Raw genomic sequence first — 112,753 nt, 5'->3', positions numbered from 1 at the left:
CGCCGGCTGGAACCTGATCTCCTCGATCGGCGCCTATATCTCGGCGTTTAGCATCCTGATCTTCCTCTACGGTGTGGCTCAGGCCTTCGCTCGCAAGGTGCCGGCCGGCAACAACCCGTGGGGTGCGAGCGCCACGACGCTGGAATGGACGCTGACGTCGCCTCCGCCGTTCCATCAGTTCGAGACGCTGCCTCGCGTGCAGTAACTAACCCTGTCGCTTCGGAGCGCTCGTCGTTCCGGAGTGACAGATCAGGACGTCGCCGGTCTGCGTCGTGCAGGCCGGCATGAGTTAGGAAGCGCTGTTTTGTCCGTTGTCGAGCATCATGCGGCTGAGCTGTCGCCCCGGATTTCCGAGGCCAGCGTTGCCGATTACATCGCGCTGCTGAAGCCGCGGGTGATGTCGCTCGTCATCTTCACGGCGCTGGTCGGGATGATGATAGCGCCGGACGGGTTGCATCCGGTGCTGGCGATTACGTCGCTGCTTTGCATCGCGGTGGGCGCGGGTGCGTCCGGCGCGTTGAACATGTGGTACGACGCCGATATCGATGCCTTGATGTCGCGTACCGTCAATCGCCCGGTGCCGCGCGGCCGCATCACGCCCGGCGAAGCGCTGGCGTTCGGTTTGACGCTGTCGTTCTTCTCGGTGATGACGCTCGGCATCCTCGTCAACTGGATCGCCGGCGGGCTTCTGGCCTTTACGATCTTCTTCTATGTCGTGATTTACACGATGTGGCTGAAGCGCTGGACAGCACAGAACATCGTGATCGGCGGTGCCGCGGGCGCGCTGCCGCCGGTGGTGGCCTGGGCTTCGGTGACGGGCTCGCTGGCGCCGGAGCCGATTTTCCTGTTCCTGATCATCTTCCTGTGGACGCCGCCGCATTTCTGGGCGCTGGCGCTGTTCCGCACCGACGATTACGCCCGCGCCAATGTCCCGATGCTGCCGGTGGTGGCGGGGCCCGACGTCACGCGGCTGCAGATCCTGCTCTACACCGTGCTGCTGGTCGCGGTTGCCGTGCTGCCATGGCCGCTCGGCTATTTCGATGCGATCTACGGTGTGACGTCGCTGCTGCTGGGCGCCGGGATGCTACGGCTTGCGATCAGCGTCTACCGGCATCGTGAAGGGCACGCCGCCTTGCAGGCGACCCGTGCGCTGTTCAAGTTTTCGATCCTTTACCTGTTCATGCTGTTCGCGGTGCTGCTCCTCGATGTCATCGGAGCCGCCTTTGTCCGGCTGATCTGGTCATGAGCGGGAGTGTTGCGATGGACAACAATGAACCGCCCAAGGGGATCATTCTCACACCGGAGCAGAAGCGCCGTCAGCGCGAGCGGTCGATTGCGATCGCCCTGGCGCTTGGCATTCTCGTAATCCTGTTTTTCGCCGTCACTCTTGTGAAGGGACCGGTCGTTCTCAACCGGCCGATGTAACATGACGCAGAAAATCGAAAACGGAACGCCCGTTCAGCCTGCGAAGAAGGCCAAGCCGCGCATGGGCCGCGACGCCATGGTCGCGTCGATCTGCGGCTTCGTCGTCGCGTTCATGGTCGGCGCGGCTTACGCCGCGGTTCCGTTCTACGATTGGTTCTGCCGCGCCACGGGTTTCAACGGCACGACCCAGGTCGCGACGTCGGCGCCCGCCGAAACGCTCGGGCGGCGCATCGCGGTGCGCTTCGATTCCAACGTCAGCGGCGGCTTGCCCTGGAAGTTCGAGCCGGAAAAAACCGAGATCGACGTCAAGATCGGCGAGGTCGTCACGGCCTACTATACCGTGACCAATCAGGCCGCACGGCGGACAACCGGTCTTGCCGCGTACAATGTCGCGCCGCTTACGGCAGGCGCGTATTTTCAGAAGATCAACTGCTTCTGCTTCTCCGAACAGACCTTTGGTCCCGGTGAAAAGCGCGAGCTTGCGGTGGTGTTTTACGTCGATCCGAAGCTTGCCGCTGATCCCGAGTACAATGGCCTCGACACCATAACCCTGTCCTACACGTTCTATCCTGCGAAAGACGATCCCGCGCCGAAGCCGGTTGCGGCGGCGGAGCCGGACAAGCGCAAGGGCAATCTCTAACCGACCTGAATGTCACGACACGCGTACGCGCCGGGTGAGACCGGCATCGCTAACGGAGAAATCGAAATGGCTACCGGCCACGTCAAGCATCACGATTACCATCTCGTCGATCCGAGCCCATGGCCGGTTGTCGGCTCGCTGTCCGCCTTCATCATGGCGGTCGGAGCGATTTCGTGGATGCATCATATGTATGCCGGGGCACCGATCGTGTTCGGCGCCGGCACCATCGGTGTGCTCTATACGATGGCGGGCTGGTGGGCGGACGTCATTCGTGAAGCCCAGCACAAGGGTGACCATACCCGCGTGGTGCAACTGCATCATCGCTACGGCATGATCCTGTTCATTGCGTCCGAAGTGATGTTCTTCGTCGCCTGGTTCTGGGCTTATTTTAACTCGGCGTTGTTCCCGGCCGATCCCGTTCACTTCACGCGCGAGGCGCTGTTCGGCGGCGTATGGCCACCGAAGGGTATTGAAACCTTCGATCCCTGGCACCTGCCGTTGCTCAACACGCTGATCCTGCTGACCTCGGGTACCACCGTGACCTGGGCCCACCACGCGCTGCTCGAGAACGACCGTCAGGGCATGAAGTGGGGCCTCATTCTTACGGTAGTGCTGGGCGCCTGCTTTACCTGCGTGCAGGCCTTCGAATACAGCCACGCGGCCTTCAGCTTCGCCGGCAACATCTACGGCGCCACCTTCTTCATGGCCACCGGCTTCCATGGCTTCCACGTGCTGGTCGGCACCATCTTCCTGCTGGTCTGCCTGCTGCGTGTCTACGCCGGTCACTTCACGCCGACACAGCATCTCGGCTTCGAGTTCGCCGCCTGGTACTGGCACTTCGTCGACGTGGTGTGGCTGTTCCTGTTCATCTGCATCTACGTCTGGGGCCATGGCGCCGAGACGATGGCACACGCCGCGCACTGATCGCGCTGCGGTGACAAATTCAAGGGGCGGCCTTATTGGCCGCCCTTTTTGCTAGGCGCCGCGTCAGGCCATCGATTGCGGCTGCATCGAGGAATGGTGATGTGCGATCAGCCAGGATGCGCCGTGCTTCACCAGCACAAAGCTGTAGCGCGCCGGAAATGTCGCGGTCTGACTATCCCGCGTCCGGAACAGATTGTAATGTCCGGTGTCGATCGCGACGCTGCCGGACACGGTCTGCAAGACGTGATCGCCAAGCCTGACTCTCAATCCGGCGAGGGCGGCATCGATGAAATAGCTGCGGATATCGTGCGGCGAGGTGGTCAGTTCGCTGGCGAGTGTTCCCCAGAGGAGGGCGTCGGGTGCATAGAGCCGCGCGACGGCATCACCGACGCCGCTGTTGAAAGCCCGCTCCCATTCAAGGACGGTGTCGTAGGGCTCACGCATCGTTCAAATTCCCCGTCGCGGTATCTTTTAGCAAAGACATAGCCGCATTTCTTTGGGATAACCGCAACCGTCATGAGCGAACCTGCCTATCAACCGCCGACGCCTTCAGCGGTTTCCCCAATCGTCGCCGGACTGGCCTGCAGATGTCCGCGTTGTGGCAAAGGAAAGCTGTTCGGCGGCTTCCTGTCACTGCGGCCGCGCTGCGACCGATGTGATCTCGATTATACCTTCATCGATTCCGGCGACGGTCCCGCCGTGTTCATCATCCTGCTGGCTGGCTTCGTCGTGGTGGGATGCGCGCTGGTCGTCGAGGTCAAGTACCAGCCGCCGTTCTGGGTGCACGCCGCACTGTGGATTCCCTTGATCGCAGCCGTCACCTTGCTGCCGTTGCGGCCGATGAAGGCGCTGTTGATCGCCTTGCAGTATCACCACAAGGCCGCTGAGGGTCAGATCATCGGACGGGAGCAGAAATGAGCGAGACGGCGACGCGGCCGCGCGGTGTGTTCGGCTTGACCATTATCGCGCTGGTGATGGTTGGCGTGCTGGCGAGTCTCGGCTTCTGGCAACTGCAGCGCCGTGACGAGAAACATGCGTTGATCGCGGCGCTCACCGAGCGGCTGGCGCTGGCCCCGGTGCCGCTGCCGGCCGACTGGGCCGCGCTCAATCCGCCCCGCGACGAATTCAGGCGGGTGACGTTCACCGCGACGTTCGAGAGCAAGCCGGACGTGATGGTCTACACCTCCGGCTCGGCGGTCCGCGAAGATGTTTCCGGCCCCGGCACGTGGGCGTTTCTGCCGGCGCGGTTGCCGGACGGCCGCACCATCGTTGTCAACGCCGGCTTCGTCCCCAACACGATGCAGGATCGTGCCCAGGAAGACCGCGCGGTGACGCCGCTGATCACCGGCGCGCCGGTGATCCTGACCGGCTATCTGCGTTTCCCGGAAATGCCGGGCCTGTTCTCGGCGCACGAGGATCGCGCCAAGCGGCTGTGGTTTGTGCGCGACCACCTGGCGATGTCCGAGGCCAACGCCTGGGGCGCAACCTCACCGTTCTACGTCGATCTCGAGGCGCCGGTGCCGGCTTCAGGTGTGCCCAAGCCCGGTCCCCTTCAGGTCCATCTGCGCGACAATCATATGCAATATGCGATCACCTGGTTCGGTCTCGCGCTGGTGGTGCTGATAGCATTCGGCTTCTGGCTGGTGGGCCAGCGGCGCGCCTGATTGCAGCCGCAATGGCAGGCTTGGCTTCCTTGTGAAGAGTGGACGCAACCGATAGAGTGCGCCGCTCATTCGCTTCCAGCGACGTGATTATTCCATACATATCAGAGACTTATCAGGTTGGGTAAGTCTTTGGAGGACGTGTTGACGACCTATATTTCGACCCGGGGCGAAGCCCCAAAACTTGGCTTTTGCGACGTAATGCTGACCGGGCTTGCGCGCGACGGCGGACTTTACGTCCCTGAAAGCTGGCCGCATCTGACGCCGGAGACAATCGCGGGATTTCTCGGCCGGCCCTATTGGGAAGTCGCCGTCGAGGTGATCCGCCCCTTCGTCGCCGGGGAAATTTCCGATGCTGATCTCGGCCGCATGGCGAACGAGGCCTATGCCACGTTCCGTCATCCGGCGGTGGTGCCGCTCGACCAGAGCGGGCCCAACCAGTTCGTGCTCGAACTTTTTCACGGACCGACGCTGGCGTTCAAGGACGTCGCCATGCAGTTGCTGGCGCGGCTGATGGACCATGTACTCGCGAAGCGCGGCCAGCGCACCACCATCGCGGTTGCGACCTCAGGCGACACCGGCGGCGCTGCGGTCGAAGCCTTTCGCGGGCTCGACAATGTCGATCTGATTGTCCTGTTTCCGCATGGCCGGATTTCCGACGTGCAGCGGCGCATGATGACCACCACGGCCGCTCCGAATGTTCATGCGCTCGCGGTCGAGGGCACGTTCGACGATTGCCAGGCGATCGTGAAAGGCCTGTTCAATCATCATGCGTTTCGCGATCAGGTGTCGCTGTCCGGCGTCAACTCGATCAACTGGGCGCGCATCGTCGCGCAGACGGTGTACTACTTCACGTCCGCGGTTGCGCTCGGCGCGCCGGCGCGGCAGATCGACTTCACGGTGCCGACCGGGAATTTCGGAGACATATTCGCAGGCTATGTCGCCAAGCGCATGGGCCTGCCTGTGCGGCATTTGCGGATCGCCACCAACGTCAACGATATCCTGGCGCGGACGCTGAAGACCGGCATCTACGAAGTGCGCGAGGTCCACGCGACCGAATCGCCGTCGATGGACATCCAGATTTCCTCGAATTTCGAGCGTCTGCTGTTCGAGGCGAGCGGGCGCGACAGCGCCATGCTGCGCGGACTGATGGCGTCGCTGGCGCAGTCCGGGCGTTTTGTGCTGCCGGACGCAGTGCTGGCGCGGGTGCGCGAGGATTTCGATGCCGGGCGCGCCGACGAAACCGAAACCCGTGCGGCGATCCGCGCGGCGTGGCGGGAGTCCGGAGATCTGATCGATCCGCACACGGCGGTCGCCCTCGCCGTCGCGGAGCGCGACAATGCCGATTCGAAAATTCCGAACATCGTGCTGTCCACCGCCCATGCGGCGAAGTTTCCGGATGCGGTCGAAGCCGCATGCGGGATTCGGCCGCCGCTGCCGCCGTGGCTTGATGGCCTGATGTCACGGCCGGAAGAGATCAAGGTCGTGCGCAACGACCAGGCTGAAATCGAGCGGTTCGTGCTGTCGGTCAGCCGCGCCGCAAAGCAGGGAATTGCCGGATGAGCGTAGACGTCACCAAATTATCTTCCGGCCTGACGGTGATCACCGACACGATGCCGCATCTTCAAACTGCGGCGCTCGGAGTCTGGACCGGTGTCGGCGGCCGCGACGAGAAGCCGAACGAGCATGGCATTTCGCATCTGCTGGAACACATGGCGTTCAAGGGTACGGCGCGCCGCACCTCGCGCGAGATCGTCGAAGAAATCGAGGCGGTCGGCGGCGATCTCAACGCCGCGACCAGCAGCGAGACCACGGCATACTATGCGCGGATGTTGAAGGACGACGTTCCGCTGGCCATCGATGTGCTCTCGGATATTCTCGCCAACCCGTCATTCGATGCGGAAGAACTCGAACGCGAGAAGAGCGTGATCGTGCAGGAAATCGGCGCGGCGCAGGATACACCGGACGATGTTGTATTCGAGCATCTCAGCGAGATTGCCTATCCTGAACAGCCGATGGGCCGATCGCTGCTGGGGACGCCGCAGACGCTGAAGGGATTCGATCGCGACATGCTGTGCGGCTATCTGGCGACACATTACCGTGGTCCGGAGATGGTGGTTGCCGCCGCTGGCGCGGTGGATCACAAGCAGGTGGTGGCCGAGGTGCAGGAGCGCTTCGCGAGCTTCGATGGCCGCGTCGGACCCAAGCCGCTGCCGGCGAAGTTCGGGCAGGGCGGCACGCGCGTGGTGCGCCGTGATCTCGAGCAGGCGCATCTGACGCTGGCGCTGGAAGGGTTGCCGCAAAACGATCCGGGCCTTTTCAGCCTTCAGGTCTTCACCAACGTTCTCGGCGGCGGGATGTCGTCACGGCTGTTTCAGGAAGTGCGCGAGAAACGCGGCCTGTGCTATTCGATCTACACCTTCCACGCGCCGTATTCCGACACCGGATTTTTCGGTCTGTACACCGGCACCGATCCTGCTGACGCGCCGGAAATGATGGAAGTCATCGTCGACGAGATCAACAACGCGGTCGAGACGCTGACCGAGGCCGAGATTGCCCGCGCCAAGGCGCAGATGAAGGCGGGATTACTGATGGCGCTGGAAAGCTGCAGCTCCCGCGCCGAACAACTGGCCCGCCATATTCTGGCCTACGGACGGCCGCTGACGGTCGAGGAGGTCGTCGGACGCATCGACGCGGTCAGCGTTGAATCGACCCGCGAAATCGCCCGTGGCCTGATGGGCCGCAGCCAGCCGGCAGTGGTTGCGCTCGGCAGCGGCAGGGGTCTGGACAAGGCGGTCGCTTTTGCGGAAGGATTGTCGCAACCGAGGGGCCGGTCGCTGCTGCACTGACGCGGCTACGGACGAACCAATCAGCCGGCCTCCGGCGCAAAGGGAATCGCACTGTGGCGCTGTTTCGTTTGCCGACCGCGACTCCGCCGACGCTCGCACCGCGCGGCTACGGACTCTTGCTGCGTGCACCGCAGATGGCGGACTTCCAGCAGTGGTCGGACTTGCGCGGAGGTAGCCGGGCGTTCCTGACGCCATGGGAGCCGATCTGGCCGTCGGACGATCTCACCCGCACCGGATTCCGCCGCCGGCTAAGGCGCTACGCCGACGATATCCTCGAGGACAAGGCTTATCCGTTCGTCGTCATTCGCGAACAGGATGGCGCCCTGATCGGCGGTGTGACCTTGGCCAATGTCAGGCGCGGCATCGTGCAAAGCGGGACCATCGGTTACTGGATTGGCCAGCCTTATGCCGGGCGGGGCTACATGACGGCCTCCTTGCGGGTGCTGTTGCCGACGCTGTTCGGCGAACTCAATCTGCATCGCGTCGAGGCGGCCTGCATCCCCACCAACACGCCGTCCGTGCGCGTGCTGGAAAAATGCGGATTCGCGCGCGAGGGCCTCGCGCGCCGTTATCTCTGCATCAATGGTGTCTGGCAGGATCACTATTTGTTCGGCCTGCTCGATGAGGATTTCCGCGGTTAACCACCCCTTCGGTGGTCGCGTACCGCCGGATTCTGCGCCTTTGGTTCGCCGCCTTTGCCCTGCTATAAGGCGGTTTCAATCACCCCTCCGCCTCATCCAGAATCGACCGGAACACAGATATGATGCGTGACATGCTCCCTGAACGAGCAACTGGCAAACGCGCGGCCAAATTGGCCGTGATCGCTCTGGCGGCCGGCACGATGCTGGCCGGATGCGGTGGCGGCAGCACGCTCGGATCGTCGTCGGGATCGTCGAGCAGTTCGTCATTGGGCGATCGTTTCGGTCAGATTTTTGGCTCGAAATCCCAGGCCGTTGGTGAAGCGCCGCCGCCGCCCGAGGTCAATGAACTGACCTGTCCGAGCGTTGATATCCGTTTCGGCGCCTCTACCCTTCCGGTCGGGCTGCCGGGCAAGCCGGCCAGTGGCAACGATCTGCGCTATCAGGCGTCGGTGGTGCGCACGGCACGCGATTGCACGCTGTCCGGCAACGAAGTTCGTGCCCGTGTCGGAATTCAGGGCCGTGTCATCGTCGGTCCGGCCGGCGCGCCGCCGACAGTGACCGTGCCAATACGCGTGGCGCTGGTGGAAGCGGGCATCCACCAGAAGGTCATCTTCAGCAAGGCCTATCAGACCAATGTCGACATGTCGCAAGGCGACGGCAACACCGATTTCAGTTTTGTCGCGGAAGACATCGTCTATCCCGCGCCGTCAGCGGCGGTCGGCGACAAATATATCTTCTATGTCGGTTTCGATCCGCAGGGCCTGAAGCCCGAGCGGCCGGCGCGCGGGCGGAAGAGATAGCGGCATAGTGACTGCGCCGCAGGCACGAAAAAGCCGGCCTCGATGTCGAGGCCGGCTTTTTCGTTGAGATGATGTATCCCGTTTAGTTGAGCTTCTCGCGCACGTCCTTGATGCCCTTGTCGAGCAGGCTGTCCGCGATCTGGCCCCTGACGGTTTGCGACAGCACCGAGCTTGCAGCGTAGACCGCCGCGTCTGCAGCAGCCGCACGCACGTCGGCGATGGCCTGCATCTCGGCCTGGGCGATCTTGTTCTCCGCCGATTTGGTGCGGCGGGCGACAAAATCTTCCATCTTGGCCTTGGCCTCGACGGCGATGCGCTCGGCTTCCGCCTTTGCGCTCTCGACGATGTCCTGTGCTTCACGCTCCGCGCTTTCGCGACGGGCGCGATACTCAGCCACCAGCTTGACCGCTTCGTCCTTCAGGCGACGGGCGTCGTCGAGTTCCTTCTGGATGCGGTCACGGCGATGATCGAGGGCCTGCAAGATCGTACGGTGGACGCCGAAGTAGCCGAACACTCCCAACAGGATGAGGAATGCGACGGCTACCCAGGTTTCGGCTTCAAACAGCATCGTTCTCAACCTTTCAAGGATGCATCGACGGCGCTGTCGACGGCCTTGCTGTCGGGCGCCACGCCGATCAGCCGCTGCACGATGGCGGCGGTTGCATCGGTCGCGATGGACTTGACGTTGCCCATGGCCTTCTCACGCATCGAGGCGATGGTCTTCTCGGCTTCGGCGAGCTTGGTCGCGAGATTTGCTTCCAGCGTCTTGCGTTCGGCCTCGGACTGGGCGCTCAACCGGTCGCGGGTCTCGGCTCCGATCGCCTGCGCACGAGTGCGGGCGCCGGCGAGTTCGCTCTCGTAAGCCTTGAGCGCCGCGTCCGATTCGTCCTTCAGCTTCTGCGCTTCGGTCAGATCGTTCTCGATCGCGCCTTCACGTGCGGCGATCACTGAGCCGACGCGGGGAAGCGCGATCTTCGATACGATGACGTAAAGCAACGCGAAGGCGATCGCGAACGACACCAATTGCGAGGCAAAGGTGTCCTTCTCGAAGGGCGGGAAGCTGGCCTTCCCGTGCCCGTCGACCTGAGTGTGGGCGGTCGTGCCCTTGGCATTGCCGTGTTCGGTCGCCATAGGCGTCTCCTGTTGACGTCAGCCGCGCATGATGCGGCCGACGTGTCATCCGCGGTGGCTCAGACGGCGAACAGCAGCAGCAGCGCAACCAGCAGCGAGAAGATGCCGAGCGCTTCGGTCACGGCGAAGCCGAAAATCAGGTTGGCGAACTGGCCCTGTGAGGCCGACGGATTGCGGAGCGCGCCGTTGAGGAACTGGCTGAAGATCATGCCGACGCCGATGCCCGCGCCGCCCATGCCGAGACATGCGATGCCGGCGCCGATGTACTTTGCTGCGATTGGATCCATGGTGAAACTCCTTCTTGGATGATGGTGTCAGAGGTTGAAGAGAAATCCGGTCAATGTCCGGGATGAAGAGCGTCGTTGAGGTAAATGCAGGTCAGGATGGCGAACACGTAGGCCTGCAGGAACGCCACCAGAATCTCGAGAGCGGTGAGGGCGGTGGTCATTGCCAGCGGCAGTACGGCGCCGAAAATGCCGGCAGCGCCCAGCGCGCCCAGCGATGCGACGAAGCCCGCGAAAACCTTCAGGGTGATGTGGCCTGCCAGCATGTTGGCGAACAGACGCACCGAGTGCGACACCGGCCGGGACAGGAACGAGATGACCTCGATCACCATGATGAGCGGCAGGATGTAGATTGGAATTCCGCTCGGCACGAACAGCTTGAAGAACTTGAAGCCGTTCTTGTAGAGGCCGTACAGAAGAACCGTGAAGAACACCAGGAGCGCCAGCGCGACGGTCACGATCAGATGGCTGGTGACGCTGAAGGTATAGGGAATCACGCCGATCAGGTTCGCCATCAGCACGAACATGAAGATCGCGAAGACGAACGGGAAAAACTTCATGCCTTCTTCGCCGACGCTGTCTCTTAGCGTGTTGGCGACAAATTCGTAGGAGAGTTCCGCGAGCGACTGGAAACGGGTCGGGACCAGACGGCGTCCGGCGCTGCCGCCGATCATCAGCAGCGAAATCACCGCCACGATGCCGAACATGTAGGCGGATGAGTTGGTGAAGGCGATCTCATGGCCGCCGATGTGGCCCACGGTGAAGATCTTGTGGATTTCAAACTGATGGATCGGATCGGCCATCCGCAGATATCTTTCATCAAGCGCCGGCCACGCCGGCTTTCAATCGTTTCGTCGTTGCGCTGTCTGCCGGATCAGGAGCGATCAGTGGTGCCGCTGGATCCAACGCCTGCAGTCCGCATCACGTTGATCACGCCGGCGACGAAGCCGAGCAGAAAAAACACGATGAGTCCCCAGGGAGACGTCGACAATAAACGGTCGATGCCCCAACCGATGACCGCTCCGACAAGAACGCCTGCTATCAGTTCGGACGAGAGTCGGAAACCGCGCGCCATCGCGGATGCTTTGGCAGATGCATTTCCGGTCCCACCGTCCGATTGATCCGTCCGGGCGGGACGGCTTTTCCGTGTTTGGGAAAGCCGATCATCCAGACTGTTGAGCCTTGCGGAGAGCGCAGCTTCGTCGGCGGATGGTTTGTCTGTTCTTCCATCTTCGCCGCGTCCGCCGTTATGTGTGTCGTTTGCCATTGCCCTCGACACCATGACCACGTCGCGAGATCTCGGAAAAAACGCCCCAAGCACCCCAGAAACCGCGCGGACCATACTGGTGGCATACGGTCAAGTCAAGATTCGCTGATAACCGACTATCATTTTGAAAACGCTGGGATAATTTGATAAAAACAACCCGGGCCGCGCGCGATTGCCGCACTGCAAAGCAGAGTTTTGCAGCACTCGTCTTGCAGACGCTGTTCGCGTCTGTTGGGGTGGCTTAAGTACGTGGATGATTTTGAACCGGAGGACCGATGGCGCGCCCGATCGATTACTATTTCTCATTGCAGTCGCCGTGGGCCTATATTGGCCATGGGCTGTTTCAGGACCTCGCAAGTACTTATAATCTCAAGGTAAATTATAAACCGGTCTTGCTTGTTGAGCTGTTTTCGGAAACCGGCGGTCTGCCGCTGGTCAAGCGCCATCCGGCGCGCCAACGCTATCGGATGCTCGAACTGCAGCGCTGGCGCGACAAGCGCGGCCTCAAATTCCACCTTCAGCCTGAGCACTGGCCATTCAATGGGCGACTCGCCGACGGCGTGATCATCGCGGCGCTCGAAGCCGGACAAAACCCAGAACCTTTCATCCGGCGAGCTTTCGCCGGTGTCTGGGAAGAGCAGATCAACCTGGGCGACCCCGCGGTTATTGCAAAAGTGGCCGATGACAGCGGTCTTTCCGGCGCGAAACTTGTCGAACACTCGGCATCCAACGAAATCAGCGCGGCTTACGAGCAGAACCGACAGGATGCCATCGCTGCGGGTGTGTTCGGTTCACCGGCCTGGGTGCTGGATGGCGAAGTGTTCTGGGGACAGGACCGGATCGAACTGTTGGCCGATGCGTTGAAATCGGGACGCAAGGCCTACACATCGCCGGTGTGAGGCGAGGGCCTGCGAAAGGACGAGAGGCGCGAATGGACGCGAACGCGAGTCACGGGATCGGAATCGGCGCCGGGCGTTGGCATTGGGCCACTGCGTTCGCTGCGGCAACGATGTGTGCCGGTCTGGCCGGTTCCGCCGTCGCGCAGTCCGCACCGGACACGGAGAACGGCCGCTATACGTTGTCGCCGGTGGCTGAAGGCTTCCTGCGCCTCGACACCCGTACCGGCGCGGTCTCGACCTGCACCAGCAAGGGTGGATGGGTTTGCCGCGTCGTTCCGGACGAGCGCGCCGCTCTCGATATCGAAATCGGCCGGCTTCAGAACGAGAATCTGAAACTGAAGGAGCAACTCGCGCAACGCGAGCCTCCGGTCGGCGGCAAGATCGACGCGCCGCTTGCGAAGGAAGACTCGCTGAAAAAGAGCGCGCCCGCCGACAAGGCCGAACGACCCAAGATCGAACTCGAATTGCCTGACGACCACGACAAGCTGATGGCATGGATCGAGCGCGTCTGGAGTCAGCTCATCGATATGGCGAACCGTATGCAAAAGAAGCTGTCCGAAAAAATCTGACCCGCGAAAAAAGCGGCCACGGATTGCTCCGTGGCCGTTTCGCTCGTGAGAGCCAGCCGGCATCGTTGCCGGCCGTTCTCTTATTTGGTGATGTCGACGTCCTTGGTTTCCGGCAGGAACAGGAAGCCGATCACGAGGCTCATGAGCGCGACGATGATCGGATACCACAGGCCGGAATAGATGTTTCCGGTAGCCGCGACGATGGCGAACACCGTCGCCGGCAGGAATCCGCCGAACCAGCCGTTGCCGATGTGATAGGGCAGCGACAGGCCGCTGTAGCGTATGCGGCTCGGGAACAGTTCAACCAGCCACGCTGCGATCGGCGCGTAGACCATGGTGACGTAGATCACCAGAATCCACAGCAGAAGCACCGTCATGGGGTAGTTGATGTCGTTCGGATCGGCCGCTGCCGGATAACCGTGCGACTTGATCGCGGTCGTCAGCGCCTTGGCGAAGTCCGGGCTCGACGAAGCCAGCGTCTGATCGCCGACCTTGACCGAAGCCGCGGTGCCCGCAGGCGCTGCCTGGTTCTGATAGTTCACCGAGAGATTGACGAGCGTGGATTTTGCCACGTCGCAGCCGGTGGTGAACTTTTCAGTGCCGGTTGCCTTGAACTGGAACGAGCACTGCGCAGGATCCGCAATCACCGTCACCGGCGATCGCGCCAATGCGGCTTCGAGCTTCGGGTTGGCGAAGTGGGTAATCCCCTGGAACAGCGGGAAATACGTCAGCGCCGCCAGCAAGAAGCCTGCCAGAATGATCGGCTTGCGGCCAATCTTGTCGGACAGCCATCCGAAGAAGATAAAGAACGGCGTGCCGAGGGCGAGTGCGATCACGATCATGATCCACGCGGTGACAGCCGATACCTTCAGGGTCTGGGTCAGGAAGAACAGCGCATAGAACTGTCCGCCGTACCAGACGACTGCTTCACCTGCCGTTGCACCGAACAGCGCGGCAAGGGCGATCTTTGCATTCGACCAGGTGCCGAACGCTTCGCTCAGCGGCTTCTTGGAGGTCGCACCCTCGGCCTTCATTTTTGCGAAGATCGGAGATTCGGCCAGGCTCAAGCGAATCCAGAGAGAGACGACGAGCAGGATGCCGGAGAGCAGGAACGGAATACGCCAGCCCCAGTCACCGAACGCGGCGTCACCCATCCAGGTGCGGATGCCGAGAATCAGCAGCAGCGCCATGAACAGGCCAAGCGTTGCAGTGGTTTGAATCCACGAGGTGTAATAGCCGCGCTTGTTCTTCGGCGCGTGTTCGGCGACGTAGATCGCGGCGCCGCCATACTCTCCGCCGAGTGCAAGGCCCTGGATCAGGCGCAGGCCGATCAGAACGATCGGAGCTGCGATGCCCCACGTGTCATAGCCGGGCAACAGGCCGATGAAAAACGTGCCGACACCCATCAGGCCCATGGTGATGAGGAAGGTATATTTGCGACCCACGAGGTCGCCTAAACGGCCGAAGATGAGTGCTCCGAACGGTCTAACTGCGAAGCCTGCAGCGAACGTCAGAAGTGCGAAGATGAAGCCGACGTTCGGCGGCACGGCGGAGAAGAAGTACTTCGCGAGATACGCGCCAAGTGTTCCGTAGATGTAGAAATCATACCATTCAAACACTGTGCCGAGTGACGAGGCGAAAATGACCTTCCGTTCTTCGGATGTCATGCTTCCGGTTCTGTTCGAACTCGCCGTCATGGTGGTCGTAGACATGTGAATCGCTCCCCAAAAAAATGAAATCTTCCGAATTCATCTCCCCCGCGAGCTGCTCTTGTGTCAGTTGATAACGAGAGGAGTTCGCAATAACGGTAACATTTGACCCAAATTCCACTAGGCTAGACTTTGGGATGCGGCATAGGCGGCAGGGGTGCGAGCGTGATAGGCTGCACAGACAGGCATTTGGGATGCCAGCGGCCGTTAAGGCTTCGCATCACCACCGCTTGCAACGCCGTTCACGTTCAGCGATGTATGAGCGGCATGCTGGAGTGACGCCGGTTGAAACAGGTTTCCCACGCCGATCGCATGGATCAGATGACCGCAGTGTCGACCACGCATCTTGTGATTGCTGACGATCACCCCTTATTTCGCGGGGCTTTGCGTGAGGCCGTCGCGAGTGTGGTGGCGTCTGTGAGCATCGATGAGGTTGGCTCGTTCGAAGAACTTACCGCCTTTCTGGAGCAGAACGGCGAGGTCGATCTGGTTCTGCTGGATCTCGCAATGCCTGGGATCAGCGGGTTCTCGGGTTTGATCTATCTGCGCGCCCAGTACCCTGAAATCCCGGTGGTGATCGTCTCTGCCAGCGATGACGGTGCGACGATCCGTCGCTCCATGGAGTTCGGCGCATCGGGCTTTATCCCCAAGCGGTTCGGGGTCGAGACCCTGCGCGAAGCGATCGGCAAGGTGATGAACGGGGACATCTGGATTCCGTCCGATGTCGACCTGTCGGCCACGGTCGATCCCGACATGATGAAACTGCGGGATCGTCTGGTGACGCTGACCCCGCAGCAGGTCCGGGTGCTGATGATGCTGTCGGAGGGGCTGCTCAACAAGCAGATCGCCTACGAGCTCAGCGTCTCCGAGGCGACCATCAAGGCCCACGTTTCGGCGATCCTGCAAAAGCTCGGCGTCGAAAGCCGGACCCAGGCGGTGATCGTCGCCGCCAAGATTTCCGGCGGCCAGTGGCGTCAGGGCGATACGCCCGGCTGACGCCTTCCCACTTATTCCGCCGCCGCCATCTGTTGTGCCCGCCACTGTCCGAGCAGCGCTCGCAGGGAGGCGGGTTTGACCGGCTTGTTGAGAACCACGATACGCTCGGCGCGGGCCGCCTCGCGAACATGGGGACTGCGGTCGGCCGTAATCAGGATCGCCGGAATGTCCGCGCCGAATTTCTGGCGGATGTCCCTGATGGTGGCGATACCGTTGCCGCGATCGAGATGATAGTCGACGAGCAGCCCGGTGATCGGACTTCCGGAAGCGGCGATGGCTTCCATGGCGGCAGCGGGATCAACGGTCGCGATCACATTGGCGTCCCAGCCCCTGAGAAGCGTCTTCATGCCGTCGAGGATCGCGCGGTCGTTCTCGATACAGACGACGGTGGTGCCGCTCATCGGCGTCCGGGCTGAAAGGTGGGCGCTGGCGCCGGTCAGCGTCGCGACATGGGTGACAGTCTTTGCGATCGGCATGGTGACGGAGAAGTGCGATCCGCCGCCTCGGGTCGAATCGATGGCGATGCCGTGCCCCAGTACGCGCGCGATACGTTCGACGATGGATAGTCCGAGCCCGAGGCCGCGGGCGATGCGCGCGCCTTGATCGAGCCGGTGGAATTCCTTGAAGATCTCGCCGCGCTTCAGGAATGGAATGCCGAGGCCGGTGTCGTAAATTCCGATCTTGAGGGATGTCCCGGCGCGCCGGCAGCCGACCAGCACCTTGCCCTTCGGCGTGTATTTGATGGCGTTCGAGATCAGGTTCTGCAGCAGGCGGCGCAGCAGAACGCGGTCTGACGCAACTGCGAGAGTACACGGCACGAACGTCAGATCGAGATTCTTCTCGCGCGCGATCGGCGTGAACTCGACCTCGAGCGAGCGCATCAGATCGCTCATTCTGAAATTCGAGATCGACGGTGTCATCGCCCCGGCATCAAGGCGCGAAATATCCAGCAGCGCTCCGAGAATCTCCTCAATGGCTTCGAGCGAGTCGTCGATGTTGTCGACCAGGCGCGCGTTCTCGCCGCCGCTCTGGCGCTCGACCAGGCTCGTGACGTAGAGCCGCGCGGCGTTCAGCGGCTGCAGGATGTCGTGGCTCGCCGCCGCAAGGAATCTCGTCTTGGAAATGTTCGCTTCCTCGGCGGTGATCTTGGCCAGCGCCAGTTCGCTGTTGAGGCGCGTCAGTTCCTCGGTGCGTTCGCGCACGCGCTTTTCCAGCGTCGCGTTGGCGCGCTCCAGCGCCTCGGCTGCTTCGAAGCTCGGTGTGATGTCGGAGAAAGTGACGACCAGTTCGCCGCCCGGCATGGCGTTGGGCCGCACCTCGATCACCATGTTACGGTCCGGCAGCCGCTCGAGGAACGGCTCGCCGTCGGTGGTGTAGGCGGTGAGGCGCTTCTGCAGATAGTCCTCCCGAGTTGCGTTTCCCGGTTTGCCGATGAATTCGAGGATTTCGCTGAGCGGGATGCCGATCTGCACGACATGGGCGGGCAGATCGAGGATTTCGCCGAACTGGCGGTTCGAGCAGATCAACTGCAATTCCGGGTTGAACACGGCGATGCCTTGACGGACGTGGTCGAGCGCGGTCTGGAGCATTTCGCGGTTGAAATGCAGCGCGGCATGAGCGTCGTCGAGCAGCTTCAGCGCCGCCTTGGCGGAAACCGCGCGCTTGCGCAGCAGCAGCGACATCACCAGCCGCGACGACGCGGCGCCGATCGACGAGGCGATCAGATGTTCGGCGTGGCGCAGCAACTGAAAGTCGGCAGGTGAACCTCGGTCGATATTGACTCGATTGGTCGCTGCGAACGCCTCGAACGACCGCGACGCGCGATCCGGGCCGAGATATTGCGCCACCGTGCTGAGCAAATCCTGCACCGTCACGGTGGTGCGCCAGCGCTTGAAATTCGGCGCCATAGGCGTCAATTCGCTGTGCACGAACAGGTCCGCCTGCAATCGCTCGATCGACGTCGGCTGCCGCCATAGCGACAGCACGATGTAGCTCAGCACGTTGAGCGACAGGCTCCAGAGCACGCCGTGGATCAGCGGCGGCAACTCGCTGCCGAACAGGTTCTGCGGCCGCAGCGCCGCGATCCCGAACAGCCCTTCCTTGAGCCATAAGGTGCCGAGCGGATAGACGTCGGCGAAACTCGGCAGGAACAGCGTGTAAGCCCACACCGCGAAGCCGACCAGCATGCCGCCCAGCGCGCCGCGTGCGGTTGCCCGGCGCCAGATCAGGCCGCCAAAAAAGGCGGGGGCAAGCTGCGCGATCGCCGCGAAGGACAGCAGACCGATGGCGACGAGGTGAATGTTGGCCAGCGCCTGGTAATAGAAATAAGCCATCAGCATGATGGCAAAGATTGCGGCGCGGCGAACCTTCAGGAGGAAGCCGCCGAAATCCGGCCGCGCTGTCGGGGACGACGCCCCGCGCTGCAGCACTAGTGGCACGACGATGTCGTTCGACACCATGATCGCCAGTGCCACGCATTCGACGATCACCATTGCGGTCGCCGCCGACAATCCGCCGATGAACACGATGACGCTCATGATCGGCGACCCCGCCTCGATCGGCAACGCCAGCACGAACATGTCGCTGTCGACGGCGCCGAACGGGAAGGTAATCAATCCGGCCAGCGCGATCGGGATGACGAAGATGTTGATCACGATCAGATAGAGCGGGAACAGCCACTGCGCCCGGTCGACTTCCTCTTCGCTGGAATTCTCGACGACGCTGACGTGAAACTGGCGCGGTAGCAGCAGGATGGCGAAGAACGACAGCAGCGTCATCGCGAGGAAATTGCCGATCGACGGCGAATAGTCGATGGCGCGCAACGCCTCCGGCGTTTTCATCGCACGCTCGATCAGGTCGACGGGGCCGAACATGTAGAAGGTGACGAAAATGCCGGCGGCGAGGAACGCGACCAGCTTGACGATGGACTCGGTCGCGACCGCGAGCATCAGGCCGTGCTGGTGTTCGGTCGCGTCCGACTGGCGTGTTCCGAACAGGACGGCAAACAGTGCCAGCGCCAATGTCACGAACAGGGCGATGTCGCCGGCGAACGGAATCTTGGAAACGTCCTGGTCGCTGCTCAGAATGGTTTCGAGCGACGAGGCCACGGCCTTGAGCTGAAGCGCGATATACGGCACCGATCCGATGATCGCGATCATCGCGGCGATCGCCGCAACTGCCTGGCTCTTGCCGTAACGCGAGGCGACGAAGTCAGCGATCGATGTGATATTTTGCGATTTGGCGAGTTCGATAACGCGCAGGGTCAGCGGCTTGCAGAACGCGATCATCAAGATCGGTCCGATATAGATCGCTAGGAATTCGACGTTGGTACGAGTCGCGAAGCCGACCGACCCGAAGAATGTCCACGACGTGCAGTAGATCGCCAGCGACAACGGGTAGATCATGATGCCGGCGCGGGCGCGCTGGAACTGGCTGAGGCGATCGCCATAGAAAGCGATCACGAACAGAAGTCCGATGTAGCCGAACGCGGCTGCGATCACGACCCCGTTCTGCAGCATCTGCGGTGCTCCCTCGCGAAACCGGCCGGCAAGCTCTCTTGCCCGATCATGGTCGCTCTTGTGTCATCTAAGGCGTTTTCCGGCCGGTTGGAAATTGGTTCGTGGGCCAATCGTCTCGAACCATTGGCGAATACCGCGAATCAGCATATACACGCATTAGTTGCATAAATATGTAGTTACCACTCAGAAGAAGGAATGGGCAACATGCTCCCATCCTCACCGACAGATGCGCTGGTCTTCATTGTCGATGACGATCCTTCGGTTCGCGATGCGCTCACCCTGTTGCTCCGGATCGACGGCTTCTCAACGCGGAGTTTCGAGGACGGACCGTCGTTCCTCCAGGCCGTCGGAATCGCCGCGCCGGTTTGCGTCATTCTTGATCTTCATCTGCCCGGCTGTTCGGGGCTTGCGGTACTGAAAGAACTGGCCGACCGGCGGTTTGCCCCGCCGATCATCGTGATGTCCGGTCAGTCAGACATCACCACGGCGGTTGCCGCCATCAAGAACGGTGCGCTGGATTTTCTTGAGAAGCCGTTCTCAGCGAGTGCGATGGCTGATCGGGTGCGCGAGGCGGTGGCAAACTATCGCCAGTCGATAGCCGGGCACGCGGACGGTCTGGCGGATTTTCCGGGGCGTCGGCTTCTCACTGGGCGCGAGCGGGAAGTGCTTGCGCAGATCGCGCGTGGCGCGTCGAACAAGGAGGCAGGAAGGCGCCTTGGCATCAGTCCGCGCACCGTCGAGGTTCATCGCGCCCGGATCATGGCCAAGCTCTCGGCGCCCGCAATGCTGCCGACCTGATGCGCATCGTGTTGTCGCAACACGTCGAGCGGCCGGGATTGCGCGCGGCTCTCTAGCAAAACCTCGGAAAGGAAAAGCGGGGCGGCGTTATTCCGCCGCTAGCGATTTCGCATGCAGCGGCAGGTTGAGCCGCTCCCACACCTGCAGCATCGCTTCCGCGAGCTGATCGATCAGCACGTCGTCATGGTAGGGCGACGGCGTGATGCGCAGGCGCTCGGTGCCCTTGGGGACCGTGGGATAGTTGATCGGCTGGATGTAGATGCCGTGCTCTTCGAGCAGGATATCGCAGGCTTTCTTGCACAATTCGGGATTGCCCACGAAAACCGGGACAATATGCGTGTCGCTGGACATCACCGGCAGACCTGCCGCCGTCAGGATCGCCTTCACCCGCGCGGCGCGGTCCTGCTGGCGCTCGCGCTCCCAGCCCGACGATTTGAGATGGCGGATCGCGGCGGTCGCGGCCGAGCAGATCGCCGGCGGCAATGCCGTGGTGAAAATGAATCCCGGCGCGTGCGAGCGGACAGCGTCGATGACGTTGGCCTTGCCGGCGATGTAGCCGCCGAGGCAGCCGAACGCTTTCGCCAGCGTGCCTTCGAGAATGTCGATGCGATGCATCACGCCGTCACGTTCGGCGATGCCACCGCCGCGTGGCCCGTACATGCCGACGGCGTGAACCTCGTCGACATAGGTCATCGCACCATATTTTTCGGCAAGATCGCAGATCTTCGCCAACGGCGCGATGTCGCCGTCCATCGAATAAAGGCTTTCGCAGACGATCAGCTTGGGACGATCCGGGTGCGCGCGCAGCAATTCTTCGAGATGCGCGACGTCGTTATGCCGGAACACGATGCGTTCGCAGCCGGACTGACGGATGCCTTCGATCATCGAGTTGTGGTTCAGCGCATCCGACAGGATCAGACAATTCGGAATCAGCTTCGCCAGCGTTGCGATGCCGGTCTGGTTCGAGACATAGCCCGAGGTAAAGACGAGGGCGGCTTCCTTGCCGTGGAGGTCGGCGAGCTCGCGCTCAAGCTGGATCAGCGCGTGGTTGGTGCCGGCGATATTGCGCGTGCCGCCGGCGCCGGTGCCGACGCGGGTCGCGGTTTCGACCATCGCGCCGATGACCTTCGGGTGCTGGCCCATGCCGAGGTAGTCGTTCGAGCACCAGATCGCGACGTTTCGCTCACCCTTCGGCGAATGCCAGACTGCATGAGGAAACCGGCCGGCTATGCGCTCCAGATCGGCAAACACGCGGTAGCGGCGCTCGTCATGCAGACGGTTGACGGCGATATCGAAGAACTTGTTGTAATCCATCACAAAAACCCTGGACGGGAACACGGGTCGGCTCGGGCTTCCGGCTGGTATACCGAGCGCGACACCAGCCTTTTAGAGCTTTTCCAGGTTTGATGTCGAGGCGCAAATCGTCAATACAGCCAATCCCTGAGGGGATTTGACCCAGATCAAACGGCGCAATCAGACGGCCTTGAAGCGAACCACGCCGTCGGGCTGCTCAACGGCCTCCAGACGGCCTTCCACCAGCATGTAGTTGACGTGGGCGATCAACTCGCCGGCCGCGAAGCCGGTCTGATGCGGGTCGAGAACATGCTTGTGAAACACCACCGGCACCAGCTCCGCCGAGGTTTTCGGCGCCGCGCGGCATGCATCGGCGATGAGCTGGCAACGTTCCTCGTGATGATCCGCCAGCTGTTTGATGCGCGTCTTGACGCCGAAGAACGGAACGCCGTGCCCCGGCAGCACCAGCACGTCGTCGGGCAGCATGCGCGACAGGCTCGCCAGCGACGTCAGATATTCGCCGAGCGCGTTGGCTTCGGGCTCGACCGCCCAGACGCTGACGTTAGGCGAGATCTTGCTTAAAACCTGATCGGCCGAGAAGAACAGTTTGTCGGCGGCGCAGTACAGCATCACCTGATCGAGTGCATGACCGCCGCCGGTAATCACCTTGAAGGTGCGTGTCCCGATCGAAATTTCCTGCTGGTCGGACAGCCGATGATAGAACGGCGGCAGGCTGGATACGCGCTTGAGATAATCCTGTCCGCGCCCCAGCAGCTTGTCGGTGATGGTTTCGTCCATGCCGTGACGGCGGAAGAACATCCGCTGATTCAGCACGCGATCTTCGGTGCCGCGGCTCTGGTGATAGACCGCCTGCAGATATTCGACCTGCGACATGTAGAACGAGCACTTGAAACGTTCGACCAGCCAGCCGGCGAGGCCGACGTGATCGGGATGGGCATGCGTCACGATCAGGCGGGTGATTTTCATCCCGGCGAGCGGACCCTCAAACAGCTTTGTCCATGCCGCGATGGTTGCTTCATTGCCGATGCCGGTGTCGATCAGCGTCCAGCCATCGCCATCCTTCACCAGATAGACGTTCACATGATTGAGACGGAACGGCAGGTGGAGACGAATCCACGGGACGCCGGGCGCGACCTCGATCGCCTGATCGGGCGCTGGCGGAGTCTCGATCGGATAGCGCAACTCGTCGGAGGCTGCGGTCATGGCGTCGGTTTTCACAGAAGAAGTCTTGATGTCCATCGTCTCGCAATCGCGTTTGTCCCCATCGGCTTAACGCGGCAAATCATACCGCGCCAGCCCAATCTCGCGTTTTGTGACGTGCGGCGGCATGGATGCCATGCGCGCGCCGGCAGATTTGTTTAAAATCGGGTCAGGTCTACACGCCGGTTCCGGCGAATGAAGGGGAGGCGGCCGCTCGAGGTGCCGCGCCCGGTTTCGCGTCGTCGGGTTTTGACCTGCACACGTAAAATGGTCCCTGCCCGTGAGGGCAAGGACCATGCATCGGCACTGAGTCAATCTGAAGACGCTATTCCGGCATCACGCGTCCGTGGTGATGGACGATCACGCCGCGCGAATGTTCAACAGGAAGGCGTCGATCTCGGCGCGCAACGTATCGGCTTCACGCCGCAATCCGCTGGATGCCGTCAGCACTTCGGTGGCAGCCGTGCCGACATCCGCTGACGCCTGGCTGACGCCGACGATGTTGCTCGAGACTTCGGTGGTGCCGCCCGATGCGTGCTGGATGTTGCGCGCGATCTCACGAGTAGCCGCGCCCTGTTCCTCGACCGCAGCCGCGATCGCGGTTGTCACTTCGTTGATCTCGCCGATGGTCTGGCCGATGTTGCGGATCGCACCGACCGCCGATGTGGTCACCTGCTGCATGCTGGCGATCTGCGAGCGGATTTCTTCGGTGGCCTTCGCGGTCTGATCGGCGAGGCTCTTCACTTCAGCGGCGACCACGGCGAAGCCGCGCCCGGCGTCGCCGGCGCGCGCGGCTTCAATGGTTGCGTTGAGCGCGAGCAGGTTAGTCTGCGATGCAATCTCCTGAATGAGATCGACGACGTGACTGATCCGGCTGGCGTTGTCGGCAAGGCCCTGCATCGTGACGTCGGTCTTGCCGGCGTCCGCCACCGCGGCGCTGGCGATCTGCGCCGAATTGGTCACTTGCCGGCTGATTTCGGAAATCGACGACGACAGTTGCTCGGTGCCTGACGATACGGTCTGGACGTTGACCGAGGTTTCTTCCGCCGCGGAAGCGACGGCGCTGGCGAGCGCGCTCGAACGATCCGCGCTGGTGGACATGCCCTCGGCGGTCGTCTGCATCGAGTTGGCTGAATGCATCAGACCGTCGAGCGCCGCGCGCACCTTGTCCTCGAATCCGACAATCTGCTGCTCCATGCGCGAAGTGCGCTCCGCCTTGGCGGCGCGATCCCTGTCCTGTTCGGCGCTCATGCTGCGTGAATGGATCATGCTGTCGCGAAAGATTTCCAGCGCTCGTGCCATCACGGCGATTTCGTCTTGCTGGCGGCTGCGCAGCACTTCGGCCTCAAGGTCGCCCTCGGACAGCCGCTGCATGGCGTGCTGCAGGTTGGCGATACGGCGCAGGATATTGCGCCCGACATAGAGCCAGACGAACAGCGCCGAACCGATCAGCGTCAATGCACCGAGCGCGAGCATCGCAATGCTTGCGAACGAGATTTTTTCCTGCGCGGCCGCGGTCGATGCGTTGGTTTCCTGCCGGACGTTTTCGGTCAGCTGCTTCACGCTCATGCCGAGGCCGAGGTTGAGCTTGCGCGTCTCGTCGAGGATCAGCTTGCCGAAGTCGGCAGAATCCAGCTCCTTCTGCCGAAGTTTGAAGACGCTGGTCTTGCCGTCGCCAAACGCCAGCAGGGTTTTGACGCCATCGCCGATCTGGCTGTTGCCGTTGTCGAGGCTGAGCGCCTTGATCGATCCCTCGATGCTGTCCCTGGTCACCGCAAAGGTGTGCTGCAGATCCTCGATCTTTTCCGTCGTGGTCGCGATCGCCGCGCCGTTGATATTGCTTGCGGCATAGTTCACGTCGGCCAGCAGGCTGCCGAGCGTGTCGATCACCCGCATTGCCTTGACGGCTTCGAGCTGGTCGGCATCGGGCTTGGCGAGAATCGTGTTGATGTTGCTTTTCGCGGTGTCGACGGCGGAGCCGATGATGTTGACGGCAAACGCGTGCGCCTTGCGGGCATTCTCGAACGTCGAGTTGTGCTGGGCGACGAGGTCGAGACGTTCGCGCGCCGCAGATCCAAGGCTGGTCGCGGTGTCGTCGAGACTCTTGACCGTCTCCTGCAGGGAGGCGACCACCGTTCTGTCGGCGCCGAGGTCCTTGATTTCCTGAAGCTTGGCCATCGCGGCGGCCTGCAAGCTCTTCATGTTCTTGGTGCGCTCGACCAGGGCGTCCTCGCTTTCCGAATTGAGCAGCGCCGGCCCCTGGGCGGCGAGATCGTTGCTCAGGGCGGAAAGCTGAAGGCTCGCGGCCAGGCGCGGAATGTCACGGCCGCTGAGCGTGCCCATGCTGCCGCCGAGCTGGCCGAGCAGGGCGCTGGCGCTAGCGCTGATGACGATCGCCATTGCGGCGATGACCGCGAAGGCGAGAAACAGGCTGCCGCGCACACCCAGCTTGATGCGGCCAAGGCCTTCCCGAACGCGAGCTACGCCGGCCCGGATTCGTGTTCCGATTTGAAATGGCAAAGCCATGATGTCCCCCGCCCCTTGGCGTCTTCAGCGAATTCAGCCCGGGCGCAGTATCGGGGGAGGGGGTTAATAAAATTTGGAAAATTGAATGTTTTTGATGACTTCCGCAGAGCGGAACGATCAATCATTTCAGGAGGTTGGCTGGTGCTGCCAGACAGGATTGAATTCCGCCTGACGATGCCGAACAGCCCGTGAAACAAGGACAACCTTGGCCTCAGTGTCCGCTGTGTGCCACCGATGTGGACTTTATGCATCCTGGAATTGCTGTTCGGTACCCTCAGGATGCTCAATGAGATCGAAAGAGCGGTGGTGCAAATGCTCCATCCCGTGCGGCTTCGTTCTCCGCAGCGACTCACGCCAGCGACCGTTCCGCGACAGTCGGCGGCGCGACCCGTGAAACTGAGATCGGCCATCCCAAGCGCGTCGCTTGCGCGGTCAGTGCGTTTCTAGTCCACCGCTGAGCGAAACGTTCGACAAAGCGCCAAACGACCCACGATAGAAACACAATCCCACCGATAACCGCTGCGACGGCCCAAGTGACCTCAGCGGGCTGGATAGCATTGAAAATCACATACCCTATCTGCTGGTGCAGGAGATAAAGCGGATAGGTTAATCCGCCGATTGCGGCAACGAGGTTTTCCGGCAGGGAGAATTGCCGAATACGAGTTGCAAAGAAAATGATTGTGATGGATGCGAGGCAGATAGCCACTATCACTGCGTTGTCGAATGAAACGCCCGTCGGTGAGTCAATGCGGGTCGCGCGATGAAGGCACTGGAATACGGCAGTTCCTACAGACAGGGCAAAGATAGTATAGAGTTTTGCGTTGCGCCTGCCGCGATAGAACGCGTAGATCATCAGCCCGACCGCGAAGAAGCCGCTATCGTCGGCTAAGAAGAGCCGCTCGAAGATAGAAGCATCAATGGTCAGCTCGTTTGCAAACGTAATGCCCAACCAGATCAGAACGATCAGATCAAGACGGCGCGGAAAGACCTTCGTAGCTATCAGGATCGCGACCCAAGCATAGAAGATCACTTCGACGACGAGCGACCAGTAAGCACCGTCCATGTAGGAATAGCGAAGGGCTGGAGCTGCGATGAAAAGGTTAGCGCCCCACTGGGCAAATGAAGTGTCAAAGTGCGGCGACCCCATGGTTAGCATCGCGACAAAAGTCAGCGTCATGCAGAACAAGAAGGTCGGATAGATGCGGCTGAACCGCGCGATAGCAAATCCGGTAGCAGTTCGACCCTCGGCCGAATACGCAATCACGAAGCCGCTGATCACGAAGAAGATAGGAACGCCGAGAAAGCCGTACTGTGCGAAGCTCGCTATCCAAGGGAGGGCGACCTGAGTAACCCCATGTGATGGCGGCCCCCGAAAGCCGTAGTGATAGGCGATCACTGCTGCAACAGCCACAAGGCGGAGTAAGTCAAGTAACTGAACTCTTGAAGCGGCTTGTTTGTGTTCTGCCAACATGCTCTGAACGCCCGGCTGAGACGAACAGGTATCGTTCCCTCAATGAAAAAGTGCTTACCGGCGTCGCATAATGTTGGGGTGAATGGACTGCAGTGCAGGGCTGGGTAGATGAACCGCAAAATCTCCAAGGGTAACGCCGTCGAAGTATTCCTCGCATTTCTCAAGTTGGGGCTGACATCATTCGGCGGCCCCGTCGCCCACCTGGGGTACTTCCGCTCGGAGTTTGTCGAGAGGCGTATGTGGCTGACCGATAGCAGCTATGCGGATATCGTTGCGCTTTGTCAGTTTTTGCCAGGGCCCGCGTCGAGCCAAGTCGGCATTGCTATCGGCCTATCACGCGCAGGCTATTTGGGTGCGCTCGCTGCATGGGCGGCCTTCACCTTGCCTTCCGCGGTTATGCTCATCCTGTTTGCGTATGGCCTGGCATTTGTCGGGGGCAATTCTAGCAGCGGTTGGCTGCATGGTCTTAGCGTGGCCGCGGTCGCCGTGGTCGCGGTGGCTATTTTGGGTATGGTAAGAACTCTAACGCCAGATCGGATGCGGGCATCTGTGGCCGTCGCTGCGATGGTCCTTGCGATCCTTGCGCCCTCCGCATGGGGTCAGATCGTGGGCATCTTGTTTGGGGGGATTGTGGGGTTGGTCTGTATCAAGGGTATACAGAGCAACGATCCAACGGTCTTGCCATTACCCGTCAACCGCACAGTGGGCGTGTCATCGCTCGTCGTTTTCGTAACTCTGCTTGTAGGATTGCCTTTAGCAGCCTCAATGGCGGACAACTCGCTCATTAGACTGTTCGATATTTTCTATCGTGTTGGCTCGTTGGTGTTTGGCGGAGGTCATGTCGTCCTTCCGCTTCTCAAGGCAGAAGTTGTTCCGGCGTTGGTGAACAATGACGCCTTCCTCGCGGGTTACGGCGCTGCCCAAGCGGTGCCCGGTCCTCTCTTCACCTTTGCCGCGTACTTAGGTGCGGTCATCGGCGGGTGGACGGTGGCCGTGGGTTGCTTGGTCGGCATCTTCTTGCCGTCTTTTCTGCTGGTGATTGGTGTGCTTCCGTTCTGGGATGTCCTACGCAAGAAGCCAGCGGCACAGGCGATGTTGGCTGGTGTCAACGCGGCGGTAGTTGGTCTTTTGCTCGCTGCTTTCTACGACCCGGTCTGGACAGCAGGCATCACAAATCATTTCGACTACGCTCTTGGGTTAAGTGCATTTGTACTGTTGTTTATCTGGAAGATGCCGCCGTGGCTTGTGGTAATTCTTTGCGGAGTGATCGGTCAAGTGGCTCTGCCGTGAACTGATCGGGTACACCGCTGACGGCTCAAACCTGTTCTTCCGCTGTTCGGGTGACGACGGTTGGTTATGCCGGTGATGATGCATGGTGATGCCCATTGCTGACGATGATTTGCCAAATGTAGATGGTCCACGATTGGCAGGGGGATTTCACCTCTCGTAGAATCGCAAGGCGACGGGGCTGTATCAACGGGATTGGGCGGCTTGAATGGGGTTGGCGCGGTCCTGTGGTAGCTTCTTAACATTCACCCGCAGGAATGATCGAGGAGCTGCTTCAACGCATAGCCGCCTTGTAAGACGGCTTGTGCCATGCGGCCAAGATGCCCGGTAGCCGCCGCAAGCTCACCGGAGAGCCTTCGCGCAAGGTCGAGATCGATCTGAGAGATCGCCAGAAGCGCATCGCCTCTAAAGTAGTCCAATTCCGTCCCGTCCTTTGCGATCACTTCGAGCGCAGGAAGAGCCTCTCGGTAGCCCCCATCCCCAAGAAACGCGATGGCGTAACGGCGTCGGGGCATCGAACGCTTTGGTAGCTCCGCGATGACCAGAGGCACTATCGCAGTCCCCGCTTGGCGAAGGGGAGCGGCTAGCGTGCATTCAAAACCCGGTTCGTCCTTATAAAAGGCTGCAAGTGCAGCTTCGGGGGTGCTGAACGGGTTGCGAATCAAAGCCCATGTGCTTCCAGCAAGGAACACGAGAGCGATCGTCAGTCCCGCCCACCTACTCCAGCGCACTCGTCACCATCCTCACCGTAAAGTTCGCGACACCTTGGCGCTTCTTAACCCACGGCATCTAACGGTACTATCGCTCGACGAAGCGTCAGATGATGAGGACCGAGGCGAGCGTCGTCAAGGTGAGGTGGATGTCGAGCATCAGTTCGACATGGTGCGGAACGGTGTCCGCCCCACGCCGATTGCAGCGCAATTCTTATAACCACGGTCTACGTGAGTGGATAGCGCGGAAAACTTTGCCATCGCCTCGGCCGCGCCTTGAGCGTGACCTTGGTGTGCCGCCTTGATGCTTAGGGCGTGGCCGGAAATAGCATCCAGAACGGCCTCCTTGATCCCGGCCTCTAAGCCTCGGGTCTTGAAGATGTATCGCCAAGCGTGGTTGGGCTGTCCTCGATCTTCGCGAAGTGCCTTGATCTGCCGCTCTAATGCGGCCGCCACGACGGGCACTTCGCCTTGGCAGCGCTGCGATCTGCCATCCCGAGAGATATGGCGACGTGAGTTTTGTATCAGTTCCGCTGGTCTTCGGGAGCTTGCGATGATCGCCCGCACATCGGCGGGGATCTTTCGTCGGAAGTACCAGTTATCGGAGCCGGGCCTAGGTCGGGCAGGGCATTATCAAAACCATCGTGCAACACCCCTGCATATCAGGGGCGGCGCTCTACCTATTCAGTAGGCTATTGATTTTTCAAGAGTTTGGCTGGTGCTGCCAGACAGGATTGAACTGTCGACCTCTCCATTACCAATGGAGTGCTCTACCACTGAGCTACGGCAGCGAACGCCAGACTTCTTAAGCGCAAGGTTTGAACCGCAAACGCTTTCAAAACCATAAAGGCTTGGGAGCGCCCGATACGGAATCGGCTCAAAAGCCCCGAAGGCGCGCCGATCCTTGCCATAAGGGCCGGGGCGGCGCAAGCGCTGACGCCGTCTAATTGCGGTTGGCCGGTCAGGTTCCGGAAGCCGCCTTGAATTTCGCCAGTTGGGGGCCGATCCGCGCGCCCATTTCCTCTCCTAACGCCTGCAGCGCCTTGATCGGGCGGACCATGACCTCGAATTCGGCCATTTCGCCGGCCTCATTGAATCTGATCAGGTCGATGCCCTTGAGTTGCCATTTGCCGATATTGGCGCTGAATTCGAGTCCCGCGTCGGCGGGACCAGCCGTGAATTCGCGGTGATAGCGGAAATTCTCGAAAATCTTCACCACGGTGGTCAGAACAAGCACCGTTGCTTCGCGTCCGGGAATCGGGGAGACGACGAAAGGTGAGCGGAACACGATGTTTTCGGCCAGCAAAGGCCGCAGCACTTCCACACTGCCGGTTGCGACAAAGCGATGCCAGCCGTCGAGCGTGCGGCGCGCCGGCAGCGCCAATGCGGACAGGTTGCTCATCGTTGGTCTCCCTGAAAGAGCCGATAGGCGCAGCTTACGCGCACCATATCGCAGGTGTCGTTGCCCGTGATATTCGTCCGGCTGTCGGCGATCCTCAACCGGAGACATTGACGATGAACGATGAGCGCGAACGGGCCCGTCAGGAACGGTTGCGGACAGCGCTGCGCGAAAACCTGAAGCGGCGCAAATCGCAGGCGCGGGGCCGGACCGACCAGGCGGTCGTCACGCCGGAGGACGACAAAGCGTTGCGGGACAGGGGAAACGTCGACAAGCCGATGGCGGATGAGGCGGACTGACCATTAGTAATAAGTGCCGTTCCGGCAAGCAGGGTGATGGATATTTCCCGGCCGGAACCGTAGCATGCGGCTTTCATGAAGGAGGTTGCCATGATCTTCGGAATGACCCCCATGCTTTTCATCCATGTCGCTTTGAGCCTGATCGGGATTGCCACAGGGTTCGTCGTGATGGCCGGTTTGCTCGGCTCGGAGCCCCCGCAAGGGCTGGACGGCCTGGTTTCTCATCACCACGGTTCTGACCAGCGCCACCGGATTCCTGCTGCCTGCCAAGATGCTGCTGCCGTCCCATATCGTCGGCATCATCTCGCTCGTGCTGCTCGCGGCGGCGCTGTACGCGCTTTACGGCCGGCATCTCTCCGGTGTGTGGCGCGGGCGTATGTGGTGACGGCGCTGTTGTCGCTTTATCTGAACGTTTTCGTCCTGATCGTGCAGGCGTTCCAGAAGGTCGCGCCGTTGAAGGCACTGGCGCCGACGCAAACAGAGCAGCCGTTCCTGATCGCGCAAGGCGTGACGCTGGCGGCTTTCGGCATGGCGATCGTGTTCGCCGCGCTCAGGTTTCGTCCTGCGCCGTCCGGCGTCGCATAGCTATATGACGAGCGGCGGGCTGTTTAAGTTATGCCTTTGATATTGCTTGGATAAAATCCTTGCTCGAGCCGGGCAGCCGCCGTTTCCTCTTCGGCGAAAAACACGCTAATACGTTGTGCGCAGCAACAAAGCAGGTTTGGCATGGATCGTATTCGTATCGTCGGCGGCAACAAGCTCAACGGCACGATTCCCATTTCCGGCGCGAAGAATGCGGCTCTGCCGCTGATGATCGCGGCGTTGCTGACCGATGAAACGCTGATTCTCGACAATGTGCCCCGGCTTGCGGACGTCGCGCAGCTGCAGCGCATTCTCGGCAATCACGGCGTGGACATCATGGCGGCGGGCAAGCGTCCCGGCGATCACGAGTATCAGGGCCAGACCCTGCATATTTCCGCTGCCAACATCATCGACACCACCGCGCCCTACGACCTTGTCTCCAAGATGCGCGCGAGCTTCTGGGTGATCGCGCCGCTGATCGCGCGGATGAAGGAAGCGCGGGTCTCGCTGCCGGGCGGTTGCGCTATCGGCACGCGTCCGGTCGACCTGCTCATCATGGCGCTGGAAAAGCTTGGCGCCGACATCGTCATCGACGGCGGTTATGTCGTGGCGAAAGCCCCGAAGGGTTTGACTGGCGCCGAGATCGAGTTTCCCAAGGTCACTGTCAGTGGCACACATGTAGCGCTGATGGCGGCGACGCTGGCGGACGGCACCACCGTCATCACCAATGCGGCGTGCGAGCCCGAGATTGTCGATGTTGCCGATTGCCTCAACAAGATGGGTGCGAAAATCTCCGGCGCGGGCACCACGCGTATCGTGATCGAGGGCGTCAAGAAGCTTGGCGCGGCGCGGCACACAGTGTTGCCGGATCGCATCGAGACCGGCACCTATGCGATGGCTGTCGCGATGACCGGCGGCGATGTGCAACTGGCCGGCGCGCGGCCCGAGTTGCTGCAGTCCGCGCTCGACGTGCTGACCGAGGCCGGCACGACGATCACGCCGAACAACGAAGGTATCCGTGTCACGCGCAACGGCGCCGGCATCAATCCGGTGAAGGTTGCGACTGCGCCGTTCCCCGGATTTCCGACCGATCTGCAGGCGCAGTTGATGGCGCTGATGGCCTGCGCCAAGGGCGCCTCGCATATCACCGAGACGATCTTCGAAAACCGCTTCATGCACGTCCAGGAACTGGCACGGTTCGGCGCACGGATTTCGCTGGATGGTGAAACGGCGATCATCGACGGCATTCCCAAATTGAAGGGCGCCCCGGTGATGGCGACCGATCTGCGCGCCTCTGTTTCGCTGGTGATTGCGGCGCTTGCGGCCGAAGGCGAAACCATGGTCAACCGCATCTATCATCTCGATCGCGGGTTCGAGCGACTCGAGGAAAAATTGTCGGCCTGCGGCGCAACCATCGAGCGCATCAGCGGGTAATCCTTTTTCATGTGGAACGCGCTGCAGCCGCTCCGGCGGCCACGCGCCTGACGTGATGGGCTGTTATGGCGAACCAACCCCGGCTGATTGCTCTCGATGAAGACGACCTCGCGGTGATTTCTGCGCACGTGCAGGAGGCCTCGGTGCGGATCGGCGACATCATCTGGCGGCAGAGCGAGAAACGGCTCGTCGCCGGCATGCGGCGTCTGGATTGGGATCATGCGCTGTCCGGTCCGCCGGCAGCCCGCCGGCTGATCACCGCGCTGCGGTTCGACCGGGTGCTGGCCTGCAAGTCGCGCAATCTCGACATGGACAAGCCCGATATGACGCTCGACCTGCTCGGGCTGGAATTCCACCCCGGCAAGAAGCCTGGCGGCAGTGTCCTCCTGATGTTTGCCGGTGGTGGGGCGCTGCGATTGGACGTCGAGTGTATCGAGTGTGAACTGGCCGATCTCGGCGGGGATGACCTCGGCGCGGTGGGCGAGGGTGAGCCGGGCAGCGACATTGCTGACGATACCGATGTTTAACGGTCGATCCAATCAATATGCCGGTGGATGCGAGCCTCATCGGCGACAAAGGGTTGACGCCGATTAGGCCTCGCGCCATTGAGCAGTAACGGGCGTAGCCGACGTCCACCGGGACATGAGAATGCCGATCCGCATCGATAGCCGCAGCGCAGATTTCGCCGAGCGCTTCAACGCCTTTCTCGCCATGAAGCGCGAGGTGTCGGCCGACATCGACGCCGCAGCGCGTGCGATCGTCGACGACGTGGCGCGGCGCGGCGACGCGGCGCTGATCGAGGCGACGCACAAATACGACCGCCTTCAGATCGACGCCAAGGGCTTGCAGGTGACCGCTGCGGAGATCGAGGCGGCTGTGAAGGCTTGCGACGGTGCGACGCTCGATGCACTGAAACTCGCTCGCGACCGCATCGAAACCTTTCATAAGCGTCAGTTGCCGAAAGACGATCGCTTCACCGACGCTCTCGGTGTTGAACTCGGCGCGCGCTGGAGCGCGATCGAGGCTGTCGGGCTTTATGTGCCGGGCGGCTCTGCCGCCTATCCGTCGTCGGTCTTGATGAATGCCGTGCCGGCGAAGGTTGCGGGCGTCGAGCGCGTGGTGATGGTGGTGCCGTCTCCCGATGGCAAGCTAAACCCCCTGGTGCTGGCAGCGGCGCAGCTCGGTGGCGTCAGCGAGATCTATCGCGTCGGCGGCGCGCAGGCGATCGCCGCGCTCGCTTACGGCACCGCGACCATCAAGCCGGTGGCGAAGGTCGTCGGCCCCGGCAACGCCTACGTCGCTGCTGCCAAGCGCATCGTGTTCGGCAAGGTCGGCATCGACATGATCGCGGGTCCGTCGGAAGTTCTGGTGATCGCCGATCGCACCGGCAATGCCGACTGGATCGCGGCCGATCTGCTGGCGCAAGCCGAGCACGACGCCAATGCACAGTCGATTCTCATCACTGACGATGAAACGCTGGCGGCGAACGTCGAACGTTCGGTTGAATCGCAGTTGACGACCTTGCCGCGCGTCGACATCGCGCGGGCATCATGGAACGAGTTCGGGGCGATCGTTCTGGTCCGATCCATCGGCGAAGCAGTCACACTCGCCAACGCCGTCGCCGCCGAACATCTCGAAATCATGACGTCGGACCCCGAGGCCATCGCCGCGCGCATTCGCAATGCCGGCGCGATTTTCCTTGGGCCCCATACGCCCGAAGCCATCGGCGATTATGTCGGCGGTTCGAACCATGTGTTGCCGACAGCGCGCTCGGCGCGATTCTCGTCGGGTCTCGGCGTGCTCGATTTCATGAAGCGGACATCGATCCTGAAGTGCGGTCCCGACCAGTTGCGCGCGCTGGGTCCGGCGGCGATGACGCTCGGCAAGGCGGAAGGCCTTGAGGCCCATGCGCGCTCGGTTGGATTGCGTTTGAACCTGCCATGACCCAAGCCCCGCCAGCGGATGATTCCAATAATCGAGTCGTGGTGGTCACGCTCGACGAGGAATCAATCGGCCGTTCGGGACCGGACATCGAACACGAGCGGGCGATTGCGATCTACGATCTGGTTGAGCAGAATCTGTTCGCACCGGAAGGCGCGGCCACCGGGCCGTTCACGCTGCACATCGCGATCACCGGCAATCGCCTGATGTTCGACATCAAGCGTGAAGATGGTTCACCGGTGGTGGTGCATCTGATGTCGCTGACGCCGTTCCGGCGGATCGTGAAGGACTACTTCATGATCTGCGACAGCTACTATCAGGCGATCCGCACTGCGACGCCGGACAAGATCGAAGCCATCGACATGGGCCGCCGCGGCATTCACGACGAGGGCTCGCGCACTTTGATGGAGCGGCTGCAAGGCAAGGTGCGCGTCGATTTCGAGACCGCGCGGCGGCTGTTCACGCTGATTTCCGTCCTGCACTGGAAAGGGCAGGACGCATGATCCGGACACGCGCGCGCGCCGTTCCGGACCACATCAAACGCGAACGAGTCTAGGCCATGGCCGCGCCTCCCCGCGCTCGCTCGCCTCAGGCTGTGCTGTTCATGTGCGGCCAGAACAGTGTGCGCTCGCCAACGGCGGCGGCGTTGTTGCGGCAGATGGTGCCACGCGGGCTCTACGTGCAATCGGCCGGTGTCACCAAGGGTGAACTCGATCCGTTTGCGGTCGCGGTGATGCACGAAATCGGGCTCGATATTTCGCAGCACAAGCCGTGGACGGTCGCCGACCTTGAGGACTGGGAAGGGTTCAACTTCGATCTCATCATCACGCTCGCGCCGGAGGCTCATCATCGGGCGCTCGAGATGACGGCGACGCTGGCGACCGAGGTGGAATACTGGCCAACGCCCGATCCGGTCGGCGTCGAAGGCCGCCGCGAACTGCAGCTCGACGCCTACCGGGCGATGCGCGACGGGCTGAAGAAGAAAATTCGCGAGCGTTTTGGGCCACGGAGCGTGGCCAATGAGTGAGCCGGATATGATCACACGCCTTGCCGTTTCGGGCTATCGATCGCTGCGCGACGTCCGACTGGAACTCGGTGGGCTGAATGTGGTGACCGGCGCTAACGGCAGCGGAAAATCGAGTCTCTATCGGTCGTTGAAACTGTTGGCGGACATCGCACAGGGCCGGATCATTCATGCGCTGGCCGCCGACGGCGGACTGCAATCGACGTTGTGGGCCGGTCCGGAATCGTTCTCCGGCAAGATGAAAGCGGGCTCGCAGCCAGTGCAGGGCACAGTCCGCTCCAAACCGGTCGCGCTGAAACTTGGCTTTTCGGGTGAAGACTACGGCTACGCGATCGATCTCGGTCTGCCGTTGCCGGATGCGACCTCTCTCTTCACTCGTGATCCCCAAATCAAGACCGAGTCCGTATGGACCGGTGAGCTGCTCGGCCGTTCGAACAGTTTTGCGGAACGGCGCGGGCCGTATGTCCGAATTCGCGGCGACAGTGGCGAATGGCGCGAGATGCTTCAGAATCTTGCGTCGTTCGACAGTATGATGACGCACTGCGCCGATCCGCGCGATGCGGTGGAACTGCTCGTGTTACGTGAGCGGATGCGGGAGTGGCGCTTTTACGATCATCTGCGCACAGATCGCGACGCACCGGCACGTCGGCCGCAGATAGGTACCTATACGCCGGTGCTGGCGAGCGATGGTTCGGATCTTGCCGCAGCAATCCAGACCATCATCGAGATCGGCAGCCCAGATCAGCTCGCCGCCACCATTGATGACGCCTTTCCCGGCGGGCGTCTTGGCGTGGTGCAGATCGACGGCTATTTCGAACTGGAGATGCAGCAGCACGGATTGCTTCGCCCGCTTAAGACTGCCGAATTATCTGATGGCACGCGTCGCTATCTGCTTCTGGTCGCGGCCCTTCTATCGCCACGGCCGCCGGCGTTGATGATTCTGAACGAACCGGAAACCAGTCTCCATCCGGATCTGCTGCCAGCGCTGGCACGTCTGGTTGCAAAGGCGGCGGCAAAGTCACAGATCATTTTGGTCTCGCACGCGCCTGATCTGGTGACGGCGCTTCGGCAGGAGAAGGGCAGCCGGCAGATTGTGCTGGAAAAGCGACTTGGAGAGACTGTGGTGCGGGACGACGACCGTTTGTCATGGAATTGGCCCTCGCGCTGACCTCTTCGCGCTCGTGCCCGGTTGTCGAAAGCGGAGCGTTCCGATAGTTTCCGCGCGCAATATCCTCCCGACCGGAAGCGATCCTCCCGCATGTCAGGCCGCCCCAAATTCGTTCTCGCCTCCGGCTCTCCGCGCCGTCTAAGCCTTCTCAACCAGGCCGGCATCGAGCCCGATGCCTTGCGCCCGGCTGATGTCGACGAGACGCCGAAGCGTGGCGAACTGCCCCGCGCCTGCGCCAATCGGCTGGCTCGCGCCAAGGCCGACGCGGCGCTGAAATCCGTTCATCTCGATGACGACCTGCGTGGTTCCTACATTCTCGCCGCAGACACCGTCGTCGCTGTCGGACGGCGAATTCTGCCCAAAGCCGAACTGGTCGACGAGGCCTCGCAATGCCTGCGGCTGCTATCGGGGCGCAATCACCGGGTTTACACCGCGATCTGCCTGGTGACGCCGAAGGAGAGCTTTCGCCAGCGCCTCGTCGAGACGCGGGTGCGCTTCAAGCGCCTGACCGAAGAGGACATCCGGACCTATATCGATTCCGGCGAATGGCGCGGCAAGGCCGGCGGTTATGCCGTGCAGGGCATTGCCGGATCGTTCGTGGTCAAGATGGTCGGCTCCTACACCAATGTGGTGGGCCTGCCGCTTTATGAATCGACCGCACTGCTCGGCGGCGAAGGCTTCCCGATTCGCGATGGCTGGCTCAATGCGAACTGAGTGTCGCGGGAACACATTGGCCGCGCAGGCCGTTGACCGGTTTCCCCTGCGCGCCCCGCAATTGACGACGTGCCGACGATGAAACCCTGTCCGATCTGCAAAAAACCTGCTGTCGAAGCCTCGAAGCCGTTCTGCTCGGAACGCTGCCGCGATGTCGACCTTAACCGCTGGCTGTCTGGCTCCTACGCCATCCCGGCCCGTGACGGTGAGGAGGAGGACGAAGACGGCGATGGTCTGAACTTGCCGGCGGGCGACCGGCGAGACCGTTGATTCCGATGGATTATCGGCGATTTTCTCCCCGCCCTGCGGCGACGAAATCGCGGCCTGTGGCTGGACATGGCCGCCTGGTCTCACTATAAACCGGCGCTCCCTCGGACTTCGTCCCGGGACGGCGCCCAGGTAGCTCAGTTGGTAGAGCATGCGACTGAAAATCGCAGTGTCGGTGGTTCGATCCCGCCCCTGGGCACCATCATTCTCCGGAAGCCTTTCTCCTCAAGACGTTAAGCCTTATCAATGACGGGCAGCCGCCCTGCGTTGAGAGGCGGTATGGGGTGGTGGCGTTCGATGAGGCGGAATGGCTCTCGCATATCGCTGGTCGTGCGGCGACGCCGGGCGTGGTGGGCGCGCATTGCCGCGTTCGGCCTGGTGATTGCGGCGAGCAACTTCTCTGCGTGGGCCGGGGAGGGCGATGCCAAGAGCGTGTCGTCCCTGCCGGCGACTTATCTCGATCTCAACACGCAATTCACGGCTGTTCCGGCGGGGACGCTGTCGTTCGGTCTTGGACCGGTCGGGCTTTTGTCGACGTCGTCGAGCCGGAGTCTGACGGTCAATGCGCCGCTGACCGTGGACGTGACCGATCGTTTCTCGGTCTATGGCGGCGTCAGCGCGCTGACCTATCAGACCGATGGCACATCGTGGTCGTCATTTGCGGTGACGAACTGGAATGTCGGATTCACCGCCGATGTCCTTCAGCAGGACGGCGCGGTTCCGACCGTCACCCTGCAATCCACGTTTACAAAAACCATCGGAAACAGCGCCACGATCCTGTCGGCGGCCACGTTGTCGACGGTTGTCGAAGCCGGCCACGCTTTCGACGAGGACGAGACGCGCGGCATTCTTGCCGGCGTTCAGTACATCAGCGTGTTCGTCAGTTCATCGCTGGTTCGGGTGGAGCCGGATGTGGTGGTCTATGGCGGCGGTTACTATCAGTGGGACGACAACTGGAAGCTGACCGCGCGCGCTGGCATTCAGCATTTTGGCGGCGCACAGGTCGGGAATTTGCTTCAATTCAAGTCGTTCACCCAGCCCGTCGCGCGCTTCAATCTCGACAAGATGGACGATAACGACAATCGTCTGTTCGGCGTCGCGTTCGAAGTGGCGTGGACGCCGAAGCCGGCGTTTCAGCTCACGCTTCACACGCCGCTGTATGCCGTGCGCAAGTAAAACCTATTCAGCGGCTACCGACGTCGCTTGCCGCGTCGCCGACAGCGCGAAGCCTTCATAGCCCTTGGCCGCAACGTCATCGCAGATCCGGCGATAGACGGCGACGCCGCCGATGTAAGGCATGAAGATCTGCGGTTTGCCGGGAATGTTTGCACCCATGTACCACGAGTTGGCCTGCGGGTAGAGCGTGCCGTGGGCGACCTCGTTGACGTGGATCACCCATTTGTCTTCGGCATCCTTGGTCGCTTCGATGCGATCGGCATCTCGTGCGCGCATATGGGCGAGACAATCGCTGATCCAGTCGACGTGCTGCTCGATCGATACGATCATGTTGCTGAGCACCGAAGGGCTGCCGGGGCCGGTTATAACGAACATGTTCGGAAAGCCCGCGCTCATCAGGCCGAGATAGGTGCGTGGCCCTTCGGCCCACTTTTCATTCAGCGTGATTTCGTTCTGCCCGGTGATGTCGATTTTGGCGACCGAGCCGGTCATGGCATCGAAGCCGGTGCCGAACACGATGGCGTCGAGTTCGTAGTCCTTGCTGCCGGTGCGCAGACCGTTCGGCAGTACCGTATCGATCGGCGCGTTGCGGATATCGACCAGCGTCACATTCGGCCGGTTGAAAGTCTGATAATAGTTTGTGTCGACGCAAATCCGCTTCGAGCCGATCGGATGATTATGCGGTTGAAGCAGCTTCGCGACCTCGGGATCGGTCACGATCTCGGCGATCTTGGTGCGAACGAAATCGGCGGCGGTGTCGTTCGCCGGCTTGTCGACCAGCAGGTTGTTGTACGCGGCCATGAAGCTGATGCCGCCGCGAGTCCAGCCCGCTTCGTATTCCTGCCGCCGCGCGATGTCGTTGTCTTCGAGTGCGCCTTTCTGAGGAATCACGGTGAGGATGCCGTTGCGCGATTCGGCGCGGGCGTACTGCCGCCGCGCGGCGTAGTCGGATTTCCACTCGCGTGTCAGTTCCGGCGTCAGCGGCGCATTACGCGCCGGAATACTGAAATTGGGCGTGCGCTGAAACACGAACAGATGCTTCGCTTGTTCGGCGATCACCGGGATCGACTGGATCGCAGATGAGCCGGTGCCGATGACGCCGACACGAAGCCCGGTGAAATCAACCGGCTTATGCGGCCAATGGCCGGTGTGATAGGTCTTGCCCTTGAAATCCGAAAGCCCGGGTAAATCCGGTATTCGCGCATTGGACAGGCATCCGGTCGCGAGGATGAAATACGTCGCGGAGACCTGCTTTCCGTCCGCCGTCGTCACCGACCAGCGATTTTCCGCATCATCGAAACGGGCCGCAGCGACGCGGGTGTTGAGCTGGATGTCGCGGCGCAGATCAAACCGGTCGGCGACATGGTTGGCATATTTCAGAATCTCGGGCTGCGGCGCGTAGCGCTCGCTCCACTCCCACTCCTGCTGCAACTCCTCGGAGAAGGAGTAGGAATACTGCATGCTCTCGACGTCGCAGCGCGCGCCGGGATAGCGATTCCAGTACCAGGTGCCGCCGACATCGCCGCCTTGCTCATAGACGCGCGCCGACAATCCCAAACCACGCAAGCGATGAAGCATGTAGAGCCCGGCAAAGCCGGCACCGACGATGACGGCATCGCAGGTTTCAATCGTAGTGGTGGTTTTCTCGGAGGGCGGCATTGGCGACATCAGTGCGTGCTCCCGGATTCTTGCGTCTCGCAGACAGGCTGACGGTCAGCATTCACCGCAATGGGCGGGCCCGCAAGCGGCAATCGCGCAACAGAGAGGCGCGCCGGTATCGCGCCGTGCGGCGATTCCGTTTGAAACAGCGCGACTAGTTCAAGCTCTTGAGCCACACGCCGATATCGCGCAACGCGGCTCCCGCTTTCGGCAGCAGTTTGCCCATGGTGATGAAACCATGGAACTGGCCGGGATAGGTCCGGTATTCCACCGGCACGCCGGCTTCACGCAGGCGCCGGGCATATTCGTCGCCTTCATCGCGCAGCGGATCGGCTCCCGCGGTGAGAACGAACGCCGGCGGCAATCCCGACAACGTCGTGACGCGCGCCGGCGAGGCTTTCCAGTTTTCGCCATCGGCCTCACTGGTCAGATAGTGATCGCGGAACCAGCGGATGACACTGTGTGTCAGCAGGCAGTCGGTCTCCGGTTCGCTATGCGAGGGATGAGACATCCGGAAGTCGGTGGCGGGATAGATCAGGACCTGACCGGCGATCTTCGACCCGGTGTCGCGGGTGTGGAGCGATACGATCGCTGCCAGATTGCCGCCGGCACTGTCGCCGGAAACGCTCAGACGGTTTGCGTCGATGCCCAGTTGCCGCGCATTGGCCGAAATCCACGCCGTCGCGGCGATAGCATCGTCGACCGCCGCCGGGAATTTGTGTTCGGGGGCGAGACGATAATCGACCGCGATAACGATCATCTCGCCTTCGTTGGCGAGCGTGCGGCACACCACGTCATGGGTCTCGAGATCGCCGATCACCCATCCGCCGCCGTGAAAGAACACCAGCCCCGGCGCAAGGCTATTCGATTGCCGCAGGACTTTCGGCCGGTAGAGGCGCGCGGAAATGTCGCCGTCCGCTCCGGGGATCGTCAGCGCGTCGACCGCGGCCATTTCGGGTGGCTCGGGATTGGTAACCAGACGGGCGGCCAGATAGTAGTTGCGCGCTTCATCGGGTGTCAGCGTTTCATAGGCCGGGCGTCCGGCGTCGCGAAAGGCCTGGAGAACGGCGGCGGCATCCGGATCGAGAATAACGGGCATGATGGTTTGGCCTGTGAAGTGAGAGTGGATGTTGAAAAATCAGCCGGCGGTACGGCCGCCGTCGACAGGATAGGCCGCGCCGGACACATAACTGGCGTCGTCGGATGCCAGGAATGCGACCACGGCCGCGACTTCGGAAGCACGGCCGAGGCGGCGGGCAGGAATCCGGTCCACCGCTTTCTCTACAGGCACCGGGCTGCCGTCGTTGCGGCCAGTGACGATCGCCGACAACATCCGGCTGTCGATCAGGCCGGGGCAGACGCAGTTAACGCGCACCTTGGTCTGCACGCATTCCAGCGCGGCGCTTTTGGTCAGGCCGATGACGGCATGTTTGCTCGCCGAGTAGGCGGCGATATTGACCGTCCCCATCATGCCCGCAATCGATGCGGTGTTGATGATGCTGCCGGAATTCTGCGCCGTCATCACCGGCAGCACATATTTCATTCCGAGAAAGACGCCGACGACATTGACGTCGAGCACGCGGCGGAACGTGTCCAGCGAATAGTTGGTGATCGGCGCGATATCGCCCTCGATGCCGGCATTGTTGAAGAAGATGTCGATACGTCCCGCGGCGTCGGTCACCTGCTGGACATACGAGGCGACGTCGTCTTCGCGGGTGACATCGGCGACGATAGGAAGAGTCGAGGCAGGGAGCTTTGCAGTGGCTCGCTTAAGGCTGTCGGCGTCGCGGTCGACGGCGACAACACGTGCGCCGCGCTCGGCCAGCAGGCGGATCGTCGCCAACCCGATTTCTCCGGCCGCGCCGGTCACGATAGCGACCTTGCCGCTCAGGGATGTTGGTTCGGCCATTCAGGCAATTCTCCCGCATCGACCGGACATTGAACGGTGCCGGTCTTGCGGCGAGTATTTCACCCGCCGTGCGATGTGGCCAGTGCTCCGTCACGCCGATGCGGCGATGTGCGGCATGCTTGGATGATCGAACCGGCATCAGTTGTGGTTTGAGAACGCCGCCGCCATGTCGCGGGCGCCGGGCATCGTGCTTTCGCGGTCCATCCGTGCGTCGGTGGCCGCGAGCAGTTTGGCGACGGTGTTGTTGAGGATCGCCACCGGGTTACGCTCATAGCCCGTGCGCTGGAAGAAATTGGAGGTCGGCACCACCATGCGAAGCGCCTGCGGCATCGACACCATGTCGAAGCCGGTGCCGTCGCCGGTCAGGTTCATCATTTCCAGTTCGGCTGCGGTGAGCCGCGCCGTGTAGCCTTTGCGCTTTGCGAAATCGACCGATGTCAGCAGCTTGTGGGTCTGCAGCCACGGCCCGACATCGATATCGAGATTGAGGGCATGAACCCCGATGCCTTGCGGTGTCACGCCGAGTTTTTCGTGCGCGCTCCACTGGTCGGGTACGGATTTGCAGAAGGCCACCATCTTACGAACGATGGCGATCTTGTGGTCCATCGCCGTCCGCTGCGATCCCTGCATTCTCGCTGCGGCGGACTCGAGCGCCTTGAGAATGCCGTGGCCCTGTTCGGCCAGCAGTTCGACAGTGTTGGTGGTCAGCAGCTGGTTGTAGCCCAGCGCGGTGGAAATAGCCCGCGCGTTGGGCCGTGCGCTTTCGAGCCCGGCCTGCACGTCGTACTTGCCGTTGCCGCCGGCCTCGAAGCTGTAGACGCGAACCGCCTGATCGCGGGTCAATCCGGCGGTCTGCGCGACCCTAGCGTAGGCCTGCTTGAATTCGATCTCGGTGCGCGGGCGGCGCGGCACGAAATGAAACTGTTCGGCCGCGTGCTTGAGGAAATCTTCGGCCACCGGAATGGCTCGCCGTGGCTTCGGCGGCTTTTCCGGCTCGGAGGGATCGACCGGGCGCGGCGGCCCGGTATAGAGCGGCGGCTGAGTCAACACATAGTCGTGGGCGGCGATCGCGTCGTTGTTGCGCCGCTTGGCGTTGCGGGCGCGGCGCTTGTCGGCGATGGCGGTCCAGTAGGCCTCTGCTTCAGCGTCGAATTTGTCGCGTACGGCTTTGTACGCCGCGAGCTTGCGGTGGTAGTCGGCCATCTGTTGCGCGGTGACGGGTTTCTTCGCCGCTGCAACCTGTTGTGCGACCGGTCCCTGCGCTCGCAGTGTGGAGGAGAGTGCCACCAACGCTGCGGCCGCGATGAGTCCAACCGAACCGGCAATCCTGCGGGGCCAATGCGATCGCTCCATGAAGGGCCTGCTCCTGAACCGGGGCAGGCCGGGCGACCTGCGAATCAGACGAAGATTGCGATGTTCTGCCGGCAGACCATGATCGGTCTTCGCGCCGAATTCCAGACCGTGATGCTCTGGCTCGAATAGCCGTCCCCGGCGTTCTCGGCGGCGGTGCGTACCAGCCACCATCCGTTGTCAGTCTCGATCCTGTCGGTCAGCATGTCGATCGCCCATGTCATGGTGCTGATGCGGCCGAAGGTGTCGAACAGCACCATGGAAGCAGGCGGCGGAGCATCGGCGAGCGCCACCAGCGGCACGATGGAGGGGATAACTTTCTCGTCGCGGTGGCGCAGCCACAAGGTCATTGCCGGTTCCGGTCCCTTGCTGAACGGGAAGGATCCTCCCGCCAGCCGCCCGTCGAAGTTCTTCACGAAATTGAGTCCGGGAATGTCGCGGAAGAACTGCGGGCTGGCATCCGGTTCCGGCACCGCCGGCGCAACGATAGCATCGTGCCGTACGGCGGATGGCCGCGCCGCGCCGAAGCAGAACACCGCACGGGTGGCGAGGCCGTCCTCGCCGTTGAGATCGGCGCCGACGAAGACCGTGGATTTGCCACGCCGCAGGACGGTGGGCTGCATGGTCAGGTGGCCGGTCGCCGGACCGATAAAGGCGAGTTGCGCCGAGCGTAGCGGCGGAAGGTCCGATGCATGACGCGCCACAGCCTCAAGGCACAGCGCGGCCGACAAGCCACCATAGATCGTCCGGCCCTGCAGCCAATCCTCGGTCACGGTGACTGAGCATCCCGAACCACTCGTTGTGATGCTCGCCATCAACGCGGTGAAATCGGCCATGAGGGTCGGTTCTCCCTTGAAAATAATATGATATAAATCATACCATCGAGCTGCCGCAGTGCAAACGAAAAGCTGGGCGCCGAGTGGCGGGCAAGAGCGCCGCGCACTTGCATCGTTCTGTCGATGTCAGGGTGCGTGAGTGTTATCCACAGGCTGTGAAAAATCCTGCTCGCATCCGGCGCGCCGTTGCCGTCAAATGTGACGATTGCAAGTCAGCGATATGACCCGCAATAAACGGGCGATAATCATGAAAAACAACAGTCCCAAGCTGAATTTCGATATCCCGCCCCGGCCGATCCGTGCCGAGTGGGAAAAAACCATTGCCGCGCTTCGGCCGTTTCTGAGCGACGAGAAATTCGCCGAGACCGAGAAGGTTCACTGGCGCATGTTTGAACGTGCCAGCCGCTGGTACACGCCGGATAGCCGGTAAACGTAACCAGCTTTCTTCATAAAAGCCCGGAGAACGGACGGCGCGCAGTTCGGCCGCGCCCGCATAGGTCAGACACCGCTGCCGGTGCTGGTCGGAATCGCCACCACCTCGGATTGTGCGCGGTCCGGCGTGTCGTCCTTCCAGCGCACCGAACCGACCGGACGTTCGAGCATACGCCGGATTTTCACGGGTTCTTCGCCGGTATGAAAGTCCAGGGCGCTGGCATGAAGGGCACGCTCGGACAGGGTCGGGCGGCTGCGCTGGCGCAGATAATCCAGCCACGTCGGACAGTGAAAACGTTCGGTCCACAACTCGGGATCTGCAAGGTCGCGGGAAATCGACCAGCCATAGGCGCCATTGCGCTGACGGCTCGACTGCACCTTTTGCATCAGGCCGTAGAAATCACGGGCGCGATCCTGCAGCACGCGGTATTCGATCTCGACGATGATCGGGCCGCTGCGCGGGGTGATCGACAAATTGACCTCGGGATCGGCCAGCGGATCGGTCGCGTCATGGTTGACGCCATCCGTCGACGGCAGCTTCAGCCAGATCGCGAGCAGTGGCGATGCGGCCATCGCCGCGCCTGAGATCAGTAATGCATTTTCAACCCCGATACCGTCGGCGACGTGGCCCCAGAGCCAGCTCCCGATCGCGACGCCGCCGGCGATCGCAGCCTGATAGGCAGCCAGCGCGCGGCCCGCGACCCAGCGCGGCGTCGCAAGCTGCACGCTGATGTTGAACAGCGTGATCGAGATCAGCCAGCCGACACCGGCGACCACCAGTGCCGCGGCGGTCACGGCCGCGAGCTTGCTGACGGCCATCACGGCGATCGCCGCGCCCATCGTGATTGCGCAATACCGCACTGAGGCCTCGGAACTGAGATAGCGGCGGATGCTGGCGACATTCAGCGCGCCGAGAACGCCGCCCATGCCGAACGCGCCGAGCATGATACCGAACGTCTGAGCGCCGCCCGACAGCAGATCGCGCGCCACCAGCGGCATCAGCGCCAGCACCGAACCGCCCGCAATACCGGTCACCAGTGTCCTGATCAGGACGACGCGGATCGACGGCGAATGCATGACGTAGCGAACGCCGGAGACCACAGCCCGCTGCAGCCGTTCCGGCGGCAGCCGTGACGGCTCCAGCGTGCGCTGCCACAGATACAGCACAATGAGCAGCGGAATATAGAGGACGACGTTGCTGACGAAGGCGGCGCTGGCGCCTGCCGCCGCGACAATGACGCCGCCGAGTGCCGGGCCGAAGCTGCGCGCGATGTTGTAGCTGATACCGTTGAGGGCGACCGCCGACGGCAGCGTTTCCGGGGGAACCTGCTCACTCACCGACGCCTGCCAGGCAGGACCGAACAGCGCCATTCCGCTGCCGATCATGAAGCAGAACAGCAGCAGGCTCTCGGGCGTGATGCGGCCGAGATGCGCCAGGATCGCGAGTGCGATGGCTCCGGTGAGGCCGAGCGCGAGTGCGGCGAGGCCGACGATGCGCCGATCATACATGTCGGCGATCGCCCCGGCGGGCAGCGACAGCAGCATGATCGGAAGCATCAGGGCGGTCTGGACCAGCGCCACCATGTCGGCGGACGACGTCATCTGGGTCATCGCCCACGCGGCGCCGACGCCGTTGATCATCAATCCCAGGTTGGAGAGCAGGCTGGCCAGCCAGATGCGGCGGAACACGGCATGGCGCAGTGGCGCCGCCATGCCGTCGGCGGACAACAATGATCTCTTGGGGGCTCTCTCGGGAGCTGGGGTCATCAGGGTCTCAGGACCGAATCTCGATAGCAGATTCCTACAGTCGCGGGCCGAATACCAGTGCGATCACATGTTCCCAACCCGGCGTCTTCTGATCCGGCGGCGACGGCGTCGTCACGGTGGTCTGGGTGTCGTGTCATGGTCCAAGCGCGAAGGGCGCAGCCGGGATCACCGGCCGCGCCCTTTTTATCTATCGCGCCTGAGATAGAGGCGTGCTGTTACTTGACGCCCTGCTCCTTGAAGTACTTCAGCGCGCCGGGGTGGAATGGAATCGGCGAGCGCGCCTGGACCTGGTTTGCCAGCGTGAAGCTGTTGGCTTCCTTGTGAACGGCGACAAGGTCGGCCTTCTTCTCGACCAGCGTCTTGACGATCTTGTAAGCCTCGTCGTCGGTCATCTTGTTGCCGGTGACGATGATGTTCCAGACCTCGGCAATCGATGAATCCTTGTCTAGTCCCGGATAGGAACCGGCAGGAATCGTGGCCGCCGTATACAGCTTGCCGTACTTCGCGTTCATCTTGTCGACAACGTCGCCGTGATCGATGAGCTTGAGTTTCAAGCCGGGCGTAGCGCCGAGATCGGTCACTGCCGCAGTGGGAATACCGCCGACCCAGAAGAAGGCGTCGATCTTCTTGTCCTTGATGGCGTTAACGGATTCAGCGACGCCGAGCCGTTCCCGCGTCATGTCCTTGTCCTTGTCCAGTCCGGCCGCTTCGATGACGCGAAATGCCATGACCTCGGTTGCGCTGCCCGGCGAGCCAGTCGAGACGCGCTTGCCCTTCAGGTCCGACATCTTCGTGATGCCCGTTCCTTCGACAGTCACCACGTGCATCCGGTTCGGATAGACCACGAGCAGCGTTTGCAAGGGAACCTTGCCGCTCGTGAATTTGCCTTTGCCGTCCAGCGCGTCGAGCGCTGCGTCGGCCATGGTGAATCCCAGTTCGTTCTTGCCGGTTGCGATCAGCTTGAGGTTATCGACCGAGCCGCCGGTGACTTCCGCGGTCGCCTGCACGCCGGGAAGATTCTTGGTCAGCACGTTGGCGACGGCGCCGCCGAGAGGATAATAGACGCCGCCGGTACCGCCGGTGCCGATCGACATGGTTTTCTCCTGGGCGTCAGCGCTGCCCGTCAGCATCAGCCCCGCCGCAAGGATCGCGGCGAGTGCAGTCGCTGTCTTTCGAATATCCTTGAGTCTGATCTGCATTGTCTTCCTCCCTCTTATGTTGTTAGAGCCGGTCGTGTGGGTGCCGGCGTTCTTGCTTGCCAAAGAACCACGCCCAAACCAATGAGAAGTCCGGGCAGGTAAGTATAACTAATATCGTATCCTGTGATCGCTTCCAAAAGCGCCTCGATGAGGCTTGGAAAGACCAGCAGAAGTCCGGATAGCAGAAGAAGCCCTCGTTCGATCGGCGTATTTTGTCGCAGCGCCCAGTTCTGGGCCATCGCCGCGAGCGCCAGCAACCCGAGCGTCGTCTTGAAGGTGATGGCGAGAATATCGACCCACGAGCCGCCTTTCGGAATCGCAAGCAGCAACCCGACGCCCTGCGGATCGAGCACGAACACGAATGGCACCAGGAATGCGGGCAGGGTGTATTTCCACGATTGCAGTGTTGTCTTGTAGGGATCGCCGCCGGTAATCGCTGCCGCGGCGAAGGGCGACAACGCGGTTGGCGGCGAGACTTCGGAGAGCACCGCGTAATAGAAGATGAACATGTGCGCGGCGTAATCGGGTACGCCGAGCTTGATGAGCGCCGGTGCGGCGATCACCGCGCAGATGATGTAGGACGCTGTCACCGGTACCGCGAGACCGATAATCCAGACGATCAGTGCGGTGTAGATCGCGGTGAGCAGCAGGCTGCCGCCGGCATAGGCAATCACGATCGCCGAGAACTTGAGGCCGAGGCCGGTCAGCGTGACCACGCCGACGACGATGCCGGCGCAGGCGCAGGTCGTGGCGGCGTTCAATGCACCGATTGAACCGTCGGCAAGCGCCCGGATCAGTTTCTTCGGCACCAGCGCGCATTCGGGCCGCAGGAAACTCAGCGCGAAGGTGGTGGCGGTGGCGTAGAACACCGACAGCGCCGGCGAATAGCCGACCACCATGAAGGCCACGACTGCGACCAGCGAGATGAAGTGGAAGCCGTAGCGCCGCGTCATCTGTCCGAGCGTCATAGCCTGCTCGAAGACAACGTCATGCGCACCGAAGCGCTTGGCGTCGAGTTCGACCATGAACAAAAGCGACATATAATAAAGGCAGGTCGGGATGGTCGCCATCCAGATCACGTCGAGATAGCTGATCTTGAGAAATTCGGCGATCAGGAACGCAGCAGCGCCGAGCACCGGCGGCGACAGGATGGCGCCGAGTCCGCCGGCCGCGAGCAAGCCGCCGGCCGCGTTCTTCTCGAAGCCCGCCTTGGCAAGCATTGGCGACGCAACCGTTCCGATCATCACTGTCGTGGCGACCCCCGATCCTGACGGCCCGCCGAGCAGGAACGACGACAGCACGACGGTGCGTCCAGCGCTGTTCGGCTTGCCGCCCATCAGCGCCAGCGAGAAGTCGATGAAGAATTTCCCCGCGCCGGATTGCTGCAGGAAGGCGCCGAAGATCGTGAACAGGATGATGAGCGTGGCGGACACATCGACAGCGACGCCGAAAATGCCCTCGAGCGTGATGAACAGGTGCCCGACCAATCGAGACAGGTCGTAGCTGCGATGAGTCCATGGCGCCGGCAGATCCGCGCCAAACATCGCATAGGCGATAAACACGATGGACACGATGGGCATGATGGGCCCTGTCGTGCGCCGTGTCGCCTCCAGAACCAGTACGATGAAGATCAGGCCGACGATGACGTCCCAGCGTTCGGGGACCGCCGCACGGTCGGTGAAGTCGTCGCCGCCCCACAGCGCGTAGAGGATGGTGGCCACCGCCAGGATGCCCGGCACGATATCCCACCATCGCACCCGGTTGCGAAACGTCGCGGCAACAGGAAACAGCAGGAAGCTCAGGACCAGCGTGAAAGCGACGTGGGTGTAGCGCAGTTGCTGGGTCGGAACGATCGCGTAGGCGGCATAAAGATGGAACAGGCTCATCGCGACGGCGATCGCCGTGGTGATCCGTCCAGCCCATCCGAACAGCCGGTTCGTCGCGCCTTCCTCGGCCTCGATGTACGATTCCGCCTTGCGCAGCGCGTCGTCCGAGACAGCCACGGTCTCGGCCTCCGGCGGTTGATTCTCCGCTGGCATAGTCCCCCCTTGATCTTGTCGTTAGCCCATTATCTTGGGCTGGCTTTTATTTGGCGCGCATTCAGGCGGATTTTGCCAATCATGGCAAGGTCTTTGGCGGGAACTTGTGAATTCGCAACGCGTTGGCGAGCGGGTCTTTTGCGAACGCCTGTCACGTTCAATAACGACAGGTCTGTGACGCTGCCAACCGCAGATCGGGCGATGTCAAGAACTGGCATTCACCGCGCATGCGGCTTTTTTTCGCAGATAAGGTTGACCGCGCCCGTTCATGCGGTCATTTTCCCGCCCCATTCACGGGAGGAGCCCTTCGATGCTGAAGAAGCTGATTGTTGCCACAACCGCCGTTGCGGCGGTGTCGTTTGCCCCCGCTGCCCACGCGCAGCAGTTCATCAATATTCTCACCGGCGGTACCTCGGGCGTTTATTACCCGATGGGCGTCGCAATCGGAAAAATCTACGGCGAAAAAATTCCCGGCGTGAAAACGCAGGTGCAGGCGACAAAGGCATCGGTCGAGAATCTCAACCTGATCGAACAGGGGCGCGGCGAACTCGCATTCACGCTCGGTGACTCGCTCAAGGCCGCCGTCGAGGGCGATGCGGAAGCCGGCTTCAAGACCAAGCTGACCAAGCTGCGCACCATCGGCGCGATCTATCCGAATTACATCCAGATCGTTGCGACCGCCGAGAGCGGCATCAAGACGCTCGCTGATCTCAAGGGCAAGACGCTGTCGGTCGGCGCGCCCAAGTCCGGCACCGAGTTGAACTCGCGTGCGATCCTCGCTGCGGCCGGCATGTCTTACAAGGATCTCGGCAAGGTCGAGTATCTGCCGTTCGCCGAATCGGTGGATCTGATGAAGAACCGCCAGCTCGATGCGACCCTGCAATCGGCCGGCCTCGGCGTTGCCTCGCTCAAGGATTTGTCGAGTTCCACCCAGATCAATGTGGTGGCGGTGCCGAAGGCGACTGTCGACAAGATCGGCCCTCCGTTCGTGTCGGTCGTCATTCCGGCCAACACCTATACCGGCCAGAAGGAAGACGTGCAGACCGCGGCAGTGGTGAATTATCTGGTGACGAGTTCGGCGGTCTCCGACGATCTCGCCTACAAGATGACCAAGCTGGTCTATGAGTCCCTGCCGGAACTGGAGAAGGCCCATGCCGCCGGCAAGGGCATCAAGCTCGAGAACGCAGCCGCCGGCAGCCCGGCTCCGCTGCATCCGGGCGCGATCAAGTTCTACAAGGAAAAAGGCCTGATCAAGTAACGCCTCACGGCGGCTGATCGACAGACGGTAAGTGCCCGGCCTTGTGCCGGGCATCTACGTCTTGGCAACGATAAATCGGAATCTGGAGTCCGGAATACCGGTCCCACATCGATCTGATCTTTGGGATATGGACAGATGCTGCAGGAACAGGGCGCGGAAGAGCGCGTCAAGGTTGAGCTCGATAATTTCGAGCATGGTTTTCCGGAAGGTTTCGGTCCCGGCCGCTGGGGATTGTTCGCCTATGCGATCGGCATCGCCTTCGCAGTGTTCCAGCTTTTTGTCGCAGCGTGGAATTTCCTGCCGAGTCAGGCGGTGCGCGGCATCCATGTCGGCTTTCTTATTTTGCTGAGCTATGGGCTCGTCGCCAACTTCACGGCCAAGAACAACTGGCAACGAACGCTCGGCTGGGCGATCGGCGGTCTCGGATTCTACTGCGGTCTGTATCAGTATCTGTATTACGCCGATCTGATCCAGCGTGACGGCGATCCGACCCGGCTCGACCTGGTCATCGGCACGATTCTCGCCGTGCTGATCTTCGACGGCACGCGTCGTCTGATGGGCTGGGCGCTGCCGCTGATGTGCGGCGCGTGTATCGTCTACTGGTTCTTCGGGCAGTATCTGCCGTCGCCGTTCAATCACCGCGGCTACTTCTACGACCAGATCATCACCCATCTGTCGTATGGCGTCGAAGGCTTCTATGGCGTGCCGATCTACGTGTCGGCGACCTACATCTTCCTGTTCATCCTGTTCGGGTCGTTCCTCGAACGGGCCGGCATGATCAAGCTGTTCACCGACGTTTCGCTCGGCCTGTTCGGCGGCACTCGCGGCGGCCCGGCGAAGGTCGCGGTGGTCGCGTCCGGTTTTATGGGCACGATCTCCGGTTCCGGCGTCGCCAACGTCGTCACCGTCGGCCAGTTCACGATTCCGCTGATGATCCGGTTCGGTTATCGCCGCGCTTTCGCAGCCGGCGTTGAAGCGACGGCATCGATGGGCGGACAGATCATGCCGCCGGTGATGGGCGCGGTTGCCTTCATCATGGCGGAGACGCTCGGCGTCGAATACGCCGTGATCGTCAAGGCTGCCGTCATTCCGGCGATTCTCTATTTCGCCTCCGCATTCTGGATGGTGCATCTCGAGGCCGGTAAATACGGCCTCACCGGCATGAAGAAGGACGAGATTCCGAGCGCGCTGCGTGCGCTGATCGACCGCTGGTACCTCGTGCTGCCGCTGGCAGCACTGGTGTACATGCTGTTCGAAGGTTTCACGCCGCTTTATGCCGGCACGGTCGGCCTCGCGCTGACGGTGGCGCTGATCCTCGGCGCCAGCATTGTGCTCGGCTTCTCAAGCACGGCGCTTCGTTACATCTTCTGGATCGGTCTTGCCTTGGTTGCGGGAGCGTTGTTCCGGAACGGCAGCAATGTCGATATCCGCTACATCGCGGCGATCATCGCCGTGCTGATCGCGATCGCCGCATTCACGCAAGGCGGCCGCGCGACGCTGGTGGCCTGCCGTGACTCGCTGGCGGAAAGCTCGAAGTCGGCGCTGACCGTCGGCATGGCCTGCGCCATCGTCGGCACCATCATCGGCATGATGACGCAGACGGGCGTCGGTACGGTGTTCGGAAGCTGGGTGATCGGCCTCGGCGAGCACAGCCTGTTTCTGGCGCTGATCATGACGATGCTGCTGTCGATCCTGCTCGGTACCGGCATTCCGACGATCCCGACCTACATCATCGTCGCCGCGCTGGCGGCACCGGCGCTGTCCAATCTCGGCGTGCCGCTGATCGTCAGCCACATGTTCGCGTTCTACTACGGCATCATGGCCGACCTGTCGCCGCCGGTGGCGCTGGCCGCGCTTGCGGCAGCACCGATCGCGAAGGAAAATCCCGACAAGATCGGTTGGGAGGCGATGCGCATCGCGCTGGCGGGATATGTGATCCCGTTCATCGCGGTCTATTCGCCGGCGCTGATGTTGCAGAACGGCGATCCGATGGCGCTCGAACTCGGCTTCTATGGCGCGGTTGCCTATGCCTTCGTCAAGGCGGCCGTGTCGATCGGCCTGTTCGGCATGGTTGCGATCGGCTTCCTGTTTACCCGAATGACGGTGATCGAGCGGGTGGTGTCGTTGATCGCGGCGCTCTGCCTGTTCGGCGAATTCCAGTACAGCGACTGGGTCGGCTTCGTGCTCGCGGCGGGCGTGATTGCCTGGCAGTGGCACAAGCGGCCGGCACCGGCGGTGGTGGCGGCTTGAGCGTCTGCTTCGCATCCGCCGGCGCCATCAAGGCGCTGTCGGTTGCAGCCTTCATGCTGTCATGGACCCATTCGGTCGAGAAGATCGAATGGCAGGAAGACTGGATCGTCACGCCGCAGGGCCTCGAGATCGTCGAGGCCCGCGTCAAGGGTTCGGGCGCCGGCATGGAGCCGCCGCCCGAGGCCCGGCTGGTCGATGGCTGGTTTCAGTGGACGCCGAAGCCGCTGGTCCTGCGGGAGGTCGCGCTGGGCAATTCCGGCGTTGCCGGCGAATGGCGGCTGTGCACCGGCGGTCAGTGCCGGACACTGTCTGACGTTCTCGGCCATCCGGTCGGCGCCAATGTCACGATCATGAGCGTCTGCAAGGAGGCCGGCACCGATGCCGCCGCCGACACGCCCGCGAAAACCGAAGATGCCGATCCGAAAACCCTGCTGGCGCGTGGTGACGAACTCAAGGCCGCCGGCGACTATGCGCGCGCCATCGTGGCGTATAGCTCTGCGCTGAAAGCCGATCCGGCGCTGGCTGAAGCCTACAACAAGCGGGGCGAAGCGTGGCGCGCGAACGGTGATCACAAGCGTGCGCTGGAGGATTTCGCCGCCGCACTCAAGGTCGATCCGCGGTACGAGGCGGCGCGCGCCAATCGCAAGTCGCTGGCTGCCGAGATTGAGCGTCTTGGCGCGCAAATGCCGCTGAAGCGGAAGTAGCGTGGTTCCGGCGTCGCGCGGGCATTGAAAATAGCGCCGCCGGTTTGCCAAGGCCATCATCCAAATGTCGCAGCCGCAGCGGCTTGAACTTCTCCAGCAAGGCGTGACAATACAGCCGAATGCAAGCCCAGTGCCAATATGGCGGGCTGGTCCGGCCACCGGCGTCTCGTTTCCGTAAAGCAAGATGAGGGCGTGGATGCTCGGATCAGGTCCGGCCTGGCGCCAGAATGGGTTGTTCCGGGAGATCGCGCGATGAATGCCATATCCAACAGCCGCTATGCCGAGATCTACGCGCGTTCGATGCGCGATCCGGAAGGGTTCTGGGGCGAGGCGGCGCGCGCGATCGACTGGATCGAACCGGCGAAAAAGGTGTTCGATCCGTCGATGGGTCTTTACGGCCGCTGGTTCGCGGGCGGCGTGGTCAACACCTGCTACAACGCTCTGGACCGCCATGTCACGAACGGCGGTGCCGATCAGCTCGCGTTAATCCACGATTCGCCGCTGAGCAACACCATCACGAAATTCACTTATGCCGAGCTGCTGCACGAGGTGAAGACACTTGCTGCCGTGATGCAGGATTTCGGCGTCACCAAGGGCGACCGTGTCGTTCTTTATATGCCGATGGTGCCGGAGGCGATGGTTGCGATGCTCGCTTGCGCGCGCATCGGCGCGGTGCATTCGGTAGTGTTCGGCGGTTTTGCGGCGAAGGAACTGGCGACGCGCATCGTCGATGCGCGGCCGAAACTGGTGCTCTCCGCAAGCTGTGGCCTCGAGCCCGGCCGCATCGTCAACTACAAGCCGCTGCTCGACGAGGCGATTGCGCTGTCCAGCGTCAAGCCGGAGGCTTGCATCATCCTCCAGCGTCCGCAGCAGACCTGCGATCTGGTCAAGGGCCGCGATCACGACTGGGCCGAGCTGCGTTCGAAGGCGATTGCAGCGAAGAAAACTGCCGATTGCGTCCCGGTGCTGGCGACCGATCCGCTTTACATTCTCTACACGTCCGGCACGACCGGCATCCCGAAAGGTGTGGTGCGTGACAATGGCGGTCATCTGGTGGCGGTGGAGTGGTCGATGTTCAACCTCTACGGCGTCAAGCCGGGCGAGGTGTGGTGGTGCGGCTCCGATATCGGCTGGGTGGTCGGTCACAGCTACATCATCTACGGGCCGCTGTTCCACGGCGCGACCTCGATCATGTACGAAGGCAAGCCGATCGGCACGCCGGACGCCGGCGCGTTCTGGCGGGTGATCTCGGAGCACAAAGCGGTGGCGTTCTTCACCGCGCCGACGGCATTCCGTGCCATCAAGAAGGAAGATCCGGACGGCACCTTCATCCGCAAATACGATCTGTCGAAATTCCGCACGCTGTTCCTTGCCGGCGAGCGCGCCGATCCGCCGACCGTCGACTGGGCCGAGAAGCAGTTGAAGATTCCGGTGATCGATCATTGGTGGCAGACCGAGACCGGCTGGGGCATCGCCGGCAACCCGATCGGTGTCGGCATGTTGCCGGTGAAGCACGGCTCGCCGACAGTGGCGATGCCGGGCTACCAGGTTGACGTGGTCGACGAAGCATCGAAGCCGGTGCCGGCCGGCAGCATGGGTTCGATCGTCATCAAGCTGCCCTTGCCGCCGGGTTGCCTGCCGACATTGTGGCAGCAGGACGAGCGCTGCAAGGAAGCCTATTTCAACGAATTCCCCGGCTACTACAAAACCTCCGACGCCGGTTACAAGGACGAAGACGGCTATCTCTTTGTGATGGGCCGCACTGATGACATCATCAATGTCGCCGGCCATCGTCTGTCGACCGGCGGCATGGAGGAAATTCTAGCTTCGCATCCCGACGTCGCCGAATGTGCGGTGCTCGGCATCAAGGACGCAGTGAAGGGCGAAGTGCCGTGCGGTTTCCTCGTGCTCAAGGCGGGCGTCACGCGGCCGGTCGTGGACATCGAAAAAGAAATCGTCGCGCTGGTGCGTGAAAAGATCGGCCCGGTTGCGGCCTTCAAGCTGGTTGTCACGGTGGCGCGCTTGCCCAAGACGCGTTCGGGCAAGATCCTGCGCGGCACCATCAAGAAGATCGCCGATGGCGATGCCTGGACCATGCCCGCGACCATCGAAGACCCGAAGGTGCTCGATGAAATAGGCGAAGCGCTGAAGGGACGGGTGGGTTGACGTGAAGCCGGACGCGATCCGGAGAAAGAGGTTCCGATGAACGAAGACGTCTTCAACACCAGTATACGGAAATTCCTCAAGCAGGTCGGCGTTACCTCCCAGCGCGAGATCGAGAAATCGGTCCGGGAAGCGGTCGCGCAGGGCCGCCTCAAGAGCGGTGAAAAGTTGCCTGCGAAGATGACGCTGACCATCGGTCAGCTCGATCTCACCTTTGTCGTCGATGCCGACATCGAGATCGGCTAGCCCTCAAAACCTGCCTTGTTGCCGATGTGTTCCCGTGGTTCGGCCATGCGCACCGGCATCTTGGTAATCTGCCCTCAGTCCGCCATGGTGGCTTGTCATGCCGATGGTCCCGGCTGATGGTGGATTTTGCGCGCCGGCGCATCGACAAGCGAGGATAGCGCATGAGCGCGACACGACCGCTGATCTGGGCCGTGGTTTCGGTCGCCTGCCTGCTCGGTGGCTGCGCCCAGATGAGTCAGGATGGCCCGCTGGCCAGCCGTGAGCAGGCTGCGCCCGTGGTGGATGACGATGCCTATTGCCGCACCAATGGCGGTGAGCCGGGCTCGTCAGCCTATGTGGCGTGCCGCAAGAACCGCGACGTCGCCGCCAGCCGTGCCGCGTCCAGCGACCGTTACGAACGCGCTCATAAAAATATGGCCGAGAGGATGCTGAACGGGCAGTAACATCCACCGTTCGCAAGCGTATAGGGATCATGACCTTCAAAACATCGTTATTCAGGCTGGCCGTGCTGGCAGCCGCCACCATCGTGCTTGGCAGTTTGTCGCCGGGAGTTGTTCGGGCGCAGGAGCGAGACGCGCTGTCGCGTGAAACCGTGCTGCGCGACCCCGAAATTCCCGTGATGGGCAATCCGGACGGCGACATCACCATTGTCGAATGGTTCGACTACCAGTGTCCGTATTGCAAGAAGATCGCGCCGGACCTTGCGCAGGTCGTCAAGGAGGACGGCAAGATCCGCATGGTCCACAAGGACTGGCCGATCCTCGGCGATGCGTCCAAGTATGCCGCACGGCTGGTCCTGGCGGCGAAATTCCAGGGCAAGCATGCCGCTGCGCATCAGGCGCTGATCTCGCACAAGGGCCGCCTGACCGATTCCGTGACCGATGAGGTGCTGGCGAAGGCCGGTGTCGATGTTGCGAAAGCCAAGGCGGATCTCGATGCCCGCGGCAAGGAGATCGACGCGCTGCTGGCGCGCAACAACGAGCAGGCCGAGGCCTTCGGCTTCAACGGCACGCCGTCTTACATCATCGGCACCTTCCGGGTGCCGGGCGGGCTCTCGGTCGAACTGTTCAAGCGCGCCATCGCCGATGCGCGCGAAGCCGCGAAGAAGAGCAAGTAAGAAGCCAAATAAAAACGGCCCGCTGCGTGGCGGGCCGTTTTTATGTGTGCAAATTCGTTGACGGTTATTCGTCTTCTTCGTCGTGCTTCTTGCCGCCGCCGATGTTTTTCAGCTTGGCGAACACCGCATCCACTTCCATGTCGTCGCGGCGCTTCTCGCTGGCCGGGGTTTCGGGCTCGGCTTCGCGTTTCGCCGTGGTCTCGGACGCGGGCAGCAGGGTCGCGCCGCCGTATTGCTGCGTGGCCGGCTTTTCCTTGGCCGCGCGCTGCACTTCGAAATCCAATTCGATCTGCGAGCACAGGCCCAGCGTCACCGGGTCCATCGGGGTCAGGGTCTGGGCATTCCAATGGGTACGGTCGCGCACGCTGGCGATCGTGGTCTTGGTGGTGCCGACGAGGCGCATGATCTGCGCGTCCTTCAACTCGGGATGGTTGCGCACCAGCCAGAGAATCGCGCTCGGCCGTTCATGACGGCGCGACACCGGAGTGTAGCGCGGGCCTTTCTTCTTTTTCGCTTCGGGCAGGATCACCTTCGATTCGCCAAGCTTGAGGCGGTACTCCGGGTCCTTCTCGCCTTTTTCGATCTCCTCGCGGCTTAACTGGCCGGTCGAGATCGGGTCCATGCCCTTGATGCCCTGCGCGGCGTCGCCGTCGGCGATCGCGCGGACTTCCAGCGGGTGCATTTTGGTGAACTCGGCCACCTGGTCGAAGGACAGGGCGGTATTGTCAACCAGCCACACGGCGGTCGCTTTTGGCATCAGCGGCGCGTTGCTCATGGCAAATCTCCTTTACGCTTCGCCCGCCCTTGCGGAGCGAAGCCGTCTGGTCATCGGTGATGACGGGAATTTCGTCCCTATATAGTCCGTCGGGGGGCAGCCGTGCAATGGGCGCGGCATCGGCCCTTGACATGAAGGGGAGGGCGGTCCCAAGTCCTGTCCTGCCTGTACCCCTGTTCGGCACCGTCAGGTCCCTTTTATTGGCCTTTATTGGCTCGATTCCGGCTCGAAATGACCATGGACGCTCAAAAACCGCCCCTCGCCATTGTTTTGTGCTCTCCCCGCGGCTTCTGTGCCGGGGTGGTGCGGGCAATTGATACCGTGGAACGGGCTCTGAAGCTCTATGGCGCACCGGTCTATGTCCGTCACGAAATCGTGCATAACCGCTACGTGGTGGAAAGCCTGCGCGACAAGGGCGCCATTTTCGTCGCGGAACTTGACGAAATCCCGCAAACGGATGCCCCGGTGGTATTTTCGGCCCATGGGGTTCCCAAGGCGATCCCGAACGAGGCCGACAAGCGCAATTTTTTCACTCTGGACGCGACCTGCCCGCTGGTGACCAAGGTTCACCGCGAGGCCGCGATTCATTTCAAGCGCGGCCGCGAGATCGTCCTGATCGGTCACGCCGGCCATCCGGAAGTGGTCGGCACTCTCGGCCAGCTGCCCAAGGGCGCAGTGGTCCTGATCGAGACCATGGATGCGGCGCGGGCCTTCCAGCCGAAGGACCCGGACAAGCTCGCCTTCGTCACCCAGACCACGCTGTCGATCGACGACACAAGGGAAATCGTTGACGTTCTCAAGGAACGCTTCCCGAATATCGACGGTCCTCACAAGGAGGACATCTGCTACGCCACCACCAACCGCCAGGCGGCGGTGAAGAAGGTGGCGCCGTTCGTCGATGCCATGGTGGTGGTGGGCTCGCCCAACTCGTCGAACTCGCAGCGCTTGCGCGAAGTGGCGGAGCGCGAGGGCTGCACGCGTTCGGTGCTGGTGCAGCGCGCTTCCGAACTCGACTGGTCGATGTTCGAAGGCGTCAAGCGGCTCGGTATCACCGCGGGCGCGTCGGCGCCGGAAGTGATCGTCGAGGAAATCATGGACGCGTTCGCCCAGCATTACACGCTGAGCGTCGAAACGGTTTCGGCCGCGGAAGAAAACGAATTCTTCCCGTTGCCGCGCCCGCTGCGGCACGAGAACGCGGCGGAGTAGGGACGCGTGGCCGTTTATACGGACGTCGGTGCCGAGGAACTCGAGAGCTTTCTGTCCGGCTACGGCATCGGCGAGCTGTTGTCCTACAAGGGCATCGCCGAGGGCGTCGAGAACTCCAATTTCCTGCTGCACACCACGTCGGGCTATTTCTTTCTCACGCTCTACGAGAAGCGTGTGGCGAAGGACGACCTGCCTTTTTTTCTGGGCCTGATGGCGCATCTGGCGTCGCGCGGAATCAACTGCCCGCAGCCGGTGAAAAACAACAAGAGTGAGATCCTCGGTCAACTGGCCGGGCGGCCCGCCGCCATCATTGATTTTCTCGAAGGCGTCTGGCCGCGCAAACCGAACGCGTCGCATTGTGCTGCCGTCGGCGATGCGCTGGCGAAGCTGCATCTGGCTGGCGGTGATTTTACGATGACGCGCGCCAACGCGCTGTCGGTGTCGGGCTGGCGGCCGTTGTTCGATGTGGCGGCTTCGCGCGCGGACGAGTTGCGGCACGGCCTGCATGACTTTCTCGCCGCCGAACTCGATCATCTAGAAAAATCGTGGCCGCGCGATTTGCCGCGTGGCGTGATCCACGCCGATCTGTTTCCGGACAATGTGCTGTTTCTCGGCGACAAGCTGTCGGGCCTGATCGATTTCTATTTCGCCTGTAACGACATTCTGGCCTACGACGTGGCGATCTGCCTCAACGCGTGGTGTTTCGAACCCGACCACTCGTTCAACGTCACCAAGGCGCGCGCGTTTCTCAATGCGTATTCCAAGGTGCGTACGCTGTCGGCGGCCGAACGGAAGGCGCTGCCGCTGCTGGCGCGGGGCGCCGCACTGCGTTTCCTGCTGACGCGGCTGGTCGACTGGCTCAACGTGCCCCCGGGCGCGCTGGTGAGGCCGAAGGACCCACTCGAATATGTCCGCAAGCTGCGCTTCAACCAGAGCGTCGCCGGCATCCGCGATTACGGCCTCGACGAACCGGGGTTCGTTGCGTGAGCGAACCGAAGCTGCCGAATGTCACGATTTTCACCGATGGCGCCTGCTCCGGAAATCCGGGGCCGGGCGGCTGGGGCGCGATCCTGCGTTTCGGTGACGTCGAGAAAGAACTGAAGGGCGGCGAGAATCCGACCACCAACAACCGGATGGAGTTGCTGGCGGCGATCTCGGCGCTGGAAGCGCTGAAGAAACCTGCGTCAGTCGATCTCACCACCGACAGCCAGTATGTGCGGCAGGGCATCACCAGCTGGATTCATAACTGGAAACGCAACGGCTGGCGCACTGCCGACAAGAAACCGGTGAAGAATGTCGATTTGTGGCAGCGCCTCGATGCGGCATTAAAGGCGCACGACGTGCGCTGGCACTGGATCAAGGGCCATGCCGGGCACGCCGAGAACGAACGCGCCGATCAACTGGCGCGCGACGGGCTGAAGGAAAATCGATAAATCCCAATCTGTCATCGCCGGGCGTAGCCATTCGAAGAACGACGTCGCTTCGCTCGCTCATGTTCCGGCCATCCCGGTTCATGAGGCACAATGCGTCCCTAAACGAGATGCCCGGCACAAGGCCGGGCATGACAGCAGCGTTCGTCAAGCGATGATGAGTTGTAAGGGGATTCTTACAACTGCGACAGGAAGGTGTCGCCGCCGGAGACTTCAACCTTGCCGGGATTGGGCTCGAGGTTGAGCGATTTCACCACGCCGTCCTCGACCAGCATCGAGTAGCGCTTGGAGCGGATGCCGAGGCCGTTGGCGGAGGCATCGAGTTCGAGGCCGATGGCCTTGGCGAATTCGGCGTTGCCGTCGGCGAGGAAGGTCGCTTCGTCTCGCTGGTCGGTGTCGCGCTTCCACGCATTCATCACGAACACGTCGTTGACCGAAACCACGGCAATGGTGTCGACGCCCTTTTCCTTGATCGCGTAGGCGTTCAGAAAAATGCTCGGCATGTGCATCTTGTGACATGTGCCGGTATAGGCGCCGGGAACGGCGAACAGCGCCACCTTCTTGCCCTTGAAGATGTCATCGGTGGTTTTGACCTGCGGACCGTCCGCAGTCATCACGCGAAACTTCGATTCAGGCAGGCGGTCGCCGACTTTAATGGTCATGGGGATATCTCCGTGGGATCAATGGGATTGTCTTAGATCACTTCGCGGCGAAACCGAAGCCGGTTCGCTGCGTGCGTAGGGGCCGAGCGTTATTGCAGATTGACGTTGAATTCGTAGGCCCGGTTGTCGCCGACCACAGTGAATTTCAGGGCGGCGCCGGCTGGCTCGGCGCCGGACGGCAATCCTTCGAGATCGAACGCGAAACGTTGAACGTCATGGCTGCCGCCCTTGATCCGCTTGGGAATAGGCAGTGCCCAGTCGGGCGTCGGCCCTTCGACGAACAGTGCCGCGTCCTTGTCGTCGGGCGCGATCACATCGACCTCGACGCTTTTCGCTCCAATACGCTTGACGTCACGGATCGTGAGCGGATTTGGATCGCCGACATTGGCGGGCTTCGGAACGCTGTCCATCGCGGCGCTCAGTGCGCTGTCCTCAGTGCTGGCGACGCTGGTGAACGGAAGCTCGAGCTGCGACTCGACCGGGACACAAAGTTTTTCACAGACCGCATAATCGACATGCACGCGCAGGATCACCGGCTTGTCGGGATTTTTCAGCGCGATCCGCAGCGGGATCAGCACATGCTTCTTGTAGCCGATCGAAAATCCCCCCGCGCCGTCGTCGAATTTCATCGGCGCCGGCCACAGGATGGTGACAGCCTCGACGTTTTCGGATTTCGAGAAATCGAAGCGAGGCGGGACGCCTGAATCGCCCGGCGTACGCCAATACGTCTTCCAGCCCGGTTCGAGCTTGAAATCGAGCCCGCCGAGCAGAATGGCACCGTTGCGCGATCCCGCAAGCAATCGTGCCGATGAATGTGCCTCTACCACCCACGGCGACGCATCCTGCGCGTGTGCCGCCGGGAGCGCGACCATGCAGGCCAGCGCTGCGCCCAAAAGACGCGTATGCCGGCCGAAGGGAACCATGTCGATCATATGACGTCTTTACCGGGAAGGATAATGCCGAGCCATTGAATAGGTTGTGATAGCAAATTCAGGCGCGCATCGGGCGATTGATTGACAGGAATCGCACCCAATATCAGGATAAAGCAAGGCAATGAGAGTCCCCTGACATGGACGAGAAAAAGTCTCCCAGGAAGACATCGCGTGGCCGCCGCAAGATCGCGGTTGCGACCGATGACGCGCCTGAGCAAGGTTATCTCGACGGCCAGATGCTGGTCGCGATGCCGGTGATGGAGGATGAGCGCTTCGCGCGCTCGGTCATCTACATCTGCGCGCACTCCGCCGAAGGCGCGATGGGTATCATCGTCAACCGGCCTGCGGGCAGTATCGATTTTCCGCAACTGCTGGTGCAGCTCGAAATCATCGACCGCGCCGACCAGATCCGGCTGCCGGAATACGCGGAATCGATGCGGGTGCTGAAAGGCGGGCCGGTGGAAACCGGCCGCGGCTTCGTGCTGCATTCGAGCGATTTTTCGATCCAGAACGCCACGCTACCGATCGATGACGGCATTTGCCTGACCGCGACGCTGGATATCCTCAAGGCCATCGCCGAAGGCCACGGTCCGAAACATGCGATCCTAGCGCTGGGCTATGCCGGTTGGGCGCCGGGCCAGCTTGAGCATGAAATCCAGGACAATGGCTGGTTGCATTGCGCGGCCGATCCGGACCTGATCTTCGGCGGCGATGTCGAGGACAAATATCAGCGCGCGCTGGACAAGATCGGCATCGACCTCGCCATGCTGTCGAACGACGCCGGCCACGCCTGACGCCCTGGTGTCCCGATGCACCGTTCGGAAACCGGGTGGTCCGCCGGGCGTCGGCAGCATACGGTTTGGTTGATCGTATGAAACGTCGTCGAATGGATTGAGCTTCCGTGTCTGAAATTTCGACCAGTTATGCCTATGCCGAGACGCCGGTCGGAAAGCTGCTTGTTGCCGGCGATGCGAAAGTCCTGCGGCTGATCGCATTCCAGCAGGGAAGCCGCGTCCATCACCCGCAGAAGGCATGGCGGAATGATCCCGCGCCGTTCGCCGATGTGTTTCGCCAGCTCGACGATTATTTCGCCGGCAAGCGGACATCGTTCTCGCTGTCGCTTCACCTCGGCGGTACCGGCTTTCAGAACGCGATCTGGACCGCGTTGCAGGAGGTTCCCTACGGCAGCACCATCACCTATCGCGATCTCGCGGCGCGAATTGGGAAGCCGGCGGCGATCCGGGCAGCGGGCGCAGCCAATGGTGCCAATCCGTTTCCCATTGTTGTGCCGTGCCATCGCGTGATCGGCTCGAACGGCTCGCTCACCGGCTTCGGTGGTGGCATCGAAGCGAAACGTTTCCTGCTCGCGCACGAACAGAAATTCGGTGCGAGGCAGTCAGCGCCGGGCGCGGGAAAGCGCGCCTGTTTCTGAATTATTCCTGCGTCGCCGGAACGGTCGGTGTCGGACGCAGGGGGCGGCGGCGCGGCCGCGAGGATTCGGTTTTTTCACCGGTGAGCAGGCGGGTTGCGGCGTCGGCGTCCATCGGCTCACCGAAGGCAAAGCCCTGTGCGAATTCGCAGCCGAGCTGGTAGAGCTCGACCGCATCCGAATCCGTCTCCGCGCCTTCCGCTACCACTTCCATGCCGAGATCGTGGGCCAGCGCGATGATCGATTTCAGCAGGATCGGCCGCGCGCCGCGGTTGGTGGTCCGCACGAACGACTGGTCGATCTTGATGGTGTCGAACGGGAAGCGCTGCAGGTAGGACAGCGACGAATGGCCGGTGCCGAAATCGTCGAGCGACAGGCCGGTGCCGAGTTCCTTGATCCGGTGCAGCATCTGCGCGGCGTGTTCGGGATTTTCCATGATCAGGGATTCGGTCAGTTCGAGCTTGAGCGAGCCGCGCGCCACGGCCGAGCGCGACAGCACGCCGCGCACGTCATGGATCAGATCGTGGCGCAGCAACTGCCGCGACGACACGTTGACACTGGCGAACACCGGCTCGCGTGAACGAGCCATCCGCTGCCAGATTGCGAGTTGCTTGGCGGTGGTGTCCATCACGAACAGGCCGAGGTCGACGATCAGGCCGATTTCTTCGGCAATCGAAATGAATTCCGCCGGCGACATCCGTCCGAGCTTGGGATGATCCCAGCGCGCCAGCGCCTCGAAGCCGGCGACCACACGATCCTCGAGCCGCATGATCGGCTGATAGAGAATGGTGATTTCCTGCCGCTCGATGGCGCGGCGCAGATCGGCCTCCAGCGTCAGGCGGTCGGTTTTGCGGGCGCGCATCACCGGTTTGTAGACGTCGATGCGGTCGCCGCCGATGCGCTTGGAGTGATACATCGCCAGTTCGGCGTCTTTGATGATTTCGTCCGTCAGCGGCGCTTGCGGGTCGCTGAGGGCGAGGCCGATCGAGGCGGTCAGGAAAATCTCGCGTTCATTGAACGCAATCGGCGCGCGGATGGTCTTGCGGATGGTTTCGGCAAATGCCGTGATCCGCGCCGGCTCATGCTCGGAGGTCAGCAGCAGGCCGAACTGGTCGCCGGCGAGCCGCGCCAGCGTGTCCTGCGGCTTGAGGATGCGGGTCAGGCGTCGCGCCAGCGTCAGCAGGATCGAGTCGCCGACCGCGATGCCGACGGAATCGTTGACCTGCTTGAAGCGGTCGAGGTCGATCACCATCACGGTGGGGCGCAGGTTCGGCGTGCTTTTGGCGAATGCGGTCAGCGCGCCGAGACGGTCGATGAACAATTGCCGGTTGGGCAGGCCGGTGAGGTTATCATGCACCGAGTCGTGCAGAATTCGTTCTTCGGCGTTCTTGGTTTCGGTGACGTCGGACAGGGTGCCGACCACGCGGGCCACCTCACCGTCGGAGCCGACCACCGGACGCGCCTTGAGCGCGAACCACATGAAATGACCGTCGGGGGTGCGCAGGCGGAAATCCTGCACGAGGCGGCCGCGGCGCTGGTCGAGCACGCTGTCGAGCGCGGCGCGGAAGCGGTCCTGATCGAGCGGATGCAGGACTTCGAGCCACTTCGCGGCGGGGCCTTCGAGGGTGCCGCGTTTCAGCCCGAGCAGGCTTTCGGTTTCGGGGCTGGTGAACACCTTGTCGGCGGAGACGTCCCAGTCCCAGATCAGATCGCCGGAGCCGGTCAGCGCCAGCGCGCGGCGTTCGACGTCCGAGACCACGCCGGCGGTTGCGCCACCGCCGGCGAAGGCATGCTGCATCACCGTGAAGCCGATCAGCATCACGATCAGCACGAGGCCGCCGAGCAGGGCCGGGCCGACGATGTCGTTGGTGACGGAGCCTGCGACCGTCATGCCTGCCGCGACCACCCAGACCACGAACAGGAACCAGGTCGGGATCAACAGCACCGCACGGTCGAAGCCGTGAGTCGAGAGGTAGACGATCAGCGCGAAGCCGCACACCGCGATCATCACCAGCGAGACGCGCGCGATGCCTGATGCGACAGCGGGATCGAACAACGCCAGTGCAACAAGCGCGCCGAGGAAGGCGAGCCAGCCCATGGTGATGTGCGAATAGCGTACATGCCATCGCGACAGGTTGAGATAGGCGAACAGGAACACCAGCAGCGTTGCCGCCAGCATTGCTTCGCCCGACGCGCGCCAGATCCGCTCGGCGCCGGCGGACATATCGAACACCTTGCCCCAGAAGCCGAAGTCGACACCGATGTAGAGCAGCACCGCCCATGCCAGCGCGGCGGCGGCGGGAAACATGATGCTGCCCTTGACCACGAACAGGATCGTCAGCACCAGCGCCAGCAGCCCCGAAATGCCGATGACGATGCCCTGATAGAGCGTGAAGGAGTTGACCTTGTCCTTGTAAGCTTCCGGTTCCCACAGATAGAGCTGCGGAATCTTGTCGGTGCGCAGTTCGGCGACGTAGGTGACGACGGCGCCGGGATCGAGGGTGAGGCGGAAGATGTCGGCGGTGGCGCTGTCCTGCCGTTCCGGCCGGTCGCCTGACGACGGTGTGATGGTCGCGATGCGCGATTGCCCGAGATCAGGCCACAGCAGTCCCGATGACACGATGCGATAGTGCGGAACCACGATCAGGCGATCGAGCTGGTCATCGGTGTTGTTGGTCAGCGCGAACACCACCCAGTTGTGGCCGCCTTCGCGGGCACGCACCTCGATGCGGCGGACGATGCCGTCGGTGCCGGGAGCGGTCGAAACCTGAATGCGGTCCGTGTCGCTGCGCTGGAAGTCGAGAATGCCGGTGAGATCGATGGCAGGTGCATCGCTGCGAACGCTGATCGCGTCGACCGCATACGCCGGCAGCGCGCCGGCAAGCATCACGACTCCGAGCGTCAGAGCGAGAGCCACACCACGAAACGCATTTCGGATTTCGGACGCTCGCAGTGCGAAGCATCTGATCGACTTCAAAGCATGGTCTCCGCGTTACCGGCGCCGGGGGAACACGCCTCCAGCGGGAACGCGATAAATGCCACGAATATGAAGTGAATCAAAGGGTTTCGACCCGGTTGTCCGGGTCTAAACCGTCAACACAATTTTGCCAATATGTTGACCGCCGTCCATGCGGGCATGGGCCTTGGCAGCGTCTTTCAGCGGGAACTGGCTATCCATCAAGGGTTTCAGGCGGCCAGCAGCGATCCACGGCACAACCGTGGCCTCGATGGCCTTAACCATCGCCGCCTTGTCGGCGACCGAGCGGGGCCGCAGCGTCGATCCGGTATGGTGCAGCCGCTTCATCATCAGCTTGCTGAAATTCGCGGTTGCCTTGGGGCCGCCGAGAAACGCGATCTGGACAATGCGTCCGTCCACCGCCGCGGCGTCATAGTTGCGGTCGATGTAATCGCCGCCGACCATGTCGAGAATGACATCGACGCCCTTGCCGTCGGTCGCGGCCTTCGCTTCGGCGACGAAATCCTGCGTCTTGTAATCGATCGCGACGTCGGCGCCGAGCTTGAGGCAGGCGTCGCATTTGTCTTTCGAGCCCGCGGTGATGATCACCTTTGCACCATGGGCCTTCGCCATCTGGATCGCGGTGGTGCCGATTCCGGAAGAGCCGCCGTGAATCAGCAGCGTCTCGCCGGGCTTGAGGCCGCCGCGCTTGAACACGTTGTGCCACACCGTCATCACGGTTTCCGGCATCGCGCCGGCTTCGATCAGCGACAGGTTTTTTGGAACGGTGATGGCGTGCAGGTCGGGCACCACGCAATATTCGGCGTAACCGCCGCCGGCGGCGAGCGACATCACCTTGTCGCCGAGCTTGTGCTTGGTGGCGCCGCTGCCCAGCGCGACCACTTCGCCGGCAACTTCAAGGCCGGGCAGATCGCTGGCGCCGGGAGGCACCGGATAAAGTCCCATGCGCTGCAGCACGTCGGGACGGTTGACGCCGGCTGCCGCGACCTTGATCAGGATTTCGTTCGGCCCGGGTTTCGGCACATCACGCTGCTCCGGCACCAGCACCTCGGGCCCGCCGGGCTTGCTGATGGCGATGACGTTCATTTTCGCGGGCAACTGTTCCATGATGGTGTCCTCGGGCGGGCGGCAATGCCGGGTGCCAATTGCTTAGTCCGCGCCCAAAGGGCTGGCAACCGCTTCGCGGATGGGTGAGAGACAGGTTCATGCCGAAAGGAGCATCGCATGGCGGCTGATGACGACGACAACAAGCCGAGGAAGAAGATTACTCACGAGATCGGCCAGGATCTGTTGCTGCTCTCGGTCGACGATCTCAACCAGCGGATCGCGCTGCTCGGCGCCGAGATCGAGCGGTTGCAAGCGGATGCCAAAAAGAAACAGGCGTCGCGCGACGCGGCGAACAGCTTTTTCAAATCCTGAATCTTGATGTCACACGACATTGTGACAGCGCCACATTTGCAAAGGAACTCTCAATAAAACCGCTCATTTACGACGCATTAAGCTTTCGGGTTTATGACCAGCATGTCCTTGTTTTGGACACCGAGTGGCTCCTGTCCACTCTGTTTGACGCCTCCCTGTTATCAACTTCAAAAGCCGCCGGTCTCCGGCGGCTCTTTTTTGCGTCGCTGTCACACGACGCTGGAAACCATATCCGGACTTTGTCGTTGGCGACGGCTGGACTCGCGGCCGCAGGCGAGCAATGATTTGTTCATCATAACAAACCCAGCGTAATAATGGGCGTGAGGCGTTAACCATGTCGGATCAGTCGCGAGCCGAAAGCGGCCTTGTCTTGTTGAGTGAGCGGCTGACCAATTCGGCGGCGTTCGGCGCGCTGTTCCGGGACGGGATGGATCTGGTCGAGGAGACCGCCGCCTATCTCGACGGCAATGGACGGACTGAAGCCAAGGCGCTCGAACGTTCCGTCAGCCTCACTTACGCGACCGAGAGCATGCGTCTCACCACGCGGCTGATGCAGCTTGCATCCTGGCTGCTGCTTCATCGCGCGGTGAAGGAAGGCGAGATGACGCTGGGTCAGGCCAATCGCGAAAAGACCAAGGTCAAGCTCAGCGCCGCCGACCCCGGCGCGTCGGAGATGATCGAGAAACTGCCGCAGCAATTGCAGGACCTGATCGAACGCTCGATGACACTGCAAGCGAAGATCCGCCGTCTCGATGCGTCCATCCATACCGGAGCGCGCGAGCCGGTGGCGGCCGGCAATCCGCTGATGCCGCACCTCGACCGGCTCAAGGCGGCGTTCGAGCGGTGAGCGCCATTCGCCAAGTGCGAGAAAAACAAAAACGCCCCGGCCGATGCCGGGGCGTTTTTCGTAACGGAGGCTGAAAGAAGGATCAGTCCTTCTTGAGGAAGCCCGAGAATTTCTTCTGGAACCGGGAGACGCGGCCGCCGCGATCGAGCAGCTGCTGGGTGCCGCCGGTCCATGCCGGATGCGACTTGGAATCGATATCCAGGTTCAGGGTGTCGCCGTCCTTGCCGTAGGTCGAACGGGTCAGATATTCGGTCCCGTCGGTCATGACGACCTTAATCGTATGATAATCCGGGTGAATTTCGGCTTTCATGACAAATCCTTTGGCGCGCCGCGCCGACACTTCGATGATTTTCGGGACTAATTTCGCCGGTCTATAGCCCACGGGCGGCCCGGAGACAAGGTCTGACGCCTCCAGAAGAGGCATGTTCCGATGCAGCGCCGGCGCATTTGCCACAGCCGCCCGAGGGGCCTATCTGGGGCGTGATAAAGGGTCCGGATCGGCAAGGTGCGATGAGCGTCGTGGAACGAGTTGGAGAGGAGCCCTCAGGGGCTGCCGTGGCGCTGGCCGCCGATGTGCGTTCCGCTGAGGGAAAGCCGCCCTCCGGGAGCACCGGCACAACGCCGACAGGCCCCGATGCGCCGGAGAAAGCCGCGCGGGCGGGGCTGCGTCCGCTGCTGGCGTTGTTGCCCTATGTCGGCCGCTATCGCGGGCAGGCGCTTCTGGCGCTGGTGGCGCTGATCGTGGCGTCGCTGGCGACGCTGGCGGTGCCGCTCGCCGTCCGCCGCATGATCGACTTCGGCTTCAGCGCCGAAGGCGTGGCGATGATCAACAGCTATTTCAGCGTGATGATGCTGGTGGTGGCGGTGCTCGCCATCGCCAGCGCCTCGCGCTTCTATCTGGTGACGACGCTCGGCGAGCGGATCGTCGCCGATCTGCGCCGCGATGTGTTCGCGCGACTCACCTCGCTGTCGCCGGCGTTCTTCGATACCGCGCATAGCGGCGAACTGGTGTCGCGCCTGACGGCCGATACCACCCAGATCAAGTCCGCGGTTGGCGCCTCGGTGTCGGTGGCGTTGCGCAACCTCGTGCTGTTCGTTGGCGCGGCGTCGATGATGGTGGTGACCAGTCCGCGGCTGTCGGGTTTCGTGCTGGCGGTGATCCCGCTGATCGTGCTACCGCTGGTGGCGTTCGGCCGCAAGGTGCGCAAGCTGTCGCGCGGCGCGCAGGATACGCTGGCGAGCGCGTCATCCTATGCTGCAGAGCTGATCGGCGCGATCCGGACCCTGCAGGCCTTTACCAACGAGCGGCTGGCGGCGTCACGCTTCAACGGAGAAGTCACCCGCGCGTTCGAGGCGGCGCGTCATTCGACTCGCGCCCGTGCGCTGCTGACCGCCGTCGTGATCTTCCTGGTGTTTGCGAGCGTGGTCGCGATCCTGTGGGTCGGCTCGCATGATGTGCTGACCGGCGACATCACCGCCGGCCGTCTCGGCCAGTTCGTGCTCTATGCCGCGTTCGCCGCCGGGGCGCTCGGCGAACTCAGCCAGGTGTGGGGCGAAATCTCGGCGGCCTCCGGCGCATCCGAGCGACTGTTTGAAATCCTGCGGTTGAAGCCGGTCATTCTTGCACCGGCCAATCCGCGCGCGATGCCGGTTCCCGCGCGCGGCGATATCGCCTTCGACAATGTGCGGTTCGCTTATCCGACGCGGCCGGAGGCGTTCGTGGTCGATGGCGTTTCATTCGCGGTGCGGGCAGGCGAGAAGATCGCGGTGGTCGGTCCGTCCGGCGCCGGCAAGAGCACGCTGTTCCATCTGCTGTTGCGGTTCTACGATCCGGCCAGCGGCACGATTTCCTTCGACGGCGTTCCGGTGAAGGAAGCCGATCCACACGAGGTGCGTTCGCGCATCGCATTGGTGCCGCAGGATTCGACGGTGTTCGCGGCCAATGCGCGCGAGAACATTCGTTTCGGCCGGCCGGACGCGAGCGACGCCGAGGTCGAGCGCGCCGCCGAGCAGGCCCATGCCACCGAATTCATCCGCCGTTTGCCGCAGGGTTTCGAGACGCAACTCGGCGAGCGCGGCGTCACCCTGTCGGGCGGCCAGCGCCAGCGCATCGCGATTGCGCGCGCGATCCTGCGCGACGCGCCGCTGCTGCTGCTCGACGAGGCAACGTCATCACTCGACGCCGAGAGCGAAACGCTGGTGCAGACCGCGCTTGAGGAACTGATGCAGCATCGCACCACGCTGGTGATAGCGCATCGGCTTGCGACAGTGCTGTCGTGTGACCGGATCCTGGTGATGGAGCACGGCCGCATCGTCGAACAGGGCACTCATGCGTCACTGGTTGCCGCCAACGGGCTCTATGCCCGGCTGGCGCGGCTGCAGTTTGAAGGCGGTTAATTCACGGCGTCCAAGCCATCGCATAGACTGGACGGCCCGATGTCGGGTTGACGTCGTCGTGGGTGTGACGGAAGCCGTTGCGATTGTAGAAACGGATCGCACGAGTGTTGTCGGTGTTGACAAGCAGTGTGATGCCGCCGGGCGAGGCGAGCTTGGCCTCGCCGATCAGTGCGTCGCCGAGCTGCGATCCCCACATGTCTGGATCGACCACGAGCTGATCGAGATAGCCGGTGGTATCGATGGTGACGAATCCGATCAGCTTGCGGTTCTGCTCGGCAACGATGATCGTCGCCGACGGCACCAGTTCAAAACGCCAACGCTCGCGCCACCACGCCACGCGCTGGGTGAAATCGATCGACGGATAAGCCTGCTGCCAGGTCCGGTGCCACAGTGCCACGGCGGCATCCTCGTCGCCGGCGCGATAAGTGCGAAGGTTGAACGGTGTGGTCATGCGGCAATGCTGACGTGAGAATTATCGTTCGGTCAGTTTCAGTTCGATGCGGCGATTGCGCCGATAGGCTTCGTCCGTGTTGGCGGTGTCGAGCGGCTGAAATTCCGCAAATCCCGCCGCGACCAGACGCTGCGGCGACACGCCGCGTGAAATCAGATATTGCACGACGGCAATGGCGCGGGCGGACGACAGTTCCCAGTTCGACTTGAACTGCGGACTGGAGATCGGGCGCACGTCGGTGTGGCCGTCGACACGCAGTACCCACGGAATTTCGACGGGAATCTGTTTGCTCAGGTCCACAAGCGCTGTGGCCAGCTTGTCGAGTTCAGCATCGCCTTCGGGCAACAGGACAGCCTGACCGGATTCGAAGAAAATTTCCGATTGAAAAACGAAGCGGTCACCGACGATGCGAATATCGGGCCGTTCACCGAGAATGGTGCGCAGCCGTCCGAAGAATTCGGAGCGATAACGCGACAGTTCCTGAACACGCTGCGCCAGCGCGACGTTGAGGCGCTGGCCGAGATCGGAAATCTTGGTCTGTGATTCCTTGTCGCGTTTCTCGGACGCATCGAGCGCCTCTTCGAGAGCGGCCAGCTGGCGGCGCAGCGCGCTGATCTGCTGGTTGAGCACCTCGACCTGCGCCAGCGCCCGCGCGGAAATCTGCTTTTCGGAGTCGAGCGCCTTGCCGAGTTCGGTCGCACGGCTGCTCGCATTGGCGCCGGCGCTGGCAAGGCCGTCGTAGAGGCTCTTGACGCGGTCACGCTCCGCCTCGGCGGAGGTCAGTCCGGCGCGCAGCTGGGCGATTTGATCGTCGAGCGTGGTTTTGCCGAGTCGTTCGAGCGACAGCAGGCTCGACAGCTGTGCGATCTGCGCGTTCAGCCGCTCCAGCGCCTTGTCCTTGCCGGTGACTTCCTGCGACAGGAAGAACTGAACCACCAGAAAAACAGACAGCAGGAACACGACGGCGAGCACCAGTGTCGACAGGGCATCGACGAAGCCCGGCCAGTAATTGAAGCCGCTGTCATTCCGCCGGCTGCGCGAAAGCGCCATCAGAATCCTCTCAGTTCTTCTCGGGCTCGCGCGCAAGGCGCTCGAGCAGCTTCCTGATCTCGCGGTTCTGTTCGCCCTGGCCGTCGGCCCATTCGCGGATCATCTGCTGCTCGCTGCGCATGTGATGCACGAGTCCTTGAATCGCTTCGGCGAGGTTGGCCATCGCGGTGGTGGTGGCGCGGGTCGAGCCCATGTTCTCGATCGTCGCATGCAGCTTGTCCATGATTGGGCCGAGATCCTTGGCCGGGGTCATGGCGCCTGCGCCATAGGCCGCGGTGCCGTCGCCGGTGTATTCGCGCACGGTTTCGGCCAGCCAATCCTCGAGGTCGGTGTAAAAACGGTTCTGCGCCTGGCTCGATTGCAGGTCGAGAAAGCCAAGGATCAGCGAGCCCGCGAGGCCGAACAGCGACGACGAGAACGAAATGCCCATGCCGCCAAGCGGTGCGGCCAGACCTTCCTTGAGCGAATCGAAGATCGCGCCGGCTTCACCGCCGACCTTGAGGCCGTCGATCACCTTGCCGACCGAGCCGACGGTCTCGATCAGACCCCAGAAGGTGCCGAGCAGGCCGAGGAACACAAGAAGCCCCGTCATGTAGCGCGAGATATCGCGTGCCTCGTCGAGACGGGTGGCGATCGAGTCGAGCAGGTGCCGCATGGTCTGCTGCGAAATGCTCATGCGGCCGGAACGGTTGCTGAGAATCGCGGCCATCGGCGCCAGCAACGTCGGCCGGCGATCGACGGCGAGTCCGGGATCGGAAATGCGGAAGCTGTTGACCCACGAAACTTCGGGATAGAGCCGGATCACCTGCCGGAACGACAGGATGATTCCGATCAGCATCACTGCGCCGATTAGCGCATTGAGGCCCGGGTTGGCGAGGAACGCCGCCCAGATCTGTTTGTAGAGCACGGTCGCGACAAGGCCGCACAGGATCAGGAAAACCAGCATCCGGACCAGGAAAATCCGGGGCGATGACAGCTTGGTGACTTCGACCTCGGCTGCGGTGATGGGAGCGGGTGGTTTCGCCATGTCCGGATCGCCAATCCTTATGCATGAATGGTGTCGCACGTCAGTATGGCACAGCGCAGCCGGGAAAAAAGATGCATCGCCGCCGATTTGCCCATCTGCGTGGAACTTCACACTGAAACTTGACCAGCCGCGTGACGCATTTCAAGGCGTTGAAGTTGCAAGTTTTATCGGGCCACCATGATGACGTATTTTGCCAGGCGTGTGGTGAAGGTGCTGGCGCCTGTAATCGCGATCGCCGACGCATGGATCGCGCGGCAATGCACCGGCAACTCAGGGTGGGTCAATACCGTTTGATATTTTCGGCGAGTTTGTCGGCGCAAGCGGTGCGCCCGGGCGACCGATGGGGTCATCAGTCACCTCGAATGAAACCGCTACCGAATGAAGAATGCCGTCAGCCCAGCGGCTTGAGGATTTTCACCAGTTCGCTTTGGATGATCTCGTTGCCGCAGACGACATTGCCGGTTTCGAGCGCGCTGTCGCCGCCTTCGATGCCGCTGACGGTGCCGCCCGCTTCGCGCACCATGATGATGCCGGCGGCGACATCCCACGGCTTGAGATTGCGCTCCCAGTAACCGTCGAGGCGTCCTGCTGCGACGAACGCCATGTCGAGCGAAGCCGCGCCGAAACGGCGAAGGCCGGCGACGCGTTCCTGGATTTGCGTCATCTCGCGGCGCGACAGTTCGTGGTCGCCGCGTCCGATATGCGGCAGGCCGCAGGCGATCACGCAGTCCTTGAGCTGCTTGCGGCCGGCGACGCGCAGGCGGGTGTCGTTGAGAAACGCACCCTTGCCGCGTTCGGCAATGTAAAGTTCGTCATTGGCCGGATTGTAGATCACGCCGGCGACGATGACGCCTTCGCGCTGCAGCCCGATCGAGATTGCGAATTGCGGAATCCCGTGCAGGAAATTCGTGGTGCCGTCGAGCGGATCGACGATCCAGGTGTTGGTCTTGTCGGCGCCCTCGCGGGTGCCGCCTTCCTCGCCGACAAAGCCGTAGCCCGGCCGCGCCTTGGTCAGATCGTCATAGAGCATTTCCTCGGCGCGCCGGTCGGCAGCGCTGACGAAGTTCGCCGGTCCCTTGAGCGAGACCTGAAGGTTCTCGATCTCGCCAAGGTCGCGCTTGAGGCTGCGGCCGGCGCGGCGCGCGGCTTTAACCATGACGTTGACGAGAGCGGACTGGATCATGGCGGGGGCTCGGGACGATTGATTGAGAACTGGAGATGAGCAGGCGCGCGCTCATTCGATGGCGGCCACCTTCGGCGGCACGGGCGAATTGGCTACAAAGAGCAGGGGGCGTCAAGGGCCATGAATGCAGGCCCGCCCTACTTGGTGCCGAACCACTTCTTGGCGCCGTCTTCGGCCTTTTTTTGATCTTCGGCCGACATTTGCGCGAACCGGGCATCAAGGTCGGGATCGCTGGCACCAGCTGTCTTGGCGATCAGGTGCCATTTGAAGCCTTCGACCTTGTCCATCGGCGCGCCCCTGCCGCTGATCAGGACATGGGCGAGGCGGTTCTGGGCGATCGCGCTGTTCTGCCGCGCCGCGCGATTGAGCAGGGCGACGGCGAGCGGAACGTTCTTGGCGGTGCCGGTGCCGTTATAAAGCGCGATGGCGTATTCGACCTCGGCGTCGACATTGTCGGCGACCGCCGCGGCTGCGAGCAGCTTCACCGCTTCGGCGAGATTCTTTTCGACGCCGGTGCCTTCTTTATAGAACGTCGCGAGCGCGTATTGCGCCGCCGGATTGCCGGCGTCCGCCGCCTCACGGAACAACTCGGCCGCGCGCTTCAGATCTCGCGGGAAAACCTGCCCTTCGAGATAGAGCAGACCGAGATTGTAGGCGGCTTCCGCCTTGCCGAGCTTGGCGGACGACGCCAGTAGTTTGGCACCCGCCGCGCGATCGGCCGGGCCGCCGCGTCCGCCGATCCGCAGCATGCCCAGCGCGAACATGGCATTGCGGTCGCCGCGTTCAACCGCCTGTTTGTACCATTCGACAGCCTTGGCATCATCGCGCTTGATGCCGAGGCCGCTGGAATAGATTTCGCCCAGCAAGGTCATCGCCTTCGGATCGCCGAGTTCGGTGGCGCGCTTGGTCGCGATGTTCACGGCTGTGCGGTAGTAGCCGCGCTGGTACGCGCCGTAAGCGAGATCGACGTTGGGATCGTCCGGCGCTTCGGCGGCCGTCGTATCCTTGCCTTTGTCCTTTGCCTTATCGGCATCCTTGTTTTTGGTGTCCGCGGGCTTGTCCTTGGCCGGTGCGGGTTTCGGCGCGGACTTACTCTCGGCCTTTGGCTGCGGCTTTGGCGCAGGTGGTTTGACGGCTTTGGGCGGCGCTGCCTTCTGCTCGGGTTGCGGTGTCAGGGACAGCTGCGCGGATGCGGTGGTCGCGAACGCAAGCCCGCACACCAGACCCGACGCAAGCATCCATGCACGGCACGCGATCATCCCGGCACTATCCCTTCGCGGTTTCGAACGTCTCGCGATGACGCTTCGCGATGATCGCGCTCGCCTCGGCGAGGGCCGCTTCCGCGCCGCGCGGATCGTTCCAGATCACATCGCCGAGCATGATGAACTCCGCGCCGGTGCCGGCGAACAAGGCCGCCTCGTCAAGCGTCACGGCGAAGCCGACGCAAGGCGGTTCGAACACTTCGGCCCACCATTGCAGCCGCTCTGCGATGGCCTCGGTCGAAGGACGCTCGCCGTCGGGACCCTGCTCCCCGAACAGGACATAGTCCGCGCCTTCTTCTCCGGCAACCATTGCATCATGACGGGTGTGCAATCCGCCGACGCCGGCGATGCGGTCGGGCTTCAGCGTCGGCATCGCCTCTTTCATCCGGTCGATGCCGTCGAGATTGGCGCCGTCGGTGCCGGCGCGCGCCACCAGTTCGAAATGCTCATCTACCAGCAGCGCCGCACCGGCCTTTTGCACCACCGGAACGAGTGCCTTGATCCGCGTGATCATGGTGCGCTCGTCGGCCGGCGCGAGGCGCAGCAGCACCGCCGCGATATCGGCCGCGGCCAGGAGCGCAGGCAGGCTTGCGGCGAGGGCCGCGGGATCGGCCACGGGCGGCGTTGCGAGATAGATGCGCGGCGGAGGCGGCAGGGAAGCTGGTTTGGCGGCCATGGTGCGAGCTTGATGCCTCCGGAGTGCGGCCAAAAAAGGGGGGCAGGAAATTCCTTACCGCAAAGTCATGTCAAAATCTGTTGTCACCGTTCGCGGTGCGCCGCAAGGGCTGTCCTTCAAATCGAAATGGCCGGGACATAGGCGAGCGGAAGAGACGCCGTTCTTCGAACGGCTATGCCCGACCATCACGACAGAACGTCAGGTTCTTTCAGGTGGCTACGCGATCTTCGGATCGAGTTCGCCCTTGGCGTAGCGTTGCGCCATCTGGGCGGTGGTCAGCACCTTCTTGATCTTGCTGGCCTGGCCTGCGGTGTTGAATTCCTGCAACCGCGCCTTGCACAGCTTGGTCATCGCTTCCATCGCCGGCTTGAGGTACTTGCGCGGATCGAATTCGCTCGGATTCTCGCTCAGCACCTTGCGGATCTGGCCGGTCATCGCCATCCGGTTGTCGGTGTCGATGTTGATCTTGCGCACGCCGTTCTTGATGCCGCGCTGGATTTCCGCGACCGGCACGCCCCATGTCGGTTTCATCTGGCCGCCGAACTTGTTGATGATGTCCTGCAGGTCCTGTGGCACCGACGACGAGCCGTGCATCACCAGATGGGTGTTCGGCAGCTTGCGGTGGATTTCCTCGATCACGTTCATCGCGAGGATATTGCCGTCCGGCTTGCGGGTGAACTTGTAGGCGCCGTGCGAGGTGCCCATCGCGATCGCCAGCGCGTCGACCCGGGTCTCCTTGACGAACTTCACAGCCTCGTCGGGATTGGTCAGAAGCTGGTCGTGCGACAGCTTGCCCTCGGCGCCGTGGCCGTCTTCCTTGTCGCCCATGCCGGTTTCCAGCGAACCGAGCACGCCGAGTTCGCCCTCGACCGAGATGCCGCCGAGATGCGCCATGTCGGTCACCGTCTTGGTGACACCGACATTGTACGCCCAGTCGCCCGGGGTCTTGCCGTCAGCCTTGAGCGAGCCGTCCATCATCACCGAGGTGAAGCCGGCCTGAATCGCCGTCATGCAGGTCGCGGTCTCGTTGCCGTGGTCGAGATGCACGCACACCGGAATCTGCGGATGGATTTCGGTCACTGCATCCATCATGTGCTTGAGCATGACGTCGTTGGCATAGGAGCGCGCACCGCGCGAGGCCTGGATGATGACCGGCGCATCGAGCGAGGAGGCCGCTTCCATGATGGCGAGCGCCTGCTCCATGTTGTTGATGTTGAAGGCCGGCACGCCGTAGTCGTGTTCCGCCGCATGATCGAGCAACTGCCGCAACGTGATGCGAGCCATATGTCTTTATTCTCCGCTTTGTTCGGATGGCGCCTGCGGCGTTCCATCCGTCTTGATGGTCATGGTGCGACTGTCCGCGAGCAATCCGGCAAAATTATCGGTTCGCACCCGTCCTTAAAACCTCGACGCCCGGCAAAGGTTTCCCTTCCATCCACTCCAGGAATGCCCCGCCCGCAGTCGAAACATACGTAAAATCGTCGGCGATGGCAGCATGGTTCAATGCCGCAACCGTGTCGCCGCCGCCGGCCACCGAGATCAGCTTGCCGGCTTTGGTGCGGGCAGCGGCGTGCTTGGCGGCCTGCACAGTACCGCGGTCGAACGGCGCGATTTCGAAGGCGCCGACCGGGCCGTTCCACACCAGCGTCGCCGCGTCGTCGATCGCCGAGCGAACGCGCTCGATCGACTGCGGACCGATGTCGAGGATCATGCCGTCGGCCGGAATGGCATCGAGCCCATAGGCGTGCGATGGCGCATTGGCCTCGAAATGGAAAGCGACCACGCCATCGACCGGCAGGATGATCGCGCAATTGGTGGTCTCGGCCTTGGAGAGAATGCGGCGCGCGGTATCGGCGAGATCCTTCTCGCACAGCGACTTGCCGACATTCACGCCCTGAGCGTGCAGGAACGTATTCGCCATGCCGCCGCCGATCACCAGCGCATCGACCTTGCTGATGAGATTTTCCAGAAGGTCGAGCTTGGTCGAGACCTTCGAGCCGCCGACAATCGCGATCACCGGATGAGCCGGCGCATCGAGCGCCTTTGCCAATGCGTCGAGTTCGGCCTGCATGGTACGGCCGGCGTAAGCAGGCAGCACGTGGCCGAGGCCTTCAGTCGAGGCATGAGCGCGGTGCGCTGCCGAAAACGCATCGTTGACCCAGATGTCGCCAAGCGCGGCAAGTTGTTTCACGAACGCCGGATCGTTCTTTTCCTCGCCGGCGTGGAAGCGGGTATTCTCGAGACAAAGGATGTCGCCATCCTTCATTCCCGCGATCGCTTTCTCGGCGACTTCGCCGATGCAGTCGGCGGCGAAGCCGACATGGCGGCGCAGGACGTAGCCGAGCGTGGTCGCTACCGGCTTCAGCGTTTCCTTCGGATCGACCTTGCCCTTGGGGCGGCCGAAATGGGCGAGCAGGATAACCTTCCCGCCCTTGTCGGAAATCTCGGTGATCGTGTTGGCGATGCGCTCCAGCCGCGTCGTGTCGGAAACGCGGCCGTTGTCCATCGGCACGTTGAGGTCGACGCGCACCAGCACGCGTTTGCCCTTCACATCGACATCGTCGAGGGTGTGGAATGTGGTCATGTCTCACTCAATTTGATCATGGCCGGCCTTGTCCCGGCCATCTACGTCTTGCTGCCCTCTAAGGCGCGGATGCCCGGCGCAAGGCCGGGCATGACGCATCGGAGGTTAGATCAGCTTTCCGATCGCGACGGCCGTATCGGACATGCGGTTGGAGAAGCCCCACTCGTTGTCATACCACGACAGCACGCGCACCAGCGTGCCGCCCTGAACCTTGGTCTGGTCGAAGGCGAGCGTCGACGATGCCGGATCGTGGTTGAAATCGATCGACACGTTCGGCGCATTGGTGGTGGCGAGGATGCCCTTCAGCTGCTGCTGCGAGGCGCGCTTCATCGCGTCGTTGATTTCTTCCTTGGTGGTGGCCTTCTTGGCGACGATCTTGAGATCGACCACGGAAACGTTCGGCGTCGGAACGCGGATCGAGACGCCGTCGAGCTTGCCATTGAGTTCGGGCAGCACGAGGCCGATCGCCTTGGCGGCGCCGGTCGAGGTCGGGATCATCGACATCGCCGCGGCGCGGCCGCGATAGAGATCCTTGTGCAGGGTGTCGAGGGTCGGCTGGTCGCCGGTGTAGGCGTGGATCGTGGTCATGAAGCCGGTCTCGATGCCGACGGTATCGTTCAGCACCTTGGCGACCGGCGCGAGACAGTTGGTGGTGCACGAACCGTTCGAGATCACGAGGTGATCCTTGGTCAGCTGGTCGTGGTTGACGCCATAGACGATGGTGGCGTCCGCGCCGTCGGCCGGAGCCGAGACCAGCACGCGCTTGGCGCCCGCGGTCAGATGCGCCGCGGCCTTGTCCCGTGCGGTGAAGATGCCGGTGCATTCCATCGCGATGTCGATGCCGAGTTCCTTCCACGGCAGGGCCGAGGGATCGCGGCCCGAGGTCACCTTGATCTTGCCGTTGCCGAGGCTGATCGAGTCACCATCGACTGTCACTTCGCCGGGGAACCGGCCGTGCACCGAGTCAAAGCGGAGGAGATGGGCATTGGTTTCAACCGGGCCGAGATCGTTGATGGCGACCACTTCGATGTCAGTGCGCTTCGATTCGTAGATTGCGCGCAGCACATTGCGGCCAATGCGGCCAAATCCATTGATCGCGACCCGGATTGCCATTCAACTTCTCCTCAAAGGTTCGAAACTCATGATTTCGGGGCAGTTTTTGCCCCGAATGACGCCACGATGCAATGCGCAAGCCGCGCCCGGTTCCCTTTTAGGTAACCGGATCAAACGCGCTTTTGTGCGGCGTCGGCGATGGCCTCCGCGGTGAGGCCGAAGTGCTTGTAGAGGTCCTTATATGGGGCGCTGGCGCCGAAACCGCTCATGCCGACGAAAATGCCGTCGGAGCCGATAATTGCATCCCAGCCCTGACGAATTGCTGCCTCGACCGCGACCTTCACCGGCGCGGTGCCGATGATCGCCGCCTTTGCGGCTTCGGGGCCTTCCAGCAGCAGGTCCATGCAGGGGACCGAGACCACCCGCGTCGGAATGCCGCGCGCGGCGAGCAGCTTCTGGGCCTCAACCGCGAGCGAGACTTCCGAGCCGGAGGCGAAGATCGAGACTTTCGCCTCGCCGTCGGCCCTGGAGATTTCATAAGCGCCGGCGGCGCATTTGTTTGCGGCGTCGTTGCTGCGGCGAAGCTGCGGCAGGTTCTGGCGGGTCAGCGCCAGCACGCTTGGACGCTCTTTGGCTTCCAGCGCCAGTTGCCAGCATTCCAGCGTCTCGACGGTATCGCAGGGCCGGAACACGTTGAGGTTCGGGATCGCGCGCAGCGCCGCCACGTGCTCGACCGGCTGATGGGTCGGGCCGTCTTCGCCGAGGCCGATGGAGTCGTGGGTCAGCACGTGGATCACCCGCTCGCCCATCAGCGCCGCAAGACGCAGCGCCGGTCGCAGGTAATCAGAGAACACCAGGAACGTGCCGGAGTAGGGGATGAGGCCGCCGTGCAGCGTCATGCCGTTCATCGCCGCCGCCATGCCGTGTTCGCGGATGCCGTAGTTCACGTAACGCCCGCCGTAATTGTTGGCGGAGATCGCGACCATGCCCTTGACGCGGGTGTTGTTGGAGCCGGTGAGATCCGCCGAGCCGCCGATCATTTCCGGCACCGCTGCAGTCAGTACTTCGAGGGCGTGTTCGGAGGCGGTGCGGGTCGCGATGTCTTTCGGCGCGGCGGCGATTGCTTCCTTCGCCTTGGCGACCGCATCGGTCAAAGCCTTGACCGGCAGTTCGCCCTTGGTGCGGCGCTCGAATTCGGCGCGCGCCGATGCGTCCTTCGCAGCCAGCGCCTTGGTCCAGGTGTCGTGCGCCTTGGCGCCACGCGATCCGGCCGCGCGCCAGGCGCCGAGAATATCGGCCGGAATCTCGAACGGCGGCGCGTCCCAGTTCAGCTTCTTGCGCGCGCCGGCGATCTCTTCGGCGCCGAGCGGTGAGCCGTGCGACTTCTCCGAGCCCGCCTTGGTCGGCGCGCCGAATGCGATGATGGTCTTGCAGGCGATCAGGGTCGGGCGATCGGACTTCTGCGCCCGCGCCAGCGCGTCGGCGATCGCCTTGTGGTCGTGGCCGTCGACACGCTCGGCGGCCCAGCCGGCGGCCTCGAAACGCTTCAGCTGATCGACCGAATCCGACAGCGAGATCGCGCCGTCGATCGAAATGCCGTTGTCGTCGAACATCACGATCAGCTTGTTGAGCTTGAGATGACCGGCAAAGGCGATCGCCTCCTGGCTGATGCCTTCCATCAGGTCGCCGTCTGAGGCGAGCACGTAGGTGTAGTGATCGACGATGTCGCTGCCGAATTCAGCCGCCATGTGGCGTTCAGCCAGCGCCATGCCGACGGCGGTGGCGATGCCTTGTCCGAGCGGACCGGTGGTGGTTTCGATGCCCGGTGTGACGAAATTTTCCGGATGTCCCGGCGTCAGCGAGCCGAGCTGGCGGAACCGCTTGAGCTGGTCGATGGTCATCGACGAATTGCCGGTGAGATAGAGCAGCGCGTACAGCAGCATCGAACCGTGACCGGCCGACAGCACGAAGCGGTCGCGGTCCGGCCATGCCGGATCGGCGGCGTCGAATTTCAGGAACTGGCTGAACAGCACGGTGGCGACATCGGCTGCGCCCATCGGCAGGCCGGGATGGCCGGATTTCGCCTGTTCGACCGCGTCCATCGCGAGCGCGCGAATCGCGTTGGCCATACGGGACGGATCGACGCGCGGAGTCTCGGCCTTGGCAGTCATTGGGCACTCGCCTGAATTCGATGTGGATGGACGTTCGGCGCCAACGACTTCGCGGGAAGGTTCGGCGCTGAATGGGCGTGGAGGTCAAAAAACCGTCATTGGCGGGTGGATAGCACCCCGAAACCGTTGAGTCCAAGGCCTCGGGAGCGTCCTCGCACGGCAATTTCTCTTAGCGGTGCATAGCTTGCCGCCGCCGTTGCGCTCCGCTCAATCGGGCCGTAAATTTCGCAGTCTAAGCGCTTGCCGGGCCGCTGTTTTCCGGTGCCGGCCGGACTGCCGAGATTTTCCGTTCGTCACGTCAACGCAAGAGGCCTGCCGTTTCTCATGATCGACCGTACTGCCAATGGACTAGCCACTCCCGATCCCGCCACGGCGGGGCCGAGCGAGATTGAAGTCGCGACGCGGCGGCTGGCAGCGGCACTCGATGCACTTGAGAGCGCGGTGGAGCGCCGGCGCGAGACCGACCGTGGCGAGGATGAACTGGCGGCGCGGATTCAGGCGCTGGGCCATGACCGGTCGCGGCTCGCCAACGAACTCGACGGCACGCTGGTGCGCTCGCGCGAACTGGAGAACGCCAATCGCGAGATCGCGCAGCGGCTCGATGTCGCCATCGACACCATTCGCTCGGTCATCGACGCGGAGGACGCTTCATGAGCCACGTCAATGTCACCATCAACAGCCGGCAATATCGCATGGCCTGCGAAGAGGGGCAGGAGGCGCGGCTGCTGAGGCTCGCCGAAAGTCTTGAGACGCGGGTCGCCAGCCTGCGCGGCAAGTTCGGAGAAATCGGCGATCAGCGGCTGACGGTGATGGCCGCGCTGACGATCGCCGACGAACTGGTGGACGCCAACCAAAAGATTCGCGCGCTCGAGGAAGAACTCAACGCGCTGCGCGATGTCCGGGTCGCGGCGGCGGATCGCGCCCGCGCCACGCAGGCGGCGGTGGCCAAGGCGCTCAATGTCGCCTCCGACCGGATTGAAAAGATGACCGTCGCGCTCAATCGCCCGGCCGGGAACGGCATCGCGCTCGGTTGACCCGGAATTCGCGTCGCTTAATCTTCCTGCCGCCGCTGGCGGCAGCGGGCAATTGTCGCTACATTGGTCAGGCGAAGCTGCGTCGCGCGTCAGGAGCCATATATCCCCGGGGCCTTATCGATCCTTTAGGGAACTGTCCCTGGCCGGGTCCGTGGACCCGGACATATGGTGCCCACCTACTTTCGTAGGGAACTCCGGGATCGAGTGCTTCAACGGCGTTCGCGGCCTCGCACTTTTCATCTCAACGGTTGATCGTTGTCATGCCCGGCCTTGTGCCGGGCATCCACGTCTTGTTGACTGTGCGCCATCATGAAAATGCCCGTATGCCGGCCATGACGTTGGATCGCTATTCGGTAGCGTCCGGAATATCGAAGGTTCTTGCGCTAATTTGTGCAGGACTATCGTTTCTTCTTGCAATCGCCGCCTTCACTGGAAGTAGAGAAACCGGCGCGGGTGCGGCGCAAGGCGACCTCGGATTTTTCATGCTGCTGGTCCCCGCCACGGTGGTAATTTTTATTGCATTAATTTTGGCTGTTCTCTTGAGGCTTTTGTTCTCTAATTCGAAGGGAGATAAACTGTTTTGGGTGATAGGTGCATCTGCCGTTTTTGGGGTAATCTGGGATTGGTCTTTTCTCCTTCTTTTCTGGCGCCATTGACCATGGCCTCTTGGGCACCTGTCTTCGCGAGGACGATACCGAGTAGGCGATGCAATCTTCGCAAAGCATGAAGCAGGTTCTGCGCGCCGCGGCATTGGCACGGCGCGAGGCGTTGAGCCATGGCCAGCGTCACGATGGCGCGCAGGCGATCGCGGCGCGCGATCTGCCGGTCGAACTGCCGACCGGCGCCATCGTCGCTGGCTTCTCGCCGATCCGCGGCGAGATCGACCCCTTTCCGCTAATGGAAACGCTGATGGCGAAAGGCGCGACGCTGGCGCTGCCGGTCTCGATCGCACCCGGACAGCCGCTGCTGTTTCGCGAATGGACGCCGGATGCGCCGCTGGTGCGCGGGCCATATGGAATCTTCGAGCCGTCATCGGACGCGGAGGAGGTTGATCCCGACATCGTACTGGTACCGCTCGCAGCGTTTGATCGCGCGGGCCATCGCATCGGTTACGGCGCGGGCTACTACGATCGTACCCTTCCGCTGTTGCGCAAATTGAAGAAAATTACCGCCGTCGGCGTCGCGTTCGCTGTGCAGGAAATTGAGTCCGTGCCGTCATCGGAGCACGACGCGCCCCTCGATCTCGTGCTAACTGACCGGGAAGTGATCGATCTGCGGAGCTTGTGACGTGCGCATATTATTTGTCGGCGATGTGGTGGGGCGTACCGGGCGTGCTGCCGTCACGGATATGCTTCCCGGTATGATCCGTGACTGGAAACTCGACCTCGTCGTCGTCAATGGAGAGAACGCCGCCGGCGGTTTCGGCATTACCGAGGCAATCTACCAGGAACTGCTCGACGCCGGCGCGGATGCGGTGACGCTCGGCAATCATTCATGGGATCAGCGTGAGGCGCTGGTATTCATCGAGCGAGCGCCGCGCCTGATCCGTCCGGTAAACTACACGCCGGGGACGCCGGGCCGCGGTGCCGCACTGATCGACACCAAGAACGGCCAGCGCGCACTGGTGGTCAACGGCATCGGCCGCATTTTCATGGCGCCGTGCGACGATCCGTTCACGGCGATCGACCGCGAACTCAATGCCTGTCCGTTGCGCGAAGCGGCCGACGCCATCGTGGTCGATTTTCACGGCGAGGCGTCGAGCGAGAAGCAGGCGGTCGGCTATTTCTGCGACGGCCGCGCCAGTCTCGTGGTCGGCACCCACACGCACGTTCCGACCTCGGACCATCGCATCCTGCCGAACGGCACCGCTTACATGACCGACGCGGGCATGACCGGTGATTATGAATCGATCATCGGCATGGATCGCGAGGAGCCGCTTGGACGTTTCCTGCGCGGCTATCCGGCGGCGCGCTATGCTGCGTCCGATGGTCCCGCGACTCTGAGCGGCATCGCTGTTGAAACCGACGACGCCACCGGCCTTGCGCAGCGGGTCGCGCCGGTTCGCATCGGTTCGCATCTCGATCAGGCCAAGCCGGAATTCTGGACGGCAGGCTAGCCGGCAGTGCCGCTTACATCTTGTAGGCGGTGCGGAAGCCGCCCCAATGCCGGCCGTTGACGCGAACCGGCACGTCGATCTCGCGCATCATCACGGTCTGGCCGTTGCCCATGTCGCGCGCATAGGTCTGGATCAGATACGACCGTGTATTGCGGCCGGCGGCGAGGCCCGCGGCATCGTTGAAGATGCGGCGGTTGCGGCTGTTGGCGGTATTCCACACGACGTCGCCGGGGCGTTGCGGCTTGGAATAGATTTTGTTGTGCACCGGGAGATAGCCGTTGCGGTCGATCATCACGCAGAACGCCATCCGCGAATCTTTGGCCAGAAACGCTTCCTGGAATTCCGGCAGCGTGCGCTCAGCCCAGTCCAGCATTTTCGTCCGGTATTGAACCGGCTCGGTCCCGTCGATCTGCACATAATTCTCGTCGAACATGTCGTCGAGCGACATGCTGCCATTGGCGACGGCGCTCTCGAATATTTTTGTGAGTGCTGCGCCTGCTTCCATCGCGCGGGTGACGAACTCGGTGCTCTCGTCATGGATCGACCACACCATGTCTTCGATCCGGTCGTTCAGCGCCGCGTCGGCGTTGACGAATTCGGCGATCGCGCCCGCCGGTGAATGCTCGGTGACACGAATCCGGCACTCGCCGATGTTTTCAAGTTTCGCCGTCATGATCTGATGCGCGGGAATCGATTGAGCATTCGCGCCGGCGATTAGGACATCGGTCTGCGATAGGCCGTAGACGGCTGCGGCGATGGGGCCCTGCATCGTCTGGATTTCGATCGCGAGATGACATGGCAGCCGCTCGCGCTTGCGCTCGGATGCGTCACCCTGCTGAAGCAGAACCGCGCAGCGTGTCTTCAGTTTTTCGGCGAACGTGGTCACGGCCTTGCCGGCCTCGGCGACGTCCTCGCCGTGCTTTTCGGCTTCGCGGGTGGCGACGTCGATGTCCGCCGTGCTGTCGGTCACGGAGGCGATGAAGGTCGAGGCCGACGTCGCGTTACGGGTCATGCCGTCGGTGGTTGCGTTCTGTTCGGCGACCGCGCCGTTGACGTGCTCGAACACCGGCCGGATCGCATCGATCGCCGCCGTGATCCGATGCACCGCATCGAACGATGTCGCCGCGTCCTGCTGCAGGGTGTCGATCTTCGCCTTGATCTCCTCGGTGGCATTCTGGGTCTGAACCGCAAGCGCCTTCACTTCGGACGCGACCACGGCGAAGCCGCGCCCGGCGGACCCGGCGCGCGCCGCTTCAATGGTGGAATTCAGCGCCAGCAGGGTGGTCTGCTTGGCGATGCTCGCGATCAGGTTGACGACATTGCCGATGGCCGCCGAGGATTCGCGCAGCCGCTCGACATTGACGCTGGCCTCGTGCGCGGCCGCGCCGGCCTCATCCGCAAGGCGGCTGGCATCGCGCACCTGCGCGCCGATGCCCTGCGCCGAACGGGTGAATTTCTCCGCCGCCTCGGTGAAGGTTGCGGCGGTGGTCTGGGCATCGGCGGTGCGGCCGGTGAGGGCGTCGGCGCGCTCGCGGATGGCGGACAGGGTGGTCGCAGTCGACTGCGCGCCCGAGGCGACCGAATGGGCGGCGCGTTCGAGCTGGCGAATCATCGCGCCGAGTTCGAGCTCCAGAAGCTGCAGGATCTCATGGGCATTGTCGGAGGATTCGCCCGGTGCGGCCGGGCTCGCGTCCGGCTGCGCCTGGACCGCTTCGGGAGCCGCCGGTTCTGGCAGCCGCTTCCGGAAAAGACCGAACGCCATGAGGTATCTCGCGAGATGTCGGGAAGCTGAAGCCTCTCATTCCCGCGTGAATTCAGGGTTAACCGGCATATGCCGTTGGCGGGGCGTCGCCACACTCCCGTACCAAAAATCGCCGCTGCGGGTTTAATTTTGCAGAAACCGGGCCTATAACCCCGCGCCGTATTCCTTTTCCGTTAACGGAACCAGGCGCCCCCGCGGCGCGCAAGAGAGACCCTGCATGGCCGGACATTCCCAATTCAAGAACATCATGCACCGTAAGGGCAAGCAGGACAAAATGCGCTCCAAGGTGTTCTCCAAGCTGGCGCGCGAAATCACCGTCGCCGCCAAGCTCGGCACGCCGGACCCGGCAATGAACCCGCGCCTGCGTGCGGCGATCGTCGCGGCCCGCGGCGAGAATATGCCCAAGGACAACATCGAGCGGGCGGTCAAGAAAGCGATCGGCGGCGACAGCGAGAACTACGATGAAATCCGCTACGAGGGTTACGGTCCCGGTGGCGTCGCTGTGATCGTCGAGGCGCTGACCGACAATCGCAATCGCGCGGCGTCCGATATCCGCTCCTATTTCACCAAGTCCGGCGGCAACCTCGGCGAAACCGGATCGGTCGCCTTCATGTTCGATCGGCTCGGTGTCATCGAATACGACGCCAAGGTCGCCTCCGCCGACGACATGCTCGAGGCCGCAATCGACGCCGGTGCCGACGATGTGGCTTCGAGCGATGACGGCCATGAAATCTACGCCACGCAGGACTCGTTTCGCGACGTTGCCAAGGCGCTCGAAGCCAAGTTCGGCGAGCCGCGCAAGGCGGCGCTGACCTGGAAGCCGCAGAACACCACGATGGTCGACGACGAGACCGGCGAGAAGCTGTTCAAGCTTCTGGACCTGCTGAACGAGCATGACGACGTCCAGAACGTCTATGCGAATTTTGAAGTGTCGGACGCGCTTGCCGCCAAGATGGCGAGCTGAGCCGCACTCTCGTTCTTTCGTCGCGTTCTCTGCTGATTTTTCTTGACGCCGATAGGGTGAAAGCCCATGTCAGCGTCAGGTGGCACGGGATCGTTTGATCGCGCGCTGCGTCACCGGAAACTCTCAACCATGCCAAGCGACAGTCAACGTACTTTGCCGACAATGGTCCGTGCGGTCTGAGAGCGCTTGAAGCTCACCGACCCTGCCGTTGCCGGCAGATCCCGAAGGTGAGCTATGACGGAAACCTACACAGCCTCAGAAGGCGGTTTCAACGCGGCTGTGGTCGCGGCCACCCTGGCCGGCGAACACGTCGCTGATACGGTCGATATTCTCAACAAGCTCACGCCCGGTGAGGCCGCCGAGGTGTTGCGGCTGCTGCCGCGCGAGACCGCGATCGAAATCCTCGACAAGCCGGACCTCGATTTCGGGGCCGAGATTATCGAGGCGCTGCCGCATGATATCGCGGTTCCGCTGCTGGCGGGGATGTCGGCCGACATGGCCGCCGACATCGTCCAGCAAATGCAGGACCCGCCGCGCAGCGAACTGATGCAGAGCCTCGACGCGGCCTCGCGCAACGCCATTACCGGCCTGCTGTCGTATCCGGAGAACACCGCCGGCGCGATGATGACGACGGAATTCGTCAGCGTGCCCGCCAACTGGACCGTGGAGCGGACGCTCCAGCACATCAGGCAGGTCGAACGGACCCGCGAAACCGTCTACGCGATCTATGTGCTCGATCCGGTCACCCGCCGTCTGATCGGCGCGGTGTCGCTGCGCCGCCTGATCGCGGGCGAGCCGACGGACAGCATCCAGTCGCTGGCGGTGACGCCGATCACGACATTTCCTCTGGTCGACCGCGAGGACGTGGCGCGGCTGATTGCGCGCCATGATCTTCTGGCCGTGCCGGTGACCGACAAGACCGCGCATCTGCTCGGCATCGTGACATTCGATGACGTTATCGACGCCATCATCGAGGAAAACACCGAGGACGTGCAGAAGTTCGGCGGCATGGAGGCGATCGAGGAGCCTTACATGCAGATCGGCCTTGGCGACATGATCCGCAAGCGCGGCGTCTGGCTCGCCGTGCTGTTCATCAGTGAGATGCTGACCGCCAGCGTCATGCAGCATTTCGAGGGCGAACTGGAAAAGGCGCTGGTGCTGACCCTGTTCATCCCGCTGATCATGAGTTCCGGCGGCAACTCCGGTTCGCAGGCGACCTCGCTTTTGATCCGTGCGCTGGCCCTGCGCGATGTCAAGTTGTCGGACTGGTGGCGGGTGATGCTGCGTGAGCTTCCGACCGGATTTCTGCTCGGAGCCGGGCTTGGCGTCATTGGAATCATCCGGGTCGTCTTGTGGCAGAAGCTCGGAATTTATGACTATGGCGAGCACTGGCTGCTGGTCGGCTTGACGGTCGCTGTGGCGCTGGTCGGCGTGGTGACGTTCGGCTCGGTGGTGGGCTCGATGCTGCCGTTCGCGCTGCAACGGGTCGGCTTCGATCCTGCCAGCGCGTCGGCGCCATTCGTCGCCACCCTGGTCGATGTCACCGGGCTGATGATCTATTTCAGCGCCGCGCTGCTGATCCTGCGCGGCAGCCTGCTGTGAAGGCCGGACCTTTCGCGCGGTTTCGGCTATCATAGGGCATGACGTCTCGCGCGATTCGAATTCTGGGTATCGATCCGGGCCTGCGCCGCACCGGCTGGGGCGTGATCGACGTTGACGGCAACCGGCTGATCTATGTCGGCTGCGGTTCGGTGGAATCGCGTGACACACTTTCATTGTCGGAGCGGTTGCTCGCGATCCACGAGGGGCTGGCCCGCGTGCTCGGCGATTTCCGCCCCGCCGAGGCGGCGGTGGAAAACACCTTCGTCAACAAGGACGGCGCCTCGACACTCAAGCTCGGCCAGGCACGCGGCGTTGCCATGCTGGCGCCGGCGCTGTTCGGAATTTCAGTGGCGGAATACGCGCCCAATCAGGTGAAGAAAACCGTGGTGGGTGCCGGGCACGCCGACAAGAACCAGATTCGCGTCATGCTCGGCGTGCTGCTGCCGAAGGCCCATCCGCCGAGCGCCGACGCCGCCGACGCGCTGGCGATTGCCATTACCCATGCCCATCACCGGCAGAGTGTGATGCTCAAGCTGAAGGTGGCGGGTCTATGATCGCAAGGGCGCGCAAATATCAGTTGCCAGATACTGTCGCAGCTTTGTTGGACCAAAAGGTCTATGAAAGATGGCTTCATAGAAAGGCGACAGCTCACGCCCAGAGGGATAAAAAACGAGGTAATGAGAACGCGACTATCGCATCTTATAAACTCGCTATCCACCGTGCGGTGGAAGTGTGTGAAGGTCGCGATGCGTATACTGGCGAAGAATTGAGATGGGACCTAGTGAGTACGTACAACAACGTGGAATCGAAGATTGGTCGTAGGGCATACAAATCCTCGTATGGCCTGTTACCTACTGTCGATCACGTTGGAGATGGTCTCGGTGCAGCCGTATTCAGAATCTGTAGCTGGCGTACAAATGATGCCAAGCATGATTTAGCTTATCTAGAGTTTGTTGATTTATGTCAGCGAGTTGTCACACACCACAATAAGTCAATCGCATGATCGGCAAGCTCAAAGGCCTGATTGATTCCTACGGCGAGGACTATGTGATCCTCGACGTGCAGGGCGTCGGCTATCAGGTGCATTGCTCAGCGCGCTCGCTGCAGTCGTTGCCCGCGCCCGGCGAGGCAGCGGTACTCTCGATCGAGACTTATGTCCGCGAAGATCAGATCAAGCTGTTCGGTTTCCGCAGCGACATGGAGCGCGAATGGTTCCGCCTGCTGCAGACCGTGCAGGGTGTCGGCGCCAAGGTCGCGCTGGCGGTGCTGTCGACGTTGCCGCCGTCCGATCTCGCCAATGCAATCGCGCTGCGCGACAAGGCGGCGGTGTCGCGCACGCCGGGTGTCGGTGCGAAGGTCGCCGAGCGCATCGTCACTGAACTGAAAGACAAGACACCGGCCTTCGCAACGCTCGATCCGGCCGTGGTGCATCTGGCCGGTGCACTGGACGACAATCGCGCGCCGCGTCCGGTCTCGGACGCGATCTCGGCGCTGGTGAATCTCGGCTACGGCCAGCCGCAAGCGGCGGCTGCCATTGCCGCAGCCGCGCGCAATGCCGGCGACAAGGCGGAGACGGCACAGTTGATCCGTCTCGGGCTGAAGGAACTGGCGAAGTGAGTAGTTCAGCTACAACTACCATAAGCGAAGATTATTTGTGCGCGATTTTTGCGGAACGAGTTTTGGTCGACAAAGGTTTTGCAGTTTGGCTTTTGAGCCAGACGAAATTTGCGGCGGTTGCCAAATCTGTAGATTTGCTGGCGGAGGAGCAGGCGAAGCGGCCAGCAAAAGCATGGTGGCGGCATTGGTGGTGTTCAGTCAAGGACACAGGACGCCAGTCAGAAACCGACATCTTACTGGTGTTCAAAGACGGTGAGAGGCGGGTTGCTTTGCATATCGAGAACAAATTCTCAGCGCCGTTGGTGCAATACCAAGCTGATGATTACGCGCCTCGTGCTCGGCAGATGATGAAGAATAAGTGGGTATCTTATGATGATTTTGAGACGATTATCATCGCGCCGAAATCGTATCTTCTAGGCAATATCGCTGAATGTAAGAAGTTCGATCGAATGATTTCTTATGAGAGGATTGGTCAACATATTCCCGAGTATGAGACAGTAGTTCGTAGGAATGTTAAGTAATGCCGGAGCGCATCGTCACGCCCGAGCGCCGCGCCGATGATATCGGCGACACCTCGCTGCGTCCGCAGAACCTGTCGGAGTTCGTCGGCCAGGCGCAGGCGCGCGCCAATTTGCAGGTGTTCATCGACGCCGCGCGCAAGCGCAGCGAAGCGCTGGACCATGTGCTGTTCGTCGGGCCGCCCGGGCTCGGCAAGACCACGCTGGCGCAGATAGTGGCGCGCGAACTCGGCGTCGGCTTCCGCGCCACCTCGGGGCCGGTGATCGCCAAGGCCGGCGATCTTGCCGCGCTGCTGACCAATCTCGAAGAACGCGATGTGCTGTTCATCGACGAAATCCATCGGCTCAATCCGGCGGTCGAGGAAGTACTCTATCCGGCGATGGAGGATTTCCAGCTCGATCTCATCATCGGCGAGGGACCGGCGGCGCGCTCAGTCAAGATCGATCTGGCGAAATTCACTTTGGTCGGCGCGACCACACGGGCGGGTTTGCTGACCAACCCGCTGCGCGATCGTTTCGGGATTCCGGTGCGGCTGAATTTCTACACCGAGGACGAGCTGGAAAAAATCGTGACTCGTGGTGCGCGGGTGCTCGGCATCGGTATGACACCGGACGGGGCCAACGAGATCGCCCGCCGCGCGCGCGGCACGCCGCGCATCGCCGGACGCTTGCTGCGCCGGGTGCGCGATTTCGCCTCGGTGGCCGATGCGGCATCGATCGATCGCAAGATCGCCGACAACGCGCTCGGCGCTCTCGAAGTGGATAACGCCGGGCTCGACGCGATGGATCGCCGTTATCTATCGACGATTGCGCTGAACTATGGCGGCGGACCGGTCGGCGTCGAGACCATGGCGGCTGCGCTGTCGGAGCCGCGCGATGCCATCGAGGACATCATCGAGCCGTATCTGATCCAGTGTGGCTATCTGCAGCGCACGCCGCGCGGGCGGCTGCTGACGTCGCATGCGTTCAAGCATCTCGGTCTTGCCGAGCCGTCGCGCGATCCGGCGCAGTTCGGCATGTTCGGGCAGGACGATGAGTAAATCCGCAATGGGCGAGGGGCATTTGAAAGCGCTCGACGGCGCGATCGATGACGGCAAGCACGTCATGCAGGTGCGGGTCTATTACGAGGACACCGATTTCACCGGCATCGTTTATCACGCCAATTATCTGCGCTTCATGGAGCGCGGCCGCACCAACTATCTGCGGCTGCTCGGCGCCGACCAGCACGCGCTGTTCGCGGAGGCCGAGAGCGAGGCGCCGGGCTTTGCCTTTGTCGTCCGTGCGATGCAGATCGAATATCTCAAATCGGCGCGGATGGACGACGTGCTTGAGATCGTCACCGTGCCACTCGATGTGCGCGGCGCGTCGATCACGCTCGGGCAGGAGGTCCGTCGCGGCAGCGACGTGCTGATCGAGGCGCGGGTCAAGGTCGCCTTCGTCTCCGGTGGCCGGGCGCGGCCGATCCCCAAGGCGCTGCGGATCGCGATGAAGGCGGACCAGGGAGGGACGTGAATCCATTGCTTGACTCACTGTACCGATAGGTACAGAGTTGCTGTACCTATCGGTACAGTGAGGAGTTTGCCATGTCGCGTCCGCCGCTTCCCCCGTTCACCAGAGAAACTGCCGCCCAGAAGGTCCGCGGCGCCGAGGACGGCTGGAATTCCCGCGATCCCGTCCGGGTGGCGCAGGTCTATACCGAGGACAGCATCTGGCGGAATCGCTCGGAGTTCATTCAGGGCCGCGACGAGATCGTGAAGTTTCTCACCCGCAAATGGGAGAAGGAGCACGAGTACCGGCTGATCAAGCAGCTCTGGGCGTTCGACAACCAGTTTATCGCGGTGAAATTCCAGTACGAATGGCACGACGACGCGGGACAGTGGTTTCGCTCCTATGGCAACGAGAACTGGGAATTCAACGCGGAAGGGCTGATGCGCCGCCGCGAGGCCAGCATCAACGATGTGATGATCAAGGAGAGCGAACGCCGCTTCCACTGGCCCGCGCCCGGCCCGCGTCCGGCGGATGTGCCGGAACTCGCGCCCGTTCCGAGGTAAGCGCGGCAATGGCAGGAGAACCATGACGAAGACGATCGCAGAACGCGCGGACATCCTGCCGCAACTGGCGGAGGTGTTCCGCGCCCACGGTTACGAGGGCGCGACGCTGTCGCTGATCGGCGAGGCGACCGGGCTCGGCAAGGGAAGCCTCTATCACTTCTTCCCCGGCGGCAAACAGCAGATGGCCGCCGAAGTGCTGACGGAAATCGACACCTGGTTCGACGTCAACGTCTTTGCGCCGCTGCGCACCAGCGACGATCCGGCGCGCGCCATCGGCAACATGATCGAGGCGGTGACCGGTTATTTCAAATCCGGCGGGCGGGTGTGTCTCGTCGGGGTGGTCGCGCTCGGGGCGGCGCGGGATTCGTTCGCTACCGAAGTCCATGATTATTTCGCACGCTGGGGCGATGCACTGGCCGGCGCGTTGCGGCGGCTCGGCGACAGCGCTGCGACCGCGCGGCGTAAATCCGACGACGCGCTGCTGGTGATTCAGGGGGCGCTGGTGCTGGCTCGCGCCCGCGACGATACCAAAGTCTTCGTTCGCGCCATGAGCGATCTGAAAAGCCGGTTGCTGACACGAGATAACTGACGCCCGCCCGCGACAGCGGGCGCCGGTTTCGTTGCTCGATCACGCGGCCTTGTGGCGTGCCTGTTCGGCCTGATAGAGCGTGACTTCCTCGGCCATCGCTTTGGCGATGCTGGGATGCTTGCGCATCCGGCGCAGATAGTCCTTCACCGCGGGCCATTGCGCAAAGTCGATCATCGGCGTGGCCTGGCTCCAGTTCAGCACGGTCGTCAGATAGGCGTCGGCGACCGTGAAATGATCGAGCACGAACGCGCGGCCGTCGAGATAGGCGTTGAGATAGTCGAGCCGCGACAGATTCTTCTTCAGCACGTAGTCCTTCACCTCGGCCGACGCGGTCGGATCGAGCAAGGTGACGAACAGGCCCTTGTGGAGTTCGGTGCCGATGAAGCACAGCCATTGCTGCAACCGGCTCCGTTCGAGATTGGAGGTCGCCGCAAGACCGGCGGCGGGAAAACGCTCGGCGACATATTGCAGGATCGCGGCGTTCTCGGTGAGGACAGTGCCGTCGTCGGTGCGCAATGTCGGCACCAGGCCGAGCGGATTGACGGGGAGGAAATCCGAATTGTCCTGCTGGACGCGCTTGGTTTTCGGATCGACTTCGAGATAGGTCGCGTCCGCTCCGGCTTCATAAAGCGCAATGCGGGTCGCCATCGAGCAGGCCAGCGGCGAAAAATACAGATCCATGACACGTCTCCTCGGTTCGGGTGTTGAATTGATTTTTGTACTGTCTTGCATATAATAAGTCGGGTCAAGGAATTATTTGCGAAATGGTACAAAAAAGAACACGTGCGCCAAAGTCCGGCGTGAAATCGGCTCCGGCCAAAGTCGCCACAACAGCTTCGATGTCGCCGGAGGCGACGGCGACGAAGCGCCGCGGCCGTCCGCGCGCGTTCGAGTCCGAGGTTGCGCTCGGCCGCGCGCTGGACACGTTCCGCGATTCCGGGTTTGCGGCGACGTCGCTCGACGATCTCAGCGCCGCGATGGGCATCAACCGGCCGAGCCTCTACGGCGCATTCGGCGACAAGCGCGAACTGTTCCTGAAAGCCTATGAACGCTATCGCGCCGAGGCGGGCGTGCTGTTTGCCAAGGCGTTCGATCCGGCGTTGTCGCTGCGCGTGACGCTGGAGCGGGTCTATGCCATCGCCATCGATTTCTACGCGGCAGGTGAGAACGGGCCGCGCGGCTGCCTCACGGTGATGACCGCAGCGTCGGAGGCGATGGCCGATCCGGAAATCCGCCAGATCGCGCAGAACGCCATCGCGGGCGCTGATCGCAATCTGACGCGGCGAATCCAGAAGGCCATTGAGGACGGCGAATTGCCGAAATCGGCGAATGCCGTGGCGCTCGGGCAGGTCGCTTCAGCGATGTTCCACACCCTGGCGATCCGGGCGCGGGCCGGGGTTCCGCGTGCCGAACTGGAAGCGCTGGTGCGAGGCACGATCGATCTGATCGCCGGGCCAGCGAAGCCGCGCCGTTAACGGGTTCCAGCCGGAAATCGCTGTTGTTTCCGCCAGATGCTGCGTGACGCGCCCGGCCGGCTCATGTAAATGTCTTTCACATGAGCTGGCACAAAGGCCGCCGCGAGGGCGGTTATCATCATGGCAATCTGAAAGAGGCGCTGGTGCAAGCCGCGCTCGATCTGATTGCGCAGAAAGGCCCGGCAGGTTTCACCTTCGCCGAAGCCGCACGCTCGGCCGGTGTCAGCCCCGCCGCGCCCTATCGCCATTTCCGCGATCGCGACGAATTGCTCGCCAGCATCGCAGTGCAGGGCTTCGAGCAATTCGAAGCGCGGCTGACTGAAGCCTGGGACGACGGGCGGCCCGATACGCCGACCGCGTTTCAGCGCATCGGAAAGGCCTATCTTGCCTTCGCGCGCGAGCACCCGGCGTACTACTCCGCGATGTTCGAATCCGGCGTTCCGCTTGAATCCAATCCTGCATTGTTGCTTGCAGGGGAGCGCGCGTTCGCGGTGATCCGCGCCGCATCGGAGCGGCTGGTGGCGATGGCGCCGCCCGGTGTGCCGCGTCCGCCGGCCATGATGATGGCGCTGCACATCTGGTCGTTGTCGCACGGCATCGCCTCGCTGTTCGGGCGTGGTGACGCGGCGCGGCGCAAGTTGCCGATGTCGCCGGAAGACCTGCTGGAAGCAGGCGCCCTGATCTATCTCAAGGGTCTTGGGTTCCCGACGGACCAGCGGCCGCCTCAAAAATAAGTGACCCGCCTGTCTGAGCGCTCGCTTGACAAAACGTCGGGATGTTTTATCTATGTAAATGTTATTTACATTCACGGAGACGGGCTATGTCCAATACAGCAGACTTCGAGCGTTCCGGACGCCCTGGTTGGGCAGGTCCGTATTCTTATGACGGCGCGCCGTGGGGCCCGCGGTTTCATCCGGCGGCGATCCTGCTGACGGTCCTGGGCTTCATCATCTGGTGGCCGCTTGGCCTCGCACTTCTTTTCTACAACCTCTGGAGCAGAAAAATGGGTTGCGGACATCGTGGCCGCTGGGCCGACAAAATGGAACGGATGCAGTGGAAGATGGAGCGGATGCGTGGCCGCATGGAGGGCCGCGGTTATTACGCGCCTTCGAGCGGCAACCGCGCTTTCGACGACTACCGCATGGAGACGCTGCGTCGCCTCGAGGAAGAGCAGACCGAATTCAAGGATTTCCTTGAGCGCCTGCGTCACGCCAAGGACAAGCAGGAGTTCGACGACTTCATGGCGCAGCATCGCTCGCGTCCGCCGTCTCCGCCGACCAACGACCAGCCGCAGGGCTAATGCCCCAAACGTCCTGACGGCAGATCAACCGCCCGCCTGGCAACAGGCGGGCGGTTTTGTTTGTGAGGCTCAGTTGCCGAGCGCGAGCCGGATCGCCTGTTCGACTGGCGAGTAACCATCGTCGTCTCGCATCAGCGATAAAGGTGCGGACGGAAGAAGAGGCGGTTGCGCCATGAAGCGCGGCCGCGTTCCGCGATGCGGCTGCGCCGCATGAACCAGAAATGGATGACAGAGATAGACTGTGCCGGCATTGCCGGTGGCCAGCATCACGTCTCGGTGCGCCGTTTCATCGAAGCCGTTGGCCGCGAGTTCGCGCAGCGACAGGCCCGCCTCGCCGGCAGACGCGAGAGTCCGCGCGATGTCGAGGTGCGAGCCCGCGCGAATCCGCGTCGGTGCATCATCAGGGCCGACATCCGAAAACAGAAACAGCATCAGAAGTGCGCGTCCCTCCGATGTGACGTTGGCGCGCCACGACATGAAATCGGGATTCTCAAACCCGAAACTGACATCGACATGCCATCCGGCATCGCCCGGATCGTCGGGCGACGGAAACCGAATCGGAAATGTCCCGAGATCGCCGCGCGGCAGCCAGCGGCCACGTCCTACAAGCTGGTCGAAGGCGCTGTGAAGCACCGGTGTATTGGCCGTCAGCGCGAACGGTTCCTGGCCGAAATAGCCAAGCCTGATTACGGGCCTGGTCCATGTGGCGGGGTTGTCCTTATCGCAGCCGGTGGCGCGCCACAGGATCGCGCGCGCCTCCTCTGCGACATCGCGGGGAAACGCATTGTCGATTCTGACGAAGCCTTCGTGGATGAACTGGTCGATCTGCGCGCCGTCGAGCGGACGCGTGGCGTTGGTTGCAGGCATGAAATTCTCAACATCGGCCAGCCGCGATCCTTCGCTGATGGGAGGCGAGGCCGGCACAGGGGGCTTGGGTGATGTCACCCGGTTCTCGATCTAAAACGGCGAAGCCGGTTCAGGATCGGAAGATAGCCGCGATGTTGAGCGTGAAAAATTTCATGATGCTGGCAGTCTAGTTCGCAGCGCGGCGCGTTTCAAGTTCGCGCCGCGCTGTTTAGCCACGCCGTTCGCGCATCCAGAGCCGGACTTCGATGGCGGTCTTGAGCAGCACCAGCACTATGAGCGGCGCGACCGTGCCGATCGCCTGCGCGGCGAACGCGCCGCCCATGATCGCCAGATGCATCAGCACGATGCGCTTGTAGAATCCGCCCATGATGTCGGCCGTGGTCGCGTTCGAAGGAAGCGCCTTCCCGAAGGCGAAACGATTGACGGCGTCGTTGACGAACACCGCGCCCTGTCCGACGAACAAGGCGAGCAGGGGAATCCACAAGCTCATCCCGATCACGATCAGGCGGATGAAATCCCGCGCGTCGTGAATGCGCGCCGCCCATGGACCCGCAAACAGCAGCCAGAGAAACGCCATGTGCACCGCCATGAACAGCCCGGCATGGACGGTGAAGAATCCCGACAGCGCCAGCGTGGAAGCGATGCTTCGCCCAGCGGCGGAGCCGGATGTGCGCGACAGGGCTGTCACCCGCAGGATGGTCCAGAACCCGATGATTGCGGTCTCGAGCCAGTAGAGACATAGCAGCACGAAAGCATCCCAGCCCCACCACAGCACGCCAGCCAGCGGCACGAGGTTGGCAAGGATCAGGATTGACGACGTGACGATGGCGCGTGGACGGATCGCGTTCGAGCCGGTGATCGGGGCAGTCGATGTCATCCTGCCAATACATCGCGATCTTGTCAGGCAAACAAGGGCGGGCGGACGCCGTTATTCGCGTGCCCCCTTGGTTCCTGCATTGTTTGCGGCCTTTCCGGTTGTCATCGCAGGCCGGATGCGTATCAATGAGACATGATCGAGCGCGTGACCTCACGCCGCCGCCGCTGGTGGCGATCCGTTTCATGCTGCGGCGTCTGGTGAACCGGAATCGGTGACACGAGACGGGCGCGGGACGACGTGCGCCGGCTTCGTTCTTCCATCAATCTCGAATGACTACGCCGGGCGCTCGGCCTCTGGAGGGACTATGTCCGCAGGTATTTTCGCGTTGCCGGTGTCGGCACTGGCGTGGCTCGGGCGTCAGGGCACGCGCGCGATTCCGGCGCTGGTGATCATCGGCATCGCGGTGCCGCCGCTCGGTGAGATGTTGAAGCCGTTCGTCACCGAAGCGGTCATCGTGCTGCTGTGCATTTCCTTCGTCCGCGTCGATGTTGCCGCGCTGCGTGGCTATTTGCGGCGGCCCGGGCTGGTGATCGCGGCGACGGTATGGACCACGATCGTCGTGCCGCTGCTGATGGGGCTGATCTGTCTTGCCACCGGCTTCGATCGGTTGTCGCCGGATGTTTTTCTCGGCGTCATGCTACAGGGCGCCGCCTCGCCGATGATGGCGGCTCCGGCGCTGGCGATCCTGATGGGGCTCGATGCGACGCTGGTTCTCATCACGCTGGTCGCCGGCACCGCGCTGGTGCCGTTCACCGCGCCGCTGTTCGCCTACATCTTCATGGGCGAGATGCTGACGCTGTCGCCGGTCGCGCTCGGCATCAAGCTGGTCATGATCCTCGGCGGCGCGCTGGCGGTCTCGGTGCTGATCCGCCGTTTTGTCAGCGAGGCTGCGATCCGGCGGCACGGGCAGGTCATCGACGGGTTCAACATCCTGATCCTGCTGGTGTTCGTGTGTGCGGTGATGGGAACCGTGGCGCCCGGCTTCATCGCCGCCCCGGGTCTGGTGATCGGGCTGACGGTGCTCGCTTTCGTCGTGTTCGCGATTCTGCTCGCGGTTACGGTCGCGGTGTTCATGCGGGCCGGTTCCGAACGTGCCCTGTCGCTGGGTCTGATGGTGTCCCAGCGCAATCTGGGCCTGATGATCGCGGCAACCGACGGCGTGCTGCCCGGCGTGACCTGGATTTACTTCGCGCTGTGCCAGCTGCCGATCTACCTGTCGCCGCAGCTGCTGAAACCCCTGGCGCAACGTCTACGGGTACGGAAACCGGGGGTCGCGCCGCCCGGCCACGCGGTATCTTGTTCCCCCCACGAGGTTTCCGGGTCTAAAAAATAGTCCCGGTAACCAAGCCTTAACCATGAACAGCGTCAGGTAGGAGCGCTAAAACAGCGCTGACAGCCCTCGTTTTGACATGTTGGCGGGGAATTCAGGAGACGGCTCAGGGACGGGCCTTTTCCACGCGCGACATGGATTGGTTTCGGCGGTTGGCAGTGGCGGCATCGCCGCGCGCTGTGCGGGTGGAAATCCGGCGGCATTTCCGCACGGACTTTGGGATATTTGCGTTGAGAGGACATCGATTATGAATCCAGCAGACGTGGCGCAGTCGGCTTTGCCGGTGGCGTCCGCCGACGTATCGCTCATCGCGTTGTTCTGGCAGGCCCATATCGTCGTCAAATTCGTGATGCTCGGCCTCCTGACCTGTTCGGTCTGGGTGTGGGCGATCGCGATCGACAAGATTTTTCTTTATGCGCGCACCAAGCGGGCGATGGACCGTTTCGAGCAGGCGTTCTGGTCCGGTCAGTCGATCGACGAACTGTACCGGGCGCTGTCGGCCAAGCCGACCCAGTCGATGGCGGCGCTGTTCGTCGCGGCGATGCGCGAGTGGAAGCGTTCGTTCGAAAGCCAGTCGCGATCCTTCGCCGGCCTGCAGATGCGTATCGATAAAGTGATGAGCGTGTCGATCGCCCGCGAGATCGAGCGGCTGGAACGCCGGCTGCTGGTGCTGGCCACCGTCGGTTCGGCCGGGCCGTTCGTCGGCCTGTTCGGCACCGTCTGGGGCATCATGTCGAGCTTCCAGTCGATTGCCGCGTCGAAAAATACCTCTCTGGCGGTGGTGGCGCCGGGCATCGCGGAGGCGCTGTTTGCGACCGCGATTGGCCTGATCGCCGCTATTCCTGCCACTATTTTCTATAACAAGTTCACTTCGGAGGTGAACCGCCAGGCCCAGCGGCTGGAAGGTTTCGCCGATGAGTTTTCCGCGATTCTGTCACGCCAGATCGATGAACGGGCCTGATATCGTCACGTCAGTCACAGCAACGGATTTCCCGGTATGGGCATGAGCATGGGCAGCGGCGGAGGTGGGGGCGGACGCCGCCGCCATCAGCGCGCCAAGGTCATGGCGGAAATCAACGTCACGCCGATGGTCGACGTGATGCTGGTGCTGCTGATCATTTTCATGGTGTCGGCGCCGCTGCTGACGGTCGGCGTTCCGCTCGATCTGCCGCAGACGGCGGCGAAGAGCCTCGATCAGGACAAGGAGCCGCTGACGCTCTCGGTCCAGCTCAGCGGCAAGGTGTTCCTCAACAATACCGAGATTCCGCTCGACGAGGTGGTGCCGAAGCTGAAGGCGATTACCGAAGCGCGCGGCGGCATGGACGAGCGTATCTTCGTGCGCGGCGACACCAAGGTGGATTACGGCACCGTGATGCGCGTCATGGGCCGGCTGTCGGCAGCCGGGTTCAAGCGCGTGGCTCTGGTGACCGAGGTCGAGCAGGGGACCTGACGTGAAGATCGACAAGACAGTCGCAGCGTCGGTTGCCTTGCACGCCCTTGTGATCGGCTGGGGCATGATCTCGTTTTCGAGCAAGGCCTTCGATTCGATGCCGGAAGAGTCGCTGCCGGTCGATATCATTTCCGCCGAGCAGTTCGCCAAGGTCACGTCCGGCATGAAAACCGGCAAGAAGGAAAATCCGAAGCCGCTGGTCGAGAAGGTCGCCGAGAAGACGCCGCCGGTGGACGATGCTGTCGGCAAGATCGAGGACAAGAAGCCGCCGGTGGTGACCGATGCGGCACCGCAGCCGCCGCCGAAGCCCGTCGAGAAGCCGGTCGAGAAAAAGCCCGAGCCTCCGAAGCCGGTCGTCGAAGAGAAGCCGAAGGAAAAGGAAGAGCCGAAGAAGACCGAGAAAAAGCCGGATCCGGCGAAGGTCGATCCGATCGCCGAGGCTCTGAAGAAAGAACACGACAAGAAGCCCAAGCCGAAAGCCGAGGCCAAGGCCCAACCGCCGCAGAAGCAGGAGCCGAAGCGCGAGCGCGTCTTCGATCAGTCGAAGATCGCAGCTCTTCTCGACAAGCGCGATCCGACCCGTCATGCCGTCGCCGGCGATGCGATCAACGCACAGGCGGCGCTGGGCACCGCGCGCGGCCAGGCGGCCGACAATTCGGCGACCTGGGGCGCGATGTTCAAGCAGCAGGTCGAGCGCTGCTGGAAGAAGCCCTATGGCGGCATCGAGGCGCGCGAGACCGAAACCAGTTTCACGATCAAGCTGAAGCGCGACGGATCGCTCGAGTCGATGCCGGTGCCGCTGGCCGGCGGCAATACGCCGTACTTCCGCGTCTATCAGGAGAGCGCGATGCGCGCGATCATCGAGTGTCAGCCGTATAACCTGCCGCCGGCTTATTTCGATGAATGGAAATTCTTCGAGCCGGTCTTCACCGAAAAATACTCGTGAGCGCGAACGGCTGACGCGCGGCTTACACCGACGACGAAATACGAATGACATGACGAGCGAGGATCGGTTGTCCCAAATGAATTTCAATCTCACGCGCCGGAAATTGATCGCCGGCACAGCGTCGGCCGGCGTGCTGATCGCAGCCCCCGTTCGCAAGGCGCTGGCGCAGGCGAGAGTCCAGATCACCGAAGGCAACTTCCAGCCGATCCCGATCGCGATCCCGAATTTCGTTCCCGGCACGCAGGGCGACGTCGATGTCAGCAACGGCATCGCCGGCGTCATTACCAACAACCTCAAGCGCAGCGGCCTGTTCGCCCCGATCGATCAATCGGCGTTCATCGAGCGGATTTCGAACATCGACGTGCCGCCGCAGTTCCAGAACTGGCGCCAGATCAACGCGCAGGCACTGGTCACCGGACGCGCGACGCGCCAGGGCGATGGCCGCCTCAAGGCCGAGTTCAGGCTGTGGGATGTGCCCGCGAGCAAGCAGCTCACCGGCCAGCAGTACTTCACCTCGCCGGAATCATGGCGGCGCATCGCCCACATCATTTCCGACCAGATCTATGAACGCCTCACCGGCGAGAAGGGCTACTTCGACAGCCGCGTCGTCTTCGTCGACGAAACCGGCGCGAAGGAACGCCGCGTCAAGCGTCTGGCGATGATGGATCAGGACGGCGCCAACGTGCGCTATCTGACTCGCGGCGCCGACCTCGTCATCACGCCGCGCTTTTCGCCGTCGACCCAGGAAATCACCTACATGGAGTTCGGCCAGGGCGATCCGCGCGTCTATCTGTTCAACGTCGAGACCGGCCAGCGCGAGATCGTCGGCAATTTCCCCGGCATGTCGTTCGCGCCGCGATTCTCGCCGGACGGCCAGCGCATCGTCATGAGTCTGCAACAGGGCGGCAACTCCAATTTGTTCGTGATGGACCTGCGTTCGAAGTCGACCACTCGGCTGACCGACACGCCAGCGATCGACACATCGCCGTCCTACTCGCCGGATGCTTCGCGGATCTGTTTCGAGTCCGATCGCGGCGGCAAGCCGCAGATCTACGTCATGGCGGCCGGTGGCGGTAGCGCGCAGCGCATCTCGTTCGGCGACGGCAGCTATTCGACGCCGGTGTGGTCGCCGCGCGGGGACTACATCGCTTTCACCAAGCAGGGCGGCGGCCAGTTCGCCATCGGCATCATGAAGCCGGATGGCTCGGGCGAGCGCATTCTCACGTCCGGCTATCACAATGAAGGACCAACGTTTGCGCCCAACGGCCGCGTGGTGATGTTCTTCCGCGATCTAGGTCCGGGGCCGTCCTTGTTCACGATCGACATTTCGGGACGTAACGAATTGAAGGTGCCGACGCCGGGGTTTGCATCCGACCCTGCATGGTCGCCGCTGTTATCGTAAACAAACCCCAAACGGCGAGCATCGGGATTGATCGCAAACCGGGCAAGCCTTGCCTAGTTTACTGAGCTTGCATGCGAATTCCGGCTTTCGCTGATCGGCTAAACACATCGGTAACGATGTTCGCTCAGAAAGACTTCATCTGCTCAGGGTAACACTCGTGTCGGATTCCGAAAACCGACGCGGATCATGCAGCTGATTGAGCGAATTCCACGACAGGATGATGAACGGCTGACTCCGGCGATCTATGCCGCGCTGGTGGATTCGCTGTATCAGAATCCGGCTCCGATGCTGGCTGGCGCGATCTGTGCCGGCGCAGCCGCGCTGATGACTGCCATCAAGACCGGTAATCTGCTGTTGTGGCCGTGCGCGCTGCTGATCGTTCTGATCGGCCTGCTGCGCGCCGCGCAGATGAATCGCTACGAAAAGCGAAAAACCATTCTCAAGCCAGCGGAAGCCGAAGAATGGGAACGCCGCTATATGGTCGGTGGCTCGATCTATGCCGGCGCGCTTGGCATCTGGTGCCTGATGGTCCTGCTCGGCAGCGACGATCCGGTGGCGCATATGCTGTGTACCGCCGTCACGGTCGCCTATACCGCAGCGGGTTCGGGCCGGACTTACGGGCGGCCGTGGATTGCCCAGCTTCAGGTGCTGCTGGCGTGCGGCCCGATGTCGATCGCGCTGATGCTGCACGGCGACGCTTATTATATCGGGTTCGCCTTTCTCAACGTGCTGTTTTTCATCGGCCTGAAGCGGATTTCGCTCAGCCTGCAGCAGATCTACGTCAAGGCGCTGGTTGCGACCGAGCATGCGGCTTCGCTCGCCGACCAGTTCGACACCGCGCTGAACAACATGCCGAACGGCCTGTGCATGTTCGCCAAGGATGGCCATCTCGCGGTGGTCAACAATCGTTTCACGGAAATGATGTGCCTGTGCAACGATCTCGTGCCGCGCGGCGTCACCGCTCACGACCTGATGTCGGCCTGCGTCAGCGCCAACACGCTGTCGTTCGCGAGTGCCAAGGCGATCGTGGCTGAAATCCAGGGCGGCCGGGCGGCCGAAATCACCACGATCGATTCCGGCGGTCTTGCCGAGCGCGCGCTGTCGTGGAAATTCCAGCCGATGGCCGGCGGCGGCACGGTGGTGCTGCTGGAGGACATCACCGAACGCCGAAACTCAGAGGCGCGCATCAGCCATCTGGCGCGGTTCGACGAGCTGACGGGGCTGCCCAATCGAGTGAGCTTCCGCGACGAGATCGAGCGTTATCTCAAGAGTCCCGACGCCGCGACGCCGCAGTCGGCGCTGCTGTTCGTGGACCTCGATCAGTTCAAGCAGGTCAACGATACGCTCGGCCATCCGTGCGGCGACCGTCTGTTGTGCGAAGTCACCGAGCGGCTGCGCGAAATGCTGCGTCCGGTCGATTTCGTCGCGCGTTTCGGCGGCGACGAATTCGTCGTGTTCCAGCGCGGCATCACCTCGACCGAAGATGCCGCCGCACTGGCGCGCCGCATCGTCGATCGCCTGAGCGAGCAGTATGCGATCGACAATCACATGATCGAAATCGGCGCCAGCATCGGCATCGCGATCGCGGCGCCTGGGGTTTCCGCCGATATCCTGATCAAGAACGCGGACATGGCGCTGTATCGCGCCAAGGCCGACGGCCGCGGCACCTTCTGCTTCTTCCGCGAGGAAATGGCGCAGACCGTCGAGGCGCGCCGGGTTCTCGAACTCGACATCCGCCATGCGCTGGCGCACGAGGAATTCGAGCTGTTCTATCAGCCGCTGGTCAATCTCAAGTCGGGGCGGATCTCAACCTGCGAGGCGCTGCTGCGCTGGAATCATCCGGAGCGCGGCGCGGTGTCTCCGGCCGATATCATTCCTGTCGTCGAGGACATGGGGCTGATCGTCGATCTCGGCCGCTGGATTCTGCGCAAGGCCTGCATGGAGTGCATGCGCTGGCCGGAAGGCGTCAACGTCGCGGTGAATTTCTCGTCGCAGCAATTCCATCAGCGCGATGTCATGAGCGAAGTCCGCTATGCGCTCGAAGTGTCGGGCCTGCCGGCGCACCGGCTCGAAGTCGAGATCACGGAATCGTCGCTGCTGCGGAACACGCAGTGGACTCTCGACGTGCTGACGCAGCTCAACGCCGCCGGGGTCCGGATTTCGCTCGATGATTTCGGCACCGGCTATTCAAGCCTGAGCTATCTCAACAATTTCCCGCTGCAGAAGGTCAAGATCGACCGCTCGTTCCTCGAAGGCATCGACACCGATCGGCCGCTGACGCTGTTGCGCGGCGTCGCGCGGCTGAGCGCCGATCTCGGCATGTCGGTCGTCGTCGAGGGCATCGAGACCAACGAGCAGCTTGAGCTGGTAAGTGCTGACGGAACCGTGACTGAAGCTCAAGGCTTCCTGTTCAGCCGTCCGGTCCCCGCGATGCGGATCCGCGAACTGCTGAAGGCGTCGCATGGCCGCCTGATCCGTAGCGGTGTTCCGGCACTCAGGACCTCGGAGCCAGTCGACCGGTCCCGCGACGCCGGCTGATTCAGAAGATTTCCTCCGCAAAAGCAAAATTAACGACACAGGCCTATCGTTGGCCGGGTGGATTAACGTTAATATTTTGTTGTCTTTGCGTTCACATTAACAATTCATTAACCTGATTTGAGTGGTGCGATGTTCCCGCAAGACGGGTTCGGGGTGCAAGATGATGACATTGGTTCAATCGGCCGCGCGCGTATTCGAGCGCGGGAGCGAACTTCTGGACCATGTCGATTATCGGCTGGCCGAGACCGACGCAGACAAGGAAGAAATCTATCGGCTGCGATACCGCGCCTATATTCATGAGGGCGCGATCCCGCCGCGTGCGGACGGCATGCTGACGGATCGCTTCGATAATCTGCCGAACTCCTGGATCTTCGGAGTCTACTTCGACGGCGTTCTGTCGAGTTCATTGCGCATCAGCGTGGCGACACCGGATAATCACGAGACCCCGGCGGTTGATGCGTTCCCCGACCTGCTGAAGCCGGAGCTTGCGCTGGGCAAGACCATCGTCGATCCGAACCGCTTTGTCGCCGACCCCAATCCCCATCGCCGGATTCCGGAACTGCCTTATCTGACGGTCAGGCTGGGATATGTGGCGTGCGCCCATTTCAACGCCGATATCGGCACCGCGACGGTGCGCACCGAACATCGCGCGTTCTATCGGCGCGTGTTCCTGCAGACCGCGTTGTGCGTTCCGCGCCCGTATCCGACGCTGACCAAGCCGCTCTGCCTGATGGCGGCCGACTATCCGGCGGTGCGCGAACGGATCTTCGAACGTTACCCGTATTTCCGCTCGAGCTATTTCGAGCGGCGCAAGCTGTTCGAGCGTGCCAGCATGCAATCCGAACCGCTCGCGCCGGTCAGCCTGCCGCCATTTCCGTTCGAAAAAGCCACGGTGGTTCCGCGCTCCTGATCGCGGCGCCGGATGTGCCCGGCGTTTCCGATCCGGAACCTGTGATGTGGCGGGCCTTTCGCGCGCGCCTTCACCATCCAGCCATATTTAGTCCCCATTAACCATCGCGGTCGTTTCCCGCGAATGGCTGGCATTTGATCGTCTTTGGCAACGCCTCATCAAGGTTGACGGAACGTTCGCTTAACCAAGCGGGCGTAGACCGGACAGCAGTGTGGTGCAGCGAAAGTCCGCTGGCCCTGTGTGAAGCGGGTGTCCCTTCCGAACCGAAGTTCGCTTTCGGGGGATGCTGCAGATTGAAGCGAACTGCGGTCGGGGCGGTCGCCCCAAATACCTGAGCGTGGAGGCTCCGGAATGAAACATCAGATGAGAATCCTCCAGGGATTGAAGCTGGCCGCCGTGCTGGCCGTGGCGCTGTCGATGGGCGCCTGCGCCAACAACAAGAACGGTCTTGGCGGCGATGGCGCGATGGCGGGTGCCGCCACACCGGGCAGCCAGCAGGATTTCGTGGTCAACGTTGGTGATCGCGTCTTCTTCGACAGCGATCAGACCGATCTGTCGCCGCGGGCGATCGCCACTCTGGAAAAGCAGGCCCAGTGGCTTCAGCAGTACAACCGCTATTCCTTCACGATCGAAGGGCACGCCGACGAACGCGGCACGCGCGAATACAACATCGCGCTCGGTGCGCGGCGTGCGCAGTCGGTGCGTAACTTCCTCGCCTCGCGCGGCATCGCGCCGAACCGGATGCGGACGATTTCCTACGGCAAGGAGCGCCCGGTCGCGGTCTGTAACGACATCTCGTGCTGGTCGCAGAATCGCCGCGCCGTCACGGTCCTCAACGCCAGTTCGTAAGGCGCGGAGCATTGAACATGAACGGCGCCTTCGGGCGCCGTTTTTGTTTGTACGGCCAGGTGCTCAGTCTTGTTGAAAGCCTTATTTTTGGCGTACTAGATCATTCAACGTTGAGCGCTTCCGATGCGGAGCGATTTTCAAAAGCCGGGTCGACATGTCATCCAGATTCCAAATTCTTGTTTACGCGGTACTGGCGTGTGCCGCTGCTGGCCTGTCGTTGCCCGCGTTTGCCCAGCAGGATGACGGCGACGTCGATCCGGGACTGCGGATCGAGCGCCTCGAAAGCCAGCTGAGGCAGCTCACCGGCCAGAACGAGGAGTTGCAGCACCGCAACCGGCTGCTCGAGGAGCAGCTCCGGCAATTGCAGGGCGGCGCCCAGCCGGCGCCCGGCGCGCAAGCCGCTCCGCAAACCGGTCCCCGCGCGAATCCCAATGCTGCGCCTGGCATGGCGCCGAATGTTGCCGGTGCGCCAGTGGTGCAGCCGAATGTGCCGTATCAGCCGCCACAGGGTCAGCAGCCGAATTATAGCGCGCAGGCCCCGGCGCCGATGATCGAGCCGCAGGGGGCAGGCGGCCGCCGCGGCGATGCCTTCGATCCGAACCGCAATCCGAATGCGCCGGGTGTGCCGCGCGCACTGGGTGGCGGACAACTTCCGATGTCGAACGACGGACCGGTCGGCGCTCCGGGTGGACGCGGCGCAGGTGAGCCGCTTGATCTGAGCGGTCCCGGCGGGAGAGCTGCGCCGGCGCAGGGCTATCCGCAACAGGGTTACCCGCAACAGCAAGGCAACGCGGGTGGCGGCCTGACGACACTGCCGCCGTCGGCGACGCCCAAGGACGAATTCGACCTCGGCATCGGCTACATCCAGCGCAAGGATTACGCGCTCGCCGAGGAGACGATGCGTAACTTCGCGCAGAAATATCCCAGCGACAGGCTGACGCCGGATGCGCAATACTGGCTGGGTGAAAGCATGTTCCAGCGCCAGAAGTATCGCGAGGCGGCCGAGGCGTTCCTCGCGGTCACGACCAAATACGACAAGTCGGCGAAGGCGCCGGATGCGCTGCTGCGGCTCGGCCAATCGCTGGCCGCGCTCAAGGAAAAGGAAGCCGCCTGTGCCGCCTTCGGAGAAATCACCCGCAAATATCCGCGCGCGTCGAGCGGCGTGAAACAGGGTGTCGCGCGTGAGCAAAAGCGCATTCACTGTTAGGGGGATTTCGGCGGCGGACGCAAAGCGTCTGTTCGCCGGCTGGACCTCCGTTCCGGCGCTGGTGCTGGCCGTGTCCGGCGGTCCGGATTCGGTGGCGCTGATGTGGCTCGCCGCGCGCTGGCGTGCCGCGCTGAAGCAGGGGCCGCGTCTGGTCGCCGTCACCGTGGACCATGGCCTGCGTGCTGAATCCGCGCGCGAAGCGCGCGACGTCAAGCGCCTCGCAACATCGCTCGGTCTCGATCACCGCACGCTGGTTTGGCGCGGCGACAAGCCGAAAACCGGATTGCCGGCGGCCGCGCGTGCCGCGCGTTACGATCTGCTGACCAAAGCCGCGCGCCGCGCCGGCGCAGCCCATGTCGTCACCGCGCACACCCGCGACGATCAGGCCGAAACCGTGATCATGCGGCTGTCGCGCGGCAGCGGCATCGCCGGTCTCGCCGGCATGGCACCGCAATCGGCGCGAGAGGGAATCACGCTGGTGCGCCCGTTGCTCGATGTGCCGAAGGACCGCCTGATCGCCACGCTCCGGCGCGCCGGGATCGGCTTCGCCACGGATCCGACCAATCACGATCTCGCGTTTACAAGGCCGCGACTCCGCGCGCTGATGCCGGCATTGGCGGAGGAGGGCGCCGACGCGCGCAATCTGGCGCGGCTGGCGGCGCGGCTGGCACGGGCGAATGCGGCCCTTGAACGGATGACCGATGGCGCTGAACGGTATCTGGGAAGTCTGGACCTTGCCGGGCCAGGGGCCGCGTACGACCTTGCGGCGTTCTCGGCGCTGAATGACGAAATCCGGGTCCGGTTGCTGCTGCGCGCGATCGATCGCGTCGGTATTGAAGGGCCGGCGGAACTCGGCAAGGTCGAAACCTTGCTTCAGGCGCTCGATTCCGCGAGCCTGCCGGTGAAATCGGCCCGGAAAGGTGCACGTTTCAAGCAAAGCCTGGCCGGCGCCATCGTCAGCATCGCGCGCGGCCGCATCGAGATCGTCCCCGCGCCCCCGCGCCGGCGTAAAAAGCCTTGAATGGGCACAGGCCGACCTTAACCACCCGCGAAAAACAACTGTTTTCCGGCCCCTGTTTCGCCCTGAAAACCGGTAAGGTGCGTTAAATAGTCTTGGCAGGTTCCCTTGGCAGCAGGTGGGCTCGCACCTAGATTGTATGGCAACTGGTCCGGCCATGCGTACCAAGGCTTGGACCTGAAGAGGACGGTCGCGATCAGCGCGGCCTCGAAGGAAGCCCAATGAACGCCAATCTGCGTAATTTCGCCCTCTGGGTCATTATCGTCTTGCTGCTTTTGGCGTTGTTCACGCTTTTTCAGAATCCCGGCCAGCGCGCAGCCTCGCAGGACATTTCGTTTTCGCAGTTGCTGACGGAAGTCGATGCCAATCGCGTCCGCGATGTCGTGATTCAGGGGCCGGAGATTCACGGCACCTTCACCAACGGTTCGACCTTCCAGACCTATGCGCCGAGCGATCCGTCGCTGGTGAAGCGCCTGTATGACGCCAAGGTTTCAATCACCGCCAAGCCGCAGGGCGACAACGTGCCGTGGTTCGTGTCGCTGCTCGTGTCATGGCTGCCGTTCATCGCGCTGATCGGCGTGTGGATATTCCTGTCGCGCCAGATGCAGGGCGGCGCCGGCAAGGCGATGGGCTTCGGCAAGTCGCGCGCCAAGATGCTGACCGAAGCGCACGGCCGCGTGACGTTCGAGGATGTCGCGGGTGTCGATGAGGCCAAGCAGGATCTGCAGGAGATCGTCGAATTCCTCCGTGACCCGGGCAAGTTCCAGCGTCTCGGCGGACGGATTCCGCGCGGCGTGCTGCTGGTCGGCCCTCCGGGCACCGGTAAGACCCTGATCGCGCGTGCGGTCGCGGGCGAAGCCAATGTGCCGTTCTTCACCATTTCCGGTTCGGACTTCGTCGAAATGTTCGTCGGCGTCGGCGCTTCGCGCGTTCGCGACATGTTCGAGCAGGCCAAGAAGAACGCGCCGTGCATCATCTTCATCGACGAAATCGACGCGGTGGGTCGTCATCGCGGCGCCGGTCTTGGCGGCGGCAATGACGAGCGCGAGCAGACGCTGAACCAGTTGCTGGTCGAGATGGACGGCTTCGAGGCCAACGAGGGTGTTATCCTCATTGCCGCGACCAACCGTCCCGACGTGCTCGATCCCGCGCTGCTGCGTCCGGGCCGCTTCGACCGTCAGGTCGTGGTGCCGAATCCGGATGTCGTCGGCCGCGAGCAAATCCTCAAGGTTCACGTCCGCAAGGTGC

At 62.4% G+C, this 112,753-nt stretch carries 113 protein-coding genes, 2 tRNA genes, 1 other RNA gene and 1 pseudogene (2 of these 117 cut by a window edge); 73 read left to right on the top strand and 44 right to left on the bottom strand.

The window, feature by feature from the left end:
• From ctaD to ASC80_RS14285, 5 genes are all read left to right on the top strand, one after another.
• On the top strand, positions 1-205 hold the end of the coding sequence (gene ctaD, locus ASC80_RS14305; RefSeq protein WP_056298231.1) for a cytochrome c oxidase subunit I. It extends 1,421 nt beyond the left edge of the window; only the last 205 of its 1,626 coding nucleotides appear in the window; the start codon falls outside the window, past its left edge; the stop codon is at positions 203-205.
• A gap of 99 nt (positions 206-304) precedes the next feature.
• Positions 305-1,246 carry a heme o synthase gene (locus tag ASC80_RS14300; RefSeq protein WP_056298228.1) on the top strand — a complete coding sequence of 314 codons (942 nt, stop codon included), beginning with the start codon at positions 305-307 and terminating at the stop codon, positions 1,244-1,246.
• A 14-nt stretch (positions 1,247-1,260) separates the two neighbouring features.
• Positions 1,261-1,425, top strand: coding sequence for a cytochrome c oxidase system small membrane protein (locus ASC80_RS14295; protein WP_056298225.1), 165 nt, complete (start codon positions 1,261-1,263; stop codon positions 1,423-1,425).
• 1 nt (position 1,426) lies between these two features.
• Positions 1,427-2,065, top strand: coding sequence for a cytochrome c oxidase assembly protein (locus ASC80_RS14290; protein WP_056298222.1), 639 nt, complete (start codon positions 1,427-1,429; stop codon positions 2,063-2,065).
• A gap of 66 nt (positions 2,066-2,131) precedes the next feature.
• On the top strand, positions 2,132-2,989 hold the full coding sequence (locus tag ASC80_RS14285; RefSeq protein ID WP_056298219.1) for a cytochrome c oxidase subunit 3: 858 nt from the start codon (positions 2,132-2,134) through the stop codon (positions 2,987-2,989).
• A 63-nt stretch (positions 2,990-3,052) separates the two neighbouring features.
• Here the strand turns inward: ASC80_RS14285 and ASC80_RS14280 are convergent, their stop codons facing one another.
• Positions 3,053-3,433 carry a nuclear transport factor 2 family protein gene (locus tag ASC80_RS14280; RefSeq protein WP_056298217.1) on the bottom strand — a complete coding sequence of 127 codons (381 nt, stop codon included), beginning with the start codon at positions 3,431-3,433 and terminating at the stop codon, positions 3,053-3,055.
• Between the two features lie 72 nt (positions 3,434-3,505).
• Between ASC80_RS14280 and ASC80_RS14275 the strand changes: the two genes are divergently transcribed.
• From ASC80_RS14275 to ASC80_RS14250, 6 genes are all read left to right on the top strand, one after another.
• Complete coding sequence (locus ASC80_RS14275; protein WP_056298213.1) at positions 3,506-3,907, top strand: DUF983 domain-containing protein; 402 nt, start codon at positions 3,506-3,508, stop codon at positions 3,905-3,907.
• Positions 3,904-4,653, top strand: coding sequence for an SURF1 family protein (locus tag ASC80_RS14270; protein WP_056298211.1), 750 nt, complete (start codon positions 3,904-3,906; stop codon positions 4,651-4,653). Before ASC80_RS14275 ends, ASC80_RS14270 begins: the two co-directional genes overlap by 4 nt.
• A 141-nt stretch (positions 4,654-4,794) precedes the next feature.
• Entirely contained in the window at positions 4,795-6,213 is a 1,419-nt protein-coding gene (gene thrC, locus ASC80_RS14265) for a threonine synthase (RefSeq protein WP_056298991.1), read from the top strand.
• A complete protein-coding gene (locus ASC80_RS14260) occupies positions 6,210-7,499 on the top strand; it encodes a M16 family metallopeptidase (protein ID WP_056298208.1) in 1,290 nt (429 codons plus the stop codon). Before thrC ends, ASC80_RS14260 begins: the two co-directional genes overlap by 4 nt.
• 53 nt (positions 7,500-7,552) lie before the next feature.
• Positions 7,553-8,140 (top strand): GNAT family N-acetyltransferase, encoded by a 588-nt coding sequence (locus ASC80_RS14255; protein WP_056298203.1) that lies wholly within the window; start codon positions 7,553-7,555, stop codon positions 8,138-8,140.
• A 122-nt stretch (positions 8,141-8,262) separates the two neighbouring features.
• Positions 8,263-8,940: a hypothetical protein gene (locus ASC80_RS14250; RefSeq protein WP_502690968.1), complete on the top strand. Its 678-nt coding sequence runs from the start codon at positions 8,263-8,265 to the stop codon at positions 8,938-8,940.
• A gap of 82 nt (positions 8,941-9,022) precedes the next feature.
• On the opposite strand, the gene ASC80_RS14245 is transcribed toward ASC80_RS14250, so the two are convergent.
• From ASC80_RS14245 to ASC80_RS14225, 5 genes are all read right to left on the bottom strand, one after another.
• Complete coding sequence (locus ASC80_RS14245; RefSeq protein ID WP_056298200.1) at positions 9,023-9,508, bottom strand: F0F1 ATP synthase subunit B family protein; 486 nt, start codon at positions 9,506-9,508, stop codon at positions 9,023-9,025.
• A gap of 5 nt (positions 9,509-9,513) precedes the next feature.
• Positions 9,514-10,071: a F0F1 ATP synthase subunit B gene (locus ASC80_RS14240; protein WP_056298199.1), complete on the bottom strand. Its 558-nt coding sequence runs from the start codon at positions 10,069-10,071 to the stop codon at positions 9,514-9,516.
• A 59-nt stretch (positions 10,072-10,130) separates the two neighbouring features.
• Complete coding sequence (locus ASC80_RS14235; RefSeq protein ID WP_056298196.1) at positions 10,131-10,358, bottom strand: F0F1 ATP synthase subunit C; 228 nt, start codon at positions 10,356-10,358, stop codon at positions 10,131-10,133.
• A gap of 50 nt (positions 10,359-10,408) precedes the next feature.
• A complete protein-coding gene (locus ASC80_RS14230; RefSeq protein ID WP_056298193.1) occupies positions 10,409-11,158 on the bottom strand; it encodes a F0F1 ATP synthase subunit A in 750 nt (249 codons plus the stop codon).
• A gap of 71 nt (positions 11,159-11,229) precedes the next feature.
• The gene (locus ASC80_RS14225) at positions 11,230-11,622 is read right to left on the bottom strand and encodes an AtpZ/AtpI family protein (protein ID WP_056298190.1); all 393 of its coding nucleotides are present in this window, start codon (positions 11,620-11,622) and stop codon (positions 11,230-11,232) included.
• A gap of 275 nt (positions 11,623-11,897) precedes the next feature.
• Between ASC80_RS14225 and ASC80_RS14220 the strand changes: the two genes are divergently transcribed.
• Together ASC80_RS14220 and ASC80_RS14215 are read left to right on the top strand one after the other, a co-directional pair.
• Positions 11,898-12,521: a 2-hydroxychromene-2-carboxylate isomerase gene (locus ASC80_RS14220; protein WP_056298187.1), complete on the top strand. Its 624-nt coding sequence runs from the start codon at positions 11,898-11,900 to the stop codon at positions 12,519-12,521.
• A gap of 32 nt (positions 12,522-12,553) precedes the next feature.
• Positions 12,554-13,090, top strand: coding sequence for a hypothetical protein (locus ASC80_RS14215; RefSeq protein ID WP_056298184.1), 537 nt, complete (start codon positions 12,554-12,556; stop codon positions 13,088-13,090).
• A gap of 80 nt (positions 13,091-13,170) precedes the next feature.
• Here ASC80_RS14215 and ASC80_RS14210 read toward each other — a convergent pair whose 3' ends face one another.
• Entirely contained in the window at positions 13,171-14,802 is a 1,632-nt protein-coding gene (locus ASC80_RS14210) for an MFS transporter (protein ID WP_056298181.1), read from the bottom strand.
• Positions 14,803-15,120: 318 nt separating this feature from the next.
• Here ASC80_RS14210 and ASC80_RS14205 point away from each other — a divergent pair, with 318 nt between their 5' ends.
• A complete protein-coding gene (locus ASC80_RS14205; RefSeq protein WP_056298986.1) occupies positions 15,121-15,795 on the top strand; it encodes a response regulator transcription factor in 675 nt (224 codons plus the stop codon).
• Between the two features lie 11 nt (positions 15,796-15,806).
• Here the strand turns inward: ASC80_RS14205 and ASC80_RS14200 are convergent, their stop codons facing one another.
• Entirely contained in the window at positions 15,807-19,313 is a 3,507-nt protein-coding gene (locus ASC80_RS14200) for a PAS domain-containing hybrid sensor histidine kinase/response regulator (protein WP_056298178.1), read from the bottom strand.
• Between the two features lie 195 nt (positions 19,314-19,508).
• Between ASC80_RS14200 and ASC80_RS14195 the strand changes: the two are divergent.
• Positions 19,509-20,167: pseudogene (locus tag ASC80_RS14195) on the top strand (response regulator transcription factor).
• A gap of 31 nt (positions 20,168-20,198) precedes the next feature.
• On the opposite strand, the gene hemA reads toward ASC80_RS14195, so the two are convergent.
• The 4 genes from hemA to ASC80_RS14175 form a co-directional block, all read right to left on the bottom strand.
• Entirely contained in the window at positions 20,199-21,425 is a 1,227-nt protein-coding gene (gene hemA / locus ASC80_RS14190) for a 5-aminolevulinate synthase (protein ID WP_056298175.1), read from the bottom strand.
• A gap of 159 nt (positions 21,426-21,584) precedes the next feature.
• A complete protein-coding gene (locus tag ASC80_RS14185; RefSeq protein WP_056298172.1) occupies positions 21,585-22,664 on the bottom strand; it encodes an MBL fold metallo-hydrolase in 1,080 nt (359 codons plus the stop codon).
• 321 nt (positions 22,665-22,985) lie between these two features.
• On the bottom strand, positions 22,986-25,151 hold the full coding sequence (locus tag ASC80_RS14180) for a methyl-accepting chemotaxis protein (protein WP_082512578.1): 2,166 nt from the start codon (positions 25,149-25,151) through the stop codon (positions 22,986-22,988).
• A gap of 349 nt (positions 25,152-25,500) precedes the next feature.
• Positions 25,501-26,622: an acyltransferase family protein gene (locus ASC80_RS14175; protein WP_056298169.1), complete on the bottom strand. Its 1,122-nt coding sequence runs from the start codon at positions 26,620-26,622 to the stop codon at positions 25,501-25,503.
• Positions 26,623-26,730: 108 nt separating this feature from the next.
• Between ASC80_RS14175 and chrA the strand changes: the two genes are divergently transcribed.
• Positions 26,731-27,912 carry a chromate efflux transporter gene (gene chrA / locus ASC80_RS14170; protein WP_056298165.1) on the top strand — a complete coding sequence of 394 codons (1,182 nt, stop codon included), beginning with the start codon at positions 26,731-26,733 and terminating at the stop codon, positions 27,910-27,912.
• Between the two features lie 242 nt (positions 27,913-28,154).
• On the opposite strand, the gene ASC80_RS14165 is transcribed toward chrA, so the two are convergent.
• From ASC80_RS14165 to ASC80_RS14150, 3 genes are all read right to left on the bottom strand, one after another.
• Complete coding sequence (locus ASC80_RS14165) at positions 28,155-28,460, bottom strand: hypothetical protein (RefSeq protein ID WP_156464396.1); 306 nt, start codon at positions 28,458-28,460, stop codon at positions 28,155-28,157.
• Between the two features lie 875 nt (positions 28,461-29,335).
• Positions 29,336-29,410: transfer RNA gene (locus ASC80_RS14155), tRNA-Thr, on the bottom strand.
• 170 nt (positions 29,411-29,580) lie between these two features.
• Entirely contained in the window at positions 29,581-30,021 is a 441-nt protein-coding gene (locus tag ASC80_RS14150) for a nuclear transport factor 2-like protein (RefSeq protein ID WP_056298157.1), read from the bottom strand.
• A gap of 113 nt (positions 30,022-30,134) precedes the next feature.
• On the opposite strand from ASC80_RS14150, the gene ASC80_RS14145 reads away from it, so the two are divergent.
• The 12 genes from ASC80_RS14145 (at position 30,135) to ASC80_RS14090 (ending at position 38,623) form a co-directional block, all read left to right on the top strand.
• A complete protein-coding gene (locus tag ASC80_RS14145; RefSeq protein ID WP_056298154.1) occupies positions 30,135-30,317 on the top strand; it encodes a hypothetical protein in 183 nt (60 codons plus the stop codon).
• A 381-nt stretch (positions 30,318-30,698) separates the two neighbouring features.
• Positions 30,699-30,902, top strand: coding sequence for a hypothetical protein (locus ASC80_RS24645; protein WP_349509662.1), 204 nt, complete (start codon positions 30,699-30,701; stop codon positions 30,900-30,902).
• Between the two features lie 141 nt (positions 30,903-31,043).
• The gene (gene murA / locus ASC80_RS14135; RefSeq protein ID WP_056298151.1) at positions 31,044-32,333 is read left to right on the top strand and encodes a UDP-N-acetylglucosamine 1-carboxyvinyltransferase; all 1,290 of its coding nucleotides are present in this window, start codon (positions 31,044-31,046) and stop codon (positions 32,331-32,333) included.
• Positions 32,334-32,398: 65 nt separating this feature from the next.
• Positions 32,399-32,860: a DUF2948 family protein gene (locus tag ASC80_RS14130; RefSeq protein ID WP_056298150.1), complete on the top strand. Its 462-nt coding sequence runs from the start codon at positions 32,399-32,401 to the stop codon at positions 32,858-32,860.
• A 121-nt stretch (positions 32,861-32,981) separates the two neighbouring features.
• Complete coding sequence (gene hisD / locus ASC80_RS14125) at positions 32,982-34,277, top strand: histidinol dehydrogenase (RefSeq protein WP_056298147.1); 1,296 nt, start codon at positions 32,982-32,984, stop codon at positions 34,275-34,277.
• On the top strand, positions 34,274-34,777 hold the full coding sequence (locus tag ASC80_RS14120) for a UPF0262 family protein (protein WP_056298144.1): 504 nt from the start codon (positions 34,274-34,276) through the stop codon (positions 34,775-34,777). The genes hisD and ASC80_RS14120 overlap by 4 nt, the downstream gene beginning before the upstream one ends.
• 56 nt (positions 34,778-34,833) lie before the next feature.
• The gene (locus tag ASC80_RS14115; RefSeq protein WP_056298141.1) at positions 34,834-35,301 is read left to right on the top strand and encodes an arsenate-mycothiol transferase ArsC; all 468 of its coding nucleotides are present in this window, start codon (positions 34,834-34,836) and stop codon (positions 35,299-35,301) included.
• 7 nt (positions 35,302-35,308) lie between these two features.
• A complete protein-coding gene (locus ASC80_RS14110; protein WP_056298984.1) occupies positions 35,309-36,466 on the top strand; it encodes an AAA family ATPase in 1,158 nt (385 codons plus the stop codon).
• A gap of 90 nt (positions 36,467-36,556) precedes the next feature.
• A complete protein-coding gene (locus ASC80_RS14105) occupies positions 36,557-37,180 on the top strand; it encodes a Maf-like protein (protein ID WP_056298138.1) in 624 nt (207 codons plus the stop codon).
• 78 nt (positions 37,181-37,258) lie between these two features.
• Positions 37,259-37,450 (top strand): DNA gyrase inhibitor YacG, encoded by a 192-nt coding sequence (yacG, locus tag ASC80_RS14100; protein ID WP_056298133.1) that lies wholly within the window; start codon positions 37,259-37,261, stop codon positions 37,448-37,450.
• 123 nt (positions 37,451-37,573) lie between these two features.
• Positions 37,574-37,649 (top strand) — tRNA-Phe (locus ASC80_RS14095).
• A 95-nt stretch (positions 37,650-37,744) separates the two neighbouring features.
• Positions 37,745-38,623, top strand: coding sequence for a hypothetical protein (locus ASC80_RS14090; RefSeq protein WP_056298130.1), 879 nt, complete (start codon positions 37,745-37,747; stop codon positions 38,621-38,623).
• A 3-nt stretch (positions 38,624-38,626) separates the two neighbouring features.
• On the opposite strand, the gene ASC80_RS14085 is transcribed toward ASC80_RS14090, so the two are convergent.
• From ASC80_RS14085 to ASC80_RS14065, 5 genes are all read right to left on the bottom strand, one after another.
• The gene (locus tag ASC80_RS14085; protein ID WP_056298127.1) at positions 38,627-40,291 is read right to left on the bottom strand and encodes a flavin-containing monooxygenase; all 1,665 of its coding nucleotides are present in this window, start codon (positions 40,289-40,291) and stop codon (positions 38,627-38,629) included.
• Between the two features lie 145 nt (positions 40,292-40,436).
• The gene (gene lipP1, locus ASC80_RS14080; RefSeq protein WP_056298123.1) at positions 40,437-41,381 is read right to left on the bottom strand and encodes a LipP1 family hormone-sensitive lipase; all 945 of its coding nucleotides are present in this window, start codon (positions 41,379-41,381) and stop codon (positions 40,437-40,439) included.
• 39 nt (positions 41,382-41,420) lie between these two features.
• Positions 41,421-42,191 carry an SDR family NAD(P)-dependent oxidoreductase gene (locus ASC80_RS14075; protein WP_056298120.1) on the bottom strand — a complete coding sequence of 257 codons (771 nt, stop codon included), beginning with the start codon at positions 42,189-42,191 and terminating at the stop codon, positions 41,421-41,423.
• 138 nt (positions 42,192-42,329) lie between these two features.
• On the bottom strand, positions 42,330-43,544 hold the full coding sequence (locus ASC80_RS14070) for a hypothetical protein (protein ID WP_056298118.1): 1,215 nt from the start codon (positions 43,542-43,544) through the stop codon (positions 42,330-42,332).
• 44 nt (positions 43,545-43,588) lie between these two features.
• Complete coding sequence (locus tag ASC80_RS14065; protein ID WP_056298116.1) at positions 43,589-44,377, bottom strand: thioesterase family protein; 789 nt, start codon at positions 44,375-44,377, stop codon at positions 43,589-43,591.
• Between the two features lie 247 nt (positions 44,378-44,624).
• Between ASC80_RS14065 and ASC80_RS14060 the strand changes: the two genes are divergently transcribed.
• The gene (locus ASC80_RS14060) at positions 44,625-44,807 is read left to right on the top strand and encodes a hypothetical protein (RefSeq protein ID WP_244487271.1); all 183 of its coding nucleotides are present in this window, start codon (positions 44,625-44,627) and stop codon (positions 44,805-44,807) included.
• Between the two features lie 68 nt (positions 44,808-44,875).
• On the opposite strand, the gene ASC80_RS14055 is transcribed toward ASC80_RS14060, so the two are convergent.
• From ASC80_RS14055 to ASC80_RS14045, 3 genes are all read right to left on the bottom strand, one after another.
• The gene (locus ASC80_RS14055; RefSeq protein WP_056298109.1) at positions 44,876-46,576 is read right to left on the bottom strand and encodes an MFS transporter; all 1,701 of its coding nucleotides are present in this window, start codon (positions 46,574-46,576) and stop codon (positions 44,876-44,878) included.
• Positions 46,577-46,791: 215 nt separating this feature from the next.
• Positions 46,792-47,775, bottom strand: coding sequence for a TAXI family TRAP transporter solute-binding subunit (locus ASC80_RS14050; protein WP_056298106.1), 984 nt, complete (start codon positions 47,773-47,775; stop codon positions 46,792-46,794).
• Between the two features lie 14 nt (positions 47,776-47,789).
• A complete protein-coding gene (locus tag ASC80_RS14045) occupies positions 47,790-49,814 on the bottom strand; it encodes a TRAP transporter permease (RefSeq protein WP_056298105.1) in 2,025 nt (674 codons plus the stop codon).
• A gap of 310 nt (positions 49,815-50,124) precedes the next feature.
• On the opposite strand from ASC80_RS14045, the gene ASC80_RS14040 reads away from it, so the two are divergent.
• From ASC80_RS14040 to ASC80_RS14010, 7 genes are all read left to right on the top strand, one after another.
• Positions 50,125-51,072 carry a TAXI family TRAP transporter solute-binding subunit gene (locus ASC80_RS14040; protein WP_056298102.1) on the top strand — a complete coding sequence of 316 codons (948 nt, stop codon included), beginning with the start codon at positions 50,125-50,127 and terminating at the stop codon, positions 51,070-51,072.
• A 135-nt stretch (positions 51,073-51,207) separates the two neighbouring features.
• A complete protein-coding gene (locus ASC80_RS14035) occupies positions 51,208-53,322 on the top strand; it encodes a TRAP transporter permease (RefSeq protein ID WP_056298099.1) in 2,115 nt (704 codons plus the stop codon).
• Positions 53,283-54,026, top strand: a complete 744-nt coding sequence (locus tag ASC80_RS14030) for a DUF1850 domain-containing protein (RefSeq protein ID WP_244487270.1) — start codon at positions 53,283-53,285, stop codon at positions 54,024-54,026. The genes ASC80_RS14035 and ASC80_RS14030 overlap by 40 nt, the downstream gene beginning before the upstream one ends.
• Positions 54,027-54,278: 252 nt before the next feature.
• Positions 54,279-56,192: a propionyl-CoA synthetase gene (locus ASC80_RS14025; RefSeq protein ID WP_056298096.1), complete on the top strand. Its 1,914-nt coding sequence runs from the start codon at positions 54,279-54,281 to the stop codon at positions 56,190-56,192.
• A 36-nt stretch (positions 56,193-56,228) separates the two neighbouring features.
• Positions 56,229-56,435, top strand: a complete 207-nt coding sequence (locus ASC80_RS14020; protein ID WP_056298092.1) for a DUF6494 family protein — start codon at positions 56,229-56,231, stop codon at positions 56,433-56,435.
• A 161-nt stretch (positions 56,436-56,596) separates the two neighbouring features.
• Positions 56,597-56,878 (top strand): hypothetical protein, encoded by a 282-nt coding sequence (locus tag ASC80_RS14015; protein ID WP_056298090.1) that lies wholly within the window; start codon positions 56,597-56,599, stop codon positions 56,876-56,878.
• A gap of 29 nt (positions 56,879-56,907) precedes the next feature.
• Positions 56,908-57,552, top strand: a complete 645-nt coding sequence (locus ASC80_RS14010; RefSeq protein ID WP_056298087.1) for a DsbA family protein — start codon at positions 56,908-56,910, stop codon at positions 57,550-57,552.
• Between the two features lie 64 nt (positions 57,553-57,616).
• On the opposite strand, the gene ASC80_RS14005 is transcribed toward ASC80_RS14010, so the two are convergent.
• The gene (locus ASC80_RS14005; RefSeq protein ID WP_056298082.1) at positions 57,617-58,327 is read right to left on the bottom strand and encodes a DUF1013 domain-containing protein; all 711 of its coding nucleotides are present in this window, start codon (positions 58,325-58,327) and stop codon (positions 57,617-57,619) included.
• A gap of 231 nt (positions 58,328-58,558) precedes the next feature.
• Between ASC80_RS14005 and ispH the strand changes: the two genes are divergently transcribed.
• The 3 genes from ispH to rnhA are packed head-to-tail and all read left to right on the top strand — an operon-like array spanning position 58,559 to position 60,966.
• Positions 58,559-59,533 carry a 4-hydroxy-3-methylbut-2-enyl diphosphate reductase gene (gene ispH, locus ASC80_RS14000; protein WP_056298080.1) on the top strand — a complete coding sequence of 325 codons (975 nt, stop codon included), beginning with the start codon at positions 58,559-58,561 and terminating at the stop codon, positions 59,531-59,533.
• A 6-nt stretch (positions 59,534-59,539) separates the two neighbouring features.
• Positions 59,540-60,520 (top strand): homoserine kinase, encoded by a 981-nt coding sequence (locus ASC80_RS13995; RefSeq protein ID WP_056298077.1) that lies wholly within the window; start codon positions 59,540-59,542, stop codon positions 60,518-60,520.
• Positions 60,517-60,966: a ribonuclease HI gene (rnhA, locus tag ASC80_RS13990; protein ID WP_056298074.1), complete on the top strand. Its 450-nt coding sequence runs from the start codon at positions 60,517-60,519 to the stop codon at positions 60,964-60,966. Before ASC80_RS13995 ends, rnhA begins: the two co-directional genes overlap by 4 nt.
• Positions 60,967-61,139: 173 nt before the next feature.
• Here the strand turns inward: rnhA and ASC80_RS13985 are convergent, their stop codons facing one another.
• Together ASC80_RS13985 and ASC80_RS13980 are read right to left on the bottom strand one after the other, a co-directional pair.
• Entirely contained in the window at positions 61,140-61,625 is a 486-nt protein-coding gene (locus tag ASC80_RS13985; RefSeq protein WP_056298070.1) for a peroxiredoxin, read from the bottom strand.
• An 89-nt stretch (positions 61,626-61,714) separates the two neighbouring features.
• Positions 61,715-62,557, bottom strand: coding sequence for a protein-disulfide reductase DsbD domain-containing protein (locus ASC80_RS13980; protein ID WP_056298067.1), 843 nt, complete (start codon positions 62,555-62,557; stop codon positions 61,715-61,717).
• A 137-nt stretch (positions 62,558-62,694) separates the two neighbouring features.
• Between ASC80_RS13980 and ASC80_RS13975 the strand changes: the two genes are divergently transcribed.
• Together ASC80_RS13975 and ASC80_RS13970 are read left to right on the top strand one after the other, a co-directional pair.
• Positions 62,695-63,351 (top strand): YqgE/AlgH family protein, encoded by a 657-nt coding sequence (locus ASC80_RS13975; RefSeq protein WP_082512577.1) that lies wholly within the window; start codon positions 62,695-62,697, stop codon positions 63,349-63,351.
• 107 nt (positions 63,352-63,458) lie between these two features.
• Entirely contained in the window at positions 63,459-63,989 is a 531-nt protein-coding gene (locus ASC80_RS13970) for a methylated-DNA--[protein]-cysteine S-methyltransferase (RefSeq protein WP_244487269.1), read from the top strand.
• Between the two features lies 1 nt (position 63,990).
• Here the strand turns inward: ASC80_RS13970 and ASC80_RS13965 are convergent, their stop codons facing one another.
• Both ASC80_RS13965 and ASC80_RS13960 read right to left on the bottom strand, forming a co-directional pair.
• Positions 63,991-66,963: an EAL domain-containing protein gene (locus ASC80_RS13965; RefSeq protein ID WP_502690966.1), complete on the bottom strand. Its 2,973-nt coding sequence runs from the start codon at positions 66,961-66,963 to the stop codon at positions 63,991-63,993.
• 108 nt (positions 66,964-67,071) lie between these two features.
• On the bottom strand, positions 67,072-68,070 hold the full coding sequence (locus ASC80_RS13960; RefSeq protein WP_056298064.1) for an NAD(P)H-quinone oxidoreductase: 999 nt from the start codon (positions 68,068-68,070) through the stop codon (positions 67,072-67,074).
• A 117-nt stretch (positions 68,071-68,187) separates the two neighbouring features.
• Between ASC80_RS13960 and ASC80_RS13955 the strand changes: the two genes are divergently transcribed.
• Positions 68,188-68,382: a DUF1192 domain-containing protein gene (locus ASC80_RS13955; RefSeq protein WP_056298062.1), complete on the top strand. Its 195-nt coding sequence runs from the start codon at positions 68,188-68,190 to the stop codon at positions 68,380-68,382.
• Positions 68,383-68,716: 334 nt separating this feature from the next.
• Entirely contained in the window at positions 68,717-69,229 is a 513-nt protein-coding gene (rcdA, locus tag ASC80_RS13950; RefSeq protein WP_056298058.1) for a protease adaptor protein RcdA, read from the top strand.
• Between the two features lie 82 nt (positions 69,230-69,311).
• On the opposite strand, the gene rpmE is transcribed toward rcdA, so the two are convergent.
• Positions 69,312-69,539, bottom strand: a complete 228-nt coding sequence (rpmE, locus tag ASC80_RS13945; protein ID WP_056298973.1) for a 50S ribosomal protein L31 — start codon at positions 69,537-69,539, stop codon at positions 69,312-69,314.
• A 200-nt stretch (positions 69,540-69,739) separates the two neighbouring features.
• Between rpmE and ASC80_RS13940 the strand changes: the two genes are divergently transcribed.
• The gene (locus ASC80_RS13940; protein ID WP_056298055.1) at positions 69,740-71,626 is read left to right on the top strand and encodes an ABC transporter ATP-binding protein/permease; all 1,887 of its coding nucleotides are present in this window, start codon (positions 69,740-69,742) and stop codon (positions 71,624-71,626) included.
• Position 71,627: 1 nt separating this feature from the next.
• Here the strand turns inward: ASC80_RS13940 and ASC80_RS13935 are convergent, their stop codons facing one another.
• The 11 genes from ASC80_RS13935 to tkt all read right to left on the bottom strand — a co-directional run bounded on the left by ASC80_RS13935 (position 71,628) and on the right by tkt (position 83,083).
• Positions 71,628-72,077 carry a GNAT family N-acetyltransferase gene (locus tag ASC80_RS13935; RefSeq protein ID WP_056298052.1) on the bottom strand — a complete coding sequence of 150 codons (450 nt, stop codon included), beginning with the start codon at positions 72,075-72,077 and terminating at the stop codon, positions 71,628-71,630.
• A gap of 21 nt (positions 72,078-72,098) precedes the next feature.
• The gene (locus ASC80_RS13930; protein WP_056298049.1) at positions 72,099-73,127 is read right to left on the bottom strand and encodes a peptidoglycan -binding protein; all 1,029 of its coding nucleotides are present in this window, start codon (positions 73,125-73,127) and stop codon (positions 72,099-72,101) included.
• Positions 73,128-73,137: 10 nt separating this feature from the next.
• On the bottom strand, positions 73,138-74,154 hold the full coding sequence (locus ASC80_RS13925) for a hypothetical protein (RefSeq protein WP_056298046.1): 1,017 nt from the start codon (positions 74,152-74,154) through the stop codon (positions 73,138-73,140).
• 164 nt (positions 74,155-74,318) lie between these two features.
• Positions 74,319-74,504 carry a hypothetical protein gene (locus tag ASC80_RS23770; protein WP_156464395.1) on the bottom strand — a complete coding sequence of 62 codons (186 nt, stop codon included), beginning with the start codon at positions 74,502-74,504 and terminating at the stop codon, positions 74,319-74,321.
• Between the two features lie 41 nt (positions 74,505-74,545).
• Entirely contained in the window at positions 74,546-75,337 is a 792-nt protein-coding gene (locus ASC80_RS13920) for an inositol monophosphatase family protein (protein WP_056298044.1), read from the bottom strand.
• Between the two features lie 137 nt (positions 75,338-75,474).
• A complete protein-coding gene (locus tag ASC80_RS13915) occupies positions 75,475-76,596 on the bottom strand; it encodes a tetratricopeptide repeat protein (protein WP_082512576.1) in 1,122 nt (373 codons plus the stop codon).
• 7 nt (positions 76,597-76,603) lie between these two features.
• Positions 76,604-77,275, bottom strand: coding sequence for a thiamine phosphate synthase (locus ASC80_RS13910; protein ID WP_056298041.1), 672 nt, complete (start codon positions 77,273-77,275; stop codon positions 76,604-76,606).
• Positions 77,276-77,491: 216 nt separating this feature from the next.
• Positions 77,492-78,559: a class II fructose-bisphosphate aldolase gene (fba, locus tag ASC80_RS13905; RefSeq protein ID WP_056298038.1), complete on the bottom strand. Its 1,068-nt coding sequence runs from the start codon at positions 78,557-78,559 to the stop codon at positions 77,492-77,494.
• Positions 78,560-78,653: 94 nt separating this feature from the next.
• Complete coding sequence (locus ASC80_RS13900; RefSeq protein WP_056298035.1) at positions 78,654-79,859, bottom strand: phosphoglycerate kinase; 1,206 nt, start codon at positions 79,857-79,859, stop codon at positions 78,654-78,656.
• A 105-nt stretch (positions 79,860-79,964) separates the two neighbouring features.
• The gene (gene gap, locus ASC80_RS13895; RefSeq protein ID WP_056298033.1) at positions 79,965-80,972 is read right to left on the bottom strand and encodes a type I glyceraldehyde-3-phosphate dehydrogenase; all 1,008 of its coding nucleotides are present in this window, start codon (positions 80,970-80,972) and stop codon (positions 79,965-79,967) included.
• A gap of 110 nt (positions 80,973-81,082) precedes the next feature.
• Entirely contained in the window at positions 81,083-83,083 is a 2,001-nt protein-coding gene (gene tkt / locus ASC80_RS13890; RefSeq protein ID WP_056298028.1) for a transketolase, read from the bottom strand.
• A gap of 324 nt (positions 83,084-83,407) precedes the next feature.
• Between tkt and ASC80_RS13885 the strand changes: the two genes are divergently transcribed.
• The 6 genes from ASC80_RS13885 (at position 83,408) to ASC80_RS13865 (ending at position 86,233) form a co-directional block, all read left to right on the top strand.
• A complete protein-coding gene (locus tag ASC80_RS13885) occupies positions 83,408-83,737 on the top strand; it encodes a DUF4164 domain-containing protein (RefSeq protein ID WP_056298025.1) in 330 nt (109 codons plus the stop codon).
• On the top strand, positions 83,734-84,117 hold the full coding sequence (locus ASC80_RS13880) for a cell division protein ZapA (RefSeq protein ID WP_056298022.1): 384 nt from the start codon (positions 83,734-83,736) through the stop codon (positions 84,115-84,117). The genes ASC80_RS13885 and ASC80_RS13880 overlap by 4 nt, the downstream gene beginning before the upstream one ends.
• Before the next feature lie 71 nt (positions 84,118-84,188).
• A non-coding RNA gene (ssrS, locus tag ASC80_RS23170) (6S RNA) lies at positions 84,189-84,349 on the top strand.
• A gap of 28 nt (positions 84,350-84,377) precedes the next feature.
• Positions 84,378-84,773 carry a hypothetical protein gene (locus tag ASC80_RS13875; RefSeq protein WP_082512575.1) on the top strand — a complete coding sequence of 132 codons (396 nt, stop codon included), beginning with the start codon at positions 84,378-84,380 and terminating at the stop codon, positions 84,771-84,773.
• A 49-nt stretch (positions 84,774-84,822) separates the two neighbouring features.
• Positions 84,823-85,404: a 5-formyltetrahydrofolate cyclo-ligase gene (locus ASC80_RS13870; RefSeq protein WP_056298016.1), complete on the top strand. Its 582-nt coding sequence runs from the start codon at positions 84,823-84,825 to the stop codon at positions 85,402-85,404.
• Between the two features lies 1 nt (position 85,405).
• Positions 85,406-86,233: a TIGR00282 family metallophosphoesterase gene (locus ASC80_RS13865; protein WP_056298012.1), complete on the top strand. Its 828-nt coding sequence runs from the start codon at positions 85,406-85,408 to the stop codon at positions 86,231-86,233.
• A 13-nt stretch (positions 86,234-86,246) separates the two neighbouring features.
• Here ASC80_RS13865 and ASC80_RS13860 read toward each other — a convergent pair whose 3' ends face one another.
• Positions 86,247-87,995, bottom strand: coding sequence for a methyl-accepting chemotaxis protein (locus ASC80_RS13860; protein ID WP_056298009.1), 1,749 nt, complete (start codon positions 87,993-87,995; stop codon positions 86,247-86,249).
• Positions 87,996-88,212: 217 nt separating this feature from the next.
• On the opposite strand from ASC80_RS13860, the gene ASC80_RS13855 reads away from it, so the two are divergent.
• The 9 genes from ASC80_RS13855 (at position 88,213) to ASC80_RS13815 (ending at position 95,336) form a co-directional block, all read left to right on the top strand.
• On the top strand, positions 88,213-88,959 hold the full coding sequence (locus tag ASC80_RS13855; protein WP_056298008.1) for a YebC/PmpR family DNA-binding transcriptional regulator: 747 nt from the start codon (positions 88,213-88,215) through the stop codon (positions 88,957-88,959).
• A 234-nt stretch (positions 88,960-89,193) separates the two neighbouring features.
• A complete protein-coding gene (gene mgtE, locus ASC80_RS13850; RefSeq protein ID WP_056298005.1) occupies positions 89,194-90,561 on the top strand; it encodes a magnesium transporter in 1,368 nt (455 codons plus the stop codon).
• A gap of 38 nt (positions 90,562-90,599) precedes the next feature.
• On the top strand, positions 90,600-91,115 hold the full coding sequence (gene ruvC, locus ASC80_RS13845) for a crossover junction endodeoxyribonuclease RuvC (RefSeq protein WP_056298002.1): 516 nt from the start codon (positions 90,600-90,602) through the stop codon (positions 91,113-91,115).
• A 445-nt stretch (positions 91,116-91,560) separates the two neighbouring features.
• The gene (gene ruvA, locus ASC80_RS13840; RefSeq protein ID WP_056297999.1) at positions 91,561-92,178 is read left to right on the top strand and encodes a Holliday junction branch migration protein RuvA; all 618 of its coding nucleotides are present in this window, start codon (positions 91,561-91,563) and stop codon (positions 92,176-92,178) included.
• Positions 92,175-92,699 (top strand): hypothetical protein, encoded by a 525-nt coding sequence (locus tag ASC80_RS13835; RefSeq protein ID WP_156464394.1) that lies wholly within the window; start codon positions 92,175-92,177, stop codon positions 92,697-92,699. The genes ruvA and ASC80_RS13835 overlap by 4 nt, the downstream gene beginning before the upstream one ends.
• Complete coding sequence (gene ruvB, locus ASC80_RS13830) at positions 92,699-93,736, top strand: Holliday junction branch migration DNA helicase RuvB (protein WP_056297993.1); 1,038 nt, start codon at positions 92,699-92,701, stop codon at positions 93,734-93,736. Before ASC80_RS13835 ends, ruvB begins: the two co-directional genes overlap by 1 nt.
• Positions 93,729-94,208: a tol-pal system-associated acyl-CoA thioesterase gene (gene ybgC, locus ASC80_RS13825; protein ID WP_244487268.1), complete on the top strand. Its 480-nt coding sequence runs from the start codon at positions 93,729-93,731 to the stop codon at positions 94,206-94,208. Before ruvB ends, ybgC begins: the two co-directional genes overlap by 8 nt.
• A gap of 71 nt (positions 94,209-94,279) precedes the next feature.
• Positions 94,280-94,747 (top strand): nuclear transport factor 2 family protein, encoded by a 468-nt coding sequence (locus ASC80_RS13820; RefSeq protein ID WP_056297986.1) that lies wholly within the window; start codon positions 94,280-94,282, stop codon positions 94,745-94,747.
• Positions 94,748-94,769: 22 nt separating this feature from the next.
• A complete protein-coding gene (locus ASC80_RS13815; RefSeq protein WP_056297983.1) occupies positions 94,770-95,336 on the top strand; it encodes a TetR/AcrR family transcriptional regulator in 567 nt (188 codons plus the stop codon).
• Between the two features lie 39 nt (positions 95,337-95,375).
• Here the strand turns inward: ASC80_RS13815 and ASC80_RS13810 are convergent, their stop codons facing one another.
• A complete protein-coding gene (locus ASC80_RS13810; RefSeq protein WP_056297981.1) occupies positions 95,376-96,017 on the bottom strand; it encodes a glutathione S-transferase N-terminal domain-containing protein in 642 nt (213 codons plus the stop codon).
• An 83-nt stretch (positions 96,018-96,100) separates the two neighbouring features.
• Between ASC80_RS13810 and ASC80_RS13805 the strand changes: the two genes are divergently transcribed.
• The 3 genes from ASC80_RS13805 (at position 96,101) to ASC80_RS13795 (ending at position 98,111) form a co-directional block, all read left to right on the top strand.
• The gene (locus ASC80_RS13805) at positions 96,101-96,811 is read left to right on the top strand and encodes a TetR/AcrR family transcriptional regulator (RefSeq protein WP_056297979.1); all 711 of its coding nucleotides are present in this window, start codon (positions 96,101-96,103) and stop codon (positions 96,809-96,811) included.
• An 80-nt stretch (positions 96,812-96,891) separates the two neighbouring features.
• Entirely contained in the window at positions 96,892-97,545 is a 654-nt protein-coding gene (locus ASC80_RS13800; protein WP_056297976.1) for a TetR/AcrR family transcriptional regulator, read from the top strand.
• 86 nt (positions 97,546-97,631) lie between these two features.
• The gene (locus ASC80_RS13795) at positions 97,632-98,111 is read left to right on the top strand and encodes a DUF2852 domain-containing protein (RefSeq protein ID WP_056297973.1); all 480 of its coding nucleotides are present in this window, start codon (positions 97,632-97,634) and stop codon (positions 98,109-98,111) included.
• A 69-nt stretch (positions 98,112-98,180) separates the two neighbouring features.
• Here ASC80_RS13795 and ASC80_RS13790 read toward each other — a convergent pair whose 3' ends face one another.
• Together ASC80_RS13790 and ASC80_RS13785 are read right to left on the bottom strand one after the other, a co-directional pair.
• On the bottom strand, positions 98,181-98,978 hold the full coding sequence (locus ASC80_RS13790; protein WP_056298971.1) for a phytanoyl-CoA dioxygenase family protein: 798 nt from the start codon (positions 98,976-98,978) through the stop codon (positions 98,181-98,183).
• Between the two features lie 208 nt (positions 98,979-99,186).
• Positions 99,187-99,855 carry a DUF6498-containing protein gene (locus tag ASC80_RS13785; RefSeq protein WP_056297972.1) on the bottom strand — a complete coding sequence of 223 codons (669 nt, stop codon included), beginning with the start codon at positions 99,853-99,855 and terminating at the stop codon, positions 99,187-99,189.
• 304 nt (positions 99,856-100,159) lie between these two features.
• On the opposite strand from ASC80_RS13785, the gene ASC80_RS13780 reads away from it, so the two are divergent.
• The 11 genes from ASC80_RS13780 to ftsH form a co-directional block, all read left to right on the top strand.
• On the top strand, positions 100,160-101,188 hold the full coding sequence (locus ASC80_RS13780) for a Na+-dependent transporter (protein WP_082512574.1): 1,029 nt from the start codon (positions 100,160-100,162) through the stop codon (positions 101,186-101,188).
• A gap of 244 nt (positions 101,189-101,432) precedes the next feature.
• Positions 101,433-102,146: a protein TolQ gene (tolQ, locus tag ASC80_RS13775; protein WP_056297969.1), complete on the top strand. Its 714-nt coding sequence runs from the start codon at positions 101,433-101,435 to the stop codon at positions 102,144-102,146.
• Between the two features lie 36 nt (positions 102,147-102,182).
• Complete coding sequence (tolR, locus tag ASC80_RS13770) at positions 102,183-102,635, top strand: protein TolR (RefSeq protein WP_056297964.1); 453 nt, start codon at positions 102,183-102,185, stop codon at positions 102,633-102,635.
• 1 nt (position 102,636) lies between these two features.
• Positions 102,637-103,581: a cell envelope integrity protein TolA gene (tolA, locus tag ASC80_RS13765; RefSeq protein ID WP_056297961.1), complete on the top strand. Its 945-nt coding sequence runs from the start codon at positions 102,637-102,639 to the stop codon at positions 103,579-103,581.
• Positions 103,582-103,630: 49 nt separating this feature from the next.
• Positions 103,631-104,983 carry a Tol-Pal system beta propeller repeat protein TolB gene (gene tolB, locus ASC80_RS13760; protein ID WP_056297959.1) on the top strand — a complete coding sequence of 451 codons (1,353 nt, stop codon included), beginning with the start codon at positions 103,631-103,633 and terminating at the stop codon, positions 104,981-104,983.
• 186 nt (positions 104,984-105,169) lie between these two features.
• The gene (locus tag ASC80_RS13755; protein WP_056297956.1) at positions 105,170-107,521 is read left to right on the top strand and encodes a putative bifunctional diguanylate cyclase/phosphodiesterase; all 2,352 of its coding nucleotides are present in this window, start codon (positions 105,170-105,172) and stop codon (positions 107,519-107,521) included.
• Positions 107,522-107,681: 160 nt separating this feature from the next.
• A complete protein-coding gene (locus ASC80_RS13750) occupies positions 107,682-108,431 on the top strand; it encodes an N-acyl amino acid synthase FeeM domain-containing protein (RefSeq protein WP_056297954.1) in 750 nt (249 codons plus the stop codon).
• Positions 108,432-108,782: 351 nt separating this feature from the next.
• Positions 108,783-109,280 (top strand): peptidoglycan-associated lipoprotein Pal, encoded by a 498-nt coding sequence (gene pal / locus ASC80_RS13745; protein ID WP_056297951.1) that lies wholly within the window; start codon positions 108,783-108,785, stop codon positions 109,278-109,280.
• 154 nt (positions 109,281-109,434) lie between these two features.
• On the top strand, positions 109,435-110,487 hold the full coding sequence (gene ybgF / locus ASC80_RS13740) for a tol-pal system protein YbgF (protein ID WP_056297949.1): 1,053 nt from the start codon (positions 109,435-109,437) through the stop codon (positions 110,485-110,487).
• Positions 110,462-111,508, top strand: coding sequence for a tRNA lysidine(34) synthetase TilS (gene tilS, locus ASC80_RS13735; protein ID WP_056298968.1), 1,047 nt, complete (start codon positions 110,462-110,464; stop codon positions 111,506-111,508). Before ybgF ends, tilS begins: the two co-directional genes overlap by 26 nt.
• A 218-nt stretch (positions 111,509-111,726) precedes the next feature.
• A protein-coding gene (ftsH, locus tag ASC80_RS13730) for an ATP-dependent zinc metalloprotease FtsH (RefSeq protein ID WP_056297947.1) crosses the window boundary here: on the top strand, positions 111,727-112,753 show its 5' portion. The gene runs 890 nt beyond the window's last position; the window shows 1,027 of its 1,917 coding nt (coding positions 1-1,027); the start codon lies at positions 111,727-111,729; its stop codon lies off the right edge, out of view.

It is taken from the genome of Afipia sp. Root123D2 (assembly GCF_001425835.1).
GTDB lineage: Bacteria > Pseudomonadota > Alphaproteobacteria > Rhizobiales > Xanthobacteraceae > Afipia.
Note: the sequence above shows the minus strand (reverse complement) of the source record. Positions and strands in the feature narration are given on the sequence as shown.

Bases quoted from the DNA above. Each gene is read 5' to 3' on its own strand.
- ASC80_RS14295 (WP_056298225.1), top strand. From the start codon at position 1,261: ATGGACAACAATGAACCGCCCAAGGGGATCATTCTCACACCGGAGCAG.
- ASC80_RS14290 (WP_056298222.1), top strand. From the start codon at position 1,427: ATGACGCAGAAAATCGAAAACGGAACGCCCGTTCAGCCTGCGAAGAAG.
- ASC80_RS14285 (WP_056298219.1), top strand. From the start codon at position 2,132: ATGGCTACCGGCCACGTCAAGCATCACGATTACCATCTCGTCGATCCG.
- ASC80_RS14280 (WP_056298217.1), bottom strand. From the start codon at position 3,433: ATGCGTGAGCCCTACGACACCGTCCTTGAATGGGAGCGGGCTTTCAAC.
- ASC80_RS14275 (WP_056298213.1), top strand. From the start codon at position 3,506: ATGAGCGAACCTGCCTATCAACCGCCGACGCCTTCAGCGGTTTCCCCA.
- ASC80_RS14270 (WP_056298211.1), top strand. From the start codon at position 3,904: ATGAGCGAGACGGCGACGCGGCCGCGCGGTGTGTTCGGCTTGACCATT.
- ASC80_RS14260 (WP_056298208.1), top strand. From the start codon at position 6,210: ATGAGCGTAGACGTCACCAAATTATCTTCCGGCCTGACGGTGATCACC.
- ASC80_RS14250 (WP_502690968.1), top strand. From the start codon at position 8,263: ATGCGTGACATGCTCCCTGAACGAGCAACTGGCAAACGCGCGGCCAAA.
- ASC80_RS14245 (WP_056298200.1), bottom strand. From the start codon at position 9,508: ATGCTGTTTGAAGCCGAAACCTGGGTAGCCGTCGCATTCCTCATCCTG.
- ASC80_RS14240 (WP_056298199.1), bottom strand. From the start codon at position 10,071: ATGGCGACCGAACACGGCAATGCCAAGGGCACGACCGCCCACACTCAG.
- ASC80_RS14235 (WP_056298196.1), bottom strand. From the start codon at position 10,358: ATGGATCCAATCGCAGCAAAGTACATCGGCGCCGGCATCGCATGTCTC.
- ASC80_RS14230 (WP_056298193.1), bottom strand. From the start codon at position 11,158: ATGGCCGATCCGATCCATCAGTTTGAAATCCACAAGATCTTCACCGTG.
- ASC80_RS14225 (WP_056298190.1), bottom strand. From the start codon at position 11,622: ATGGCAAACGACACACATAACGGCGGACGCGGCGAAGATGGAAGAACA.
- ASC80_RS14220 (WP_056298187.1), top strand. From the start codon at position 11,898: ATGGCGCGCCCGATCGATTACTATTTCTCATTGCAGTCGCCGTGGGCC.
- ASC80_RS14215 (WP_056298184.1), top strand. From the start codon at position 12,554: ATGGACGCGAACGCGAGTCACGGGATCGGAATCGGCGCCGGGCGTTGG.
- ASC80_RS14210 (WP_056298181.1), bottom strand. From the start codon at position 14,802: ATGTCTACGACCACCATGACGGCGAGTTCGAACAGAACCGGAAGCATG.
- ASC80_RS14205 (WP_056298986.1), top strand. From the start codon at position 15,121: ATGACCGCAGTGTCGACCACGCATCTTGTGATTGCTGACGATCACCCC.
- ASC80_RS14200 (WP_056298178.1), bottom strand. From the start codon at position 19,313: ATGCTGCAGAACGGGGTCGTGATCGCAGCCGCGTTCGGCTACATCGGA.
- hemA (WP_056298175.1), bottom strand. From the start codon at position 21,425: ATGGATTACAACAAGTTCTTCGATATCGCCGTCAACCGTCTGCATGAC.
- ASC80_RS14185 (WP_056298172.1), bottom strand. From the start codon at position 22,664: ATGGACATCAAGACTTCTTCTGTGAAAACCGACGCCATGACCGCAGCC.
- ASC80_RS14180 (WP_082512578.1), bottom strand. From the start codon at position 25,151: ATGGCTTTGCCATTTCAAATCGGAACACGAATCCGGGCCGGCGTAGCT.
- ASC80_RS14175 (WP_056298169.1), bottom strand. From the start codon at position 26,622: ATGTTGGCAGAACACAAACAAGCCGCTTCAAGAGTTCAGTTACTTGAC.
- chrA (WP_056298165.1), top strand. From the start codon at position 26,731: ATGAACCGCAAAATCTCCAAGGGTAACGCCGTCGAAGTATTCCTCGCA.
- ASC80_RS14150 (WP_056298157.1), bottom strand. From the start codon at position 30,021: ATGAGCAACCTGTCCGCATTGGCGCTGCCGGCGCGCCGCACGCTCGAC.
- ASC80_RS14145 (WP_056298154.1), top strand. From the start codon at position 30,135: ATGAACGATGAGCGCGAACGGGCCCGTCAGGAACGGTTGCGGACAGCG.
- murA (WP_056298151.1), top strand. From the start codon at position 31,044: ATGGATCGTATTCGTATCGTCGGCGGCAACAAGCTCAACGGCACGATT.
- ASC80_RS14130 (WP_056298150.1), top strand. From the start codon at position 32,399: ATGGCGAACCAACCCCGGCTGATTGCTCTCGATGAAGACGACCTCGCG.
- hisD (WP_056298147.1), top strand. From the start codon at position 32,982: ATGCCGATCCGCATCGATAGCCGCAGCGCAGATTTCGCCGAGCGCTTC.
- ASC80_RS14120 (WP_056298144.1), top strand. From the start codon at position 34,274: ATGACCCAAGCCCCGCCAGCGGATGATTCCAATAATCGAGTCGTGGTG.
- ASC80_RS14115 (WP_056298141.1), top strand. From the start codon at position 34,834: ATGGCCGCGCCTCCCCGCGCTCGCTCGCCTCAGGCTGTGCTGTTCATG.
- ASC80_RS14110 (WP_056298984.1), top strand. From the start codon at position 35,309: ATGATCACACGCCTTGCCGTTTCGGGCTATCGATCGCTGCGCGACGTC.
- ASC80_RS14105 (WP_056298138.1), top strand. From the start codon at position 36,557: ATGTCAGGCCGCCCCAAATTCGTTCTCGCCTCCGGCTCTCCGCGCCGT.
- yacG (WP_056298133.1), top strand. From the start codon at position 37,259: ATGAAACCCTGTCCGATCTGCAAAAAACCTGCTGTCGAAGCCTCGAAG.
- ASC80_RS14090 (WP_056298130.1), top strand. From the start codon at position 37,745: ATGAGGCGGAATGGCTCTCGCATATCGCTGGTCGTGCGGCGACGCCGG.
- ASC80_RS14085 (WP_056298127.1), bottom strand. From the start codon at position 40,291: ATGTCGCCAATGCCGCCCTCCGAGAAAACCACCACTACGATTGAAACC.
- lipP1 (WP_056298123.1), bottom strand. From the start codon at position 41,381: ATGCCCGTTATTCTCGATCCGGATGCCGCCGCCGTTCTCCAGGCCTTT.
- ASC80_RS14075 (WP_056298120.1), bottom strand. From the start codon at position 42,191: ATGGCCGAACCAACATCCCTGAGCGGCAAGGTCGCTATCGTGACCGGC.
- ASC80_RS14070 (WP_056298118.1), bottom strand. From the start codon at position 43,544: ATGGAGCGATCGCATTGGCCCCGCAGGATTGCCGGTTCGGTTGGACTC.
- ASC80_RS14065 (WP_056298116.1), bottom strand. From the start codon at position 44,377: ATGGCCGATTTCACCGCGTTGATGGCGAGCATCACAACGAGTGGTTCG.
- ASC80_RS14060 (WP_244487271.1), top strand. From the start codon at position 44,625: ATGAAAAACAACAGTCCCAAGCTGAATTTCGATATCCCGCCCCGGCCG.
- ASC80_RS14055 (WP_056298109.1), bottom strand. From the start codon at position 46,576: ATGACCCCAGCTCCCGAGAGAGCCCCCAAGAGATCATTGTTGTCCGCC.
- ASC80_RS14050 (WP_056298106.1), bottom strand. From the start codon at position 47,775: ATGCAGATCAGACTCAAGGATATTCGAAAGACAGCGACTGCACTCGCC.
- ASC80_RS14045 (WP_056298105.1), bottom strand. From the start codon at position 49,814: ATGCCAGCGGAGAATCAACCGCCGGAGGCCGAGACCGTGGCTGTCTCG.
- ASC80_RS14040 (WP_056298102.1), top strand. From the start codon at position 50,125: ATGCTGAAGAAGCTGATTGTTGCCACAACCGCCGTTGCGGCGGTGTCG.
- ASC80_RS14035 (WP_056298099.1), top strand. From the start codon at position 51,208: ATGCTGCAGGAACAGGGCGCGGAAGAGCGCGTCAAGGTTGAGCTCGAT.
- ASC80_RS14025 (WP_056298096.1), top strand. From the start codon at position 54,279: ATGAATGCCATATCCAACAGCCGCTATGCCGAGATCTACGCGCGTTCG.
- ASC80_RS14020 (WP_056298092.1), top strand. From the start codon at position 56,229: ATGAACGAAGACGTCTTCAACACCAGTATACGGAAATTCCTCAAGCAG.
- ASC80_RS14015 (WP_056298090.1), top strand. From the start codon at position 56,597: ATGAGCGCGACACGACCGCTGATCTGGGCCGTGGTTTCGGTCGCCTGC.
- ASC80_RS14010 (WP_056298087.1), top strand. From the start codon at position 56,908: ATGACCTTCAAAACATCGTTATTCAGGCTGGCCGTGCTGGCAGCCGCC.
- ASC80_RS14005 (WP_056298082.1), bottom strand. From the start codon at position 58,327: ATGAGCAACGCGCCGCTGATGCCAAAAGCGACCGCCGTGTGGCTGGTT.
- ispH (WP_056298080.1), top strand. From the start codon at position 58,559: ATGACCATGGACGCTCAAAAACCGCCCCTCGCCATTGTTTTGTGCTCT.
- ASC80_RS13985 (WP_056298070.1), bottom strand. From the start codon at position 61,625: ATGACCATTAAAGTCGGCGACCGCCTGCCTGAATCGAAGTTTCGCGTG.
- ASC80_RS13980 (WP_056298067.1), bottom strand. From the start codon at position 62,557: ATGATCGACATGGTTCCCTTCGGCCGGCATACGCGTCTTTTGGGCGCA.
- ASC80_RS13975 (WP_082512577.1), top strand. From the start codon at position 62,695: ATGGACGAGAAAAAGTCTCCCAGGAAGACATCGCGTGGCCGCCGCAAG.
- ASC80_RS13960 (WP_056298064.1), bottom strand. From the start codon at position 68,070: ATGGAACAGTTGCCCGCGAAAATGAACGTCATCGCCATCAGCAAGCCC.
- ASC80_RS13955 (WP_056298062.1), top strand. From the start codon at position 68,188: ATGGCGGCTGATGACGACGACAACAAGCCGAGGAAGAAGATTACTCAC.
- rcdA (WP_056298058.1), top strand. From the start codon at position 68,717: ATGTCGGATCAGTCGCGAGCCGAAAGCGGCCTTGTCTTGTTGAGTGAG.
- rpmE (WP_056298973.1), bottom strand. From the start codon at position 69,539: ATGAAAGCCGAAATTCACCCGGATTATCATACGATTAAGGTCGTCATG.
- ASC80_RS13940 (WP_056298055.1), top strand. From the start codon at position 69,740: ATGAGCGTCGTGGAACGAGTTGGAGAGGAGCCCTCAGGGGCTGCCGTG.
- ASC80_RS13935 (WP_056298052.1), bottom strand. From the start codon at position 72,077: ATGACCACACCGTTCAACCTTCGCACTTATCGCGCCGGCGACGAGGAT.
- ASC80_RS13930 (WP_056298049.1), bottom strand. From the start codon at position 73,127: ATGGCGCTTTCGCGCAGCCGGCGGAATGACAGCGGCTTCAATTACTGG.
- ASC80_RS13925 (WP_056298046.1), bottom strand. From the start codon at position 74,154: ATGGCGAAACCACCCGCTCCCATCACCGCAGCCGAGGTCGAAGTCACC.
- ASC80_RS23770 (WP_156464395.1), bottom strand. From the start codon at position 74,504: ATGACCCCATCGGTCGCCCGGGCGCACCGCTTGCGCCGACAAACTCGC.
- ASC80_RS13920 (WP_056298044.1), bottom strand. From the start codon at position 75,337: ATGATCCAGTCCGCTCTCGTCAACGTCATGGTTAAAGCCGCGCGCCGC.
- ASC80_RS13915 (WP_082512576.1), bottom strand. From the start codon at position 76,596: ATGATCGCGTGCCGTGCATGGATGCTTGCGTCGGGTCTGGTGTGCGGG.
- ASC80_RS13910 (WP_056298041.1), bottom strand. From the start codon at position 77,275: ATGGCCGCCAAACCAGCTTCCCTGCCGCCTCCGCCGCGCATCTATCTC.
- fba (WP_056298038.1), bottom strand. From the start codon at position 78,559: ATGGCTCGCATCACGTTGCGGCAGTTGCTCGATCATGCGGCGGAACAC.
- ASC80_RS13900 (WP_056298035.1), bottom strand. From the start codon at position 79,859: ATGACCACATTCCACACCCTCGACGATGTCGATGTGAAGGGCAAACGC.
- gap (WP_056298033.1), bottom strand. From the start codon at position 80,972: ATGGCAATCCGGGTCGCGATCAATGGATTTGGCCGCATTGGCCGCAAT.
- tkt (WP_056298028.1), bottom strand. From the start codon at position 83,083: ATGACTGCCAAGGCCGAGACTCCGCGCGTCGATCCGTCCCGTATGGCC.
- ASC80_RS13885 (WP_056298025.1), top strand. From the start codon at position 83,408: ATGATCGACCGTACTGCCAATGGACTAGCCACTCCCGATCCCGCCACG.
- ASC80_RS13880 (WP_056298022.1), top strand. From the start codon at position 83,734: ATGAGCCACGTCAATGTCACCATCAACAGCCGGCAATATCGCATGGCC.
- ASC80_RS13875 (WP_082512575.1), top strand. From the start codon at position 84,378: ATGCCCGGCCTTGTGCCGGGCATCCACGTCTTGTTGACTGTGCGCCAT.
- ASC80_RS13870 (WP_056298016.1), top strand. From the start codon at position 84,823: ATGCAATCTTCGCAAAGCATGAAGCAGGTTCTGCGCGCCGCGGCATTG.
- ASC80_RS13860 (WP_056298009.1), bottom strand. From the start codon at position 87,995: ATGGCGTTCGGTCTTTTCCGGAAGCGGCTGCCAGAACCGGCGGCTCCC.
- ASC80_RS13855 (WP_056298008.1), top strand. From the start codon at position 88,213: ATGGCCGGACATTCCCAATTCAAGAACATCATGCACCGTAAGGGCAAG.
- mgtE (WP_056298005.1), top strand. From the start codon at position 89,194: ATGACGGAAACCTACACAGCCTCAGAAGGCGGTTTCAACGCGGCTGTG.
- ruvC (WP_056298002.1), top strand. From the start codon at position 90,600: ATGACGTCTCGCGCGATTCGAATTCTGGGTATCGATCCGGGCCTGCGC.
- ruvA (WP_056297999.1), top strand. From the start codon at position 91,561: ATGATCGGCAAGCTCAAAGGCCTGATTGATTCCTACGGCGAGGACTAT.
- ruvB (WP_056297993.1), top strand. From the start codon at position 92,699: ATGCCGGAGCGCATCGTCACGCCCGAGCGCCGCGCCGATGATATCGGC.
- ybgC (WP_244487268.1), top strand. From the start codon at position 93,729: ATGAGTAAATCCGCAATGGGCGAGGGGCATTTGAAAGCGCTCGACGGC.
- ASC80_RS13820 (WP_056297986.1), top strand. From the start codon at position 94,280: ATGTCGCGTCCGCCGCTTCCCCCGTTCACCAGAGAAACTGCCGCCCAG.
- ASC80_RS13815 (WP_056297983.1), top strand. From the start codon at position 94,770: ATGACGAAGACGATCGCAGAACGCGCGGACATCCTGCCGCAACTGGCG.
- ASC80_RS13810 (WP_056297981.1), bottom strand. From the start codon at position 96,017: ATGGATCTGTATTTTTCGCCGCTGGCCTGCTCGATGGCGACCCGCATT.
- ASC80_RS13805 (WP_056297979.1), top strand. From the start codon at position 96,101: ATGGTACAAAAAAGAACACGTGCGCCAAAGTCCGGCGTGAAATCGGCT.
- ASC80_RS13800 (WP_056297976.1), top strand. From the start codon at position 96,892: ATGAGCTGGCACAAAGGCCGCCGCGAGGGCGGTTATCATCATGGCAAT.
- ASC80_RS13795 (WP_056297973.1), top strand. From the start codon at position 97,632: ATGTCCAATACAGCAGACTTCGAGCGTTCCGGACGCCCTGGTTGGGCA.
- ASC80_RS13790 (WP_056298971.1), bottom strand. From the start codon at position 98,978: ATGCCTGCAACCAACGCCACGCGTCCGCTCGACGGCGCGCAGATCGAC.
- ASC80_RS13785 (WP_056297972.1), bottom strand. From the start codon at position 99,855: ATGACATCGACTGCCCCGATCACCGGCTCGAACGCGATCCGTCCACGC.
- ASC80_RS13780 (WP_082512574.1), top strand. From the start codon at position 100,160: ATGTCCGCAGGTATTTTCGCGTTGCCGGTGTCGGCACTGGCGTGGCTC.
- tolQ (WP_056297969.1), top strand. From the start codon at position 101,433: ATGAATCCAGCAGACGTGGCGCAGTCGGCTTTGCCGGTGGCGTCCGCC.
- tolR (WP_056297964.1), top strand. From the start codon at position 102,183: ATGGGCATGAGCATGGGCAGCGGCGGAGGTGGGGGCGGACGCCGCCGC.
- tolB (WP_056297959.1), top strand. From the start codon at position 103,631: ATGACGAGCGAGGATCGGTTGTCCCAAATGAATTTCAATCTCACGCGC.
- ASC80_RS13755 (WP_056297956.1), top strand. From the start codon at position 105,170: ATGCAGCTGATTGAGCGAATTCCACGACAGGATGATGAACGGCTGACT.
- ASC80_RS13750 (WP_056297954.1), top strand. From the start codon at position 107,682: ATGATGACATTGGTTCAATCGGCCGCGCGCGTATTCGAGCGCGGGAGC.
- pal (WP_056297951.1), top strand. From the start codon at position 108,783: ATGAAACATCAGATGAGAATCCTCCAGGGATTGAAGCTGGCCGCCGTG.
- ybgF (WP_056297949.1), top strand. From the start codon at position 109,435: ATGTCATCCAGATTCCAAATTCTTGTTTACGCGGTACTGGCGTGTGCC.